This window comes from Lysobacter sp. F60174L2 (genome assembly GCF_052547135.1).
The window spans coordinates 667,835-783,177 of record NZ_JBQWRA010000002.1 but is presented as its reverse complement, the minus strand read 5'-3'; the positions used below and the strand labels follow the sequence as shown (position 1 = coordinate 783,177).

The following is a 115,343-nucleotide window of genomic DNA, read 5'->3' as shown; positions in this document are numbered from 1 at the left end:
AACCGGGCATCCGCCGCCGCAGGGCAGGGAAGGGTTTTTCCTACTTCGATGCCGAGGGCGAACGCATCGCCTCCGAGGCCGTGCGGCAACGTATCCGTGAACTGGCCGTGCCACCTGCGTGGACCAAGGTATGGATCTGTCGCACGCGCAATGGCCACCTGCAGGCCACGGGCCGTGACGCACGCGGCCGCAAGCAGTACCGCTACCACCCGGACTGGGCGAAATCGCGGGGCGACGGCAAGTTCGATCGCATCGTCCTGTTCGGCCAGGCCCTGCCGCGCCTGCGACGCAGGTTGCGGAGCGACCTCAAGCTGAAGGGCTTTCCGCGCGAAAAGGTAGTGGCGATTGTGGTCGCACTGCTGGCCGATTCCCTGGCCCGGGTAGGCAACGACAGCTACGCGCGCGACAACCGCTCCTACGGCCTGACAACCTTGCGCAACCGCCACATCAGGTTCCTCCAGGGCGGACGCGCACGGCTGCAGTTCCGCGGGAAGGGCGGAACGCCGCACGAAATCGTCCTTGACGATGCCCGGCTCAGCCGATTGGTGAAGCGCTGCCAGCAACTGCCGGGGCAACTCCTGTTCCAGTACCGAGATGACGACGACACCCTGCGTCCCGTCGACTCCGGCCACGTCAACCAGTACCTGCAGGAAACCATGGGCGAGGCGTTCACCGCCAAGGATTTTCGCACCTGGGGCGGGACGCTCGCGGCCTTCCGCGCGTTCGCGGCGGCGCCGCTGGACCCGGACCCGTCGGAGACCGCGATCACCTCGATCCGCAACGACGTGGTGAAGCAGGTTTCCGCAACGCTGCGCAACACCCCGGCGGTGTGCCGCAAGGCCTATATCGATCCGGTGGTGTTTGACGGATGGCTCGACGGGCGCCTTGCACGGGCTGCCGCCGCGGCGCGCGGGGAGCGGCAATGGGAGCAGTCACTGCTCAGGTTCCTGAAATCCGCACATCGGTCGTAGAGCGGTGCTCCAGCAGGGCTCCAGAGCAGGCCCCGACAGATTCGCCGGGACCTCGCAGTGGCGGCGACTATTGCTTGCCGCTTCCCAGGTCCGCACCGGTGGGCGGATCGATCGACGGGTCCGACTTCGTCCGCGTCGCCATCTGCTTGAGCACCTCCTTCTGCCCCGGCTGCAGCTTGACCGACGACAGGCCGTCGCCACCGTCCATCGCAAGGTGCGCCTCGCGGTCGGCGATGTACTCGAAGTTCTCGTCGCTGTTCCAGGAACCGCGCATTTCGCCTTCGCCCTGCGATGTGTCCACGTACGCGTTGGCGAATTCGGGCATGGGCGGCAGCTTGCCCGGTGGGAAGTTCGGCTGGATCGAGTACAGCGCCTTCTCGAACGACTGCTGGTGCGATACCTCGCGGGTCATCAGGAAGCCCAGTGCCTCCTTGACCCCGGGGTCGTCGGTGACGTTGATCAGGCGCTCGTAGACGATCTTGGCGCGCGCCTCGGCGGCGATGTTGGAACGCAGGTCGGCGGTCGGCTCGCCGATACTGTCGATGTAGCCGGAGGTCCACAACTGGCCGCCGGAATTGATCAGCGCCGGCCCGCCACCGAACAGCACCTGGGTGACATGCGAACTGTTGCCGGCGCCCTGCAGCTTGCGGAACAGCTCGGCCTCCTCGTCGACCGCCTCGGCCAGTTCGCCCTTGGCGCCCTTGTTGAGCATCGCAACGATGGTGCCGATCACCTCCAGGTGACTGAGTTCCTCGGTGGCGATGTCCAGCAGCATGTCCTTGCGCCCCGGGTCGTCCTCGGCCAGCGCCTGGGTGAAATAGCGCATCGCCGCGGCGAGTTCGCCCTGGGGGCCGCCGAACTGCTCGAGCATGAGGTTGGCGAGGGCGGGGTTGCCCTCGGATACGTGCACGGAATACTGAAGGCGCTTGTTGTGCGCAAACATGGGGATCCTCCGGAGATTCGGGTGGCCCCGGGACAAGTCCAAGGGTGATCGCTACAGCGATCCACGCCCACTCTCCGCGTTGCCGGTTAAACCCCGGCGAACGAATCATGTTGGCTGCGTGACGGCCGGGGCGACTCAGGGAACCTGTATCGCCGGCTTGGCCACCATCAGATAGAAGATCGCGAGGAACGAAAACAGCGCCGGGAAGCCCAATGCGGCCCAGCAGCCCAGATGGGCGGCATAGCCTGGTGGCAACTCCACCCCACGCGCTGCGGCTTCGATGGCGATGTCACGCAGGCGGATCTGCAGCCAGACCACCGGCAGCCAGCAAAGGGCGGCGATCAGGTACAGCACGATCGACCAGTACAGCCACGGGGTCAGCAGCGACAGCCCCATCAGGCGCGCGAGATAGATGCCGCTGAGCGGCTGGAAAACGATGGTGGTGGCGGTGAATATCCAGTCCGCGATCACCACGTAGCGGGCGACGTTGGCGACCACGTGCGCGTCGCGGCTCCAACTGCTGACCAGCAGGTAGAACGCGGTGCCGATGCCGGTCCCGAACAGCAGCGTCGACGACAGGATGTGCAAGGTCTTGACGATGATGATTTCCAAGCTCAGGTTCCCTCGCCGTCGTCGAGTTCGTGCAGGACGGCGATTGCCGCCAGCAATGGGAGGTTCTTCAGCACCGGCCCATACGGATGGGCCCAGTATTCCGGCAGGCACAGGGTGATCACCACGGTATAGAAGACGATCAGCGCCAGTTGCAGGCGGTATATCCAGCGCCTGCGCGACGTCACCCAGAGCCCCACGCCAAGCGCCACGTCGAGCGCCGCGGCGCCGTACAGCGCGAGCAGTGCCGGCACCCCGACGAGACCGGTGCGGGCGAGGAGGTCGAGGCTCGACTCGACCGGGAACACGAAGGCCGACACGACGCCGGTCACCACCCACATGATCGCCACCGCGTGGCGCAGCAACGGCACCAGCCAGCCCAGCTGTGCCGTGCGCCGCATCATGCCGCGTGGAAGTCCGTCGAAGAATGCCGGGGCTTGCAGTGGACGCCGCCCGAGCACCGCCGCGAACGCATCCGGGTCGACGGTGTTCCCCGCCTCGAGCATGCGCAGCGCTTCCGGCGTGACCAGGCTGTCCCGGCGCAATGCGAGCAGCCTGGCCATGGCACGCGTCCACCGCAGCGGCACGGGAACGAAGCCCCGGGCAAATCCAAGCGCCTGCTTGAAGCAATCAAGGTACTCGCGCAAGGTCAAGGCGCGCTCGCCCACAGCATGCAAGCGGCGCGGCGGACTTTCGCTGTCGAGCAGGCGCACGATGGCATCGACCAGGTCATCCAGGTGCACGGGCTGGATCCGCTGTTTCCCGCCGCCCGGGAGCGGTGTGACCGGCAACGCCGCCAGCAATGCGAACCAGCGCGTGCTCGGCCCCTGCGGTGCGAATACCAGCGACGGCTGGACCACGGTCGCGGTGATGTCCAGCTCCAGCAGCGCGGCGTCGGCGCGGCCCTTCGACGCCAGGTAGGCGGCCTCGTTGCCCGGCTCCGCGCCGAGTGCGGAGAGCTGGATGATGCGCTCCACACCCGCATCGGCCGCCGCCTCGAACAGTGCGCCCGGACCCTTCACGTGGAGTGCATCGAACGTCTGGCTACCTTGCTCGCGGAAGATGCCTACCGCATTGATGACGGCATCGATTCCGGCAAGCAGGGCCGGCCAATCCCGCGACTGGCCGGGATCCGAGAAATCCAGCTCGACGACCGGCGCGCCGGGCCATTGCCGTTGTGCAGCCTCGACACCCCGCACACCCAGGACGACCTCATGACCCGCCGCCCGCAACCTGTGCAGCAAGGCCTGCCCGATCATCCCGGTGGCGCCGGCGAGCAGCACTCTCATCGGTCGTCACCGCGCACCGACTGGCGCTTGCTGGCACGCAATGCGCTGGTGTCGGGTTCGATGGCCAGCCTGGCATCCACGCTGGCGGTCTCGTTCTGCAGCGGCTGGCAGTCGGGCTCGGTCGCTGGCGGCACCAATGCGACCAGCCACTGGATCTGGGGCGAGCGGGCGAAGCGGGAAGACGGTGCGTCGCTGCGGCACACGGCGGTCGGCTACGGTATCCACCACGCCAGTTCGGTGTTCTGGGCCGGCTTCCACGAGTACGCGACGCGGCGGGCGCGACGGACCTCCACGGTGGCCGGGGTCGCTGCGCTCACTGCGGCCACGGCCTATGTGGTCGATTACCACGTGGTGCCGCGACGGCTGACGCCGGGTTTCGACAGCCGGTTGTCGGGCGGCGCGATGGTCGCGGCCTACGCGGCGTTCGCCGTCGGCCTGGGGGTGACCAGCTGGATACGGATCAGGCGACATGGCGTGGCTCGCGGCGTGCCCGCCACGCGGCGCGCCATTCCAGCAAAGCGGGCAGCCCGCACAGCAACGCGGCAGGCACCAGCACCAGCAGCCACACCGGGATCGGCAGCGCCGGACAGCGCAGGTTCAACGGGAAATCGGCGCTGATCGCGGCGGGCCAGGTCAAGGCGACCATCAGTCCCAAGCCGATCCACGGCGCCATGTCGAGCACGCTGTGGATGTGCTGTTCCATCGGCAGGATCGACCGATAGCGGAACGCGTGCCGGGTGTCGGCGTAACCGACGAATGCGTGGACCAGTACCAGCAGTGCCATCGCGACGATGACCAGCACATCGATCTCGAACAGCATCGCCAACATGATCGCGCCGCCTACCAGACCCAGCTGCAGCAGGTGCAACGTCGACTCGCCGAGCCCCGATGTGTGCGGCAGGTCGGTGCGCCGGTGGAAGCCGAAATCGAGCATGCCGGCAAACAGCCACACCAGCAGCCCGGCGTAGGCCAGCGCCCAGCCGACCGGCCCGAGTCCTTCCAGCCCGTAGGCGGCCGGATCAGTCGTCATCGCGCGCCATCCGCGGAGGCAGCACCATCGGCTCCAGCGGCGAACTCGCAGGACCGTTCAACACCGCACCGGTCTGGCCGTCGAAGCGCGAGCCGTGGCACGGGCAATCCCAGGACTTTTCCTGCGGGCTCCATCGCACCGCGCAGCCGAGATGCGGGCAGCGTGCGGAGAAGGTCCGCACCTCGCCTTCGCCGGTCCGGTAGGCCGCGACCCGGTGGATTCCGCGACGCAGCACCGCACCCTCGCCGGGGGCCAGCGCTTCGACGTCATCGACATCACCGCCGCCGACCCAGTCGCGGTACTGCAGGGCGACGTTGGCGTTCTCGCGCAGCCAGCCGCCGGGCGAACGCACCATCTTGCGGTCCGGGTCATACAGGTCGGCCCAGGGGTTGCCTCGGCCCATGATCAGGTCGGTAAGAAGCAGGCCGCCCAGGGTGCCGTGGGTCACCCCATTGCCGGAGTCGCCGGTCACGACGAACACGTTGTCCTCGCCACCTGGATCGGCGCCGATGAAGGCGAGGCCGTCGGCGGGCTCGATAATCTGGCCGGACCAGCCGTGGGTGAACGATTCGACGCCGGGGAGGTTTTCGCGGGCCCAGGACTGCAGGCGTACGAATGCGGTCGTGTCGTCGTCCTGTCCGGTCTTGTGATCCTCGCCGCCGATCACTACCAGCGTCCCGGTGCCATCGCGGGACTCGACCAGCCGGGTGTAGTGGTAGGGGTCGCCATCGTCCCAGAGCAGGGCATCGGGCAGGGCACCGTCGCGGACCGGACCGGCGACCACGTAGGTGCGGTAGGGCGCGACCTTGGTGTGGATGGCCACGCGCTCGTGGAACGGTACGTTGGTCGCGACCACCACCGCCGAGGCGTTGATGACCGCGCCACCGGCCAGCGTCGCTCGCGGCGCCGTACCGCCCTCGACCTGCTCGACATCGGCCTTGAGGAACGTCACCCCGAGTGCATCGCACTGGCTGGCGAGCGTGGCCATGTAGCTGTCCATGTCGACGCGCGCCTGGCGCTCGAAGCGCAACGCCGGTCCGAGCTTCGGCAGGTCCGGGATGCCGGCCTCCAGATAGGTGACGTCAAGCCCGGCATCCGTGGCCGCGTCGAGTTCCTTTTGCAGCCGGCTGGTGTCGCCGTCGTGGGAGTACAGGTAACCGGGCACGCGGCGGAAACCGCACTGGCCATCGACGTCGGCCACCAGGTGTTCGATCCAGTCGATGGCGGCGGCATGGCTCGCGGCGGCGAGACGGGCGCCGTCGGCCCCGTGCCAGCGCGCCAGGTTGTAGTAGCGATCGTCCAGCGCCGATGCCAGGTGCGCGGTGGTGCGCAGCGACTCGCCTTCGCCCACGCCCTGGCGGTCGATGACCAGCACCTTGCGGCCGTCCTGCGCGAGGCAGAGCGCGGTGACCAGCCCGGCGACGCCGGCACCCACCACGACAACGTCCTGGTCTTCCGTTGGAGGCGACCCAAGGAAAGTGGATGTGTTGAAGGCGGTCCGGGGCGACCAGACGGGGAGGGTCCGTGCAGTGCTCATGGCGTTGCGACTCCGGTCAATTGGGGGAAGGTGACTTCGGGGCGTCCGGTGCATTCGCCGGTCACGTCCCGACGTAGCGGGACGTGCGCACGTCGATGTCCATGGACACCTTCATCAGTTCCAGTGCGCGATCGGTGCGCGCCTCGCTGATCGCGGCAACGCAGTCGCGGGGCACGTGTATGCGGTACTCGCGCATGTGCGCGTCCATGGCGGTGGCGAGTACGCAGCCATCCGTGGCCAGGCCGGTGATCACCAGGCGACGGGCCTTCAATTTCGTGAGAAGCGTTTCAAGCGGTGCCTCGAAGAATGCCGAGTGCTTGGGCTTGAGCACGAAGTGGTCGTCCGGCTCGGGTGCGAGCAGCCGGGCGATGTCGGCGCCGCGGCTGTCGTTGGCGCAGATCGCGACGATCTCGCTGAAGCCCATCCGCCATTTGGTGAAATTGTCGTTGGCGTAGACGACGGAACCACCATTGGCCTTCACCCGTTGCTTGAGGCGGGCAATACGCCGGGCCGCCGCCAACGCCGCTGGCTGCATCGCCGCTCCACCCGGGAAGTCGAGCGGATTGATCATGTCGACGATGACCAGCGCGGTCGCGCCATCCGGGGTCGTGCGCTTGTCTTGTCTGCGCATGATCGTCGACCGCTAGTCGGCCTTGGCCTTCTTCAGGACCGCGCCGCGATGCGCGGCGATGTGGTCGGTCTTGTCGCTCTTGATTTCGTATTGGGGCTCGTCCGCGCTGGCGCGATGGCGGTGCCCCTTGTAGTCGAAATCGCGCTTGTGGACCTTGATGATGGTGCCACTGACGTGGCCGGCCTCGGAGTTCCATCTGACGTGATCGCCCACTTCGAACGTGTCGGCCATGACTGGTCTCCTCGATGATGGTGAGCCCGGCAACGATGGATGCATCGTGGGGCGGGCCCGGCAAACACCACGTGAAAATCGCATGCCGATCATCCTCGGATAACGCCGGCCCGCGCCTAATCGAGCGTGACCGACCGACCCCGGAGTTTCCATGCGAGCCTTGACCTACCACGGCACGAAAGACCTGCGGATCGATACCGTCCCCGATCCTGTCATCGAGCAGCCCGACGACATCGTGTTGCGGGTCACCGCCACGGCTATCTGCGGGTCCGACCTGCATATCTACCGCGGCAAGATTCCGATGGTGGACGACGGCGACATCCTCGGACACGAGTTCATGGGCGTGGTGGAGGACGCGGGCGCGGGCGTCTCCGGCATCCGCAAGGGCGACCGGGTGGTCATTCCCTTCACCATCTCCTGCGGCGAATGCTTCTTCTGCCAGTTGCAGCAGTACGCGTGTTGCGAGACCACCAACGACGGCCGCGGCGCGATCCTCAACCGCAAGGACATCACGCCGCCGGCCGCGCTGTTCGGATACAGCGGCCTGTACGGCGGCGTGCCGGGCGGGCAGGCCGAACTGGTGCGCGTACCCAAGGCGAATGTCGGGCCGCTGGTGGTTCCGGGCAGCCTGTCGGACGAGCAGGTGCTGTTCCTGTCCGACATCCTGCCGACCGGCTACCAGGCGGCGCTCAATGCCGAAGTCGGGGAGGGGTCCACCGTCGCGATCTTCGGCGCCGGGCCGGTCGGCATGATGGCGGCAGCGTGTTGCCGGATGCTGGGCGCCGAGCGCGTCTTCATGGTCGATCAGTATCCCTATCGCCTGGACTTCGCGGTGCAGGCGTACGGCGTGGAGCCGATAAACTTCGACGACTGCGACGACCCGGCCGGACTCATCGTCGAGCGTACGGGATACCGCGGGGTCGATGCCTGCATCGAGGCCGTCGGGTTCGAGGCCAAGGGCAGCGTCACCGAGAACATACTGACCGCGACCAAGCTGGAAGGCAGCAGCGGCAAGGCCTTGCGCCAGTGCATCGCCGCCACCCGCCGGGGTGGCGTGATCAGCGTCGCCGGCGTGTATGCGGGCTTCATCCACGCCTTCATGTTCGGCGACGCGTTCGACAAGGGACTGACGTTCCGCATGGGTCAGACCCACGTGCAGCGCTACATGACCGAGCTGTTGCAGTTCATCGAGGAAGGCCGGCTGGCCCCCGAGGCGATCATCACCCACCGCATGAAGCTCGCCGACGCGCCGCGTGCCTACGAGATATTCGAGGAGAAGCAGGAGGACTGCCGGAAGGTCGTATTGACGCCCTGATCGGGCCTTTCGCGCTGTTTTCATGGCGCGGGCAGGACATTGGAACACCCCGCGTGGAGACCGAGGATCATGAGCAAGCGTGAACTGATCGAACCCAACGGCGACAAGCGTCTGGTTCGCCGCGACGACGAAGGCAAATTCAAGGAAAGCGACGACCTGGGGAAATCGCTCTCGCAGGACGTGCGCAAGAAGGCCAAGAACGAGGTCGAGTCCGGCCAGGGCGACCGCGGCGACCAGAAGCGCAAGTAAGCGCCGCCGTCCGTGAGCCTGACCGAGTACCGACGCAAGCGGCAGTTCGGCAAGACCCGCGAGCCCGAACCCGGCAAGAAGCTGCTGCCGGGCAAGCGGGCGATCTTCGTGGTGCAACTGCACCATGCCAGCCGCCGCCATTACGACTTCCGCCTGCAGGTCGGCGATGCGCTGAAGTCATGGGCGGTGCCGAAGGGGCCGAGCTTCGATCCGACGGTCAAGCGCATGGCGGTGGAGGTCGAGGATCATCCGGTCGACTACGCCGGATTCGAGGGCGACATCCCCAAGGGCAACTACGGCGGCGGCCACGTGGCGTTGTTCGATCGCGGCGTCTGGTCGACCGCAGGCGATGCCGAGGAACAACTGGTCAAGGGCCACCTGCGCTTCGAACTGTTCGGCGAAAAGCTCAAGGGCGGTTGGCACCTGGTGCGTTCGGGCAAGCCCGCGCCGCAGCCGCAATGGTTGCTGTTCAAGGACAAGGATGCCTATGCCGGCGACGTGGAGGCCGACGACATGCTCGTCGACGTCACGCCACCGCCGGAAAGCGATGCGAAGCGGGCAGGGCGGGGCAAGGCCAACAAGAAGAAGGTCTCGAAGGTCGCACCAAACCGCCGGCGACGTCGCATCGACTGGGCGAAACGCGCCCTGAAACTCGATGGTGCGCGCAAGGAAACACTCGCCGATGCCGCCTTCGTTCCACAGCTCGCCAAGCTCGGTGACAAACCGCCGGCGGGTGACCAGTGGTTGCATGAACTCAAGTGGGATGGCTATCGGCTGGTTGTCACCGTGGTGGATGGACACGTGCGCATCTGGTCGCGCAATGCGCTGGAGTGGACAGGAAAGGTGCCCGAGATCGCCGCGGCCATCGAGCAACTCGGACTCACCAGTGCCGCGCTCGACGGTGAGCTGATTGCGGGCACCGGTGCACGCGCGGACTTCAACCTGCTGCAGGCTACGCTTTCGGGTGAGAAGCAGGGCGTGTTGACCTACATGGTGTTCGACCTCCTGCATGTCGACGGCGTGGCCATCGACCAGACCCCGCTGGTGCAGCGCAAGGAGCTTCTGGCCGAGTTATTGGAGGCGCCAGTCGCGCATCTCGGCCTCAGTTCGCACATCCCCGCCGATGGCCAGGCGGCATTCGAGTTGGCCAACGAGCAACACTTCGAAGGCATCATCTCCAAGCGCGGCGACCGCGCCTACCATCCGGGTCGAGGCGACGACTGGCGCAAGACCAAACGGCTGGATTCAGACGAGTTCGCCGTCGTCGGCTACACCCCGGGGAAGGGCAGCCGCGTCGGTTTCGGTTCTTTGCTGCTGGCGCTTCCGGATGCGAAACATGGGTGGCGCTATGCGGGCCGGATCGGCTCCGGGTTTTCGGACCAGCAGATCCGCGACCTGACCAAGCGCATCGGCAAGGCCGGACGCAGCAAGCCGACGGTCGAGGTGTCCGATGCGGTCGCACGCGAAGTCCGGGGTGCGTTGTGGTTCGAGCCGATGTTCGTGGTCGAGGTGTTCATACGCGGCACCGGCGGCTCGGGCGTGTTGCGGCAGGCCTCGCTGAAGGCGTTGCGGCTGGACAAGGACGTTGGCGACCTCGCAGACAGCGATCGCGATGGGCAGAAACGCGGCGCCGGAAAGAGCAGGGCGGCCAAACCTGTTGCGGCTGTGAAGATCAGCAGCCCGACCAAGGTGGTCTTCCCGGATAGCGGTTACACCAAGAAAGACGTGGCGGACTACTACGAGCGGGTGATGGACGACTTCCTGCCGGGAATCGTCGACCGACCGCTGTCGGTGATCCGTTGCCCCGACGGCGCCGGCAAGGCGTGTTTCTTCCAGAAGCACCACACGCCCGGGCTGTCGCGCGTCGACCTGGTCAAGCTGAAGGAGGAAGCCGGGAACAACGCCGACTACCTGGTCGTCCGCGATGCTGACGGGGTGATGGAACTGGTGCAGCTCAACGCGCTGGAATTCCATCCATGGGGCTCGACCGCTGAAGAGCCCGACCGCGCGAACCGCGTGGTGTTCGATCTGGATCCCGGCCCGGATGTGCCGTGGAGCGAGGTCAAGCGCGCCGCGCGACACGTGCGCGACCTGCTGGCCCAGGCCAAGCTGACCTCGTTCCTGCGCACCACCGGCGGCAAGGGCCTGCACGTGGTGGTGCCGCTGAATCCCGGCTGCGAATGGGACCTCGTCAAGACGTTCGCGCACGGCTTCGCCGATGCCATGGCGCAGTCGGAACCGCGACGCTATCTGTCAGTGGCGACGCTCAAGCTGCGGCCCGGGAAGATATTTGTCGACTACCTGCGCAACGGCCGCGGCGCCACGAGCGTTGCGTCGTACTCGCTGCGCGCGCGCGAAGGTGCACCGGTGTCGATGCCGCTGTCGTGGTCGCAGCTGGGTGCACTCAAGCATGGCCACGCATACGATCTGAAGAACGCGCCGGCGATGCTCAAGCGGCGGCGCAAGGATCCGTGGGACGGGATCGATGGGGTCAAACAGGATCTGTCGCGATGGTCGGGCGGTTGATCGCCGGGTCCACTTCGCCTGGCAGGCCGTTTCCGTAGCGCATCGCCACGTCACAGCGTTCGTAACGGCTACCGTACCGGGCCATGATGTCCGCGTCGTGCTGGAAGCCAAGCTTCCCGTACAGGTGAATGGCCGACTCGCATTTGCGGCTGGTGAGCAGGTAGAGCGGATCGGCACCAAGCGACCTGGCCCGTTCAATGACGGCGGCAAGCAGGAACTCCCCGGCCTTCATGCCGCGGGCTGATTCGCGTACGCCCATCTTGGTGAGCTCGTAGCTGGTCGCGCCGGTCTTCTGGAGCGCGCATGTGCCGACGATCCCCAGTCCGGGCGCTTCGACGAAGAGGATGACGCCACCGGGCTCGATGATCCGGGTGCGTGGATTGTCCAGCACCTCGCGGTCGGTGGCTTCGAGATGGAACATGGCCTCGATCCATTCCGCATTGATATCCCGGAAATGGGGGGCAAGGGCGTCGCTGAATTCGTGGATTGCGAGGGAGTTGCTCATTGGCTACAGCTTGTCGGACATTGGCGCGCCGAGTATAGGGCGCCGACCAAGCCAACAGCGGCGCTGGCAACGACCGCTCTGGTAACCTCGCCGGCAACAGGGGAGGGGTATCCGTGCGAATCGTGATCGCGTTGCTTGCGCTGTTGAGCTTTACCGCATCCGCACAGCATGTCTACAAGTGTGTCGGTGCCGATGGTGTCCCATCGTTCCAGTCGGACCCGTGTCGGGCCGATCAGGTACCCAAGGGAAGCTACTCGGCTGTCATCCATGCCCCTACACCTGCCGAGCTGGAGCGGCGCAAGCGACAGGAAGCCGCAAATTCTGCGTACTTGAAGAGCCTTGCACGTCCCAAGCGACAGGCGCGTGGTTCGTCGGCCGTCCTGGCCAGCCCGAGCGGTCTCGGCAAGCGTTGCTCGGCGGCCCGAGCTGCTCGCGACCGCGCCTACAAAGTCACCAGCAACATGACGCTTAATGAGATGGATCGCTGGACGAACTACGTCAACAACGCTTGTGGCTATTGATCGGAGAACATCCGGCCGTGCCGCCACAGCCAGCGATCGAGCAAGTGCGGCGCGATCCAGTCCCGATGCGGTGACACCAGCCGCACGCCGGCGAGCCGCCAGCCAGTCCATGCGCCATGCAGGGGCGCTTCGTTGTACACGGTTCGGCGATAGTGCTGTGCGGCGCAATCGTTCGGGCATGGTTGGCCCTCAGGCCAGCAGGGAGGTCGGCCTGACCTCGCGTAGGTGCACCATCGCTGCCAGATTCCGCTGGCGCCAGTGGCGCTGCCCACGTAGAGCTGGCCGGAACTCGTATCCGTGATGAGGTAGACCCCAGCCACCACGGAAAGTGCGTTACGCCACTCGGGGTCGTCCTGCTGGACCACCAGGCCCAAATCTGCTTTTGGCAGGTTTACCGACTTATGGCCGGGGAAGCGTAGGAAGCTGAGCGGGCGCGCGAGGATCTCATGCACCGCGATCTCCTCGATGCAGCTGTCGGCGATGCGATAGGTGATCCGACCTGTGAGCTCGTAGCGTACGACGAGCCGGCCAATGTACTCGTTGAGCTCGGCGATCGGTTGCAGATCGAATACGCGCCAGCCATCGGTTACCTCTGGCTCTAAGTCATTGCGCCACGCGCCCGCGTACAGCCACCGATCGCCTCATTGCGGAATCAATCCAACGACAACGGAACGAGTGAAGCGCTTGCGAGCGATCTTATCGATCTCGTCGCCGTCCTGGTTGAGCGGCTGATTTCTTTGCCAATCGTTGAAATTGCCGCGCTTGAACTCGTCTGCTGGGTTCGTCCCATGAGAGTCGATCTTCGCGAAGTGGACGTTGATCTGATCGGCGCGCAGTGTCGGCAGCTGGGCAGCGAGGAACTGGATGAGGTTCAAGTTGGGGCTCTTAGTGATGCTGACCGTACATGGCGGCTGATATGTGGCCTCTCCAGCGACCGCGGCCACTGGAGAGGGGACCGACGGACTCAGTTTGCGGCGTCCTTGAGGGACTTCAACGGACGAACCTTGATCTTGGTGCTCGCCGGCTTCGCGGCGAAAACCTGCTCCTCCTTGGTGAAGGGATTGATTCCCTTGCGACGCGGCTTGGCCGGCACCTTCACGGACGTGATCTTCAGCAGTCCAGGGATGGTGAACTGACCGGCGCCCTTCTTGTGCAACGAGGCCTTCGCGGCCTCGTCCAGTGCGGACAGAACATCGCGAACCTCACGATTGCTGAGCTCAGTGCGCTCTGCGATGAACGCGATGAGCTGTGTCTTGTTCAACGGCTCGGTGATCGGCTTAATGCGTTTGGTGGGTGCCTTCGCCATGGGTGCTTCTTCTCCAGTGTCCGGGGCAGGATGTCGACGAGTCGATGCCCCAACCGGCTCGTAGGAAGGAAAGGGTAACGGGTCTGGTTGCAGCCGGTGCGCTTAGCCTTGGTACCCGCTGACGGCCGCCGGCATTCGGTAAGGGATGGGTTATTGGGGGTAGGGCAGCGCGGCTCTCGCCCATCCGACACCGAAACGGCCTGTCGATGGCGATGGCGATGGTAACCGTCCTGTTATTCGCAGCGGACCGCCACAATTCGGTTTGCCTTGTCGATCTCCACTGTCAGCCGATCGGGTCGGCGGTCGTGAAGCACCGCTTGGCCAGATGACACCGGACGTATCAGCCCAGCCCCACTCGCTCTCCATATCTGCCCCATCGTACGTTGGTCAGCAGTGCCACCAATCGCCCAGCCCGCGGGGGCGGCGTTGCAATGCCCTTCCGCTGTCTCGGTAGCGTCCGTCCCTGCGCACCCGAGGGCGCTAAAAACCAACGTTATCAACATGGCACTCGCAATAGTTGAGCCATTTCCGGACATGTGTCGGATCCGTATGAAGTTGAATATCAATGTAGGGCAGCGATAAGCAAATCGCCACCGTACTTCGTGCAAGCTGGTTCGGTAGTTGTACGGGTGCTAGATGTGCAGAGCTCCAGACGCCTTTCCCTGACTTGTTGCTAGAAAGCGGCTCGGCAAGCTGGCTTGCTGTGTGTCGGAATATCCGAGCAACTTTGTTATGGGAGCACTCGATTGATAGGGAGGTTCAGGCTCGCACCAGTCGGTTCAGCCCGCGTCTGGTTCTGATATATAAGGTCCCCTCTTAGGCTGACTGCTCTGATTTGAACCAGCGGCTCGATCTGGCGTGCCCCTGAGCGACGTCTTTCTAGCCTCCTGACTAGACGATATAGAAGCGCCCTCCGTAGGGGGGGCAGTGCCTGAACCCTGCGATATGAACCGCACTTCCAAGCGGCAGCCTCCTTCCTCACGAGGCTGCAGGTTCGAAGTTCCCCCAAGTAGGCGCGCTCTTTCCTCGATACTGATCATGCCTAGTCCCCGCCGTATACTGCCTTCGGGAGTGATGGCAGGTAGGCCGATGCCATCGTCGTCTACCCGTAGGACTATTTCACCGGCTTCGGTTTGCAGACGGACCCACGCATTCCGCGCACGCGCATGACGTGAGACGTTGTGGATCGCTTCCTGCGCAATGCGAAATAAATTGAGCTTCTGGTCATTGTCGAGCGCCAGATCTCCAACGACATTGCAGTGCAATCGAGCGCCATGTTCGACATGGTGGCTGTCGCAAAGATCCTGTAGTGCAGCGGCCAGACTGGTATAGCGAAGGAGGCTTGGATGAAGTTCGTGCGATATCCGGCGCACGTCGCTGGATACTTCCAATAGCCGCTCTTGCAAGTCCTCGACTTGCGCGCTCCACTCCCGCGGGACCTGCCGTTTCACCGCGCTCAGCTGTATCGAGATCGACGCCAGCGATTGATTGATGTCGTCGTGCAAGTCACGCGCGATACGCGCGCGCTCTTCTTCCTGAACACGCAGCATTCGGTGGGTCAAATCTGCCAATCGGTCGTAGGCACTTTCGAGCGACAACCTAGCCGTCTGTCGTTGTTCGGACAGAGGCGTAAGCAGCAAGAGCAAGACACTGGCGCTCAGCGCCCACAACTGAACTGCCAAGGTAGTGCGCGACTGTGTCTCCATCACGAGAGGACCAAGCCCAAGACTGCTTGCCAACATGCTTAGAAACGTGCAGCAGAACAGAGCGATGAAAGCACCGGCGATGCCAAACACCAGCAGCGTCCACATAAGCAGCATCGTAGCTGCCAATGCCAGCATGGGTCGCGTTACCGGATCGGGCCATGGTTGGACCCAAGCAAAACACAGGGCTAGCGCAAAGACCAGGCAGAGCGCTCCCTGCGGTTTACTCGGGTCGGGACGACGCTCCGGATGCCGACGCAGGCGCACCATGGCTATGAAGCCGGGCAGAAGCAACAGATACGCCACCGAGTGCGCGAGGAACAGACTGATCCAGCTTTCCACCAGGTCCTGCAGCCCGAATAGGTGAATCATGAGCCAGACCCAGCCGGCCCCCGACAAAGGCAACGCGATTGCAGCAACGAGTAGAAATAGCGCTACTTGGTGGTAGTCCTCCAATGGAGACACGGGACGCCTGAGGGAGCGCATTAGGCCACTGGCAAGGGCTACTAAAATCAGCAACCCCAACATGATGCTCGCCGATGCCGTTACAGCCATGCCGAACGCCACGAGTAATGTCGTCGCGCCCAGGATTGAGCCGGTTATGCATGCCAGCCAGTCGCTCTTGGGCCGCGACAGTAGGGCGCACATCAGCGTGGCGCCCGGCAGCCAAACCATGTGGTCGTGCGGCCACGGGAGCCAAGGTTGGATCGATATCAGCTGTGTAAGGCCACCGAGGAGTGCCATCACTAAAGACCACATGATGCGCTGTGTCATGGTGGTCGGCGTCGACGTGCGAGTTGGTTCGGCGTTCATGGTTCGGGGCCCGTCCGTGCCGGTGACACGCATCTCGATCTGTTACGAGAAGTCGTGCTTCCGGATGTAGCTCCCTGATTGACTGACCGTATTAGCCACTTCATCATGCGATGGCTATCCACTTTCCGACGTATGAATCCCAAGGCGGGATCGACCGATGGATCACGCGGAGTACGCTTGCATTGAGGTGGACGGGTTTGCTGCAGACGCGCTGCAGGGTGTGATCAGTGACACCCGGTTCGAGCAACGGCTGCTATCGCCGGGGCATTTCCGCGCGCGCGCGCAGCGGGTCCGGTTCCCGGGTTTTACCTTGGACTGCGGCACCTACACCCTGCCGGTATTCGCTAATGGCTCCTTCGGTGATCGGGTGCTCGGGCTTGCACTGGCATTGCGGGGAGATCGGCCCATTTGGCTCAACGGTGCCCATACCCGCGTCGGCCAATTGCTGATCTTCTCCGAAGGGCGGGAGCTGAGTGTTCGACCTCAGTCAGACATATGGCAATGGGCGGTGTTGCGGATCCCCCGCGAGTTGCTGCAGCAGGCAGCGTTGGCTCGATACGGGCGTGAGTTGGAGATTCCGGCCAAGGGATGGGAGTTGTGCAAGCGTCCTGCGGACGACAACGTGCCATTGCAGTACACGATCCGCGGCGCGCTTCAATCGGCTGCATCGTGGACCCCGTCGACACCTGCGTCGGAAACGCTAATGATGGGGCGATGGTTGTTGGATGCCTTTCTGGACGCTGTGTGGAAATGCATGGACCCTGGGATGGATGAATACTCGCGGTTACATCAGCATCGTGAAGCGCTTGTGCGGCGGGCTGAAGCGTTTCTCCTATCGACAATTGGTCGCGAGTTCAGCAGCGCTGCATTGTGCGAGACCCTCCATCTAAGTGAACGACAGGTGCAACGGATATTTAACGATGCTTTCGGAGTAGGGCCCCTGCGATGGCACTTGATCGCGCGGCTTAACCACGTTCGTAATGCACTGCAACACGAGCCCGGACTACGGGTCACTGATGCTGCGTTACGTGCCGGGTTCACCCATCTGAGCCGCTTCTCTCGCGAGTACCGGTCACTCTTCGGTGAATGCCCCCGCGAAACCGGGCTTCATTGACATCGGCGAATCAGCTTGTGTCCTCTCGTTGTGGTCTACCGTCACGCAAAGTGAACGTAGGGTGGCTCATGATCGCCACGGGCGAGCCGCAAAATGCGGGCCCGAATACGGGAGGACCTCGTAATGGATGCTGAGCCTCTGAAGGTGGGGCGCGACAACTTGAAGCTTCTGGTGGCGGATGATCACCGATTGGTTGGTCAAGGTGTTGAACGGTTGTTGCGAGAACAGTTCGCTTACGTGAAGTTGGTGACCTCCGGAACCGCCTTGCTGGGCGCTGCACGCGCGGAGCAGTTCAACCTCGTCGTGGCCGATGTGGGCATGCAGGACATGACCGGCATCGATGCGATGCGCGAATTGCGCGCAGAAGGCAACGCCACTCCTTTCATCTTCCTTACCATGTATGAAAGCTTCGCTGTAGTGGCCGAGGCGTTGCGCACCGGAGCCGACGGCTATGTGCTCAAGAGCGCGGCCGGGGATGAACTGGTGCATGCCGTGCGAGAGGTCATAGCAGGCCGTGCGTACCTCGCACCCAGCTTGGCGGCGATGGCTATTGCTGCCAGTGAACGCAAGGAAGAGTACGCGTTGACCGAGAAGCAGCAGCGCATTCTCAACTGGGTCTCGCGGGGGCTGCGTTCCAAGCAGATTGCCTACGAACTCGGTATCTCTGTACGTACGGTCGAATCGCACAAGTACGCGATGATGCAGCAGTTGGGTGTACACGGCACCTTGGAACTGGTTCGCAAGGCTCATCAACTGGGCCTGATAACCGCCTTTGGCGAGCACAAGCGGCCTGCTGCCTGATCTGACCAGTAGTTTTACTTGCATTGATCCGGTTTTTTTCCTGTGGCGCCGCAAGCGCGGCGGGCACACCATCGGCCTGAACAATCCCCCGATGGATCCAATGAACCGGACGCGCGTGCTCTTGGCCGAGGATAGCCCTGCGGTGGCGCATCAGTTGCGTACGCTTCTGGGAACCGAGTTCGACGTTATCGGCATGGTTGATGACGGCCTTTCCTTGCTTTCCGCCGTGCGCAGGATGAAGCCAGACGTACTGGTCACTGACATCAGCCTGCCCCAGGTGGACGGCTTGATGGCGGCTGAGCAATTGCTATCCGAGGCAGCGGTTCCGTGCGTGGTATTCATCACCGTGCACGATGATCCTGCGCTGGTCGATCGTGCGCTCCGAATAGGGCACTGCGGTTATGTGCTGAAGGCCGATGCCGGTGAGGACCTGTTGTGCGCAGTGCACGAAGTCCACCGCGGCCGAAGTTTCATTTCTGCATCCATTGCGACGCGTCGTGCGTTGCGCGATGCCGATACCGGTCGCCTTGACCAGTATTGAGATCGGTTTGACGCCCAATCGCCCAGCAACAGCATCACGGCAATCCGACAAACAGTAAAAATACTTACCCGCCATCAGTAGATATCGTGATTGTCTGCGTCGCTACATGCGGCAATGCTGTGCTCTACGAACAGGAGTGCACCGTGGAAGGCTTCCTCGACTACCTGCAGCGCTTCGGATCCGACTTGCTGGGACGGACGGATGGTCCAATGACATTCCGTCTTTTCCTGCAGCCTACGATGGCCTTCGTTGCCGCGCTGCACGATGGACTTAAGGACGCCAAACTCGACCGTTCGCCCTACTTGATGAACTTGGCGCATTTGCCGCGAACAGAGCGCCGGCAATCGCTGCGTGAAGGTGTCACTGCCGTCGCGCGCGTGCTCTTGCTGGGAGTGATCATGGACGCGATCTATCAGATTCGGGTGTTTGGGGGATTCAGGTATCCACTGGAGGCGTTCGTCGTCGCGGTGCTGCTGGCCTTCGTGCCGTATCTGGTTCTGCGGGGCCCGGTTGCTCGGGTGGCTCAATGGCATGAGCGAAAGAAGAAGCATACGGGGAATGGCGCATGAGTCAGAGGAAGCAGAAGCCGACCCTGCGCTTGGAGCGCCCGGAGCACTCGCAGGTCGCGGAGGTACCGCCGGTACCCAATGTCGACGAGAGCGCCAGCAATGCGTCCACGATCTATTCGGGCTATCGCACAGGGTTGTCCAACCACCGTACCGGCCTTTCCGAGCATCGCACTGATCTGTCCGAGTACCGGACCGATCTCTCGACCCACCGGACGGACCTGTCCGAATATCGTACCGATCTATCCACTGACCGTACCGAAATGTCGATGCGGCGCACTGGGATGTCGTTCCAACGCACGCGCATGAGTGCTGACAGGACGCTCATGTCGATCATGCGCACTGCGTTGTCGCTGATAGGCTTCGGCTTCACCATCTTCCAGGTATTCAGCAAGCTGCTTGACCAGCCGGGGTTGCGGATGAGCGCGGACGCGCCACGAAATTTCGGCATCGCCCTGGTCTTGCTCGGCATCGTGATGCTGACCTTGGGCATTGCTTACCACCTCAACTTCATGAAGAGCCTGCGTAGCGAGCGCAGCAAGATGGTGCACGACGGTCTGGTGCACGGCGAAAGTCCTTATCCGGTGTCATTGACGCTTATTACGGCGTGTCTGCTGTGGTTGGTGGGACTCTTTGCGATCGTCAGCATGACCTTTGACGTAGCGCCATTCGGCTGAGCACGCGCCAGGCACATATGGCTAGAACCGTAGGAGGATCGAATATGTGGGGAGTTGCGAGCAATATGGCGGACCTGCCTGGCGGAGTGTTCCGCATGGGTTCGGACCATCACTACGCAGAAGAAAAGCCGGCGCATAAAGTGCAAGTCGGGCCCTTTCGTATCGACCCCCACCCTGTAACGAACATCGAATTCGCGCGCTTTGTCAGCGCTACCGGCTACGTGACGCTGGCCGAGAAACCGGCCGATCCCGCGGACTATCCTGGAGCGGATCCGTCGATGCTCCTCCCATCGTCGGTGGTATTCGTGGCGCCGCCGGGACCGGTGGATATGCGCAATCATTACAACTGGTGGCAGTACGTTGCCGGCGCCGACTGGCGCCATCCGCGAGGTCCGGAAAGCTCGCTGGAGGGGTTGGAAGACCATCCCGTCGTGCACATCGCCTACGAAGATGCTGCCGCCTATGCGGCATGGGCCGGCAAGCAGCTGCCCTCCGAGGCGGAATGGGAGTTCGCGGCGCGTGCCGGTCGGGACGGTTCGGAGTTCGCCTGGGGCGACGAGCTTGTACCCGAGGGGCGGCACATGGCGAACCTCTGGCAGGGCGAATTTCCATGGCAGAACTTGGCAGACGATGGCTTTGCCTGGACTTCACCAGTAGGCGCGTTCCCACCCAACGACTATGGCTTGTTCGACATGGTTGGCAACGTGTGGGAGTGGACGGATGACTGGTATCAACAACACGATCAATTGCAGGGGAAACCATGCTGCACGATCGACAATCCGCGTGGCGGCAAACGCGAAACCAGTCACGACCTACTCACTCCACTGGTCATTCCTCGCCGGGTCACCAAAGGCGGTTCGCACTTGTGCGCGCCCAACTATTGTCGACGTTACAGACCAGCGGCGCGCATGGCGCAGCCAGTCGACACATCGACATCTCACTTGGGATTCCGTTGCATTGTCCGCCTCTAACGGCCGGACAGGCTATCCATCCATCCAACCATTGATCGGAGGAGGGTTCAGAGCATGCTGAGGCAATGGCTGATTGCGATTTCTGAGCCGGCCGTCACCTTGGTCGACGCCATCGCGATGCTGGTCATCCTTGCGGCAACGCTACGCGCGTTCGCCGGGGTGGTCGCACTCGTATTCCGCCGTGATGCGGACATGCATGTCCGGCGTCAACTCTGGCTCGACTATGGCCGCTGGCTGGTCGCAGGGCTCACGTTCCAGCTGGCCGCGGACATCATCGAGTCATCCATCGTGCCCACGTGGGAGGCCATAGCGCAGCTGGGAGCCGTGGCACTTATCCGCACCTTCCTCAACTACTTCCTTGAGCGGGATATTGCCGAGGTTCACGAGCGTCAACAGGAAGCGCCTACCGACGCAGCGCGCCCCCTGCCCAGGTGAGGGCTAGCCTGATGCGAGCACGCCCTGCGGCTAGGGCATCTGCGTCGTTGAAACTTCGAGCGGGCGCGATCCGCAACGTGAGGACAGATCATGAAGACATATCCGCATCACTTGCTGACAGGCGTTGCACTGGGCCTGATGCTGGCGGTGCCATCCGCCACTGCTGCGAAACAGGCGTCCGCGCCGATAGCGGAAGCCACACAGACCGATACCCTCGACCCGGCCGCACTGAACGCGCTGGAGGAGATGGGCAAGGCGTTACGAGCGTTGCAGCATTTCACTGTCATATCCGACGCCACAACCGAGATCGTGCTGGACACCGGCCAGAAGATCGAGCTGGACGGTCGTGTTACCTACAAGGTGCAGCCACCGCAGCGCATGTTCGTAGAGTTGGATAGCGACAGAATTCAGCGCCAACTGTTCTACGACGGCAGCGCGCTCACGATCTTTTCTCCCCGCCTGAACTACTACGCCAGCACCGAAAACGTCGGCAAGACGTTGGCCGAACTCCTGATCACGGCCGCGCGAGACTATGGAATCGAGCTGCCGTTGGCGGATCTCTTCTTCTGGGGAACTGAACATGTCCAGAAAAATCTGTTGAGCTCGGCGATCTACGTAGGTCCCGGCACGCTGGACGGCATGCGTGTCGATCAGTACGCATTCCGACAGCCAGGTGTGGATTGGCAAATATGGATCGCTCCGTCCACTTCGCTTCCGCAGAAAATAGTTATCTCGAGTCTTGGTGATCCTGCTGTGCCGCAGTACGCCTCGAAGCTCAGCTGGGATACGCGTAGTGCCATCGATGCGGAAACTTTTGTGTTCACACCACCTGAAGGCTCGGTGCGTATTCGCCTGGTCGAGGTGGAGGCAGTCGCGATTGAAGTGGACGAGGAGAACTGATCATGGCCCCCATCACTCGCAGCGTCCCAGCCACGTTCAAAGTTGTCGCCGTAGTCGTGTGTTTCGCGGCCGCTCTCCCGGTAGCAGCAGCCCGAAGCGGCGGCCCGGGTGGGCACCAGGCCGGCGCGCGGGCCTCGGCACGTACCAGCGTCAATCGTCCGGCAGCGCGTCCACAGGCGAATCACAACGTCAACCGAAACGTCAATCGAAATTCCAACCGAAACATCAACGTGGATCGCGACATCAATGTCGACGTTGACTACGACGACCACGATCACTGGAACGACTGGGATGATCATCCCTTCGCCACCGCTGCGGCGGTTACGGCGGGCGTCGCGGTGACCTCAGCAGTGATTGGGTCGATCGTCTACTCGGTACCGCCGAGTTGCGTGACAACGGTGCTCAACGGCATCGCCTACCAGCAATGCGGCAGCACCTGGTATCAGCCGCAGTACGCCGGCACCAAAGTGCAATACATCGTGGTCAACCCACCGTACTAGGTGCGGCACAGCCGTGCCATGTCCCGGATGCGGATCCAGGCCTCCAACCCACTTAAGGAGCTATACCCATGAAAGTGCAAACATTGGCACTGATGGCCGTGTTGTTGGCTGCCTGCTCCACCACGCCCACGGTCAGTATCGACCATGCCTCATCGGTCGACTTCGCCTCCTATCGAACTTATTACTGGGCAAAGACTCCCGACGGCGCAGCACCGCTTGTGCGACAGCGCATCGTTGATGGCATCGACGCGCGTCTCGCTGCGAAGGGCTGGACGCCAGGGCAGGGCAGTGGCGACGTGGCACTGGCAGTACACGTGGCTACCTCGCAACAACAGACGTTGGATACCTTCTACTCCGGTACCAACATGGGAGGTTGGGGTTGGCGCGGCGGCATGGGCATGGGCACCGCCAGCACCACAGTGCGGACCTACGACGTCGGTACGCTGATCGTGGATATGTTCGATACCCGCACACAGCAGGCCATCTGGCGTGGTACTGCCAGTGACACGCTGCCCGGCTCTCCGGGTGAGATCAATGCGGAAGTAGAAGCAGCGCTCGACAAAATGTTCGCCAACTTCCCCCCAGGGTCCGCAGCCAACTAGCACACACGGGCTCCTTCGACGCTGATGTACCCGGCGCCAGCACATCTCCACGAACCCTCAACCAATGCGTGAGGTCGACCATGAATAGACCAGGTCTATTTGGATGCGCATTGGCGCTCTGGCTGCTGTTAGCGCCCTCGATGGAATCTGCGAAGGCGACTGGTACCCCGGCGTCACCCGCGCAGGTTACGGCGGACGTGCCCAAGGTCGATGCTCGACCGTTTCCGCGTGACTTCCTGGTGAACGGGACCGCCTTTCAGATCCACCAACCGCAACTGGAAAGTTGGAAGGGAAGCCAGTTGCGAGGTCATGCCGTGATGTCAGTGCAAACCGCTGCGCGCGCCGGGTCAGACGAGAAGCGGCAGGACGGCCGAGACTACGGCACGCTGACATTCGTTGCGCGCACACAGGTGGACAAGGCAGCACGTGCTGTGGTGCTTACCGATATACAGGTGGAGGAGGCTGCATTTCCCACTGCGTCCGACAGGCAGGCGGCGTACCTGGATCTGGCGCGAAAGCAGCTGCATCGAAACAGTACGTTGACGATTTCACTGGACCAACTCGAATCCGCGTTGGCGATTGGCGCGACGGAACGCTCGGAGCAATCGCGGCCCGTGCGCAACGAACCCCCGGAGATAATCTTCAGTACGTCGCCTTCCGTGCTGGTACTGGTGGACGGGCAACCGGTACTTAAGCCCGTCGCGGCCTCCGGGGTACAGCGGGTGCTCAATACTCGTTCGCTGTTGTTGAAGCACGACGGGAAATTCCACCTTTCAATTGGGGGGCATTGGGCTGACGCCACTGCGCTCGAAGGTCCATGGGCACCGGAGGCCGAGCCGGAGGCGGCGGTCGCCGCCGCCGGGAGGCAGGCAGTGAATGCACGTCAGGTGGATAGCCTGGGCCAACCGCCCCAGGCGTTGAAGGAAGTCTTCGCGGAAGGAGACTGGCCAGAGGTGTTTGTCCGCACGAGTCCCGCCGAACTCATCTCCGTACAGGGCGATCCGCAGTTCGTCGGTATCCCGGGTACACAGCTCAGCTACATCACCAACACCGGCGCCGACGTGTTCGTGGACGGTGCCGCCGAACATCGTTGGTACGCATTGGTGTCTGGCCGATGGTTCAGCGCAGCCGGGAGTCATGGCCCATGGAGTTACGTGCGGGCCCGGAGCCTGCCAACGGATTTCTCGAAGATCCCGCCGGACAATCCAAAGAGCGGCGTGTTGGCGTCAATCCCCGGCACGCCCGAGTCCAAGGAAGCACTGATATCCAACAGTATTCCGCAGATGGCCACCGTAGATCGCGGTGAGGCGCAGTTGGCCGTGAGTTACGACGGACCACCGGATTTTGAGCCAATCACCGGTACCGCGCTGCAGTATGCGCGTAACACTCCGACGCCCGTAATCGAAGTGGATGCCACCCACTTCTACGCCGTCGACAAGGGTGTTTGGTTCAGCTCAGGCACTGCATCAGGTCCCTGGAGTGTCGCCACCAGCGTGCCGGCCGTGATCTACAGCATCCCCACCAGCTCGCCGCTGCACTATGTGACCTACGTTCGCGTCTATGGCCAAGAAGGAAACAAGGTGTACGTGGGCTACACACCTGGTTACTACGGTACGGTGGCGGCCGAGGGCGTGGTGGTCTATGGCACCGGCTATCCGTGCACGCCATGGATCGGCACCTATTGGTACGGCTGTCCGCCCACCTACGGCATGGGCGTGTATTTTGGCTGGAATCCGTGGGTCGGCTGGAGCTTCGGCTGGGGGTGGGGCTGGTACGACGGCTGGTACGGACCCTACAGCCCTTGGTGGGGGCCTTGGTATGGCCCCGCCTATGCGTGGGGTTGGTGGAGCGGCGGTGCAGCTGCCTGGAATGTCTACGGGCATTGGGGCAATGCCGCGGTACGTGGCACCGCGGTGGCATGGGCCAATCCCTGGACCGGCAATGTGGGACGCGCGGCGCGCGGCGGCTTTTACAACGAGACCACCGGTGGACGGGGTGCAGGTCGCGCCGGCGTCAATACCAACGCGTACACCGGGACCACTGTCGCAGGCGTGCAAGGCATTCGATACAACCCGAAGACGGGGCGCGTCGTTGCCGGCGGCGGTGCCGCGGCCGTGAATCCATACACCGGTCGGGCAGCGGGGATCGGTGAACGCACCGTGGTCAATCCTGAAACCGGTCGCGTGACACGGGCCGCGGGTGGGTTCCATTACAACGCCGACACCGCCAGCCTTCATCACGGCGGCGTAGTGGACGTCAATGACAACATTTATGCGGGACATGACGGCCACGTCTATCACTATGACGAGGGCCAGTGGAGCAGGGTGACGCGACCGGACCCCTCACAGACCTTGAGCGGGCAAACGCGTGACATGTTGGATCAGGATCGTCTCGCACGGGAGCGCGGCAGAGAACGCGTCAATGGGCACCAGCCGTTGACAGCCGAAACACCGCATCCACGGAACCAAGCGCGGCCCGTAGGTGGTTTCCGGCCTGCACTGGGCGGTGGTGGCGGGCGCTTCGGCGGCTTTCGGCGTCGGTGAGGCATGTCATGCGCACGCGTCGCTTCAGCGGACTCTATCGCTGGCTGTGCGCAGCAACGTTGATGGTGCTGGCAGGTAGGGTGTTCGCACAGGTGCCGCAGGATAACGAACCGGTAACCACGGATGATGCCGTGACTCTCAATGATGGAGACGACCGGGATGCCGGGGAAGGCGGCGAGGACGGCGCGTTCGATATGTCCAGCTGGCTGCTGGAGCATAAGGGCGGCTTCCTTCCGGTGCCGATCATTGTCACGGATCCAACCTTGGGTGAAGGCGGTGGGCTCGGGCTGGCGTTCTTCAGGCCGCCGGCCGGCGGCCTGAAGTCGCGCACCGACGCGGAAGGCAACGCGCAAATGATCATGCCCGACATCTATGCGGTTATGGCCATGCGGACCTCCAATGGATCCGAGGTCTACGGGGCGGGAGCACAACTGCACTTCAAGGAAGACAGCTGGCGTTACAGCGGCGGCATCGCCAAGACGTCGATCAACCTCGGCTTCCATACACCTGGTGACATCCTGTTGCCGTCCCGGGAAATTGGTTACAACACCGACGGCGTCGTCTCGCTGCAGAAGGTGTCACGGAGAATCGGCGGGAATGACATCCTCGTGGGTCTGGCGTGGATATACATGGACATGGACGTGTCCTTCGATGTTGACGACGATCGCCTGTTCTTCGATGACGGGCAGCTGGCCAGCACGAGCTCTGGTATCGGCCTGTCGATCGAATACGACACCCGCGACAACTCATTCACACCATCGCGCGGCTGGCTCGGAATGTTGGAAGCCAACGCGTATGACGACTTCATCGGCAGTGACAGCGACTTCCAGAGCTACCGCACCCATGTATACGGCTACATGCCGATCGGCGAGCGCGTCGTGCTCGGTGGTCGGGTCGACATACGCTGGGCCAATGGGGATATCCCGTTCTACCGCCTGCCGTATATCGACCTGCGCGGTATAGGCGCTGCCCGTTACCAGGACCGCCGTGCCGCCGTGCTGGAAACCGAGGTGCGCTACAACCTGACGCCGCGCTGGGCGCTGGTCGGCTTCGCCGGTGCAGGCCGGACCTGGGGTCGCCACAACAGTTTCGGCGACGGCAGCGACAAGGTGGCCAAGGGCACTGGCTTCCGCTACCTGCTTGCGCGAAAGCTCGGTCTTTACGTCGGTGTCGACTATGCCTGGGGACCGGAGGACGAAACCTTCTATTTACAGATTGGAAGCGCGTGGCGTTAGCCATGCAAAGGAGCAGTCCATGAAGCGACTTTTTCTGCAGCTTGCTTGCGTTCTGATGTTGTCGATGCTCCTGTCGCCGGCATGGGCCGTCGACCCATTGCCGTCATGGAAGGACGGCCCTTCACGACGCGCCATCGTGACGTTCGTGGAAGCAAGCACCCAAGCCGGGGCTCCTGGTTTCATTCCGGTGGAGGACCGCATCGCCACCTTCGACAACGACGGGACGCTGTGGTCGGAGCAGCCGGTCTATTTCCAGGTGTTCTTCGTTATCGACCGCGTCAAGGCGCTTGCTCCCGAGCACCCCGAATGGAAGGACACTGAACCCTATCGCTCGCTGATGGCCGACGACCTGTTCACGGCAATGGCTTCGGGGGAGGATGGGCTGATGGAAGTGCTGGCCGCCACGCATGCCGGCATGAGCGTCGAGGAGTTCTCCACGCAGGTGCGCGAGTGGATTGCAAGTGCGCGCCACCCGAGTACGAATCTTCCGTACACCGCGATGATCTACCAGCCCATGCGCGAGCTGCTCGACTACCTGCGCGCGAATGGCTACAAGACCTATATCGTCTCCGGCGGCGGCCAGGCGTTCATGCGGCCATGGACGGAGGAGGTCTATGGCATCCCGCCGGAGCAGGTCATCGGCAGCTACAGCGAGCTCGAATACACGGTCAGGCAAGGCAAGCCGGTGCTCATGAAACTGCCAAAAGTAGGCCTGGTGGACGACAACGTGGGCAAGCCGGTCGGGATCCAGCGTTTTATTGGCCGCCGACCAGTGTTCGCCTTCGGGAATTCCGATGGCGACCTGCAGATGCTGCAGTGGACCATGGCAGGGAAAGGGCCGCATTTCGCCGGTATCGTTCATCACACCGATAGCGAGCGGGAATGGGCCTACGATCGCACCTCCAAGATCGGAAAGCTGGACAAGGCGCTCGATGTCGCGGCCGAGAATGGTTGGACAGTAGTGGACATGGCGAAGGAATGGTCTCAAGTCCATCCAGAACCGTAACCGTGCGACGACCGCTCATCTGTACTTGCGATGGCGACGTGCTCGTTGCTACCAGGAGAATTGTAGCCGCGCCTCCAGGACGTTCGGATCGTCGTCGAGCCCTTGGCGCCTGCTGTCGACCTGTACGTAGTTCAGCATGAACTTGAAGTTCTTGCGCCAATACCAGTTCACCCCCACCGTCAGCGCATCCATCCGGCCGCCCTCGACGGCGCCGTCGTCCAGGTTGATGGTGTCGTAGCGCAGGCCCAACTGCCACATGCCGCGGTTGGGGTTTCCTGGCTTGGCAGTGCCGGGTGTACCTGCCTTGTAACTCCAGCCTTCGCCGGTCAGGTTGTAGACCGCGCTGAGATAGCCGCTGGTTGCATGGTAGTCGGCATCGTCATACCGGCTGACGTCGGCATGCATGTATTCACCCTGCAGCTTGAACGGTCCACGTGCCCAGAAGGCCTCCAGCCCGGTGGTCGCCAGGCGGTCCGTATCGCGCAGATTGCCGGTATCGACCAGCCGCACCTCGGTGAGGTCGGCCTGCGGGCGCGTACGCAGGCGCAGAGTGTCGGCGTCGGTATCCTGATTCGCGTAGGAAAGTCCCAGGTGCAGGAGGCTGTCGCCATTGTTGATGGGGGCGAACGTGCCGCGCATGCTGTACCCGCTGCCGTGGGCGCCGTCGCTGGTCAACTCGTGTCCGAAGCCGCTGACGGTGATGCTCCAATCGTCCGTAGAATAGCCATAGGCCGCGCCGAGCCGACGCGATACCGCAAAGGTGTTGGTAGTCATCGCCTTGGAAATGAAATCGCTGTTTCTGGTCGATGACAACTCTTCCAAACCGCTGGGCTGCTTGAACTGGCCGACAGTCATGCCGTGTCCGCTACCGCTGTCATAGCCGACGTTGACGTCGAGCCACTCGTCCTCATTGACGTCGTAGCCGACCACCCAGTCGAAAGCTCCCGAGCTTTCGCCCTTGAGCACGATCTCGGCGCGACGCAGTCCGTGGTCGTTGTCATTGCCACCGCCGAGGTCGGCCACATCGTCGTCATACCAACTGCTGTCGGCTTGGACCATGCCTTCCAAGCTGACTTCAAAGTCACCAACCGTACCGAGCAGGACGTCCGCTTCGACCAATGACGGAAGGGCGATGAGCAGCAGCGCGACAAGGCGGTGGTGCTGCGGATTTTTCATGACGTCAGTCACCCGCGTATCGTTCCCGGTCAGAACTCGAAGCCATAGCCAATCAGCGGGCCACTCAGATCCAGAGTCAAGTCCGCATTGTCGCTATCGAGTTTGGCTTGCATGTAGCGATAGCCGAACAGCCAACCACCGTTGCCGGTGCGGTACCGGGTCATCAGGGACGCGCTCCATGTGTTGTCAGTTTCGCCCGCCGAAGCGTCCGCGCGCGCAGTCAACTCCCATCGCTCCGATAGCCGCCACGCGTAGCGGCCACCCAGTAGAAGATCGACATAGGTATTACCGGTATCCAGCGTTCGCGGGACGAAGGTTGGATTTTCCGGCGTGAAGCGCGTGGTGAGATCCACGTCGATGTAGCGGATGCCACCGTACACATCCAAACCCGTGTAGCGGTCGCCTGCGCGCACGGAAACTGCGGCATCCAGCACTCGCGCATCCAAGTCAGTTTCCGTTGTCATCACGCGCCGCTGCGAACTGTCGGCCAGGCCCAGGTAAATGAAGTCCGCGAAGACACCATAACGATCGTTGCGACCTTCCACCCGCATCATGAACACACCATCTAGCTTGTCGACGACGTCCGAGAACGATACGTCGCTGCCAGCTTCCGTAGGAGGTCGGACAGTGCGCATGTCGGTGCCAATACTTGCAGCCCAAGCGTAGGGTTCGACCATCCAGGTCCAGTCACGATCCTGGGCAGCGGCAGGAATGGAAACGGTGGAAAGCGCGAGGATTACGAGCAGCAAGGTGTGCGTCGGTACGGCTCGTTTCTTTAGTGCGCGTTGAAATGTAGAAGCAATGTCTGCACCACTCATGGGTTGTGCCTCCTTGGGGTCGGAGTTGCGTTGCTGGCGCGCACCCGGGGAGGGGTGGGTACGCGCCAACAACGCGCGAACAGCCTTTGGCTGTCCATAGAGTGCAACTGGTGAGTGCGATCGTGAGGGCTGTACAACCTGACACGTCACATCAGTAACATTCATCTGACGCAGCAGCGATGAGTTAGTGAATCTTGCAACGACCGCCGATAGCCTGCCACCGCAAAAATACTGAGTGGAGGTGCGAATAAATGCTGTGCCGAACAGACGGATACCTTGCTATCCGTGTTTGAGGCATCGGTTCGAGCAGGTCTTGTCACAAATGGAGGCGGTAGATTGCCCCGTCGCCAAACTGCATCAACGGGTCACGACGGCCCGTCGCTACTGTGATGCATCGAATGCGACTTGGTCGTATATCCAAAGTCTTCTGAAGAAGGAGCGCACTGTGTGCGAATGGGCGATTGTGCCAATACTCCGGGTTCCATCGATCGCGTCGAACATTTCCTTCTCCCGTGCATCGATCGGAAGATGGAGGTCAGGGTAGGGATGGTTCTGGTTGATGAGGACCGCTGCCACGCCAGCTGGAAGCCGCTCCCCGATGCAGACCGTGTCCGCCACGCGGATTGGGACGTATTCCCTCCAGCGGTCGCCATCGAAATGAATTGGCTGGGCGTCTCCCGGGTAGTCGTCTCGGAACAGGCTGGCGCTATGTCTGATGACGTCTCAAGCTCGCATCGGCACCTTTGCTGGCACGGCGGTCGGCACATTGCCAATCGCGGGGAAGTCATTGGATGGTGCATCGGCCAGCAGTGACACTGCTACCGCAAAAGTACTGATGGGCATAGGCATAAATGCTTGTTTGTCAGTAGGTTCCCACCATGTTGAGGAACCAGCCCTTGTGGTCGTAATCGAAGTCGGTCAGGTCGTCACTGAACTCGGTGAAGTTGTAGCCCACGCCGATGCGGAAGTTGCGGCCGATGTCGCGGTCCAGTCCCAGCAGCCACCCGGTCCGGGTACCGCCCTGGTCGACATCCAGCCACCGGTACTCGGCAAGCGCGTGCCACTTGTAGATGACTTCGTAGCGCAATTGCAGCGCGGCGAAACTGGTGGCCGAATCGAACCACGCGCCGGTGCCGCGGCCATAGCGGACTTCACCTTCGCGACGTGCAAGCTTGGCTGCCACTTCCCAGTTCCGATCGTGGCGATACACACCCTCGACCGACAGCACTTGCGTCTTCTGGTCGTAATCGTTGCCACCTTCCTGACCCAGGCTCGAGAGGTCGTACAGGTAGGTGTAGCGGCCGAATAGTTCCCAGCGAGTACTCTCCAGCGGCCGCCACGCAAAGCCGGCGTTGCCCTCGATGAAGCGTGCATCGGCCAACGGATCGAGGTTGTCCCCGGTATCGGCATAGTTGAGTCGCGCGGCGATGCGGAAGCTCTCGGTCAGGTTGTGCAACAGCCGGTTGGTGCTGACCCATTGGTCGCGGTCCTCTGCGCCGCGGTCGCGGCGGTACTCCAGTTTGCTTTGCCAGTCCGTGTCGGCCGAGGTTCGTCCGCCGTTGAGGCTCACTGCGCTGCGGTCGACCCTGCCGCCATCGATATTGGTCAGTTCGCCATCCTGGAGCGTGAAGCCGAGGTTCCAGCCCAGACCCGGGTAGAAGTCCATGCCGAAGGTGTTGGCCAGGCCGGAGGATCCGTCCGGGTCCTTGAGGAACTGGCTTTCGTTGAACAGGTTGACCTGCTGCGACAGGCGCCAGCGTTGGCCCAGCGTCCAGCCGTTCTGCCGGTTTGGGTTGAACAGCGAGTCGTAGGGGGTGGTGTCGGTCGACCAGCTGTAACTGCCGTACAGCGAATGATCCGGTTGCAGGCGGTACTCGGCGGTGAGGGTCGCGGCATCGCCGCGGTCGCCCGTGCTGACCTCGCCACCCACCGACGAGCGGTCGCCGAACAGGTATTGGCCACCGAACGCGAACATGTCGTTGTCGGCGTAGCCCCCATGGTCGTCGTCGAGCGTCAACTGGGCCAGGCCGTAGAGTTCCAGGCTGGTGCCGAAGCGATGACGGTACTGCACCGCGCCGAGCAGGCCGGCGGCTTCAATGCCATCGCGTTCCTCCTCGACCCTGCGCACTTCGGTACTGAACGTGCCGTCGTCGTTGATCCGCCACTCCACCAGCGCCTGGGCCTGTACCAGTGCATCGGGGCCACGCTCGGCCTCGCTGTAGCGCGCGTAAAGCTTGAAGTTGGGCGTGAACCAGCCCAGTACCTCGGCACCGTACTCGGTGACGTCCTCGCCCGGGTCGTAGCGGCTGATCGAGAAGCCGGAGCCGACTTCGCGCCACCATGCGCCCGCGCTCCAGTCCTCCCGGGTCCAGCCCAGTTCCTTGAAGTTGGCACGCGCCTCCAGCGAGCGGGCTTGGCCCTCGCGCGGTCCCACAGGATTGGTGCGGGTAAAGCTCAGGCCGCCGTTGTCGGAAAAGAACACCGGCGCGCTGAGCGATTCGGTCTGCGCGTATTCCAGTTTCAGGTAGGTGCCCTTGCCCGCTTGCAGGGTGAGGTCACCGGCGGCGAGCGTGTAGTCCTCTCCTGCACGGTTTTCGTCGACGTAGGTCAGGCCCACGCCGATGTGGTCGCCGAACCAGTGTTTGCCTCGCACGCCGGAGGTGACGTCGTCGGCATCGAACTCGGTGGGTATCCACTCGTAGTCCACCAGCAGCCGTTGCTCGAACCCGTCCAGCGGCGTGTCGCGGGTCAGGGTGGGGACGTTCTCGCGCGTCACCTGCGCCAGCGGCCGGGTCAGCAACAGTCGTCCCTGCAGCGTGTCGATCTCGTAGTCGGTGCCACGCAGCAGGACTACCCGGTTCTCCACGCGGCCGGTGGTGGTGTCGCGGATCTCCAGCACCACCTCGTCCGAGCCGGGCAGGATGTCGGTGTGGCGAAGGTAGTACAGGCTGCCGCCGGTGCCGATGAACTCGCTGTGCCCCGGCGCTGTCTCGGCCTGTGACCCGAATGCGCGCAGCTCGGTGCCCGGGTCGCCCCAGCGGTTGGTCGCCTGCGAGCGCCAGTTCAGCGCGGCGCCATACAGCGAGCGTACGTACTGGGCGTACTCGGTGCCGGTGAGGCCGGTGGCGAAATTGCCCCACAGCGCCTGGTTCTTGTCCCAGTCCACCCGCAGGTAGAAGTGACCCATCGTGTCGACATCGCGCCAGACGGTGGAATCGTCGCCGTAGGTCGGGTAGTACAGGTCCGGGTCCAGGCGACGGAAGATGTCCTGCGGATAGGCTTCACCGAAGCCGTCGAACAGATGTTTCAGATCGCGTTCGGTGGTGTCGGCCTGGGCGGTGACCAGGTACTTGCCGTCGAGCTTGGCCTTGCCGTAGAAGGCCAGGCGGCCGTCGCTGATCACGTCGTCGTCGTAGCGGGCATCGACGGCGGCGCGATCGACCGATCCGCTGACGTCGTTCTGCGCGATGGTGACGTCGGCGATGCCGACGCCGAAGAAGTACTCGCCGGTCACGTCCACGCCGAGCGTGTGTTCGTAGTCGCCCTCGGGGCCGGTGAGGGCGATGTCGAATTCATGCAGGCCCACCGGGACGAGGTACTCGGCCACGAACTTGCGGTCCATGTCGACCGGATAGCTGTCGCCATCGATGGTCAACGCGGCCCGGTCGGGCAGGTTGCGGCCCTGGATGCGGATGCGCGAGCCATACAGCACGATGTTCTGCTGACGCAGCCCGTTGTCGGCGAAGACGGTGTCCAGCAGTCGCTGCGATTCGGCCTGATCGGTGCTGAGCGAGGTGCCCAACGAGCGCTCGGTGGCCTCGCGCAGGCGCTGGTTGCCGCTTTCGGCCTCCTCGGGTAGTACCAGCTGCATCTTCTGCGGCCAGGTTTCGTCATAGGCGCCGTCCTTGCCGTACGCGCGCAGCACGTAGACCAGCTCGTCGCCGGTGCGGTAGCGATGGCGGTCGGGCAGGGTTCCATCCCATTCGCCTTCGGCGACGGCGGCGACTTCCAGCGGCATCGTGGCGAGCGGCTCGATCAGGTCGACGTCGCTGGCCCGATAAATCGATATCTCGTAGCGTTCGACGAACGCGGTGTAGTTGCCGCGCGCATAGAACCGCACGGGTTTGGTCACGCGCTGGCCGTCGAAGGGCACCAGCGACGTGGCCGAGATCGACAGTTCGGGCCGGCCCAGGTCGGGGTCCTCGGTGGCCCAGATGACGCCGCCATCGGGCAACGCCACCGAGAAGCGACCCAGCGCGACCGCTTCGCCCGGCCGCTCGCGGGTGATGGTGACGCGCCGATCGGGCGCAAGAGCAGGGCTGGTGGTCGGTGTTCCGGGGGACGTGACGGGCTGGTCCTCGCTGCGCGTGCGCAGTTGCAACAAGACGCCTTCCTCGCTGGAGCATCCCTCATCGGTGCAATCGGGTGCGGGCGGCGCATCCGCTGGCAGTGTCTGTGCCGATACGCCTGCGGCTCCGGGAGGATCCTGCCGGACCGGATCGCCATCCTGCACGACGTCGCCGGCTTGCTGCGCGAGCACGTTCGGCGCGGTGCCGGCAAGCACGCCCAGCAGGGCCACGTCCAGAAGCTTCATGCGGAGGTTCACGGTCCGACCTCCCCTTGTGGCGCCTCGAGCGGGGCATCGGGATCGGGCCGCACTTCCACCCTCAGGCGCTGGCGCGCGTCCGGTGGAAGCCGCCGGACCAATGCTTCATGGACGGCACTGGCGCGGCGCAGGCCAAGCGCCGCGTTGTACTCGCGGCTGCCGCGACGGTCCGCGTGGCCGATGATGGACACCGTGTCGCCACCGCTGCTGGCCAGCACCCTGGCAACTTCGTCGAGCAAGGCATCGAAGCGCGGTTGTATCGTGGCCCTGTCGGTGTCGAACAGCAGCGTGCCCAGCACCGGCCCGCCTTCGGCCACGCCTGCGACCAGCGACGCGGGATCGTCGGCATCGGCGCGAACGCTCAGTGCCACCTGTCCGCGCAGCGGGTCTTCCAGGCGCTCGTCCAGCAGCGTGCCCACAGCGTTGGCCCGGGCGAAGGCCAGTGCTTCGGTTTCGCCGTCGGAAGTGATGACGACTTCGCCGCCGCCATGCTGCTCCACCTGCTCGACCATGCTGTCGATCACCGGCAGGTAGTGCGGCTGCACCTGCGCACTGCCTGGGGCGAACAGCACCGCGCCGATCTCCATCTCGACGACCCGGCTGCCACGGATCGGCTGCTCCGGCAGGCGCACGCCGAAGTCGAAGCGGGTCGGTACGCCGCCGGTGACACGGCGCACCTTCGGGTTCTCGGTGGTCAGCTCCGCGGCGGGGGGCAGCGTTGCCGTATCGACCTTGAGGATGAAGTTGCGACCGCGTGCCGACTGGCCGGCATCGATGCCGACCAGGTGGTAGCGCCCGTACTGGTCGGTTTCCATGAGAAGGCCTTCCACCGATGCGATGCGCACGCCCGGGATGCCGCGTTCGGCGATGCCTTCGTTGCGCACCACGTACGCGACTTCGTAACCGTCGGCGGCCTGCACCACCTCGCGCTCCACGGTTGGCGCCGCGGCGGTGAGGCCCTTGGCGGCGTCGTCGTCCTTCTCCACGGTGGTGCTGCCGTCGGCGGCCATGCGCACGGTGGCGCCTTGGCTGTTGGTGAGCACGAAGTCATCGGTGAAGGCGAGTTCGTGCAGGTGCTGGCGGATGACCACCTGGTGCGCGGAGGCCGGGTCGGCCACCGACTGTCGGCCCTCGATGCGGTCCAGGTCGATGCCGTGAAGCAGCGGGGCACTGGCATCCGGCTTGGGTTGCGGGCCGTCACCACGATCGATTGTAGTCGAACCGGCGATGTAGGCGCCCGGTGCGAAGCCACCCTGCGCACGCACGTCGGTAAGCGAGGCACCGTCCTGCCAGCCGTCGCCATCGCGATCGTTGAAGGCGGTGCCGGAGATCAGGCTTTCATCCAGCAGCGGATCGCTGCCCAGCACCACTTCGGCCGTCGCCACGTTGGAGGCCGGGCCGTCGTAGGCGGGATCGAACGCCACGGCCCGGTTGATCTGCACACCCGGCTGCACGCCCGCGCCGACCCGCATCAGGTAGGTCAGGATGGCGCTGTTGCCGGCGGCGATATCGAGGTCGGACACTCGAAGCGGCGACGAGCCGGAAGCGGTGACGAAATCGTCGTCGTCGTCGCCCTGCAGCGAACCGTCGACGTAGGTGAATCCCGGTGCGGGCGTGTCGATCAGGTAGCCGTCGACCAGGTCGATGTCACCGGTGTTTTCCACGGTGAGGGTGTAGCGCACCAGGTCGCCAATGTTGACCTGGCGTACGCCCGCGACCTTGCTCAGGCGCAATTGCGCCGGCTCGTTCTGCACCTCGATCTCGGCTGCCGCGGTAGCGGTTACTTCGATGGTGCCAGAGACGGTGCCCGCGTTGCCTTGGGCCAGGATGGTGTTGAGCAGTATCTCCTCCCCGGAATGGACCTCGGCCTCGGTGATCACGTGCTCGTAGCTGGCGCAGGTGGCGGTCTGGCCGGGTGTCAGGACGGTCGGCGCGCACGACAGTGTGACCGGCGTACCGTTCTGGAAGGTATCGGTGACCACGACGTCCGCAAGGGTGATGTTGCCGGTATTGGTCGCGGTCACCGAGTAGGTGATCACGTCGTCGATGTTGCCCTTGCCGGGGGTGGCGTTGTCCACGATGAGCACGGCGGTCTTGGTCGCGGCGATGGCCGGGCGCTGGATGACCGGGGTGACATTGTCGGCCGCGCAGTTGGACGAGGTCGATCCGGCCGGACAGGCTTCGGGCGGCAGTGGGGGGTAGTCCGGCGGCGGCTCCGCCGACGAGGTTGCGTCGTTGACCACCTGGCCCGCGTCAGTGTCGGCCTGGACCACCGTGTAGATACCTTCCAGCGTGCACACCTCGCCCGGCGCGAGCAGCGGGCAGGTGGTGCTCGCCGGGTCGATCATCGGGTCCCTGATGATGACGTTCGCCAGCGGCACGTTGCCGGTGTTGGTCGCCGTCACGGTGTAGGTCAGGATGTCGCCGGTGCTGACCTCGCCATTGCCATCGAGGTCCTCGTAGCTGGACATCTCCTTGGCGGTTTCCAGCGACGGACGGGCGACGGTGTGGTCGGTCGAACAGGTGCCGCAGACCGGATCCGGGTCGCCGTCCGGCGGATTGGTGGGCACCACGTTGTTGACCACGACGCCGCTGGCGTCGGCGTCGACGGTCGCGGTGTAGGTCACCTCGTAGGTCCCGGGCAGGGTGCCGGCGGGCAGGGTGCAGACCAGGCTGCCGCTGCAGGTGAAGTCTCCGGCGCTGGTGACGGAACCGAAGGTAAGGCCCGGGCCGGGAGTATCGGTGAGCGTCAGCGGCTGGGTCAGCGCCGACCCCGACACTTCGACCGACAGGGTGAAGGCCAGGGTGTCGCCCGGCACCACCACGGTGCCGGATGCCGGATCGGAGGACTTGTTCACTGTCGTCGTCGCCGGTACCACCGGGTGGTCGGTGTCGCACGTGGTGCAGACCGGGTCGGGGTCCACGCCGGGGTCTTTCGATGCGATCACGCTGTTGCCGACCGAGCCGGTCGCGTCGGCATCGACGGTCGCGGTGTAGACCAACGGATAGCTGCCCTGCGCGGTGCCGGCCGGCAGCGTGCAGACCAGCGGGTTGGCGGCGTTGCAGGTGAACGCGCCCGCGTCGGTCACCGCGACGAAGGTCATGCCGTCCCCGATCGTGTCGGTCAGGGTGATCTCCTCGTGCAGGGCCGCGTTGGCAACCGTGGCGGTCACGGTGAACGTGATTGTGTCGCCGGGCGCGACTTCCTCGCCGGAGGCCGGGACGGAGGTCTTGAGTACCGTGGTCGCGGCCGGAGTGACCTGCGTGGGCGTGGTCTCGGTATCGGTCGCGGTCGGGTCCGGCGCCGGGCCGGGCGCATCGCCGGTCCCGGTGGCGGTGTTGTCGACCGTGCCGTTGGTTTCATCCGCGACGGTGATGACGTAGGTGTTGCCGGTTGCCGCGCAACTGGCCGTTTCACCCGGATCGAGCGTCGCCAGCGAGCAGTCCAGGGCGGGGAGCAGGGGGTCGCTGACCGTCACCGGGGCAAGCGAGACGTTGCCGGTGTTCTGCATGCTGAAGGCGTAGGTGATCGTGTCGCCGGCATTGCCGGTGATGCCGTCGCCATTCGTGTCGGCGACTGTTGCGGTCTTGTCCAGGACCAGGGCCGGTGCCGCGGCGATCGTCACCTGGGCGCTGGCATCGGCGCTGGTGACCGTGGCTGCGGCTGGGTCGGTGCCGGTAGCCTGGGCGGTGTTGTCGACCACGCCGGCGTTGACGTCGGCCTGGGTGACCGCGTAGTCCGTCGACGTGCAGGTTGTCGTTTCCGTCGGGGCCAGCGTCGTCACCGGGCAGCTGATCGTCGGCGGCGTGCCGGTGCCGGAGAAGACGGTTTCGTTGATCGACAGGTTGTCGATCGTGACGTTGCCGCTGTTGGTGACATCAAAGCTGTACGTCACCAGGTCGCCCGCGGCCACGGCCGTGGTCGGGGTCACCGTCTTGACCAGGGTCAGCGCCGGCGCCGCGGCGATCGTCACCTGGGCGCTGGCATCGACACTCGTCACTACCGCCGCTGCCGGGTCCGTGCCGACCGCCTGTGCGGTGTTGTCGACCACGCCGGCGTTCACGTCGGCCTGGGTGACCGTGTAGTCCGTCGATGTGCAGAGCGTCATTTCCGTCGGCGCCAGCGTCGTCACCGGGCAGCTGACCGTCGGCGGCGTGCCGGTGCCGGAGAACTCCGTCTCGTTGATCGACAGGTTGTCGATCGTCACATTGCCGGTATTGGTGACCTCGAAGCTGTACGCCACCGTGTCGCCCGCTCCCGTCGCCGTGGTCGGCGTCACCGTCTTGGCCAGCGTCAGCTCCGGATCCGCCGGCGTCAGCTCGACCGATTCGCTGTCGGCCGCGGTCACTGCCGCGCCTGTCGGCGGGTCCGCTGTCGCAGTGGCCGTGTTGTCCAGCGTGCCGCCGGCATCCTCTTCGGCCTGGGTGACAAGGTGGGTGTAATCGTCGCAGGTCGCCGTATCGCCCGGTGCCAGCGTCGTCGGCGCGCAGCTCAGTGTGGTTGGCGTGCCACCTTCGAATACGTCCGTGACCGCCAGGTTCGACAAGGTGACGTTGCCGTTGTTCTGCACTTCCACCGTGTAGTTGATGGTCTCGCCGGCATCGGCCGTCGTGTTGCCGTTCAGATCATCCAGCACCGCCGTCTTGGTCACCGTCAGCAACGGAGACGATGCGGACAGTGGCACCGATGCGTTGTCGTCCACGGTTATCGCCGCGCCCGTGGGCGGCTCCGCCGTCGCCGTCGCGGTGTTGTCCAGCGTGCCGCCGGCGTCCACGTCGGCCTGCGTGACCAGGTGCGTATACGCGGTACAGGTTGCCGTGTCACCCGGCGCCAGCGTCGTCGGCGAACAGCCCAGCGTCGTCGGCGCGCCACCTTCGAGCACGTCCGTCACTGTGAGGTTGGACAGCGTGACGTTGCCGGTGTTCTCCACCGAGACCGTATAGGTGATGATCTCACCCGCATCCGCGGTCGTGTTGCCATCCCCATCGGCCAGGTCGACCGTCTTGGTTACCGTCAGCCCGGGAGTCGAAGCCGTCAGTGGCACCGATTCGCTGTCGTCCGCAGTCACTGCCGCGCCTGTCGGCGGGTCCGCCATCGCCGTGGCCGTGTTGTCCAGCGTGCCGCCGGCATCCACTTCGGCCTGCGTGACCACATGGGTGTACGAAGTACAGGTTGCCGTGTCACCCGGCGCCAGCGCCGCCGGCGCGCAGCCCAGCGTCGTTGGCGCGCCGCCTTCGAATATGTCCGTCACCGCCAGGTTCACCAGCGTGACGTTGCCGGTGTTCTGCACTTCCACCGTGTAGGTGACGACCTCCTCGGCATCGGCCGTCGTGCTGCCGTCGGTATCGTCCAGGGTGGCGGTCTTGGTCAGCGTCAGCTCCGGCGTCGCTGCTGTCAGCGGCACCGACTCGCTGTCGGCCGCGGTCACCGCGGCACCGGTTGGCGGGTCCGCCGTCGCCGTCGCCGTGTTGTCCAGCGCGCCGCCGGCATTCACCTCGTCCTGTGTGACAACGTGCGTGTACGCCACGCAGGTCGCGGTCTGCGTCGGCTCCAGTGTTGTCGGAGCGCAGCTCAGCGCCGTCGGCGCGCCACCCTCGAACACATCCGTCACTACCAGGTTCGACAGGGTCACGTTGCCGCTGTTCCCCACCGAGACCGTGTAGGTGACGACTTCACCGGCATCCGCCGTCGTGTTGCCGTTCGGGTCGTCCAGCGTCGCCGTCTTGGTGAGGACCATCGCGGGCTCGAGGTCCACCGTGACCGTGAAGCTGGAGTCGTTGCTCGTGACCGGTGTGAGCTCGGGGGTGGTGGCGGTGGCATTGGCGGCGTTGTCGATCGAACCCTGGTCGATGTCGGCCTGGCTCACGGCATAGGTCGCGGTGCAGGTCGTCGATGCACCCGGCGCGAGCGTGGTCGCCGGGCAGGTGATCGCGGACATCGTGCCGCTGCCGGTGAACGCGACTTCGTTGATCTGGAGTGCGGCGAGGGTCACGTTGCCCTCGTTGGTGACCAGGAAACTGTAGGTCACCGTCTGGCTGGCGGCCGATACCTCGGCGGGCGATCCGCTCTTGGCGAGCGTCAGCAGCGGTTCGGACACGATGGGAACGTCCACGGCATCGTCGTCGGATACCGTCGCGTCAGTCGGATCAAGGCCGGTAGCGGTGGCTTCATTGGTTACCACACCGGCATCGACGTCGGCCTGGGTCAACGTGTAGGTGGCCGTCCCGCAGGCGGCGACTTGCCCGGGTTCCAGTTGCAGCGGCGAGCACACCAGGTCGACGCCCGGCATGAGCGCATCGGTGACGTCGACCGCGCGCAGGGTCACGTTGCCGGTGTTCTCGGCCACGAAGGTGTAGGTGACCTGGTCTCCGGAATCGGTAACGTCCGGCAGCGTGCCCAGGTTGACCGTCGGTTCGCTCGCGGTCTTGGTCAGCTCGATCGCAGGTTCGCGGTCGAGGATCACTTCGGCCGTATCGGGCTGGGAACTGATCCGGGTGCTGCCGGGCGGCGTGCCCTGGGCGGTCGCGCTGTTGGGGACGATGCCCGCGTCCATCTCCGCTTGGGTGATGGTGTGCACGCCGGTGCATGTCGTGACCGAATCCGGCGGCGTGGTCGCCGGGATTTCGGCCTTGTCGCAGACGGCAGGGGTGTCGAGGTTGGGGTCGGTGATCGCGATGTCGGCCAGCGTCACGTTGCCGGTGTTCTCGACCACGAAGGTGTAGGGGATGGTGTCGCCGGCGTCGGTCACGGCCGCGTCCGCGCCCTGGTCGACTGTGGGTGTGCCGGCGCTCTTGTCGATGGTCAGCGATTGCGTCTGCGGCGCGATGGCAACGTCGTCGGATGCGTTCTGGCTACCGCCATTCCAGCTGGCGGTGGCCAGGTTCTCGATCACCCCGTCGCCGCCGCCACGGGTGTCGAAATCCTCCTGGGTGGCGATGTAGGTCCCGGTGCAGCTGAAACCCTCGCCCGGCGCCAACGCCGCGACCGGGGTTGCCGGCGTGCAGCTCAGCGTCGCGGCGATCAGCGGGTCGACGACAGCGACGTTCTCCAGCGTGACGTTGCCGGTGTTGGTGCCGGTAATCGTGTAGACGATCGGCTCGCCGGGATTGTTGACGATTTCGATATCCGCCGTCTTGGTGAAGGCCAGTCCCGCGTTCTGGTCGATCGGGACCTGCAGCGTGTCGGTGGCAGTCACTGGGGTCGTGCCGCCGATGTCGGTCAGGCCGCTCGCGGTGGCGGTGTTGTCGAGCGGGTCGCCGGCGTCGATGTCGTCCTGGGTGACCTCGCGGGTGGTGCCCGTGCAGACCTGGTCGGCGCCGGAATCCGCGCCACCGAAGGTCACCGAAGCGCCCGGCCCCAGGCTCGCGACCGTTGGACAAGTCAGGCCGAGCATCGGATCGGAAACGCTCAGGTCATTGATGGTCACGTTGCCGTCGTTGGTGACGGTAAAGGTGTAGTTGATCGTGCCCGGCTCGGTCACCGTCGCGGGATCGGCACTCTTCACCAGGCTCATGGCCGGCAGGCGGACCGGCAGGTTGACCTCGGCCTGGTCGCTGGCCTCCAGCGTGGTGCCGCCAGGCACCTCGGCGCTGACGGTGGCTTCGTTGTCGATCTGTCCGTCACCGGGCTGGAAGTCGCTGCTGCCGGTGTCGATGTCGTCCTGGGTAACGGTGTAGACGTTGCCCGTGCAGGTGAACGTCGCGGTGTCGCCCGGCGCGAGCGATGCGATCGGATCGCAGGCAAGCCCCGGCAACAGCGGATCACTGATGGCCAGGTTCTCCAGCGTCACGTTGCCGATATTCTCGACCTGGAACGAGTAGGTGATCGGAGCGTCCGGCCCCGGAACCGAGCCGACATCGGGCGTCTTGGTCACCACCATCTGCGGCCCGCGCGGCGGCAGTTCGACCGTCCAGCTGTCGGAGTCGGTGACCGTCACCGTGTCACCACCGTCGGTGTACTCGGCCTGGCCGGTGACGGTGTTGACCAGTTCGCCGCTATCGGCGACGGGATTGCCCTGGTTGTCTATGTCGGATTGCTGCACGGCATAGGTGTTGCCGGTGCAGGTGAAGGTGGCACTGCTGTCTGGTGCCAGGCTTGGAATGACGTTGCAGGACAGGCCGCCGAGCAGCGTGTCGTCGGTGATCTGCAGGTTCAGCAGCGTGCGCGGCCCGGGGTTGTTCACCGAGAACGTGTAGGTGACGACTTCGCCCACGTCGGTGACGGAGGTCTTGTCGGCCGTCTTCACCAGTTCCGCGGTGCCCGGGCCCGGATCGACGTCGACCGTGGCGCTGTCCTCGTCGTTGATGTCCGCGCCGTCGTACGTACCGTCGGCATCGGCGGTGTTGGTGATCGCGCCGCCGGCGTCGATGTCGCCCTGGGTGACCGTGTACTGCGCGGAACAGGTGACCGAGGCCCCCGGCGCGAGGTCGGCAGGAAGCGTGTCGGCACCGCAGTCGAGCGGCCCCAGCCCCGGCAGGGGATCGGTGATGGTCACGCCGGTGAGCGTGACGTTGCCGGGGTTGGTGACGACGAAGGTGTAGGTGATGACCTGGCCGGGTTCCGTCACCGACGTGGGTGACGCGGACTTGTCCAGGTTGATGGCCGGCACGGCCAGATCGATCGCCTGGCTGGCGCTCGCGTCCGCACTGGAGGTGCCGCCATTCGGTCCGGTGCCGTCGGCGGTGGCCTCGTTGTCGATGTCGATGTCGCCGCCGCCCTGGTTGTCGATGTCGGCCTGGGTGATGAGATATCCGGTGTCGGTGCAGGCCACGTCCGCGGGCGGGGCACTTGCCCCGAAGGTGACGGTGTCGCCCGGTGCGATCGGGCCGGGGGCGGCGCAGGCCAGTCCCGGCAGCAGCGGATCGGTGATGGTGAGGGTCTCGATCGTGCTGTTGCCGGTGTTGGTCACCGAGAAGGTGTAGTCGACGGTTTCGCCCGCGCTGCCGGCGCCGCTGCCGTCGCTGTCGCCCAGATTCGGGGTCTTGGTGAAGTCGATGGTGAAGACCTGCGCCGGCAGCGTGACGTCGGCTTCGTCGCTCCCACTGACGACGGTGCCTTCGTCATCCGTGGCGCTCGTCGTCACTTGGTTGTTGATGACGCCGTCGTCCACGCCATCGCCGCTGCCACTGCGGTCGATGTCGGCCTGGGTGACGGTATAGGTTCCCTGGCAGTCGATCGTCGCGCCGGGCGCCAGCGTCGCAACCGGAATGGCCGGGGTGCAGCTCAGGGTGGCCGCGATCAGCGGATCGGTGACGGTCACGTCGTTGAGCGGCACGTTGCCGGTGTTCTGGACGCTGATGTCGTAGGTGATCACGTCGCCCGCGGCCGTGACGGTAGCGACGTCCGGTGTCTTCGTGACAGCCAGTTCCGGATCGGGCACGAAAGTGTTGCTGTAGGTGCAGGTGATCGTGCTGTCGGCGTCGGCGACGTTGATTGCCAGGCCGTTGCTCGGGTCGGTGTCGAAGCCATCGCAGGTCAAGGTGCTGTCGAAGTCGCCAGGGGCGCCGTCGGTGAAGCTTTCCGGACCGAGCGTGCCGATTTCCTCGACGAACACCTCGACCGGGCCGACCTGGTCGTTGGTCGGGAAGGTGGAACTGAACGCCGGTGTGTTGTTGGTGAAGCCGGTGGTCGCCGGGATGTCGACGGTTGCGCCCGGGCTGGGGCCCGCCCATACCTTCTGCACCACTAGCTGCGCGCTCTTGCGGTCGTTGGTCCAGGTGCAGGTGATCGGACCGTCGTCGGGGCCGACGGTCAGGGTGCCGCCAACTCCTCCCGGCCCCGGTACGAAGCCGCTGGTGTTGGTGCATCCGATGGTGATGTCGTAGTTGTTGGACGTGCCATCGAGGAAGGACTCGAGCATGTCGATGACTTCACCGGCGTACACGTCCTGCGCGGGGCCGGTTTCGGTCTGGCTGGCGCCGCCGGTGGCGGTGGACGCCAGCGGGAGCAGGCCGCCTGCCGGGCGGTCGGCCACGACCTCGATCGAGTCCCCGGCGATGGCGTTAAGCCACACTTTCTCCAGCGTCAGCGTGGTGGCGGTGCGGCTGTTGGTGTAGGTACAGACAATGTTCGCGCCCTGGTCCGCCGCCTGGATGTCCAGCGTGTTGCTGGCCTTGCCGTCGTTGCCGGACAGCGCGCCGCCGGTGCAGGCCAGCGCGACGCCATAGTTGTCCAGCAGCGCGCCGGGCATGGTCTCGGCGGGCAGGGTTGCCTGCTCGCCGGCGTAGACGGTCACCGCGGGCCCACTGTTGTTGGGCGTCGGGGCGGTGGCGGTGAACGCGTCGGTGTTGTTGAGCAGCCCGGTGGTGGCCCCGATCTGCGCCTGGTCGCCGGTGCCGCTGTTCGCACCCCAGGCCTTGGCCAGTTGGAGGGTCGCCTGCAGGCGCGTGTTGGTGAAAGTGCAGGTGATATCGGTGTCGTCGGGCCCCACCACCAGGGTATCGCCGGACAGGCCGGTGGTACCGATGCAGGCCAGTTCGCTGGCGTAGTTGGCGTCGTTCCCGGCGGTCGCGAACGTTTCGGAAAGGACCAGGGTCTCGCCCGCGTAGACCTGGAACAACGCGTTGTCGGTCTCAGTGGCCGTATCGGCTATAGAGCTCAGGACGATGGGCGAGGTTGCGCTTCCGGTCGCGGTGACGTCCACCGTCTCGCCGATCGCCGCACTCATCCAGGTCTTCTGCAAAACTAGGTTGACCGGCTTGCGCGCATTGGTCCAGGTGCAGGTGATGTCGCTGTCGGCCGGATCGATGGTCAGCGTGTTGCCACTCAAGGGCTGCGCATTGCCGGTGCACGCCAGGGTCGAGTTGTAGTTGTCCGGATTGGTTACGGTTTCGTCGATGGTGCCGGAGTCGCCGGCATACACCGTGGCCGGTCCGCCGATGGTCACGTTGTCGCCGGTAGCGTCGGCGGTCGATGGCAATGTCGAGTCGTTGGTGAATCCGTTGCTGCTGACGGTGGCGGTGTCGCCTTGCAGCGCGTCGTTCCACTGTTTGGACAGGCTCAGGGCCACCGCTTGCCGTGCGTTGGTGAACGTGCACGCTGCGTCGGTGTCGGCAGGCATGGTGAAACTGCCTGCCGTACCCGTTCCACTGGCGAGGACCGCACCATCGGAAACCTGGATGCATTCGTACTGGGTGGCGTAGTTCAGCGGGTCGCCCACGCTGAAAGCCTCGCTGATGTTGACGGTCGCACCATCAACCGCATTGGCGGTGGCATCGGTGGTGGTGGCACCTGCCGTGGAACCGCCGTCGACGCTGTCCAGGACCTCGCCCGGGTCGCCGGCAATGGACAGGGTCACGGTGTCGCCGTCGAGGGCATTCGCCCATGCCTTGGTCAGGCTGACACCGCGCGCGACAACGTGCGTCGTGCTGCAGGACGGGCATGCACCGCCGCCGGTGACGGCGTTGCCGACGCTGGCGCCCGCGGTCGTGTTGACCGTCGCTGCATAGTTGATGACGTAGTCGCCCAGCGGCGTGCCGGCGGGAATGGTGCAGGTCAGCACTTGGCCGGCCTGGCTGCACTCGGGTGGCAGCGGCGTGATGATGCTCAGCCCGGCATCGAGCGTATCGGTCAGCACGATCGGATCGGTGGTGCTGGCACCCGAAACGGTCGTGGTCAATGTGTAGGCGATCGTGTCGCCGACAGCCACTACGGTGCCGCTGGCCGGCGAGGCGGTCTTTGCGACGCTGTTGCTGGAGTCGATGACCGGCGTGATCGAGGTCGATGTGTCGTTGCCGGGAACCGGGTCGGTGACGGTACCGCCGGCGGTGACGGTGGCGGTATTGTCGACGCTGCCGGTGGCGCTCGCGTCGAGATCGCCGGTGATGGTGTAGGTCCGGCTAGTGCCGGCCGGGACGCTGCCGAAGTCGCACGCGACCAGCTGTCCGGTCACTGTGCAACTGGCACCATCGGCGCCACCGACGCTCAGGCCAGTGACCTCCGAAGGCACGGTGTCGCTCGTCGTGGCCGGTGCGTCGGAGGGACCCAGGTTGTCGACAGTGACAGTCCAGCCGAAGGGTTGGCCGGGCAGGGCGGGGTCGGGGCTGCCCGTTTTCGTGATGGACAGGTCGGCCGTCGGCTCGGCGGCGTTGGTATCGCTGGCGGTGTTGTTGCCCGTGTCCGGGTCGGGACTTGACGCGGAAACCGAGGCTTCGTTCGTCAACGGGCCAAGCGCATCCGAAGGAATGTCCGCGACCACGCTGTAGATCAGGCTGTCGCCGCCGGGCAGGCTGGGTGCGGTTTCGGCAATACTGCCGCTGCCACTGGCGTTCGGGCAGGTGGCGGTGCCCGTGGCGGTGCAGGTCCAACTGGTGAATGTCGCGGCCGGGCCAGTGGGCTCGGGGTCGGAGATCAGGACGTCGCTGGCGGCCAGCACGCCGTTGTTGGTGACAACGACGGAGTAGGTCGTGGTCGTGCCCGGAACATAGGTGGCACTGCCATCGTCCTTGGTTACCGATACATCCTGCGCCTGCACGTCGGCACAGGCCAAGGCGGTCAACAGGATGACCAGGACTACCTTTCCCATGCAGTGGCGTAGCTCTGGCATTGCGCCAATCCCCTTGCATCCTGGCCGCCGATGTCAGAACGTGGTCTGTCCCTGACGGCAGTCAAGACCCTGTGTACAACGTGACGAACGATATGCGTGGTGGTTCCACTGCCCGTTCACTCACGCTGCAGGTGCGATCGCAAACCGTCGGCGGTGTTGCGCACCACGATGAGATCGAAACGCGGCGTACTGCCACGTTTTTTCACCAGGACATCTTCGCCGTCATCCACTTCGACGTGGTAAACGTCCTTTCCGAATGTCTTCCTGAGTACATCCCGTATGATCCTCGCGGCGCTGTTCTCCGAGGTGCCTTCCGGGATGACCACCACGACGTTCGTGGCGACGCCGCCCTCGGGCACGATCGACAGTTCGATCTCGCCGTCGACCTTCGCGCGCCCATCCATCTCGATGCGCCATTTGTTGGAGGGCTTGGCCAGCGCACTGAGCGAAACCACCAACATCAGAAGGATGGCTGCCGCCATCGTCGCCACGGCGGGACGCCGGGGACCGGTTACTCCTTCCATCGTCGATCTCCCTTAACGGATGCGGATGGGAAAGTGCGCGCCCGTCCGGCGCGATTCGAGGTGCCGGTAGCCGACCCAGCCCGTTTCCTGGGCTGGCGCAGGCAGCGAAAATGTAAACAGCCCCAGCATCGCCAGCGGGATGACCTGTCGCGACAAGCGAATGATCTGCTCCACGGTCCCTCCTTCCCAGTGACCAGCAGCGAATGCGCTGTGCGGGCCGACGCCCGCAATGTGCAGCCGGCCCCGGCCACGCTGCGAATCGCGGCGTGGCCGGGGCCGTTTTCCTGACTCAGTTGTTGGCCGTACCGGCAGACTCCAGCTTGTTCATCGCGTTCTCCATGACCTTGTGCAGGCTCAGCGAGTCGGCGCCCTGGCGCGGCGGGTACTTCTGGAAGCTGAGCACGTGCTCGGCCAGGAACGGCTTGGACGCGTTCGGCGCCCACATCTTGTGCGCGAAGAACTTGCGGCCGATGTAGCCGTACTCGTGCGACTCCGGATCCATCTTCTCCATCGGATCCATCAACAAGTTGAACAGGTACGGTACGTTCGGGTACGACTTCTCGTTCCACCAGATGCCGTCGGTCTTGACCCCGATATGCATCTTCCACCCATCCACGCGTACCGCCATCAGGTCAGTCTCGTCGTAATAGAAGAACGCACGGCGCGCCGACTTGTCCGCCTTGCCGGTCCAGTGGTCGAGGTTGTTGTAGCCGTCCAGGTGGACCTTGTACTTGACCCCGTTCATGGTGTGACCCTTGAGCAGGTCCTCCTTGACGGTGGGAGCTCCGGCGGCGGCCGCCAGGGTGACGAACAGGTCCTCATGGCTCTGGATGCCGTTGGACGTGCTGTGCGGTGCGATCTGGCCCGGCCACTTGACCAGGCACGGCACGCGCAGGCCGCCTTCCCAGGTAGTGCCCTTCTCGCCGCGGAACGGGGCATAGCCGCCATCGGGCCACAGCATCAGCTCGTTGCCGTTGTCGGTGGTGTAGACGACGATGGTGTTGTCGTCCACGCCCAATTCCTTGAGCTTGGCAAGCAGCACGCCGATCTGCTCGTCGTGCTCGAGCATCTTGGCGCGCACCAGGTCCTGCTCGGCGCGTCCTTCGTCCACCGCCTTCTGGATGTACTTCTTCGGCGAGTGCGACCAGATGTGGATCGCGGTGGTGTTGAACCAGCAGAAGAAGGGCTTGTCGTCCTTGCCGACGCGATCCAGGTAGTCCAGGGTCTTGCCCAGCACCTCGCTGTCGAAGGTTTCCATCCGCTTGCGGGTGAGCATGCCGGTGTTCTCGATCTTCTGCTTGCCGACGCGACCGAAGGTCGGGTCCACGGTCGCGTCGTCCTTGTTGGTGGCCCAGGCATGCAGCACGCCGCGCGGGCCGAACTTCTTCGTGTACTCGGGGTTCTTCTGGCCCGGGTAGTCGAGCTGCTCCGGCTCCTCTTCGGCATTGAGGTGATAGAGGTTGCCGAACCACTCGTCGAATCCGTGCACCGTCGGCAGGAACTCGTTGCGGTCGCCCAAGTGGTTCTTGCCGAACTGTGCGGTCGCATACCCCTGCGCCTTGAGTACCTCGGCCAGGGTCGGGTCTTCCTTCTGCAGGCCCAGCTTTGACCCCGGGATGCCGATGGTGGTCATGCCAGTGCGCACCGGAACCTGGCCGGTGATGAATGCAGCGCGGCCGGCGGTGCAGCTGGCCTGGCCGTAGTGGTCGGTGAACAGCATGCCCCCCTCGGCGATGCTGTCGATGTTCGGCGTGCGCCCCATCATGCCGTGGGCATAGGCACCCACGTTCCAATAGCCGATGTCGTCACCGAAGATCACGAGGATATTGGGACGCTTCTGGCCGCTCTTGTTTGCAGGTGCTTTCTTGGCTGTTGCCATGATGAGTCTCCGTCAGGTTTGGAGGCGAAACGGTTCGCCCTGGGGCTGCGCCACATCTTCACGCGCAGCTTTTTCCACGTTCGATGGGCGTGCGCGACATGCAGGTAAACGCACGAGAAAGAGTTCCAAAGACACCGGGGCATGGCCGGTCGGACTCAAGGATCAGTCCCCGCGCACATGTTTCGCAATTGCTATTTCTACTGGTACGCCATCAGTAAATTTGCTGTTTTTTGCGGGGGGCGGCCGCTGCTAGGCTGTCCTGCAAACGCTGATCGCAACGCCGAATTCCAAAGACAATGGCCGTCAGCGCCGCATTCCCGTTGCAAGGAATTGCCCATGAAACCGCATCGCACTCGCGCCATTGCCTTGATCGCAGTCGAGCTCTCGCTGGGGATCTGCGGAAGCGTATTGGCGCAGACGCCGAAAGCATCGGCGGAACCATCGAAATCGGATGCGGACGAACTGGCCAAGGCACTGTCAAATCCAGTGGCCGCGCTGATCAGTGTGCCGTTCCAGTACAACTACGACGAGACGTTCGGCCAGGACGGTTATCGCCACAGCCTGAACATCCAGCCCGTGGTGCCAATCTCGATTTCAGAAGACTGGAATCTGATCTCGCGAACGATCCTGCCGGTGACCTACCAGAAGAATGTGATCCCGGGAACGGACCAGGCAGGTATTGGCGATATCACGCAGAGCGTGTTTTTCTCCCCGAAGGAAGCTACCAAAGGCGGCTTGACCTGGGGCATCGGCCCTGTGGCGCTGCTGCCCACCGGCACTGACGACTTGGGAGCGGACACGTGGGGAATCGGCCCGACCTTTGTCGTTCTGAAGCAGGACGGTCCGTGGACTTTCGGAGTGCTCGCGAACCACATTGTGGATGTAGGAGGAGGGCGCGAACGCGTGGACATCAACAGCACCTTCCTGCAACCGTTTGTTTCGCACGGACTTGGTGGTGGCATCACCCTCTCGACCAACATCGAGTCGACGTACGACTGGGAGCGTGAGCAGTGGACGGTGCCGATGAATCTGACGGTAAGCAAGGTCACCAAAGTGGGGGCGCAGATGATCAGCTTCGGCGGCGGCGTGCGCGCTTATGTCGACGCCCCGCCAGGAGGCCCTGATTGGGGGGTGCGCCTGATCGTCACCCTGCTGTATCCCCGCTAGGAACATCTGGAGGCATCGAGGTGATGTTGTGGACCTGATCTCCGACGACTACCCGTATATGCCGCTATGGCTGCTTGGCCTCGTGTTCTTTGCTGCGCTTGTGTTCGCGCGCGAAGTTGGCTGCGCTCTGCGCAGGCGCCTGCCCAAGGTAGGGAGCGAGCAGGAGGACGCTTTTGCAATGACGTCGGTACTTGGGCTGTTGGCGCTTCTGATCGGCTTCACTTTTTCGCTCGCGCTGCATCGCTATGACACGCGCCGGGAACTGGTTGTACTCGAGGCCAACTCGCTGGGAACGACATGGTTGCGGTCGCAGCTACTGGATTCACCAGACCGCGAAACGCTGCAGGAAATTTTGTATCGATATGTCGATTCGCGCGTAGCCTACGGGTATGCGACCAACGCCCGAGAGGAAAATGAGGCGTATGCGGAAACCGAAGCGTTGCAGGCAGAGTTGTGGGAGGTTCTGACGGGGGCGGTCTCCTCGTTCAGGGATACTCCAAGGGCCGCATTGCTGATCACCACCACAAACGAATCTATCGATGTGGCGGCAACGCGGCAGGCAACGCGACAGGCGCATATCCCAGCGAGAATCCTGAGGCTCTTGGCACTGTTCACTATCACTTCAGCCGTCATGGTCGGCTACGAACGTGGCGCGCAACGGCGCGCCACGACCATGCTGTTCGCATTGCTCACCCTGGCCGTGACACTGGTGCTGGATCTCGATCGGCCGAGCACCGGCAGGTTAAACGTGCCGCAACAGCCGTTGATTGAACTGCAGGAGTCAATGAGAGCGGCGGCGCTTCCGACGTCGACTCCCCACAGCCAGAATTTGCTCGGTACTGATGTAGATGAGGCAATGCCATGACTGATATGCCCGCTCCACCAAACCTCCCCGATGAACTGACATCCACCCTCGATCAGCAGGCGGGTGAGATGAATGCTTCGACCCAGTTGGCTACCTATCGCACGCGGCTCGCCATCTATCGAACGAGGATCTCCAACGTCAGGTCCCATTTGGCCAACGAACGCACGCACCTTAGCTATCTGCGAACGACGGTATCGTTGATCGGTTTTGGCATTACCTTGAATCGCTTCAGCATGTACCTGATCCAGTCCGGCGAAACGCCTGCGGGCAGGGCGCTCCTCCGCGATACCGGCAATGCGGGTTGGGCGATGGTGGTCTTGGGGTTGGCTCTGTTGATGTGGTCCATCTATCGCTACTGGCGCGTGGGACGCGACATAGAGCAAGGCACCTACAGGGCCCGGAACAAGGGAACGCTGGTCGCCAGTCTGGGGCTCTTGGTGTTGGGCGGTCTGACGGCCGTATGGCTGTTCGTGCGCTGAGCGACATTGCGGCGTGGCCATTGGGCATCTCGCTCTGTACCTCCGTCCACCAAGTCCGCTACCAGTCCCGGCTCGAACAGCGGAGAATAAGAACGCCCACTTGTTGCCGGAAGCGGATCACGCGCGCGAGCGATTTGGGATGTTTATCGGGGGTAGGGAAGGACAACTGTCCTTCAGGTGTCCGATCACCGTATGAGGAGCGCATTCGTGTTCGCTCTGCGGAGCGTGTATGGCGGGTGTGTCCGTCGGCCCGGTGGACATTGCCACCATTGCCTGCGTGTCGCCGATAGCGGTCCACCATGCCGCCACGGTCAGATCCATCAGCAGCAAAGATCCCCAGACTCTCTATCGAGCGGCCCTCGGCCTGGACGAAGAAGGTTCGCCAAGGGATTGCGGATGAGCCTCCGCCAGGTCCGGGTTCTCGCCCTGGAGGTCTTCGGCGAGTTTAGGGAGCCCCCAGGTGGTGCGAAGGTGGAGCAAAGCGCGCGGAATGCGTCGGGGCAAGGCGGACGCCTGGCCTAGCAGGCGGTGTCGACGGGGTTCGAAGTCGAGCATGGCGGCAACAATCGGGACGTCAAGAACCATGAGGGCATAGCATGGAAGCCCGCGCCAAGCGTCTGCTACTCAGAGCGTTCGGCTGAAGATGTGCGGCCTCGCGACACACTCGAGTGCGAAAACCAAGCGTGCAACAGATGTGTCCGAAAGATCTGCAATGAGTTTACGGAGCACCAAACAATTCTGCGTAGGTTCACGACGAGCCAAAATTGTCTCCGTCCAAATGCAATCTTTCTCCCGTCGACGCACTGAAATCTCTGCGATGAACAGAGGGTCGAAGCACACTCAAACCCATATGGGGCTACATCGCATGAAGAAGCGACTTCGCATAATGCATATTATGTAAATATGACAAGGCGACAGCTCGGGGCGGTTCCCTGAAGATGGCCGGCCCTGAAGCTCCTCCTACCCGCGATGCAGATATTTACAGACGCACTGACCTTGCAGCCCCACGCAGCCGTGCACCTGCTGTTGCACCTCGTCGTGCCGGGCGTGGTCGCGGCGGTCTGGTACCCGCAGCGCTGGGCGCGCGCGTGGCTGATCCTGCTGGCCGGCTGGTTGATCGACGTCGATCACCTGTTGGCCGATCCGATCTATGCGCCGGGACGCTGCAGCATCGGCTTCCATCCGCTGCACAGCATCCCGGCCATCGCGGTCTACGGCGCGTTGGTGGTCCCGCGGCGCACACGCCTGTTCGGGATCGGGCTGATGCTCCACATCGCCCTCGACGGGATTGACTGCATGTTCATGTAGTCGACCGCGCCGCGCCCGGATCCGCTGACGGTATCGGCGCTTTCGCCAGCCTCAGTGCATTGGCCACCACCGACACCGAACTCAGGCTCATCGCCAGCGCCGCGATCATCGGGCTCAGCAGCAATCCGAACGCCGGGTACAGCACGCCGGCGGCGACCGGCACGCCGAGTGCGTTGTAGAGGAACGCGAACGACAGGTTCTGCTTCATGTTGGCGACGGTCGCGCCGGAAATCGTCCGGGCGCGCAGGATGCCGCGCAGGTCGCCCTTGACCAGGGTGACCTGGGCGCTGGACATCGCCACGTCGGTGCCGGTGCCCATGGCGATGCCGACATCGGCCGCGGCCAGTGCCGGTGCATCGTTGATGCCGTCGCCGGCCATGGCCACGCGGCGGCCTTCGGCCTTGAGGCGTTGCACCAGCTCGGCCTTGTCCTGCGGGCGCACTTCGCCATGCACTTCGTCCAGGCCGAGCGTGCCGGCCACGGCGCGGGCGGTGGTCAGGCCATCGCCGGTCGCCATGATGATGCGCAGGCCGGCGGCTTGCAGTTCCTTGATGCTCGAGGCGGCGGATTCCTTGATCGGGTCGGCGACGGCGATCACGCCGGCCACGCGCCCGTCGACCGCCAGGAACATCGCGCTGGCGCCCTGCCCCCGCAGCCGTTCGGCGACGTCGGCGTGCGGTGCGATGTCGGCGCCGACCTGCCGCATGAGCGCGGTGTTGCCCAGCGCGAGCGCGTGGCCGGCGACACTGCCGCGCACGCCCAGCCCGGTGACCGAGTCGAAGTCTTCGGCCGGGTCGAGGGCGAGCTTGCGCTCACGCGCTTCGGCGACGATCGCGTCGGCCAGCGGGTGTTCGCTGCCCTGGTCGAGGCTCGCCGCCAGTTGCAGTACCTGTTCCTCGTCGAATCCCTCGAACGCGACAACCTCGCGGAACGCCGGGCGCCCTTCGGTCAGGGTGCCGGTCTTGTCGACGATGAGCGTGTCGATGGTGCGCAAGCGCTCGATCGCCTCGGCATCGCGGAACAGCACGCCGGCCTGTGCCGCGCGACCGGTGGCGACCATGATCGACATCGGCGTGGCCAGCCCCAACGCGCACGGGCAGGCGATGATCAGCACCGACACGGCGTTGAGTACGGCGAATGTCCATGCCGGATCGGGTCCGAACAGGCCCCACACGAAGAACGTCGCCACCGCCGCGGCGAGCACCGCCAGCACGAACCAGAACGCGACCCTGTCGGCCATCCGCTGCATCGGTGCGCGCGAGCGCTGGGCCTGAGCCACCAACTGCACGATCTGCGACAGCACGGTGTCCGCGCCGACCTTGCCGGCCCGGATCACCAGCGCGCCGGTCCCGTTCTGGGTGGCACCGATGACGCTGGCACCGACGGTCTTCTCGACCGGGACGGGCTCACCGGTCAGCATCGATTCGTCGACGCTGGATCGGCCCTCGACGACCTCGCCATCGACCGGCACCTTCTCGCCCGGCCGCACGCGCAGGCGGTCACCGACGTGGACGTGGGTCAGCGGGATGTCCTCCTCGCTGCCGTCGTCGTTGATGCGTCGCGCTTCCTTCGGCGCGAGGCCCAGCAGCCCCTTGATCGCGGCGCCCGTCCTGCTTCGTGCGCGCAGCTCCAGCAACTGTCCGAGCAGGGTCAGCGACACGATCACCGCCGCCGCCTCGAAGTACACCCCCACCCGCCCCATTTCGCGGAACGATTCGGGGAACACGTCCGGTGCAACGGTCGCGACCACGCTGTAGCCGAACGCGGCGGTCACGCCAATGCCGATCAGGGTGAACATGTTGGGGTTGCCGGTGCGGATCGACGCCACGCAGCGTTGCAGGAACGACCAGCCGGCCCAGAGCACCACGGGCGTGCTCAGCACGAGTTCGATCCAGCTGCGCACCGTCGGCGACAGGCCCGGCAGGTAGTGGCCGAACATCGCCAGCACGAATACACCAAGGGTCAGCGGCAGCGTCCACCAGAACCGCCGCGAGAAGTCGCGCAACTCCGGGTTTTCCTCGTCATCGAGGCTCGGCATGTCCGGCTCCAGCGCCATGCCGCAGATCGGGCAGGTGCCGGGGCCGACCTGGCTCACCTCGGGATGCATCGGGCAGATGTAGGTGGCGCCGGCCATCGCGGGGTCGGGTTCGGACGGCGACAGGTACTTGTCCGGATCGGCGATGAAGCGCTCGCGGCAGCGCGCCGCGCAGAAGTGGTAGTCCTCGCCTTCGTGCCGTGCGTGGTGCTTGCTGGTCGCGGGGTCGACCTGCATGCCGCAGACCGGATCGCTGACGGTGGCGGCGGCCGACGTGGCACCGCCCGCGCAGCAGGAATGGGCGGCCTTGTCCGGACTGCCGGATTGCTGTCCGTGTACGTGCTTGTGGTCATGGGAGTTCATGCGCCCTCCTCCGACAGTGCGGCGAGGATCGGGCAACGCTCCAGCGGCCCGTGGCCCGGACAGGACGCGACCAGCGCCTGCAGGCCGTCGCGGATGCGGGTCAGCTCCTGGAGCTTGTGCTCGACATCGGCGAGCTTCCCGGTCGCCGCGGTCTTGAGCCCGGCCATGTCGTCGGCGCGGCGGCCGGACAATGCCAGCAGGTCGCGGATCTCGATCAGGGTGAAACCCAGCGCCTTGGCGCGACGGACGAAGCGCAAGCGGGCCACGTCGTCCTCGCCATAACGGCGATAGCCGGAAGCCTGACGCTCGGGTTCCGGCAGGATTCCGTTGCGTTCGTAATAGCGCACGGTGTCGATGGCGACGCCTGCGCGCTGCGCGAGTTGGCCGATCCGCATGTCGTTGCTCCTGAAGTCCGACGACAGTGTGCAGCCTGGACCTTGGTCCAGAGTCAAGCCGGGGTGAGCATCACGCCTGCCGGGCCGCCGCCTCAGAACCAGAGGCGCAAACCCGCCACCACCCGGCTGTCGTCAACGTCCTCACCGGCGGCACGGCGCAGGTCCGCGGTCTTGCCGAATGCGCGTTCGTGCACCACGCCGATGTAGGGAGCGAACTGGCGGGTGACTTCGTAACGCAGGCGCAGTCCGACCTCGACCATGCCCAGGCCGGAGCCGATGCCGCGGCGCACGTCGTCCTTTCCGTGCAGCTCGGCCTCGGCCATCGACTGCAGGACCAGGCGATTGGTGAACAGTGTTTCGTATTCGATCTCCAGGCTGGCCGCGGTCTGCCCGGATTCGCCGACATAGGCGGTCGCGCCGATTTCGAACATGTACGTCGACAACCCCTGCACGCCGATCGCGGCGAAGGTCTGCGACGGGCCTTCGCCGAAGTCGTGGCGCACGCCTGCGACCAGGTCCCACCACGGGGCGATCGCGCGGCCGTACAACACCTCGATGTCGGCCGACCCGGTGGTGCCGTCGGCATGCTCGCCTTCGCTGCGTAGCCAGAGACGGTCGATATCGGTCCCGACCCAGGCTGTCGCTTCCCACCCTGCCCCGGTCCCGGTGTCCGCGTCCCAGGCTTCCAACCGGTCGAGCAACCAGAACGAGTGGACTGCGTTGTCGTGGACGTGGTGGCCCGCGACGTCGGGAAATGCGGCCTCGCGATCAGCCCGGGTGATCGGTGGAATCGGATTGATCGGTGGTTCGTCTGCGGACAGACCGGTATCCATGACGTGGCCATGGTGTTCCGGCATGTCGTGGCCCATTACCTCAGCGTTGGGAGGTGTTGCGTGGTGCCCCATGGCCGCATGGTCCACTTCCTCCGTGGGCGGCGGTGCATGCCCCATCGCCGCATGATCGACCTCCTGCGCGAACGCCGGCATCGCGGTCAGTGCGAGTGCGATCGACTGGCAAAGAACCCGGCCATGCAAAGCGGTGGAACCCGTGGTTGCGAGCTTCATTCCTCCACCCGCACTTCCCGGAACATGCCGGCTTCCATGTGGTACAGCAGGTGGCAGTGGTAGGCCCAGCGGCCCAGCGCATCGGCGCGTACGCGATAGCTGCGACGAGTCCCCGGTGGCATGTCGATGGTGTGCTTGCGCACCTGGAAATTGCCGTCGGCATCCTCCAGGTCGCTCCACATGCCGTGCAGATGGATCGGGTGGGTCATCATGGTGTCGTTGACCAGCACGATGCGCATTCGCTCGCCGTAGTTGAGTCGCAACGGCTCGGCATCGCCGAACTTGATGCCATCGAACGACCAGGCGAATTTTTCCATGTGGCCGGTCAGGTGCAGTTCGACCGTGCGTCCCGGTTCGCGTCCGTCGGGATCGGAAAACGTGCTTCGGAGGTCTGCATAGGTCATCACCTTGCGCCCGTTGTCGCGCAGGCCGATGCCGGGGTCATCGAGCTTTGGCGCGGGCGTCATGGTCTGCATGTCCATCAGCGGATTGCCGGCCTCGGAAGCCGGATGCTGCTGCATGCCAGCCGTCGCGCCGTGGCCCATCGACGCGTGATCCATCGAGCCGTGGTCCATCCCCGCCATCGCTCCGCCCGACATCGCCGACATGTCGTGCCCTGCCCCGCCCGCCATCATCCCGTGGCCCATGTCCTCCATGGTCAGGATCGTGCGCGGATCGACCGGTGGAACCGGCGCACGCAACCCGTCGCGCACCGCCAGCGTGCCACTGACGTATCCGGTGCGGCCCAGGTCCTGCGCAAAGATGGTGAACGCGTCCTGCCCCGACGGCTCGACGATCACGTCGAAGGTCTCGGCCGTCGCGATGCGGAACTCGTCCACGGTCACCGGATGCACGTACTGCCCGTCGGCGGCGACCACGGTCATCTTCAAACCGGGGATGCGCACGTCGAAATGGGTCATCGACGAGCCGTTGATGAAGCGCAGGCGTACCTTCTCGCCCGGGCGGAACAGGCCGGTCCAGTTGCCCTGCCCGGTCCGGCCGTTCATGAGGTAGGTGTAGGTGTTGGCATTGACGTCCGACAGGTCGGTCGGGGTCATTCGCATCCGGCCCCACGCCTTGCGGTCCTGCAGCGCCGCCGACAGTCCGCGCGCGTGCACGTCGTCGAAGAAGTCGCCGACGGTGCGCTTGTAGTAGTTGTCGTAGCCGGCCATCTTCTTCAGCCGCGCGAACAGCAGGGTCGGGTCGAGGTCGGTCCAGTCCGTCAGCAGCACGACGTGGTCGCGGTCGTAGCGGAACGGTTCGGGTTCGAGTGGATCGATGATGATCGCGCCGTACAGGCCGGCCTGTTCCTGGAACGCGGAATGGCTGTGGTACCAGTACGTGCCGCCCTGCCGGAGGTGGAACCGGTAGCGATAGGCCTCGCCGCGGTCGATGCCGTCGAAACTCAGGCCCGGGACGCCATCCATGTTTGCCGGCAGCAGGATGCCGTGCCAATGAATCGAGGCCTGGTGGCCGTGGATCGAGCCTTCCGGCAGCCGGTTGGCGACGTCGAGCGTCACCGTGTCGCCCTCGCGCCAGCGCAGGATCGGCGCCGGCAGCGAACCGTTGACGGTGATCGCCGGCCGGGTCAGGCCGGTGAAGTTCACCGGCGTCTCGCCAATGTCCAGGTTGAAATGGGTGCCCGTCAGAACCCGTGGCTGGCCACCCGGCCCCGATGCCCACGACCGCTGCGGCCAGAGTCCCAGTCCGGCGATCGCTCCACCGGCGGCCAGCCCTTGCACGAACCGGCGGCGTGGCGGGCTGGCGGGTCCGGCGCAACCGCGGCCGGAATCGTCGAATGGCATGCAATGCTCCAGATGTCCGGCGGCGCGCGGGGCCGCCTGGTTCATGCCGCGTCGGCGCGGCGCGTACTACCATTGTCGATGAAATCCGTCGTCGATGACCAACGGGGGCACGCATGTCGATCCAGTCGAAAGCCAAGCGGGACGCAAGCCGGAAGCGCAAGTCCCGGGAACGCACCGTGACGGTCACCACCCGCGCCCCGATCGAGGGCCATGCGGAATTGCGCGATCACCGGGGCACCCTGCTCGGCGGGATCGCGCGGCAGGACGGCGAGTGGGTGCTCGGCCTGGATGGCCAGATGGTGGGCGGCTCCGACAGCGCGGCCACCATCCTGGTCATGCTGAAACGTGCCGCGGCGATGCACGAACGCGCCGGCACCGCCGCCGTGCTGAAATGCTCGGACACCTTGCGCGACGCGGCCAACGAGGAGGCGCGCATGCAGGGCCTGAGCCTGGAGCAGTTCGAGGCCCGGCTGGATGGCGAGATGGCGGGGCCGCGCGTGCAGCCCGACCCCGGCCAGCCCGCGTCACCCCACTGATCTCAGGCAGCGACTTCCTGTTCTTCTTCCCGGTGCTCATGCGCTGAGGCGACCTTGGCCACCCACGCCTGCTGGGCCGACTGCGCACCGGCGAGCGCGGCCTCGTCGCAGGGGCGGTTGGGACACAGGTTCTGCATGAAGTCGGAATCGAAGCGGAGCCGTTCGACCAGGAAATCGACGAACGCACGGACCTTCGGCGAAGTCACCTGGCCACGCGGGAACAGCGCGCTGAGATCGAGTTCCGGACCGGTCCAGCCCGCCAGCACCCGCCGTATGTAGCCCTTCTCGGCGAACGCCTTGACCATGATGTCGCTGGCCAGCATCAGGCCCTCGCCGCACAGCAGCGCGCCACGCACGCCGGCGGGATCGTTGGCGACCATGATCGGGTCGATGCGGTATTCGACGAGGTTGCTGCCATCGGTCAACGGCCAGAAGAAGTGGTCGTTGCGACGCATCTTCTGCATGCCGAGCGTCCGGTGGTGCTGCAGCTCGTCGGGGTGCAGCGGCTCGCCAAAGCGCTCGATGTAGGCGGGACTTGCGTAGACCTGGGTACGCATCACCGCCAGCCGCCGCGCGACCAGGTTGGAGTCCGGCAGGTTGCCGACCCGCAGGGCGACATCGATCTCCTTGTCGATCAGGTCCAGCGGCTCGTTGCTCAGCAGCATCTCCACCCGGACCTCGGGGTGGCGGGCGTGGAACTCGCCCAGCAGCGGCGCGATGCGTTCGATGCCCAGCGAGTACGGCGCGGTGACGCGCAGCCAGCCGCGCGGGCCGCCCTGCAACTGGCCGACCGCGTTCTCGGCCTCGTCGAGGTCCTTGGCGATGCGCTTGCAGTGGTCGTAGTAGATGTTGCCGGCCTCGGTCAGGCCAAGCTTGCGGGTCGTGCGATGCAGCAGCTGTGCGCCGAGGCGGGATTCCAGCTCCTGCACCTTGCGGCTGACGGTGGTCTTGGGCAGTCGCAGCGAACGGGCGGCGGCGATGAAGCTGCCGTGCTCGATCACCTTCACGAAGATCAGGGTGTCGTTGAGATCACGGGCCATGTGGGGGCTCCTTTTGACGCGCGCCGGCATTGACCCGCGGTCGGGACAATTATTCCCCGATCTGATGGCTAATCAAGTGCCGTCGCGACCCCTAGTCTGTGCCGCATCCGAACCGGAAGTGCCGCAGGCCGTCCCATGAACCACCCGTCCAACAACCAGATCGCTCCCGCCGAATCCGCACGCGCAATCATCGTGCCCGGCGTTGATCGGCCCTGGGAAGGGCCAACGGCGGGCCTTGCGACAAACCCGGTGCCCGCGATAGACGCCGCGAATTACTTGCCCGTGCAAGCAGGCGACCGGCCGTCGTACTCCCCTGCGGGAGTGCGGATGACGTATTCCATGTCAATTTCGGGAGAGAAAATCCCGAAGGCGGGACAATGAGCGCAGCGCTGGTAATCCTGGGTGCCACCGGCGGGGTCGGCCGCGGCGTCGTGCGCGCCGCGCTCGATCGGGGCCATCCGGTGGTCGCGGTGGCGCGCCACGAGGGTGCGCTTGCAACACTGGCACGCGAACATGGCGACGCCGACATCATCACCGTGCCCGGCTCGGTGGCCAGCGACGCCGAAGGTGCCGCCCTTGCCGAGCGGCTGCGCGACCTGCGCCGCCCGTTCGCCGGCATCGTCGCCTCGGTATGCGGTGGCGGCAGCAAGGGCCGGGTGCTCGACCAGCCCGCCGAGTTCCTGCGCCGCAGGCTGGACGAGGACCTGCTGCCGCACCTGGCGGCCGCCCGCCACCTGCTGCCGCTGCTGGCCGAAGCCGGGCGCGGCAACTACCTGCTGATCGGCGGCCCCGGCAGCGAGCACCCCTGGGCTGGTTACGGGCATCGCTCCATCGGCGCCGCCGCGCTGCGGATGCTGGCCCGCGTGCTGCACGACGAAGCACGGGCACTGGATGTGCGGGTCAACCTGTTGACCGTCGACATGCCGGCCTGCACCGGCAGCAACCGCAAACACGCCAGCAGCCGCTGGCCCAGTGCGCTGGCGATCGGCCAGCAGGCCGTCGCGTTGATCGAACGCCCCCCACCCGACATCCCGGTGGTGCGTTACACGCCACCGGCGCCGACCGGTCACGCACCGGCTCCCCACGACGTCTCCACTTCTTTTGGCCCGGACAGCGCCCCTCCCCCACCGGACAGCTGCCCCTCCCTCGTCGCCGTCCGCGCGCTGCTGGGCCGTTTTTCTTCCACGGGTTCCAAAAAGGATATTTCGTCATGACCTCCCCCACCAAGAAATCACAGGCCGGCCGCATCACCCGCAGCGCCCTGCCCGAACTCACCTTCGCCATCGCCGCCGTACTGCTGACCGTGGGCCTGTCCGGCTGCGGCAGCCAGGCCGCACCGGGCGGTGCGATGCCCGCGCCCGCGGTCAGCGTCGCCCAGGTGGTCGAGAAACCCGTGCAGCATTGGGACGAGTTCACCGGCCGGGTCGAGGCGGTGAAGTCGGTCGCGCTGCGCCCGCGGGTCAGCGGCTACGTCGAGCGGGTCGCCTTCGAGGAAGGCGAGGAAGTCGCCAAGGGCGACCTGCTGTTCGTGATCGACCCGCGCCCGTACAGGGCCGCGCTGGCCGAGGCCGAAGCCAACCTCGAGCGCGCTCGCAGCGAGGCCGGGCTCGCCAAGGCGCAAAGCACGCGGGCGCAGACACTGGTCGAGGCCAAGGCGATCTCGCGCGAGGAAGCCGAGGCCCGTCGCGCTGCCGCAAGCCAGGGCAACGCCGCCGTCCGCGCCGCCGAGGCCGCCGTCGCCAGTGCGCGGCTGGACCTGCAGTTCACCGAAGTGCGCTCGCCGATCGACGGCCGCGCCGGCCGCGCGATGATCACCGCCGGCAACCTCGCCCAGGCGGATGCCACGGTGCTGACCAGCGTGGTCTCGCTGGACCCGGTGCACGTGTACTTCGAGGGTGACGAACAGACCTGGCTGCATTACCGCGAGCTGGCCCGCAACGGCGACCGCGCCGATTCGAGCAACCCGGTGCGGGTCGGCCTGGCCAACGAGTCCGGCTATCCGCACGAGGGCACGGTCGACTTCGTCAACAACCAGGTCGACCCCGCGACCGGCACGATCCGCCTGCGCGCGGTGCTGCCCAACCCGGACCGCGTGTTCGCCCCGGGCCTGTTCGCCCGCGTCCAACTGGCCGGCGGCAACGAGTCCGAGGTGCTGCTGATCGACGACAAGGCGGTCATGACCGACCAGGACCGCAAATACGTCTACGTGCTCGGCAAGGACAACACCGCCGTGCGCAAGGACGTGAAGCTGGGCGACACCGCCGAAGGCCTGCGCGTGGTGACCTCCGGGCTGGCCGCCACCGACAAGGTGATCGTGCACGGCGTGCAGAAGGTGTTCTTCCCGGGCATGCCGGTCGACCCGCAGACCGTGGCGATGGGCGCGGACCCCGCCACGCCGGGCGACCGGGTGGCCACCACGGCCGGGTCGAAGTGATGCACCGGTCAACCTGATCCACCCCAACCGCCGTCTCCGCGAACGCGGAGACCCAGCGACCGTGGCGCTCGACGAGCCATCCGGGTTCCCGCATCCCGCGGGAGCCACGGGCGGCTGACGCCACAGAAACCCGAAACAGGACTTTCCCCCATGGATTTCTCAAAGTTCTTCATCGACCGGCCGATCTTCGCGGCAGTGCTGTCGATCGTGATCTTCGCCGCCGGCCTGATCTCGATCCCGCTGCTGCCGATCGGCGAATACCCGGAGGTGGTGCCTCCGTCCGTCATGGTCCGCACGGTGTATCCGGGCGCCAATCCCAAGGTCATCGCCGAAACCGTCGCCACGCCGCTGGAGGAATCCATCCGCGGCGTCGAAGGCCTGATGTACATGAAGTCGGTCGCCAGCTCCGACGGCTCGCTGCAGACCACCGTGACCTTCAGTCCCGAAGTCGACGCCGACGAGGCGACCGTGCGCGTGCAGAACCGGGTCAGCCAGGCGCTGGCGCGACTGCCCGAGGACGTCCGCCGGCAGGGCGTGACCACGCAGAAGCAGTCACCGGTGTTCCTGATGGTCGTCCACCTGACCTCGCCGGACGGCAAGTACGACACCCTGTACCTGCGCAACTACCTGCGCCTGCACGTCAAGGACCGGCTGGCGAGCATCCCCGGCGTGGGCGACGCGCAGGCGTTCGGCGGCGGCGATTACGCGATGCGGCTGTGGCTGGATCCGGACAAGGTCGCCTCCCGTGGGCTCACCGCGGGCGACGTGGTGCGCGCGGTCCGCGAGCAGAACATCCAGGTGTCCGCGGGCCAGCTCGGCGCCGAGCCGATGCCCAATGGCAGCGACTTCCTGACCCTGATCAACGCCAAGGGCCGCCTCTCCACCGCCGAGGAGTTCGGCGACGTGGTGATCAAGACCGGCGCCGACGGCACGGTCGTGCGCCTGTCGGACGTGGCCCGGATCGAACTTGCCGCGGGCGACTACAGCATGCGCTCGCGCCTGGACGGCGAGAACGCCGCCGCCATCGGCATCTTCCAGGCGCCGGGCGCCAATGCGCTGGAAATCCGCGACGAAGTCATCCGCCGCATGGACGAGGCGGCCGAGAGCTTCCCGCCGGGTATCGAGTACAAGTCGGTCTACGACACCACCGTGTTCGTACGCGACTCGATCAAGGCGGTGGTGACCACGCTGCTGGAAGCCACCCTGCTGGTGGTGCTGGTGGTGATCCTGTTCCTGCAGACCTGGCGCGCCTCGATCATCCCGTTGATCGCGGTGCCGGTGTCGGTGGTCGGCACCTTCGCCGCGCTGTACCTGCTGGGCTTCTCGATCAATACGCTGACCCTGTTCGGGCTGGTGCTGGCGATCGGCATCGTGGTCGACGATGCGATCGTCGTGGTCGAGAACGTCGAGCGCCACATCGAGGCCGGCGCGACCCCGTTGCATGCCGCCCACCTGGCGATGAGGGAAGTGTCCGGACCGATCATCGCGATCGCGCTGGTGCTGTGCGCGGTGTTCGTGCCGATGGCGTTCCTGTCCGGCGTGACCGGTGAGTTCTACAAGCAGTTCGCGGTGACCATCGCGATCTCGACGGTGATCTCGGCGATCAATTCGCTGACCCTGTCGCCGGCGTTGGCCGCCCGCCTGCTCAAGCCGCACGGCGCGCCGAAGGACCGCCCGACGCGCCTGATCGACCGCCTGTTCGGCTGGGTGTTCCGTCCGTTCAACCGCTTCTTCAACCGGAGTTCAGAGCGTTACGAGCGCGGCGTTTCCAGGGCGCTGGGCCGTCGTGGCGCGGTGTTCGCGATCTATGCCGGGCTGCTGCTGGTTACGGGCCTGATGTTCCAGATCGTGCCGAAGGGCTTCATCCCGGCACAGGACAAGGGCTACATCATCGCCGGCATCAAGATGCCGGAAGGCGCCTCGATCGAGCGCACGGACGCGGCCCTGAAGAAGATCGGTGCCCTCGCGATGGACATCGAGGGCGTGAAGAACGACATCGCGTTCCCGGGCTTCAATCCGCTGCAGTTCATCAACACGCCCAACTACGGTGTCAGCTTCATCAACCTCGAACCGTTCGGCGAGCGTACCCGCAGCGCCAAGGAAATCACCGACGAGCTCAACGCGAAGATCGCCGGCATCCAGGAGGGCTTCGCCTTCGCCCTGATGCCGCCCCCAATCCAGGGGCTGGGCAACGGTTCGGGCTACTCGCTGTTCATCGAGGACCGCGGCAACCTCGGCTACGGCGCGCTGCAGAGCGCGGTGCAGGCGATGCAGGGCGCGGGCTCGCAGGTGCCGGGGCTGGGCTACCTCAACAGCAGCTACCAGGCCAACGTGCCGCAACTCGACGTCGAGGTGGACCGGGTCAAGGCCAAGGCGCAGGGCGTGCCGCTGACCGAGCTGTTCGACACCCTGCAGACCTACCTCGGCTCGGCCTATGTCAACGACTTCAACATGTTCGGCCGCACCTGGCAGGTGATCGCGCAGGCGGACGGTTCGTACCGCGACAGCGTCGAGGACATCGGCAACCTGCGTACCCGCAACGTCCAGGGCGAGATGGTTCCGATCGGCAGCATGGTCGAGGTGAGCCGCACGTTCGGCCCCGACCCGGTGATCCGCTACAACGGCCACACCGCGGCCGACCTCATGGGTGAAGCCGACCCGCGCGTGATGTCGTCGGCGCAGGCGATGGAGAAGCTGGAGGAGCTGGCGCAGCAGGTGCTCCCGCAGGGCATGGTCATCGAATGGACCGACCTGAGCTACCAGCAGTCCACCCAGGGCAACGCGGCGCTGGTGGTGTTCCCGCTCGCGGTGCTGCTGGCGTTCCTGGTGCTGGCCGCGCTCTACGAGAGCTGGACCTTGCCGCTGGCAGTGATCCTGATCGTTCCGATCGTGATGTTGTCGGCGTTGCTGGGCGTATGGCTGACCGGCGACAACAACGTGTTCGTGCAGGTCGGACTGGTGGTGCTTATGGGGCTCGCGTGCAAGAACGCAATCCTGATCGTCGAGTTCGCCCGTGAGCTGGAAATGCAGGGTCGCGGCATCGTCGAGGCCGCACTGGAAGCGTGCCGCCTGCGCCTGCGCCCGATCGTCATGACCTCGATCGCCTTCATCGCCGGCACGATCCCGCTGGTCCTCTCGTCCGGCGCCGGTGCGGAGGTCCGCTCCATCACCGGCATCACCGTCTTCGCCGGCATGCTCGGCGTCACCCTGTTCGGCCTGTTCCTGACCCCGGTGTTCTACGTCGCCCTGCGCAAGCTGGTGTCGCGACGCGCCGGCAACCAGGCGCGCAACGAACTGCAGGAGATCACCCATGCGTAAGTTCAACCCCGCAGCGCGAAACGTCTCGCGCACCTTCGCGATCGCCCTGTTGCCGATCGCCCTCGCCGCCTGCATGGTCGGACCCGACCATGTGCGGCCCACCCTGTCGGTGCCGGAGCAGTTCGTCCGCGACGATTCCAGCCCGGTCGCAGTCGCGCCCCAGCCCGAACCCGATGCGGATTTCTGGAACGCCTTCGACGACCCGATGCTGACGCGGCTGGTCGACGAGGCGCTGGTGGCGAACTACGACCTGCGCATCGCCCTGACCCGTTTCGACCGTGCCAACGCCCTGCTGCGTGGCTCGCGCTTCGACTACCTGCCAACCGTCACCGCCAGCGCCGAGGGCAGCGACAGCCGCGCCAGCGCCGACCAGGCACCCGGCCTGTCACGCGAGCAACGCGACGGCGAGACCTACTCGGCCGGGATCGACATGGCGTGGGAACTCGACCTGTTCGGTCGCGTCCGCCGCGGGGTCGAATCGCAACGTGCCGAAGCCGCCGCAACCGCCGCCGACCTCGCCGCGTTGCAGGTCGCGATCGTCGCCGAGGTCGCGCGCAGCTACATCGACCTGCGCGGCCTGCAGGAGCGCCTGGACGTCGCACGCGAGAACGCCGACAACCAGCGCGAGACCCTGCGTATCGTCCAGGCCCGGCTCGACGCCGGCAGCGCGACCGGCTTCGACCGCGCGCGTGCCAGTGCGCAGCTGGAAGCGACGCTCGCCCGGGTACCCGCGCTGGAAGCCGAAGCCGCCGTGATGATGCACCGCCTGGCCGTGTTGACCGGCAAGACGCCGGATGCCCTCGTCGTCGAACTGAAACAACCTGCCGACCTCCCCGCCCTGCCCGCACCGATCGATCCCGGTACGCCGGGCGACCTGCTGCGCCGCCGACCCGACATCGCCGCAGCGGAACAGCGTCTGCACGCGGCTACCGCGCGCATCGGCGTCGCAACCGCCGACCTGTTCCCGCGCTTCACCCTCGGCGGACTGATCGGCAGCCAGGCGATCGACACCTCGAACCTGTTCGAGCGCGACAGCGAAACCAGCCTGGTCGCACTCGGCATCGACTGGTCCTTCCTCGACATCGGCCGCGTCCGCGCCCGCATGGCCGCCGCCGATGCCGATGCCGCCGGCGAACTCGCCAACTACCAGAAAACCGTGGTGCTGGCACTGGAGGAAACCGAGAACGCCCTGGTCCGCTACGCCCGCACGCGCACCGAGGACCGGCACCTGCAGCAGGCCGCCGAAGACAGCGCCCGCGCCGCGGAACTGGCCCATGTGCGCTACGACGCCGGCGCCACCAGTTTGCTGGAAGTGCTCGATGCCGAACGCACCAAGCTGCAGGCGCAAGACGCACTGGCCGATGTCCGCACGCGGGCGGCAACCAGCGCGGTGGCGGTCTACAAGGCGATGGCCGGCGGCTGGCCGGGCCGGATTCCGCTGCGGGAGGACGTGGCGAGCGCCGACTGACGAATACCGGTCGATGCCAAAAAAGAAGGCCCGCCAATGGCGGGCCTTCTCAATGAAAAAGTGGCGTCCCCAAGGGGATTCGAACCCCTGTCGCCGCCGTGAAAGGGCAGTGTCCTAGGCCTCTAGACGATGGGGACGCAGTGGAACTCCGAACTTGGGCCGACCGCTTTCACTCGGTCGAGTATCGAAGAACACTTTGAAAATGGTGGAGCCAGGCGGGATCGAACCGCCGACCTCCTGCATGCCATGCAGGCGCTCTCCCAGCTGAGCTATGGCCCCACGGGCTGGAAAGTCGACAAGCTTAGGGACGACTCCGGAAATCGTCAAGCGATCTTTGCGACTTCGATGAACTTTTTTTCATCCGGGGCCAGGGTGTCGCTGCCGTGCCCCCGCTCGGACAGGTATTGCAGCCATTTGCCGAGGAAGGTGTTCATCCGCAGCCGGTGCCCGACCAGTTCGGCCGGCGGCGGATACATGCCGATGACGTCCTGCCAGCGGCGGCCGATGTAGCAATGGGTGGCTTCGAGCTGGCGGGCGTCGTGGTACTGCCGCAGGTACGCCGACGGGTCCGGCTGGCCGGTCACCGGGTCGGGCATGGCGTAGGTCAGGCGCAGCTCGGTGGTGTAGGCGTGCTGCGCGATCACCTCGACCTGCAGGTCGAGCCCGTCCCCGACACTCGACACGTAACTGCCCTGCCCCAACCGGGCCGGGGCGAACATGTGTTCGAGCCGCTCGTGGTTCTCGGTATACAGCGCCATCAGCCATCCGAAACGGCTCAGCGTGGGGATGCGGGCGGTGCGGGTGGCGAGCGGGGTCATGGCTCGATGCTACACGCCGTGGCTGTACCGCGGCAGCATTGACGGGGCCGGTGGGCGGTCGTACTTTCGAGGTTCCCCGCCTCAGAACATCTCGCGGTGGATCCCCAGCGTCGACATCACCTTGCTCGAGATCTCCTCGATCGAGGTATTGGTCGTGGTCTGGGTCGGGATGCGCTCGGCGCGGAACAGGGCCTCGGCCTTGGCGACCTCGCGCCGGCAGGTCTCCAGCTCGGCGTAACGCGAGTTCGGGCGGCGCTCCTGGCGGATCTGCTGCAGGCGGACCGGGTCGATGCTCAGCCCGAACAGCTTGTTGCGGTACTGGCGCAACCGTTCCGGCAGGCGGTCGTGCTCGAGGTCCTCCTCGGTCAGCGGGTAGTTCGCAGCGCGCACGCCGTAGTGCAACGCCAGGTACACGCAGGTCGGGGTCTTGCCGGCCCGCGACACCGCCACCAGGATCACGTCGGCGTCCTCGTAGTCCACCGCGACGCCATCGTCGTGGGTCAGCGCGTAGTTCATCGCATTGATGCGGCGGTGGTAGGCATCGAAATCGACAATCGCGTGCGCGCGGCCGACATGGCGCTGGCGGCTTTCGCCCAGCTCTCTTTCAAGCGGCTCGATGAACGGCGCGAACACGTCGAGCATCAATGCCCCGCTCTCGGCCAGGGCCTCGCTGACTTCGCTGTCCATGCAGGAATTGATCACCACCGGCTTCAGCCCGTGGCGTTCCCCGGCGGCGCGAATCCGTTCGGCGGCGCTACGGGCACGGTCGATGCTGTCGACGAAGGAGATCCGCTCGCTGGTGAAGTGGTTGTCGGTGAACTGGGTCAGGAGGCTGTGGCCGATGGTCTCGGCGGTGATGCCGGTGCCATCGGAAACGTAGAAGACCGGTCGTACTGCCGCCATCACTGACCCCGCTGGTTTGAGATGCGCCCTGGACGTGCGCAAACAGGAAAAAGCCCGTCGAATCAAGCTTGTATGCATCCGACGCAGGAGCGATCATAGCCGCTTGGCGCGCCTGGACGCGCCCAAACCACGGAGATCGGCTGTCTTGAACGAGAACATCCTCTGGCTGCACGCGCTGCGCCTCGACGACCTGGCCCGCGTGGGCGGCAAGAATTCTTCGCTCGGCGAGATGATCGGCAACCTCGCCAACCTCGGGGTTTCGGTGCCCGGCGGCTACGCCACCACGGCCGAGGCGTTCAGGGACTTCATCGCCCACAACGACCTGCACCAGCGGATCTTCGACCGCCTGGCCGACCTCGATGTCGAGGACGTCGGCGCGCTGACCAAGGCCGGCACGCAGATCCGCCAGTGGGTGATCGACGCGCCACTGCAGCCTGCGCTCGACAAGGACATCCGCGAGGCCTACCGCCAGTTGTGCGCCGAGAATGGCGGCGGCGACGTGGCGGTCGCGGTGCGCTCGTCGGCGACCGCTGAGGACCTGCCCGACGCCAGCTTCGCCGGCCAGCAGGAAACCTTCCTCAACGTGACCGGCGAGGACGATGTCGTCGTCAAGGTCAAGGAAGTCTTCGCCAGCCTCTACAACGATCGCGCCATTGCGTATCGGGTCCACCACGGCTTCAAGCACGAGGACGTGTTCCTGTCGGCCGGCGTGCAGCTGATGGTCCGCTCCGACGTCGGCGCCTCCGGCGTGCTGTTTACCCTCGACACCGAGTCGGGCTTCCGCGGGGTGGTGTTCATCACCTCGAGCTTCGGCCTCGGTGAAATGGTCGTGCAGGGCGCGGTCAACCCGGACGAGTTCTACGTCAACAAGGCGACCCTGCTCGAGGGCAAGCACGCGATCCTGCGCCGCTCGATCGGCGCCAAGCAGCTGCGCATGGTCTATTCCGACCAGCCCGGCGAGCGCGTGCGCACCGAGGACACCCCGGCCGAGTTGCGCAACACCTTCTCGATCTCCGACGCCGACGTGCACGAGCTGGCCAAGCAGGCGCTGGTGATCGAAAAACATTACGGCCGCCCGATGGACATCGAGTGGGCCAAGGACGGTGTCAGCGGGAAACTCTTTATCGTGCAGGCGCGCCCGGAGACGGTGAAGTCGCGCAGCAAGGCGACCCAGATCGAGCGCTACCAGCTCGGCGAACGTGGCCCGGTGATCTGCGAGGGCCGTTCGATCGGCCAGAAGATCGGCAGCGGCGTCGCCCGCGTGGTGCGCTCGCTCGACGACATGGCGCGGGTCCAGCCCGGCGACGTGCTGGTCGCCGACATGACCGACCCGGACTGGGAGCCGGTGATGAAGCGCTCGGCCGCGATCGTCACCAACCGCGGTGGCCGCACCTGCCACGCCGCGATCATCGCGCGCGAGCTTGGCGTGCCGGCCGTGGTCGGCACCGGCAACGCGCTGGACACCATCCAGGACGGCCAGGTCGTCACGATCAGCTGCGCCGAGGGCGACACCGGCTTCATCTACGAGGGCGCCCTGCCCTTCGAACGCCACGTCGCCGACCTCGAGAAGATGCCGCCGGCACCGCTCAAGGTGATGATGAACGTCGCCAATCCCGAACGCGCATTCGACTTCGCGATGCTGCCCAACGCCGGCGTCGGCCTGGCGCGGCTGGAAATGATCATCGCCAGCCACATCGGCATCCATCCGAAGGCGCTGCTCGAGTACGACCGCCAGGACGCCGCGATCAGGAAGAAGATCGACGAGCGCATCGCCGGCTACGGCGATCCGGTCGATTTCTACGTCGACCGCCTCGCCGAGGGCATCGCCACGATCACCGCGTCGGTTGCGCCGAACCCGGTGATCGTGCGGCTGAGCGACTTCAAGTCCAACGAGTACGCCAACCTGATCGGCGGCGCGGCCTACGAGCCGCACGAAGAGAACCCGATGATCGGCTTCCGCGGCGCCAGCCGTTACGTCGACCCGAGCTTCACCGAGGCGTTCGCGCTGGAGTGCCGCGCGGTGCTGAAGGTGCGCGAGCAGATGGGCCTGACCAACTGCTGGGTGATGATCCCGTTCGTGCGCACGCTCGACGAAGGCCGCAAGGTGGTCGAGGTGCTGCGCGCCAATGGCCTCGAACAGGGCAAGGACGGCCTGAAGATCATCATGATGTGCGAGGTGCCGTCCAATGCGTTGCTGGCCGAGGAGTTCCTGGAGATCTTCGACGGCTTCTCGATCGGCTCCAACGACCTGACCCAGCTCACGCTCGGGCTGGATCGCGATTCGAGCATCGTCGCCTCGCTGTTCGACGAGCGCGACCCGGCGGTCAAGAAGCTGCTGGCGATGGCGATCAGTACCGCGCGTGCCAAGGGCAAGTACGTCGGCATCTGCGGACAGGGTCCGAGCGACCATCCGGACCTCGCCGAGTGGCTGATGGAGCAAGGCATCGAATCGGTGTCGCTCAATCCCGACACCGTGGTCGACACCTGGCTGCGGCTGGCCAAGGCCAAGGCGGGCTGAGCGTCGTGACGGCGCGATAACGCCGGAAGCGACACCATCACCGATGACAACACGCGACGCCCCGCTCACGCGGGGTTTCGCATTTCTCGCCCCCCGAGACCACCCCTTGGAGCACTGGATGCAGGACCTTCGCCTGAGCTGGATCGACTACGCACGTGCGGGTGAATGGACCGAGGCGCTGATCGGCCTCGGCATCCGGGTGGGCCTGGCGCTGCTGCTGTTCCTGGTGGGACGCTACGTCATCGCCTGGCTGGTAAAGCTCATCGACCGCGGCCTGAGCCGTACCGATCTCGACGTCACCGCGCTGCAGTTCCTGCGCAAGGTGGCGACGGTCGTGTTCACCGTGGTGCTGGTGCTGGCGGCGCTGCAGGTGGTCGGCGTGCCGATGACGTCGATGATCGCCGTGCTTGGCGCGGCGGGCCTGGCAATCGGCCTGGCGCTGAAGGATTCGCTGTCCAACATCGCCTCCGGGGTGATGCTGGTGGCGCTGAAACCGTTCCGGGTGGGCGACGTGGTGAACATCAACGGCGAAGGCGGTACGGTCGAGTCGATCAGCATCTTCCAGACCCGCCTGCGTGGCGCCGACAACCAGACCATCGTGCTGCCCAACAGCCTGGTGACTTCGGACTCGATCATCAACTCCACGCCCGACGTGCGCCGCCGGGTCGAGCTGGTGATCGGCATCGGCTACGACGACGACATCGACGAGGCGCGCCGGGTCATCATGGAGATCATCGATGCGGACGAACGGGTGCTCGCCGAACCGGCCGCCGACGTGGTGGTCTACGAACTCGCCGCGGACGCGGTCAAGCTCGGCGTGCGCTGCCACACGGGCAACGACGACTGGTTCGCGGTGAAGGTGCACCTCAACGAAAGCATCAAGAAGGCCTTCGACGCGGCCGGGATCAGCATCCCCTACCCGCAGCGAGACGTGCACATGTACCACCATGCCGCCGACGGCGGGATCATCGATCCGCCCAGGCCCGTGTTGCCCGCGTCATCCGACTGAGTCGGCACGGACGCCGGTACGGGGCTGGCTCGCTCAGGACGCCTCGGGCGGCTGCAGGCCGCTCAGCCGTCCCATGAAGTAGCGGTAGTGGCGCAGCTCCGCGATCGAGTCATGCACGTCGCTCAACGCGGTGTGGCTGGCCTCCTTGCCGACGCCGGCGAGCACGTCGGGAGCCCAGCGCCGGGCCAGTTCCTTGAGCGTGCTGACGTCGAGGTTGCGATAGTGGAAGTACTTCTCCAGCGCCGGCATCTGCCGGTGCAGGAAACGCCTGTCCTGGCAGATCGAGTTGCCACAGATCGGCGAGGCGTTGGCCGGCACCCAGGCGGCCAGGAACGCCAGCGTGCGCTCCTCGGCCTCCTCCATCGACACGCCCTGCTCCAGCACGCGGTTCCACAGGCCCGACTTGCGGTGCTGGTTGCGGTTCCAGTCGTCCATCGCCTCCAGCCGTTGCAGCGGATGGTGGATGGCCAGCTCCGGCCCCTCGGCGAGGATCTCGAGGTTGGGATCGGTGACGACCGTGGCGATCTCGAGGATGGAATCGTTGTCGGTATCGAGCCCGGTCATCTCCAGGTCGATCCAGATCAGCCGATGATGGCCGTTGCTTGCATTGCCCGATATCACGCCCATCGCTCGCCGTCCGCTCCCTGTCGCGTCATGATAGCCGAGGTTTCCGCTTCCGACGCCGCGCATGCTGCCCGATGCACCCGCCGACTACGCCATCCTGACCGCAATGCTCGCGCCGGCCTTCTTCCTGACGGCGACGGGGTCGTTGCTGATCTCGGCCAGCAATCGCCTGGCGCGCGTCGTCGACCGGTTGCGCCAGCTCATGAAGGACATGGAGTCGGCGACCGACGAGGACGAGTTGCGATGGCTGGATCACCGCGTCTCGCGGCAGCGTCGCCGCAGTGGCCTGATCCTCCGCGCCAACCAGTTGCTCTACCTGTCGCTGAGCTTCTTCGTCGGCACCAGCCTGATGGTGGTCCTGGACGCCTTCGTGCCATCGCCGGCGGGCGTGCTGCCCACCACGTTCGCGGTGCTCGGGGTACTGGGACTGTTCGCGTCGAGCCTGCTGCTGTCGCGCGAATCGACGATCGCCGTCGCCATCCTCAACGAGGAAATGGACCGCGCCCACACCCGCGTGAGGGTGCGCGGAAAAGCCTAGAGCAGCGGCCTGCCGCGCTTGCGCCGGAAGTAGTTGCTCAGCATCGAGCCGGCCTCGTCGCCAAGCAGGCCGCCCTGCACTTCAACCCGGTGGTTGTGGCGCGGGTCGGCGAGCAGGTCGAACACGCTGCCCGCGGCGCCGGTCTTGGGGTCGAGCGCCCCGAACACGACCCGCGCGACACGTGCGTGGACCATCGCCATCGCGCACATCGCGCAGGGTTCGAGGGTCACGTACAGCGTGCTGCCGAGCAGCCGGTGGTTGCCGATGCGGCGACCGGCCGCACGCATCGCGACGATCTCGGCGTGGGCCGTCGGATCGTGCTCGCCGATGTTGCGGTTCCAGCCCTCGCCGAGGACCTCGCCATCGGCCGACACCAGCACCGCGCCGACCGGGATCTCGTCGTCCTCGTGTTCGGCGCGTTCGGCCAGCGCCAGCGCGTGGCGCATCCAGTGCTCGTCCGTCGGCAGCGCTGCGTCGGCCAAGCCGCCTACTCCCACTCGATGGTCGCCGGAGGCTTTCCGCTGATATCGTAAACTACGCGAGAAACACCGCGTAACTCATTGATAATCCTGTTCGAAACCTTGCCAAGGAAATCGTACGGCAGGTGCGCCCAGTGCGCCGTCATGAAGTCGATGGTCTCGACCGCCCGCAGCGCGATTACCCATTCGTAAGCGCGTGCGTCACCGACCACGCCGACCGACTTGACCGGCAGGAACACCGCGAACGCCTGGCTGGTCCTGTCGTAAAGATCGGCCTTGCGCAGCTCGTCGATGAAGATGTGGTCGGCTTTGGCCAGCAGCTCGGCGTACTCGCGCCTGACCTCGCCGAGGATACGCACGCCCAAGCCGGGGCCCGGGAACGGGTGCCGGTAGACCATCGGTGCCGGCAGGCCGAGCTCGACGCCCAGGCGCCGCACCTCGTCCTTGAACAGTTCGCGCAGCGGCTCGACCAGGCCGAGCTTCATGTGCTCGGGCAGGCCGCCGACGTTGTGGTGGCTCTTGATGACGTGGGCCTTGCCGGTCTTGCTGCCGGCGGACTCGATCACGTCGGGGTAGATGGTGCCCTGCGCCAGCCACTTGGCGTTGCGCAGCTTGCCCGACTCCTCGTCGAAGATCTCGACGAACAGGTTGCCGATGATCTTGCGCTTGGCCTCGGGGTCGCTGACGCCTTCGAGCGCCTTGAAATAGCGATCGGCGGCGTCGACGCGGACCACCTTGACGCCCATGTGCTCGGCGAACATCGCCATCACCTGGTCGCCCTCCTGCCAGCGCAGCAGGCCGGTGTCGACGAACACGCAGGTCAGCTGCTCGCCGATCGCCTTGTGCAGCAGCGCCGCGACCACCGAGGAGTCGACACCACCGGAGAGGCCGAGGATCACCTCGTCGCTGCCGACCTGCTCGCGCACGCGGGCGATCTGGTCGTCGATGATGTGGGCGGCGGTCCACAGGGTCTGGCAGCCACAGATCTCGGTGACGAAGCGGCGCAGCAGGGTCTGGCCCTGCAGGGTGTGGGTGACCTCCGGGTGGAACTGCACGCCGTACCAGCGCTTGTCCTCGTTGGCCATCGCCGCGACCGGAATGCGATCGGTCTTCGCGGTGACGCTGAAGCCCGGCGGCGCGGTGGCGACGTGGTCGCCGTGGCTCATCCAGACGTTCAGGCGCGGGGTTCCGCCGTGGTCGCTCAAACCGCCGAGCAATGCGTCATGGGCAACCAGTTCGACCTCGGCGTGGCCGAACTCGCGCGCGTCGGCGGCCTCGGTCGTGCCGCCCAATTGCGCGGCCAGGGTCTGCATGCCGTAGCAAATGCCTAGGATCGGCAGTCCGGAGTCGAAGACTTCCTGCGGGGCGCGGGGCGCTCCTTCCAGCGTGGTCGACTCGGGCCCGCCCGACAGGATGATGCCCTTGGCGCCGTACTTCGCGATCTCGGCCGGGTCGTGGTCCCAGGCCCAGATTTCGCAGTAGACGCCGATCTCGCGAATGCGGCGGGCGATCAGCTGCGTGTACTGCGCGCCGAAGTCGAGGATCAGGATCTTGTCGCTGTGGATGTCGGTCATGAATCAGCCGGCCCTGTAATTCGGCGGTTCCTTGGTGATCTGCACGTCGTGCACGTGGCTCTCGCGCGAACCGGCGCTGGTCACCTTTACGAACTGCGGCTTCTTGCGCATGTCCTCGATGGTGGCGCAGCCGACATAGCCCATGGTCGCGCGCAGGCCGCCCATCAGCTGGTGGACCACGCCGCCGAGCGGACCGCGGTACGGCACCCGGCCCTCGATGCCTTCCGGGACGAGCTTGTCGGCATCGGACGAATCCTGGAAGTAGCGGTCCTTGGAGCCCAGCTCCATCGCGCCGATGCTGCCCATGCCGCGGTAGCTCTTGTAGCTGCGGCCCTGGAACAGTTCGACCTCGCCCGGGGCCTCCTCGGTGCCCGCGAACAGGCCGCCGACCATCACCGTCGATGCGCCGGCGACCAGCGCCTTGCCGATGTCGCCCGAATAGCGGATGCCGCCGTCGGCGATCAGCGGGATGCGGTCCTGCAGGGCCTCGGCGACCATGTCGATCGCGGTGATCTGCGGCACGCCGACGCCGGCGACGATGCGGGTGGTGCAGATCGAGCCGGGACCGACGCCGACCTTGACCGCGTCCGCGCCGTGGTCCATCAACGCCAGCGCGGCATCGCCGGTGACGATGTTGCCGCCGATGACCTGCAGTTGCGGAAAGTTCTTCTTGACCCAGCGCACGCGCTCCAGCACGCCCTGCGAGTGGCCGTGCGCGGTGTCGACCACCACCACGTCGACCCCGGCCGCGGCCAGTGCCTCGATACGCGCCTCGGTGTCGCCGCCGACGCCCACCGCGGCGCCGACCAGCAGGCGCTCGCTGCTGTCGTAGGCGGCGTTGGGGTTGTCGGACTTCTTCTGGATGTCCTTGACCGTGATCAGCCCGCGCAGCTCGAAGCCGTCGTTGACCACCAGCACCTTCTCGATCCGGTGCTTGTGCAGCAGCCCGAGCACCTCCTCGTCGCTGGCCCCCTCCTTCACCGTCACCAGCCGGTCCTTCTTGGTCATGATGTGGCGGACGGGATCGTCGTGTTTGGTCTCGAACCGCATGTCGCGGCTGGTGACGATGCCGACCAGTTGGCCGCCGTCGACCACGGGCACGCCGGAGATGTTGCGCGTGCGGGTCAGCTTGAGCACGTCGGCGATGCTGGTTTCGGGGCCGACCGTGAAGGGCGACTTGATCACCCCGGCCTCGAAGGTCTTGACCTGCGCGACGTGCGCGGCCTGCTGGGCCAAGCCCATGTTCTTGTGGATGATGCTGATGCCGCCCAACTGGGCCATCGCGATGGCCAGTCGTCCCTCGCTGACGGTATCCATCGCCGCCGACAGCAGTGGCAGGCGGATGGACAGGTCGCGGGTGACGCGGGTGGTGAGCGAGACGTCCTTGGGAAGGACGGTGGAATGCGCGGGGACGAGCGATACGTCGTCGTAGGTCAGCGCTTCAGCCTGGATGCGCAACATGGGGCGGCCCGGGGAGGATGAAGCGCGTCATTGTACCGCGTTCGGTGGGCTTGCGAGGGGGCGGAATGGCGGAAAAGCCGTGGCCACCACCGCAAGGAGCCAACCCCGCCTTTTTGTAGGAGCGACGTAAGTCGCGAATTCCGCGGTCCCCGGAATCGCCGTGCGTTCGCGACTTACGTCGCTCCTACACGGAGCGCTTTCGCAGGTGCCGGGGCTACTCCTGATTGTCCGCCGCTTCAGCGGCCTCCAGGGTGTTCTCCATCAGCGTCGCAACCGTCATCGGCCCCACCCCACCCGGCACCGGGGTGATCCAGCTGGCCCGTTGCGCGGCCTCCTCGAAGCCGACATCGCCGACCAGCCGGCCGTCGTCGAGCCGGTTGATGCCGACGTCGATCACCACCGCGCCCGGCTTGACCCACTCGCCGGGGATCAGCCGCGGGCGGCCCACCGCGACCACCAGGATGTCCGCGCCGCGTACCGCCGCCTCCAGTACATCGGGCGGGGTGAACTTGTGGCAGGACGTGGTGGTGCAGCCTGCAATCAGCAGTTCCAGCGCCATCGGCCGGCCGACATGGTTGGAGACCCCGACGATCGTCGCACTGGCGCCGCGCACGGGCCGGTCGGTGTAGGCCAGCAAGGTGGTGATGCCGCGCGGGGTGCACGGGCGCAGGCCGAACTCGCGCAACGCCAGGTGGCCGACGTTCTCCGGGTGGAAGCCGTCGACGTCCTTGGCCGGCGAAATACGGTGGATCAGCCTGGAGGCATCGCGGCGGTCGGGGAGCGGCAACTGGACCAGGATGCCGTGGACGTCCGGGTCGGCGTTGAGACGATCGATCAGGGCCAGCAGCTCGTCGTCGGTGGTCTCCGCCGGCAGGTCGAAATCGATGGCGCGGATGCCGACTTTCTCTGCGGCGCGACGCTTGTTGCGCACGTACACCGCGGACGCCGGGTCCTGCCCCACCAGCACCACCGCCAGTCCCGGACGCGGTTTGCCCTGGGCCATCCGCGCGTCGACCCGGGCCTTGAGGCTGTCAAGGAGATCCTCCGCGATGCGCTTGCCGTCGAGGATGCGGGCAGCGTGCTGCGGAGTGTCGGACGTATGGGTCATGGAACGGTGGCCTTGGAGACGATCTGGCCGCCATTATCGCAAGCTCAGTGGCTGGCCGGACACCGGGGTATGCCGGCGCCGACGACGCACTGGACGCAACACTTGCCGTGCTCCACCGGTTGCCCGGGTATCGGGGTCACGGGCACTGCCTGCAGTGACGGCTTCAGCTTGAGCAGGACAACCCAGTCGTGCCGGTTGAAATTGCAGACCGCCTGGTTGCCCGGACTGCAGCCGATGTCACTGCCGCGTGGCAGGTTCCAGAACCGCCCGCTGCGGTTCAACCCAAGCATCCGCAGGGTGACGCTTTGCAGGACGTTGCCGCCTATGAGGTAGGCCGTGTGGGCATCGGCACTACGGGTCACGATTTCGCAATGCATCGCCAGTGCCGCGTCGGGATTGGCCGCGATCCACGCCTGCAGCCCCGCGTAACCGAACGACGTCGTGCCGCGGGCATAGCAGAGCAGGTCGCCTGCGGTTGGCAAGGCGATATCCGGATCGACAAACAGGAACGGGCTGCTGCCCGGGCTCAGATAGGCATCGCGGACATAGTCGATGTGCCGCGCCGATGGCCTGAAGCCCGGCACCCCCGCCCGCACCAGCACGAACGAGATGAACGCGGCCGACCAGGGGCGGTCGATCAGGAAGGCGCGGCAGTCGGGCGAGCCGAAGTCGGCATTGACGGCTCGGGCACAGGCGGCGGCACCGGGGAACGAATTCATTCCCCACAGCAGCCCGCTGCCGCGCCAGTACTCGGCGACGCGCTTCCAGGCGGGGGTGGCGCCGTCCTGGAGAAGGCCGGTTTCCGCTTCCGACAGGGCCATGCTCGCGAGTTGGCCATGCAGGTTGATGAAGGGGCGATACCAGAGCGCGTTCTCGCGGCAGGCGACCGCGGAGATGCGTTCGCCCAGCGTGGTTGCGCGGGATGGGTCGGTTCCCGCGCAAACGACAGCGGCCGTTGCCACGGACGGTATGACGGCCAACAGCAGCAGGAGGGCCGCAGCCTCGAACCGTCGCCGTAGCCAATGACCTCCCATCCCGCCTCCCGGCCTCCCGCGCATCTGTCGCATCGTCCGCGACTGGCGTGACCGGGGTGTGCATGCGCTTCCCGGGCGTGAATCAGCCCGCGCAGAACTGCTGGTAGTCGATGTATCCGGGGAACGCCCTGCCCGGCGCGCAGACGACGCAGGCAGGATCGGGTTGCAGGCGGGTTTCGCGGAACCGCATCGCCAGTGCGTCGAAGTGCAGCAGGCGGCCGGCCAGCGGCTCGCCGATGCCGAGGATGAGCTTGATCACCTCGGTCGCCTGCAACATGCCGACCACCCCGGGCAGCACGCCCAGCACGCCGGCATCGCTGCAGTTGGGTGCATCTTCCGCGGACGGTGGTTCGGGGAACAGGCAGCGGTAACAGGGCAACCGGCCACGATGGCGCCCCGCATCGAAGACGCTGGCCTGGCCGGTGAAACGCAGCACGGCGCCGTACACCAGCGGCTTGCCGAGCTTCACGCAGGCGTCGTTGAGCAGGTAGCGCGCGGCGAAATTGTCGGCACCGTCCAGTACCACGTCGGCGTCGGCGATCAGGCGCTCGACGTTGTCGCTGCCGATGCGCTCCGGGAAGGTTCGGACTTCGATTTTCGGGTTGAGCGCCGAAAGCGCGATCGCGGCCGACTCGACCTTGGGCACGCCGATCCGCGCTTCGGTATGCAGGATCTGCCGTTGCAGGTTGCTGCGCTCGACCACGTCGTCATCGGCGAGCACCAGGGTTCCGAAACCGGCGGCCGCCAGGTAATACGCGGCGGGCGAGCCCAGCCCCCCGGCGCCGACAACCGCCACCCTCGCCTGCTGCAGCTTGCGCTGGCCGGCCTCGCCGACCTCCGGGAGTCGCAGATGGCGGGAATAGCGGTCGTGGAAATCGAGGTCGACGTCGCCGGCGGGCTGCGCGAATGGCAGCTGCTCTTCGCGCCAGCGCGTGGTCCCGCCGTCGACCGAGGCGACCCGGCGGTAACCGGCGTCGATGAGCACCTGGGCCGCCTTCAGCGAGCGTCCACCCAGCTCGCAGATCAGCAGGACGTCCGCATCGCGGTCGGGCAAGGTGGTCGCGGGCCCGGCCTCGAGGTCGCTGCGCGCCACCCCCACCGCGCCTTCGGCCATGCCCATCGCGCGTTCGTGCGATTCGCGGACATCGACCAGGATGGCACCGGCGAGTTGGCGTTCGCGGGCGGCGGCGGGGGCGAGTATTTCGATGGCCATGCGGCCATTATCCGCCGTCGCGGGCGCTCGCGGTCTACTTACCGCGCTTGACGTGCCGGATCAGGCGGCGCTTCTTGGCGATCTGCTTCTCGCTGAGCACGTTCTTCTTGCCTTCGTAGGGGTTGGCCCCCTCCTTGAAGACGAAGCGGATCGGGGTGCCGACCAGCTTGAAACGCTTGCGGAAGAAGTTCTCCAGATAGCGCTTGTAGGTGTCGCTGAGCGTGCGCAGGCGGTTGCCGTGGACGACGAAAGTCGGCGGGTTGCTGGCCGCCGGATGGGCGTAGCGCAACTTGGCGACGTGACCGCGCACGACCGGCGGCGGATTGGTCTCGTAGGCGATTTCCATCGCCTTCGTGACTTCGCTGGTGCTGAACTCGTGCGTCGCCGAGGCGTGGGCGCGGTGGATCGCCTTGAACAGTTCACCCAGCCCGGAGCCGTGCTTCGCGCTGATCCGGATCGCCTCGGCCCAGTCCACGAACGCCAGCTTGCGCGACAGCAATGCCTCGGCCTGCTGGCGCTGGTAATCGCTTTGCCCGTCCCACTTGTTGACCGCGACCACCAGCGCCCGGCCGGCGTCGAGCGCGTAACCGAGCACGCTGGCGTCCTGGTCGGTCACGCCTTCGCCGGCATCGAGCATGATCACCGCGACCTGGCATTGCTCGATCGCGTGCAGGGTCTTGATGATCGAGAACTTCTCGACCGCCTCGTCGACCCGCGACTTGCGGCGCAGGCCGGCGGTGTCGATCAGCCGGTACAGGCGACCATCGCGTTCCATGTCGATCGCGACCGAATCGCGGGTGGTGCCGGGCACGTCGGACGCGATCATCCGCTCCTCGCCCAGCAACCGGTTGACCAGGGTCGACTTGCCCACGTTGGGACGGCCGATGAAAGCGATGCGGATGCGCGTGGGGTCGTCGTCGAGCTCGGTCGAGGCACCCTCCTCCGGCAAGCGTCCGATGACCTCGTCGATCAGCTCGTCGATGCCTTGGCGATGCGCCGAGGACACCGCAACGGCCTCGCTGAAACCGTAGCGGGCGAAGTCGTTGAGCGCGGCCTGGGTGTCGATGCCGTCGGTCTTGTTGATCACCAGCATCGTCGGCCGCGCGGTCTTGCGCAGCCAGGCGAGGATCTCGTCGTCCAGCGCCGACGCGCCTTCGCGACCGTCGACAATGAACAGCACGAGGTCGGCCTCGGCCGCGGCGGCGCGGGCCTGGCGGGCGGTCGCGCCGAGCAGGCCCTCGACAAGATGCTCGCTCTCGCCGGCGATGCCGCCGGTATCGACCACCGCGAACGCCCGCTGGCCTTCCGGCCGGCATACGCCGTAATGGCGGTCCCGGGTGACCCCGGGCTGGTCGTGGACCAGGGCGTCGCGGCTGCGCGTCAGCGCGTTGAACAACGTTGATTTACCTACGTTGGGACGACCAACGAGCGCGACTAGCGGGAGCATGGGGGTTCAGCCGGAATTTGGAGGGTTCGGGGTCATTGCCCGAGGCGGAACGCGCTCAGTCCGCCGTCGACGTCCTGCACGATCAGGATCCCGTCCGCCACCACCGGCGTGGCGCGCAGCGCGTCGCCACCGGCACGGGCGCGGGCGGCGAATTCGCCGGTGCCCAGGTCCAGCCAGTGCAGGTAACCATCGTAGTCACCCACGACCGCATAGCTCCCGTGGATGGCCGGTGCGGTGAGGTTGCGGCGGGCCAGCGCCGGTTGCTGCCACATCGCGCTGCCACCGGTCTTCTCCAGGCCGAACACGGTGTCGCCCGGCTCGGTGATCACCACCACGCTGGGGGCGACCGCCACCTGGCCCGGGCCGCCGTTGTCGCTCAGCCACATCGGCTGGCCGGTCGGGGCATTGATGGCCATGGTCTGGCCCTTGAAGCTGGTGGCATAGAGGGTGGTGCCCTCGAGGACCGGGGCGCCGTCGACGTCCGCCATGCGGTCGAGTTCGGTGCGGCCTTCCTGCTGCCCGATCGCCTGGTCCCACAGCGGGCGGCCATCCTGGGCGGACAGCGCGCTGACGGTGCCGTCGTCGTTGCCTATGAACAGGAAACCCGGGCCGACCACGGGAGAGTCGTTGCCACGCACCGACAGGGCCGGCACATCATGGTTCCAGAACCAGCGGCGTTCGCCATTGGCGGCATCGAACGCGGTCACCCGGCCGTCGTTGGAACGCACGAACACCATGCCCATGCCGATGGCGGGTGCCGCGATGATTTCGTTGCCCACCTTCGCGCGCCACTTCTCGGCACCGGTGGCGGCGTCGAGCACGATGACGTCGCCCTCGAGACTGCCCACCGCGACCAGCCCGTCGCCGGCACCCGGGCCGCCGCTGAGGCGCAGTTCGCTTTCGTGGGTCCAGACCGTCCGGCCGGTCTGCAGGTCGAACGCATGGACGCCGCCTTCGACCGCGGCCGCGTAGACCTTGCCGTCAGCGACCACCGGCCCCTGGCGCGCGCCCAGCAGACCTTCGCCCTTGCCCGCATCGGCGGACCAGACCTTGCTGACGGTCGTGGTCGGATTGATGTCGGTCAGCTTGGCCGGCTCCGTGTTCTTGTCGTCCTTGCCGCCGAACCAGCCCTTGATGGTGCTGCAGCCGGCGAGCGAAGCGAGGCAGAGCGCGATCGCGCCGGCGCGGACGAGCGTGGCGCCAGGGGTGCGGGGAGTCGATGCGGACTTCATCAAGACTGTGCCTCGGTACTGGTGGGGGTCCCGCCGACTTCCGCGAGTTTGAGTTCGAGCACGCGACGCTGCGGCGACGCCACGTCGAGCCGGGTCAGCGCCTGCTGGTAGGACTCACGGGCCTTGTCGGGCTGGCCCAGGGCGTACTGGGCATCGCCACGGACCTGCAGCGCGGTCGGGGTATCGGCGGTGTCGACCAGCGCCAGCGCGGCTTCGGCCTGGTCGGTGGCGATCAGCAGGCGGGCCAGGCGCTGGTTCACGATGTCGGCGATGGCGGCGTTGCCGGGCTTGATCGAGCGCAGCGTTTCGATGGCGGCCGCGTTGTCCTTGGCCGCTACCTGCGATGCGGCCAACTCCAGGCCGGCGAGGTTGGCGTAGACGCCTTCGCCCAGCCCATCGACCTTGGCGGCACCCTGCCCGTCGCCGGCCTCGATCGCATTGATCGCAGCCTGGTACTGGTCGGCCCTGGCGAGTTGCTGCTGTGACTGCTGCTGCTGCCACCATTTCCAGCCGCCGATCGCCGCCAGGCCGAGTACGATGCCGCCGATCAGGCCGGCGCCGTTTTCGCGAAGCCAGAGGAGGACGCGTTCGCTTTGTTCGTGTTCGTCAAGTGGATCGTCGATTGCCATGCGCTAGCTGCCATCCCGCCCCGGCCACGGGCCGGAGGCAATTGGTGAGGACTGGCCCGCGAGCGGGCCGGTGGAAATGCCGGCACGGCCGATGTACGGCCGTGGCAACAGCGGACCCGCGACGCGGGTCAGTCGGCGACCGGCGCGAGGGAGCCGTCAGAGGATAGCGTAAAGCGCGCCACGTTCGCGCGGCTGAACGGCTCCAGGTCGACCGGCCGGCCGTCCTGGCGGACTTCGACCGCGGACGAGTTGCCGAGCACGAGCCGGCCCACCTCGCCTTCGCCGTAGCTGCGTCGTTCGCCTTCGGGCAGCAGGCCCTGTTCGAGCTTGCTTCCGTCGGGCGCGAAGATCTGCACCCAGCTTTCGTCGTTGAACTCGATCGACAACGCGGGCGCATCCACCGGCGTTCCGTTCATGCTGCCCATGGATGCGATCAGCGGCTTGCGCTGGACCGGCTTGCGCACCGTGGACGGCGGCGCCTTGCCGGTCTCGACCGGCACCGACTGTTGAAGGTCGAACGACTGCACGCTCAGGTCGTTCGAGAGGTGCTGCTGGGTCGCGAGCCAGACCGGTACCGCGATCATCGCCGTGATCCCGATGTAGACCGCACGACGGGTCACCTGCTCGAACATCCGGCGGTAGCGCGGTGTATGGCTGTGACTGACCAGGTCCGACGGCGTGACCGGCCCGACCTCGGTGCGGATCGCATCCAGGTCCAGGTCGACGTCCAGCAGCCGGGCGTAACTTCGCAGCTGGCCACGTACGAATACCGGCGCGCCAATCCGGGCCCAGTCGTCGGATTCGAGTGCGCGAATCACGCGCACCGGCATTTTCAGCCGTGCCGAGACTTCTTCCTGGGAGAGCCCCGCGCGTTGCCTCGCCTGCATGAGGCGAATGCCAAAGCTATCGACGCCTTCGGGCGCGATCGTGTTCGGGTGCATCATCGTTTCCCGTTTTCCCCTGCTCCGGAGCCCGATATATCGGGAAACTCCGCCCTCAGCCTTTGAACGTATCCGTCTGCGGCATCCTTGTCGCCGAGTTTTTCCTCGATTTGTGACGCAAGCAACAGCGAGCGGGCATCCGCGGGTGCAGCCGCCAGCCGGCGTTGCGAAAATGCCCGCGCGTGGAACGCGCGACCGGCACGGAATTCGTGCTCGGCCATGGCCGCCAGCGCGACCGGGTTTTGCGGGTCGATCGCAAGCGCCGCGTCCAGGTACTTTACCGCCAACCCGCCCTGCCCGGCCTTGACGGCACAGGCCCCGGCGTTGGCCATCGCCGCCGCCGGCGTGCGGTAGCCGCGATCCGCCAGTGCGCGGTCGAACCACTGCAGGGACTCCTGCTCGCGGCCGTTGGCGCACAGCCAGGTCCCGTAGTTGTTGAGCGTGCCGCCGTCGTGCGGGGCCAGCTCGATCGCTCGCCGGTAGTGGTCACCGGCCACCTCGACCTCGCCGTCCGCATCGGCGACCAGTGCGCGCAACGTATGCGCGGCGGCGAAGTCCGGATTGCTCTTCAGCGCGTCCACGGCGGCTTTCCGCGCGCCATCGAGGTCGCCCTTCGTATAGGCAAGTTGGCCCTGCTGGACCGCGGTCCGGGCCTTGACCGTGCTCTTGCTGCGGTCGTCGGTCACCACATCGAGTTCCGGCGCGGTACGGCGGAAATCGCTCCGCGTGTAATCGGGCTTGATGAAACTCAGCCGGTTGCAGCCGGCCATCGCCACCATCACGACCAGCCCCAGCAGCAGCCCCCCGACGGGTCCCCGGACAACGATTCCGCGCTCAGGCGGCAGCATCCCGGCCCCCTTGCGCGTCGAGTGTCTTGCGGAACTCCGCCTGCCGGCGCGTGCGGTCCGCGACCTGGCCCTTGAGCTGGCCGCAGGCGGCATCGATGTCGTCGCCGCGGGTCCTGCGCACGGTGGTGAGCACCCGCGCTTCCTGCAACAACTTCTGGAACGCGCGGATGTCGGCCTCGGCCGACCGTTCGTAACGCGTGCCCGGGAACGGATTGAACGGGATCAGGTTGACCTTGGCCGCGTCCTTCATCTGCACCGCGTTGTCGAACTGGCGCATCAGGCGGGCCAGCTCGCGGGCGTGCTGCGGCTGGTCGTTGACCCCCTTCATCAGGGTGTATTCGAAGGTGATCGACGAACGCGGTTTGCGCTTGACGTAGCGCTGGCAGGCCGCCATCAGCTCGGCGATCGGGTACTTCTTGTTGAGCGGGATCAGCTCGGTGCGCAGCGCGTCGTTGGGCGCGTGCAGCGACACCGCCAGCGAGACGTCGCTGGCCTGGCCGAGCTGGTCGATCTGCGGCACCAGGCCGGAGGTCGACAGGGTCACGCGCTTGTTGGCCAGGCCGTAGCCGAGGTCGTCGCGCATGATGCTCATCGCCCGCACGACGTTGTCGAAGTTCATCAGCGGCTCGCCCATGCCCATCATCACCACGTTGGTCAGCTTGCGCTGCTGGTGCGGCAGGTTGCCGAGCTGGCGGGCGGCGATCCAGACCTGGCCGATCACCTCGGCGGTGGTCAGGTTGCGGTTGAAGCCCTGGGTGGCGGTGGAGCAGAAAGTGCAGTTGAGCGCGCAGCCGACCTGGCTGGACACGCACAGGGTGCCGCGACCCTTGTCTGGGATGTAGACCGCCTCGATGGCGTTCTTCGGGTCCATGCCGATCAGCCACTTGATGGTGCCGTCGGCGGAGGGCTTCTCGAGCAGGACCATCGGCGCACGGACTTCGGCGTACTCGTGCAGCTTGGCGCGCAGCGCCTTGCCGAGGTCGGTCATGTCATCGAAGTCGGTGACGTAGCGGTGGTGGATCCACTTCATCACCTGGTGCGCGCGATAGCGCTTTTCGCCGAGGACGTTCTCGAAGAAGTCCTCCAGCGAGACGCGGTCGAGGTCGAAGATATTCGTCTTCGACCCCGCCGCGGCATTGCCGGCCGTGTCCCGCACGGACGCCGCCCACGGCTTCGCGGCGCCGGCTTCGCTTGAAGCGTCGGCAAGGGCGATGTCGATGGTGTCGCGGGTGCGGGTCATGGCTTCTGGTTCAATCGATCAGCGCGCGTAGACGTCGGTCGCCGGGAAGAAGTACGCGATCTCGATCGCGGCGTTCTCCAGGCTGTCCGAGCCGTGCACCGCGTTGGCGTCGATGCTGTCGGCGAAGTCGGCGCGGATCGTGCCGGCGGCGGCTTCCTTGGGGTTGGTGGCGCCCATCAGGTCGCGGTTCTTGAGCACCGCGCCCTCGCCTTCGAGCGCCTGGATCATCACCGGGCCGGAGATCATGAACTCGACCAGCGCGTTGAAGAACGGACGCTCGCGGTGGACAGCGTAGAAACCCTCGGCCTCGGCCTTGGACAGGTGCTTCATCTTCGAGGCGACGACCTTGAGGCCGGCCTTCTCGAAACGGGTGTAGATCTCGCCGATGACGTTCTTGGCGACGGCGTCGGGCTTGATGATGGACAGGGTGCGCTCCAGCGCCATGGGGATATCTCCGGATAGGCGGGCCGCGACCCTTTATTGCCTGGGTTCGCGCCCGAGGATAACAGAAAAACCCGCGTCGGGACGCGGGTTTAGCCGATATGGCTGCGGTAATACTACCGGATCGTCATGCGGTTTTGCAGTGCCCCGGCGCATTGTTTTGCGGTTCATGCCGGCGCCCGCGTTGACGGCCGCCCTCGCCCGGTCGTAGCATCAAACAAGCGTTTGATTAACCCGCCGCTGCGGGGCACCCAACCTTCCGGACGACCATGGCCGCCACCACCCACTTCTCCACCAAGGACCGCATCCTCGGAGCCGCCGAGGATCTGTTCGCCCAGTTCGGCTTCAGCGGAACCTCGCTGCGCCAGGTCACCAGCCGCGCCGACGTCAACATCGCCGCGGTCAACTACCACTTCGGCAGCAAGGAGAATCTCGTCAACGAGGTCTTCCGGCGCCGCATGGACGACATGAGCGCGCACCGGCTGTCGGCGCTGAAAGCCGCGCTGGAACAGCACCCAGGCGAGCTGGAGCCGATCTTGGCCGCGTTTGTCGAACCCGCGCTCGCGATCGCCCAGGACCGCCACGGCGGCGCCGCCTTCGTCCGCGTTGTCGCCCGCGCCTATGCGGAAAAGAACGACAGCCTGCGCAAGTTCCTGTCCGACCACTACGGCCACGTCCTGCGCGAGTTCGCCAAGGCGATTGCGGCCTGCGTGCCTGCGCTGAGCAAGGAAGAGCTGTACTGGCGGCTGGACTTCCTCGCCGGCGCGCTGACCTACGCCATGGCCGACTTCGGCCTGATCAAGCGGCCCACCGGCACGGCCGAGAAGGCCCACCGGGAGCGCGCGGCGCGAGAGTTGATCCGGTTTGCGGCGGCGGGCTTCAAGAGCTGAGCTGTTCACCCCGGGCGATAAAAACAAATTTATCAAGGAGTTACTGAAAATGTCCGAGAAACTACTTGTACGTCGTGCCGCCGTCCTCGGCGCCGGCGTGATGGGCGCGCAGATCGCCGCCCACCTGACCAATGCCGGCGTCGATACCGTGCTGTTCGACCTGCCGGCGAAGGACGGCGACCCGAACGGCGTGGTCAACAAGGCGATCGCCGGATTGGCCAAACTCAGCCCGGCTCCGCTCGCCGACAAGGCCCTGGCCAGGCGCATCGTCGCCGCCAACTACGAGACCGGCCTCGACCTGCTGGACGGCTGCGACCTGGTGATCGAGGCGATCGCCGAAAAGATGGAGTGGAAGCAGGACCTCTACCGGAAGGTCGCCCCGCACATCGCCGACCACGCGGTGCTGGCCAGCAACACCTCCGGGCTGGGCATCAACAAGCTCGCCGACGTGCTGCCGGAAGCGCTGCGCCCACGCTTCTGCGGCGTGCACTTCTTCAACCCGCCGCGCTACATGCACCTGGCCGAGCTGATCCCGGCCAAGGCCACCGACCCGGCGGTGCTGGCGAACCTGGAAACCTTCCTGACCACCACCCTCGGCAAGGGCGTGGTGATCGCGCGCGACACCCCGAACTTCATCGGCAACCGCATCGGCGTGTTCTCGATGCTGGCGGCGATGCACCACACCGAACAGTCCAAGCTCGGCTTCGACACCGTCGACGCACTGACCGGCCCGGCGATCGGCCGGCCGAAGTCGGCGACCTACCGCACCGCCGACGTGGTCGGGCTCGACACCATGGTCCATGTCATCAAGACCATGGCCGACACCCTGCCCGACGACCCGTGGCACAAGTATTTCAAGGCGCCGAAGTGGCTGGCCGGGCTGGTCGAGAAAGGCGCGCTGGGCGCCAAGACCGGCGCCGGCGTCTACACCAAGAAAGGCAAGGACATCCTCGTCCTCGACCTGAAGACGCAGGATTACCGGCCGTCGAACCCGGAGCTCGACCCCGGGGTTGCCGCGCTGCTGAAGGAGCGCGACCCGGCGAAGAAGTTCGCCGCGCTGCGCGCGTCCGACCACCCGCAGGCGAAGTTCCTGTGGTCCTGCTTTCGTGACACCTTCCACTACAGCGCCTACCACCTCAAGGACATCGCCGAGACCGCGCGCGACGTCGACTTCGCGATGCGCTGGGGCTACGGCTGGTCGATCGGTCCGTTCGAGAGCTGGCAGGCGGCGGGCTGGAAGCAGGTCGCCGACTGGATCGCCGAGGACATCGTCGCCGGCGAAGCGATGAGCAACGCCGAGTTGCCCGACTGGGTGTTCGACGGCCGCGAGGGCGTGCACGCCAACGCCGGCAGCTACAGCCCGGCGCGCGATGCGATGGTGCCGCGCTCGTCCAACCCGGTGTACGCGCGCCAGCGCTTCCCGGACGCGCTGCTGGGCGAGAAGGCGTCGCAGGGTCGCACGGTGTTCGAGAACGACGGCATCCGCATGTGGGCCGACGATTCCGGCCAAAGCGGGGGCGACGACATCGCGGTCGTGAGCTTCAAGACCAAGATGCATACGGTCAACGACCACGTGCTCGACGGCCTGCAGGAAGCGGTGCGGATCGCCGAGCGCGACTTCCGCGGGCTGGTGATCTGGCAGCCGAAGGAGCCGTTCTCGGCCGGTGCCGACCTGGCCGGCGCGCTGGGCCTGCTGCAGGCCGGCGACGTCAAGGGCTTCGAGGCGATGGTCGAGAACTTCCAGCGCACCAGCATGGCGATCAAGTACTCGCTGGTGCCGGTGGTCGCGGCGGTGCGCGGGTTGGCATTGGGCGGCGGTTGCGAATTCCAGATGCACTCGGCGCGCACCGTGCTGGGGCTGGAGAGCTACATCGGCCTGGTCGAGGCCGGCGTCGGCCTGCTTCCGGCCGGTGGTGGCCTGAAGGAGCTGGCGGTGCGCGCCTCGGAGGCGGCCGGCGCCAACGGCGACGTGTTCGCCGAGCTCAAGACCGTGTTCGAGACCGTGGCGATGGCCAAGGTCTCCACCTCGGCGGTTGAAGCGAAGAACCTGCAGCTGGCGCGCAAGAACGACGTGGTCGTGTTCAACGGCTTCGAGCTGCTGCACGTCGCCAAGGCCCAGGCCCGTGCGCTGGCCGAGTCGGGCTATCGCCCGCCGTTGCCCGCGCGCGGCATCCGCGTTGCCGGCGATGTCGGCATCGCCACCTTCAAGATGCTGCTGGTCAACATGCTGGAGGGTTATTTCATCTCGCAGCACGACTACGAGATCGCCACCCGCATCGCCACCGTGCTGTGTGGTGGCGAGGTCGACCGGCACTCGGTGGTCGACGAGGAATGGCTGCTGCGGCTGGAACGCGAGCACTTCGTGGCGCTGGCGCAGATGCCCAAGACCCAGGAGCGCATCGCGCACATGCTCAAGACCGGCAAGCCGCTGCGGAATTAGTGGTGAAGAAGATCGGGCATCCTGCCGCGACTTCTTCGCCCTTGGCGAAAAGCGTGGTTTTCACCAATGGCCGCGACGCCGCTTCGCGACGCCGCGCCGACACATCCATGTGTCGGAAAACCCCATCGAATCTGGAGTGACTCCATGACCAAGCAAGTTCAAGACGCCTACATCGTCGCCGCCACCCGCACCCCGGTCGGCAAGGCGCGCGGCGTGTTCGCCAACACCCGTCCGGACGACATGCTCGCCCACGTGCTCAAGGCCGTGATCGCGCAGGCGCCGGGCATGGACGTCAACCGCATCGGCGATGCCATCATCGGTTGCGCCATGCCCGAGGCCGAGCAAGGCATGAACGTGGCGCGCATCGGCGTGCTGCTCGCCGGCCTGCCGCACACCCTGCCCGCCCAGACGATCAACCGGTTCTGCTCGTCCGGCCTGCAGTCGGTCGCGCTGGCGGCCGACCAGATCCGCCTCGGCCAGGCCGACCTGATGCTGGCCGGCGGTACCGAATCGATGTCGATGGTGCCGATGATGGGCAACAAGGTCGCGCTGTCGCCCGGCGTGTTCAAGGACGACCACGTCGCGATCGCCTACGGCATGGGCATCACCGCCGAGAAGGTCGCCGAGGAGTGGAAGATCTCGCGCGAGGACCAGGACCAGTTCGCGCTGGAGTCGCACCTGAAGGCCTTGAAGGCGATCGAGGCCGGCGCGTTCAAGAACGAGATCAGCCCGCTCGAGGTCATGTCGCACGTGCCCGACCTCGCCGGCAACACGGTCCAGTTGCGCAAGCGGCTGGTCGATACCGACGAAGGCCCGCGTCCGGGCTCGACCATCGAGGGACTGGCCAAGCTCAGGCCGGTGTTCCGCAACGGCCAGTTCGGCGGCAGCGTGACCGCCGGCAACAGCTCGCAGATGAGTGACGGCGCCGGTGCGGTGCTGCTGGCGTCCGAGCAGGCGATCAAGGATTACGGCCTGACTCCGCTGGCGCGGCTGGTCAGCTTCTCGGTCGCCGGCGTGCGTCCGGAAGTGATGGGCATCGGTCCGATCGCGGCGATCCCGCTGGCGCTCAAGCAGGCCGGCATCAGCCAGGACCAGCTCGACTGGATCGAACTCAACGAGGCCTTCGCCGCGCAGTCGCTGGCGGTGATCCGCGATTGCGGGCTGGACCCGTCGAAGATCAACCCGCTCGGCGGCGCGATCGCGCTGGGCCACCCGCTCGGCGCGACCGGCGCGGTGCGTACCGCGACGATCGTGCACGGCCTGCGCCGGCAACGGCAGAAGTACGGCATGGTGACGATGTGCATCGGCACCGGCATGGGCGCGGCGGGGGTGTTCGAGGCGCTTTAGGCGCGAGAGTGGAGATCGTGCCCGTCCCTCGATGGGCACGATCGAGCCCCCTCAAGGGCGATAAGAATCCGCCCCATGTAGGAGCGACGTAAGTCGCGAACGCACGGCGATCCCGGATATCGGTGAAATCGCGACTTACGTCGCTCCTACATGGGTTGGCCCGCGCCCTGCTCGCGCGCGGCTTTCCACGCGTCCTTCGCCTCGGCCCACCAGTAGCTCAACTGCGCGCCGACGAAGCCGGCAGGCTTCAACGCCGACACCAGCCCGTAATCGCCGAACTCGCGCCAGCGGGTGTCGCCCTCCGCGATCGCCGAGGCCACCACCTCTCCGGCGAACGTGGTCGGTGCGACGCCATGTCCACCAAACGCCTGCGCCAGCCACAGCCCGTCCTCGATCCGGCCGATCTGCGGCATCTGGTGGCGCGCGTAACTCATCAACCCCGACCATGCATGGTCGATGCGCACGCCATCGAGTTGCGGGAAGACCTTCAGCATGTCGCGGTACAACAACCGCTTGACCGCACCGGGCGAGCGGTCGAGCACCGAGATCCGTCCACCCCACAGCAGCCGGCTGTCCGGGAGCGGACGGTAGTAGTCGAAAGCGAAGCGGGTGTCGTAGACCGCCGCCCGCGTAGTCATTACCTCGTCCATGCGCGCGCCCAGCGGCTCGGTGACCATGACGTAGGTCGCGATCGGCATGACGCCGGCGTCGACCTCGTGGCGCAGGCCAGCCAGATAACCCCCGCAGGCCAGGACAACCTGGTCGGCATTGACCATGCCCCCTGCCGTACGAACCCGCCATCTGGAGCCCGCGCGATCGAGCCCGATGGCCGGGCTGTCCTCGTGCACCGCGACACCGGCCGCCATTACAGCCGTACCCAGGCCCTCGACGTACTTCAGGGGGTGGAAGTGGAACCCCTGGCGTTCGAGCAGCGCATCGCCGTAACGACCGGTGTGGATGAGTTGCCGCAACTCCGCGCGGGGCAACCATTCCCAGTCGACCCCGAAGTGGTCGGCAAGCAGCCGCTGACGCGCGCGGAGCACCGCGGGATCACGGAACCAGTTGGCCCAGATCACGCCCGCTTCGACCGGGTCGCAATCGATCGCGTACTTGCGGATACGGCCGCGGATCAGCTCCACCGCGTCCAGCGTGCCCCGGTGCAACGCCCTCGCCCGCCCGGGGCCCAGCTCGCGCAGCAATGCATCCTCGCCACGCGAGAACCCACCGAACACGAATCCTCCATTGCGACCCGACGCGCCATGGCCGATCCGCCCGGCTTCCAGCAGGACCACGTCGCGAACCCCGCGTTCCGCGAGTCCAAGGGCGGTGTTGAGGCCGGCAAAGCCCCCACCGATGATGCAGACACGCGCCTCGGCAGAACCGTCCAGCGGCGCGAACGATCGCCTTTCCGGCAGCGTCGCGCGGTAGTAGGACGGCTCCATCGAGCTACTCCAGTTCGGTGACGCCCAGTTCCCTCAGCGCATCCTGCATCAGGCGCTGCGCGGCGTCGCTGAGCTTCTCGTGGTCGAGCGCATAGCGGATGGTCGCCTCGATCAGGCCGAGATGGGTGCCGCAATCGAAGCGCGTGCCCTGGAAGCGGAACGCGTTCACGGCCTCCTCCTTGAGCAACGCAGCGATCGCGTCGGTCAGCTGGATCTCGCCGCCGGCGCCCGGCGCCGTGGTTTCCAGCCAGTGGAAGATGCGCGGATTGAGTACGTAGCGTCCGACGACCGCAAGGTTGCTCGGCGCGTCCGCCGGCCGGGGCTTCTCGACGATGGCGCTGATCCTGCCCTGGCGCCGGTCGAAGGACTCCGTCGCGACGATTCCGTAGCTGCCGGTCGCCTCGCGCGGGACATCCTGCACCGCGATCATGCTCGCGCCGGTCGCCTCGGCGGCGTCGGCCATCTGCTTCAGCGCGCCGTCGCCGCGGTTCCAGATCAGGTCGTCGGGCAGGATCACCGCGAACGGTTCGTCACCGATGACCGGTTTCGCGCACAACACCGCGTGGCCAAGCCCGAGCGCTTCGGCCTGGGTCACGAACACCGCGCGAACTCCTTTGGGCAGGACGTTGCGGACCAGTTCGAGCTGTTCCTGCTTGCCGGCCCGTTCGAGCTTCTGTTCCAGCTCGTAAGCCTTGTCGAAATAGTCGGCCACCGCGTGCTTGTAGCGGTTGGTGACGAAGACCAGGGTGTCGCAGCCGGCTTCGATCGCTTCGTCCACCGCGTACTGGATGAGCGGCCGGTCGATGATCGGCAGCATTTCCTTCGGGACGGTCTTGGTGGCGGGGAGAAAGCGCGTGCCAAGGCCGGCCACGGGAAACACGGCCTTGCGGATACGAGGTGGAGACATCAAGGGGTCCGGGATGAGGATCGTGACGGGAACGCGACCACCGTGGTGGCGTCGGGCAACTGCGGCGCGTGGGTGCCGACGGGCTTGAAGTCCGGGACCAGCGCACGCAGGACCGTACCCATGGTGGCGCGATCGTAGCGGTCCGAGGCTTCGCGCAGCTGTTGCACGCCGACCTCGATCTCACGCGCGGCGATCGCCCGCGGCTCCGCCTGCAGGATCTTCGGATGGGCTGTGGCGCGGTAGCGCTCGTCCGCGTGGAACAGCGTCTCGTGCAGCTTCTCGCCGGGTCGCAGCCCGGTGTAGGTGATCGCGACGTCGCGACCGGGCTGCTTGCCGGCGAGCCGGATCATCTGTTCGGCCAGCAGCCGGATCGGTACGGGCTGGCCCATGTCGAGGGTGTAGATGGCCTCGTGCGTCCCGATCGCCGATGCCTGCAGGATCAGCTGGCAGGCTTCCGGGATCGTCATGAAGTAGCGGGTGACCTCGGGGTCGGTCACCGTGACCGGTCCGCCGCTGCGGATCTGCTCGCGGAACAGCGGCACCACGCTGCCAGCCGAATCGAGCACGTTGCCGAAGCGGACGGTCACGAAGCGGGTCCCGCGCTGGTCGGCAAGCGACTGGCAGGCCATTTCCGCCAACCGCTTGGTTGCGCCCAGCACGTTGCCGGGGTCGACCGCCTTGTCGGTGGAAATCAGCACGAAGGTGCCTACGCCGGCCTCGCGGCAGGCCCGGGCCAGGGCCTCGGTCGCCAGCACGTTGTTGCGCACTGCTTCGCGCAACTGCGTTTCGAGCAGCGGAACGTGCTTGTAGGCCGCCGCGTGGAATACCGCCTCGGGTTCCGCGGCGTCGAGCGCATAGGAAATGACTGCCGGGTCGCCGCAATCGCCGAGCACCGGCAGGTATTCCAGGTCGGGGAAGTCACGGCGCAGGTTGGCTTCGGCGGTGATCAGCGCAAGTTCGTCGCGTTCGACCAGGGTGATCCGCCGGGCGCCGTGGCGCGCGCACTGGCGGCACAGTTCCGAACCGATCGACCCGCCGGCACCGGTCACCAGCACCGACCGCGCGCCCAGCCAGCCACGGATGGCCTTCCAGTCCGGCAGGACCTGCTGGCGACCGAGCAGGTCCTCGATCGCGACCTCCTTCAGTTCGCCTGGCAACGACCGTCCTTCGAGCACGTCGCGCAGGCGCGGCACCATCCGGAACGGCAGCCCGGAGCGCTCGCAGGCAACCACGACGCGCTGCATGGCATCGGCATCGGCCGACGGCATCGCGATCACCAGCAACCGCGCCGCCGTTTCGCGCGCGATCTCGATCACGTCATCGACCTTGCCAAGCACCGGCACGCCCTGCACCTTGCTTCCTCGCAGGCGTGGCGCGTCGTCGAGGAAGCCCACCGGTTGGTAGCTGCCGAAGCGGCGCAGGTCGCGAACCAGCGCCTCACCCGAATGTCCCGCGCCCAGGATAAGGATACGCACCGACGCCTGGTCGCCCTGCTCCACGCTGCTGTCCTTCCAAGCGCGATACAGCAGGCGCGGCGCCCCGAGCAGGCCCATCAACACCATCGGGTAAAGCACCAACACGGTGCGCGACACCATGTCGAGACGGTTGTAGAGGAACAGGCCGAGCACGATCGCGAACAGGCCGAGCGCGCAGGCCTTGAAGATATTCCACAGGTCGGGAACGCTGGCGAACCGCCACAACCCGCGATACAGGCCGACCTGCCAGAACACCAGCCCCTGCGCTGCGAGGACCAGGGCGATCTCGGTGGACCACCACGCCATGCTCGGCGGATTCTGCATCACGCCGAAGCGGAGCCGATGCAATCCCTGCCAGACCACCCAGACCATCGCCAGGTCATGCAGCACGACCGCCATGCGCGGCAATCCACTCGACCAACGGTCCCGCCATGTCCTCATTCGCCATCCTTTTTCATTTTTTTTCGCCTGACTCTGCGGCCCCTGCCCCGGGCCGCTGCAAAGCCCACCACGCCAGGGCCGCGAACAGATACCACGCCAGGCAGAACGCCAGCATGAAAACCGTGGAAGACCCGCGAAGCACGGTCATCGCCACAAGGCCCAGCACTGTCCATGCGACATAAGCGAGCGTGACGACGGCGTGACCGCTGCGTCGTGCCCAAGCCTGGTAGGCGTGCTGGACGTGGGGCTGCCACCATCGCTCGCCGCGCAACATGCGACGCGCAAGTGTAAACCCTGCGTCGACCAGGAACGCGGACAGCGGCAGAAGCAACCACGCCGCATCCGCGCCCCGCATACCGGCGACGACCACGGCGAGCGCGGCGACGGCAAACCCGATGGCACCGCTGCCGGCGTCACCCATGAAGATGCGGGCACGCGGAAAATTGAACGGCAGGAATCCCGCGCACGCAGCCGCCAGGGCCAGGCCAAGCAGCAGCCAGCTTCCCGCCGCCAGCGATGCGCCCGCGACGCCGAGCAACAGCGCCTGGCTGGCCGCGATCCCGTTGATCCCGTCCATGAAGTTCCAGATGTTGGTCAAGGCGATGGTCGCCGCGAACGCCAGCAACGACAGCCACGCCAGGCCGAACACGTACTGGACGGCAAGCGCGAAGAGCGTCGCGGCCACGGCATGCACCAGCAGGCGAATCCATGGCGACAACGGTCGATGGTCATCCACCATCCCTACGCCGGCCACCAGCGTCATACCGATGCCAAATGCACCCAGCAACACGCGCTGCGACGGGTCGCGAACGGCAAGTGCCACCGCGGCAACCAGCAGCGCCAGCACGATCGCGATGCCACCGCCGCGGGGCGTGGCGACCGCGTGGCTGCGGCGCTCACCGGGGTGGTCGAGCAGGTCGCGTTGCAATGCGTAGCGGCGCGCCAGCCAGGTCCCGGCCGCCGCGATGCCGGAATGCAGGATCAACCACGCCAGCATTCCGCTCAGACCACCGCGTAATTCAACAGCGGCTTGATGGTGCCCCACTCCTTGCAGCTGGGGCACTGCCAATGGTGGCTGCGCGCGCCGAAACCGCAGCGGTTGCAGCGGTAGCTCGGGTTGCGCACCAGCAACTGGTCGGTGATGTGCTTGAGGTCGTGCAGGGTCGCCGACGGGTCGGCGCCCTCGGCCAGGGTCAGGTCGATCAGCGCGGCCTCGCCGCGTACCGACGGGCGGTCCTTGAGTTGCTGGGCGAGGTACGCCCGCGCCGAAGCGATGCCGTCCGTCGATTCGACCATGCGCGTCAATGCCAGCACCGGCGCGATGCCGCGGTAGTGCTCGCACATTTCGGCGAGGAACGCCCGCGCACCGGTGGTGTCGCCGACGCGCTCGTAACTCGACAGCAGCGCCGGCAATACCTCCGGCAGGTAGTCCGGATCGTTCCTTGCGACGCGTTCGAACGCGCGGATGGCGCCGGCATCATGGCCTGCCTCGATCTCGAGCCGACCTTCAAGCATGCCGGCACGGACCGAGTTGGCATCGGCCTCGTAGGCGCGCGCGACCGCGGCGCGGGCCGCTTCGGGATCACCGGCCGCCCGGTGGCGATCGGCCAGTTCGCATTCGAACTGCGCGATCAGCTTGCCCATCGGTTCGCTGGTCGCGGCCTCGTAGCGCCGCGCGTTCTCGATCGCCTTGGTCCAGTCGCGCTCGGACTGGTAGATGTTGATCAGGTGGCGCAACGCCAGCGGCGCGCGCATGTCGAGGTCGACCAGGTCGCTGAAGACCGTCTCGGCGCGGTCCAGCAAGCCCGAGCGCATGTAATCCTCGCCCAGCGCCAGCAAGGCCTGGACCTTCTGCGGGTCGCTCAGGCCCGGGCGCTGCACCAGCGCCTGGTGCAGCCGGATCGCGCGGTCGACCTCGCCGCGTCGGCGGAACAGGTGGCCGAGCGCGACCTGGGTCTCGAAAGTGTCCTTATCCAGTTCCGCGATGTGCAGGAACAGCTCGATCGCCTTGTCGGGCTGTTCGTTCAGAAGATAGTTGAGGCCCCGGAAATACGTCGTCGACAACCGGCTGACCTGGGTGTCGCTGTGGCGTTCGCCGCCGCGGCGGCCGATCACCCATCCGCTGACGGCCGCGATCGGCAGCAGCAGGAAAAACCAGAACCACTCGTTGATGAAGGCCACGGCTCAGGTCCCGGAAGTTGGATTTGCAACCGGCTCGACGCGTTGCTGGCGTTCCGCCCGCGCGAGGCGGCGGCGCAGCGGCAACACGAGGCTGGCGCTGATGGCCAGTCCGCCGATCAGCACGCCCAGCAGCAGCGCGACGATCAAGGCGACGCCTAGGTTGGTCGGGATGTACGCCACGCCCAGGTCGATCGAGACCGGTTGGCGATTGAGGGCACCCACGACGGCACCGACCGCAAGACAGGCAATGGCGACGAGAAAACGGATCAAACGCATGGCGGTCTCCGGACGGCTCCGTGTTCGGCGAATAGCTTAGCCGACCTGCGACGCAGGGCAGCAGTGGATCGAGGCTCAGTCGGTCTCGTCCAGCGGCATCGCGTCGCTGACGCGTTCGCGCAGTTCCTTGCCGGGCTTGAAGTGCGGCACGTGCTTGCCGGGCAATGCGACCGACTCGCCGGTCTTGGGATTGCGTCCCAGCCGCGGTGGCCGGTAATGCAGGGAGAAACTGCCGAAGCCACGGATCTCGATCCGCTCGCCGTTGGCCAGCGAGCCACCCATCATTTCCAGCAGCGCCTTCACCGAGAGGTCCACGTCCTCGCCCTTCAGGTGGGCCTGACGCTGGGCAAGTATCTCGATGAGTTCTGACTTGGTCATGGGTGGGGCGACGACTCGGATGGGGGCCGGGCGGAAAACCCCGGCAGAAAAAAGGACGGCCTGGCCGAAGCCAGGCCGTCCCTTGTCACAGCATTGCAGCTGGCATCAAAACAGCGTCCGCTTTACTCGGACTTGTTGTTGAGCTGCTCGCGCAGCAACGCACCCAGCTTGGTGGTGCCGCTGGCGGCCTCGGCCGAAGCGGCCGAGCGGTTGTAGTCGGCCACGGCCTCCTGCATCTCCGCCTCGTCCTTGCCCTTGATCGACAGCTGCATCGTGCGGCCCTTCCGGTCCATGCCGATGAAGCGCGCTTCGATCTCGTCGCCGACCTTGAGCACCTTGCTGGCGTCGTCGACACGCTCCTTGGAGATGTCGCGGGCAGCCACGTAGCCCTCGATGCCGTCGGCCAGTTCGATCGTCGCGCCCTTGGCGTCGACTTCCTTGACCTTGCCGCTGACGATCGAGCCACGCGCGTTCGACGCCATGTACTGGCCGAACGGATCCTGCTCCATCTGCTTCACGCCGAGGCTGATGCGCTCGCGCTCCGGATCGACCGCAAGCACCACGGCTTCCAGGGTGTCGCCCTTCTTGAACTCGCGCACGATGTCTTCGCCGGTGGTGTTCCAGCTGATGTCCGACAGGTGGACCAGGCCGTCGATGCCGCCCTCCAGGCCGATGAAGATGCCGAAGTCGGTGATCGACTTGATCTGGCCTTCGACCTTGTCGCCCTTCTTGTGCAGGACCGCGAAGGTCTCCCACGGGTTGGACGAGACCTGCTTCATGCCCAGCGAGATGCGGCGACGCTCCTCGTCGACGTCGAGGACCATGACCTGGACCTCGTCACCGACCTGCACGATCTTGGACGGGTTGACGTTCTTGTTGGTCCAGTCCATCTCGGACACGTGGACCAGGCCCTCGACGCCCGGCTCGATCTCGACGAACGCGCCGTAATCGGTGACGTTGGAGACCTTGCCGAACACGCGGGTGTCGGCCGGGTAGCGGCGCGCGATGTTGTCCCACGGATCCTCGCCCAGCTGCTTGAGGCCGAGGCTGACGCGGTTGCGCTCGCGGTCGTACTTGAGCACGCGGACGTCCATCTCCTGGCCGACTTCGACCACCTCGGACGGATGGCGCACGCGCTTCCAGGCCATGTCAGTGATGTGCAGCAGGCCGTCGATGCCGCCCAGGTCCACGAACGCGCCGTAGTCGGTGAGGTTCTTGACCACGCCCTTGAGCACGGCGCCCTCGACCAGCTTCTCGAGCAGCTGCTCGCGCTCTTCCGAGTGCTCGCTCTCGACCACCGCGCGGCGGGAGACGACGATGTTGTTGCGCTTGCGGTCCAGCTTGATCAGCTTGAACTCGAGCTCCTTGCCTTCCAGGTAGGTCGAGTCGCGCACCGGGCGCACGTCGACCAGCGAACCGGGCAGGAAGCCGCGGACGTCCTTGATGTCGACGGTGAAACCACCCTTGACCTTGCCGCTGATGCGGCCGGTGATGGTCTCGTTCTTCTCGAGCGCTTCCTCGAGCTCGTCCCACACCATGGCGCGCTTGGCCTTCTCGCGCGACAGCACGGTCTCGCCGAAGCCGTTCTCGATGGAGTCCAACGCGACCTTGACCTGGTCGCCCTCGGCCACGTCGATCTCGCCGGCGTCGTTACGGAACTGTTCGATCGGCACGATGCCTTCGGACTTCAGGCCGGCGTTGATCACCACCACGTCGCCACGGACCTCGACGACGGTACCGGTGACGATGGCACCCGGCTTCAGCTTGGCCAGGTATTCCTGGCTCTGTTCGAACAGCTCTGCAAATGATTCGGTCATTGGAAAATATCCGGTTGAACACACGGGCCGCACCGGCTGCATGGCAGCGCGTGGTCGACCCACCCGTTATGTGATGCGATGGAACTGCACCATGTGTCGGTTGGTTTCCTGCCGCGGGATTGCGTCAGGGCTCTTGTCTGCTGCGCGTGGTTCAGGCCCCGTGCGACGGCAACAACGCCATCACGCGGTCGACCACCTCTTCGATGCCAAGACCGGTGGTGTCGATGTGGACGGCGTCTTCGGCCGGCCGCAACGGAGCCACCGCGCGATTGGCATCGCGGGCGTCACGGGCCAGGATCTCCCGCAGCAGACCAGCCAATGTAACGGAAACCCCCTTGTCATTCAACTGCTTATAGCGTCTTTCGGCCCGCTCCTCGGCGCTGGCGTCGAGGAACACCTTGTGGCCCGCGTCCGGGAAGATCACGGTGCCCATGTCGCGGCCGTCGGTGACCAGCCCGGGCGGCTGCCGGAACGCGCGCTGGCGGGCTTTCAGCGCCGCCCGCACCTCGGGGATCGCGGCGATCGCCGAAGCCGCCGCCCCGGCGGTTTCCGTGCGCAGTTCGTCGGTCGCGTCGCTGCCGTTGATCAGCACCCGCAGCTCGTTGCCGTCGTCGCGGAACGCGATCTCGGTATCGAAGGTGCACCGGACAAGCGCGGCGGGATCGGACAGGTCGATGTCGGCCCAGCCGGCAGCCACCCCGATCGCGCGGTACAACGCCCCGGAGTCCAGGTAATGCCAGCCCAGGCGCTGGGCGACCAGGCGGCTGATGGTGCCCTTTCCGGAGCCGGAGGGGCCGTCGATGGTGAGTACGGGGATCGGTTGGTCGTCGGTCATTGTCATGGCCTTATTATGGGCGCTGGCGGTGTGCGGCCCGCGGTCTGGCGGAGGTTGTTGCCCCAAGCCCGGAATAATCCACGCAAGCGCTTGATCCGGCTGGCAAACTGCCGCTAGAATAGCGGGCTTGCTACTTTTTCTGTTGCCGAGGCTAGATCATGAAGGTCGTGAACTCCCTGAAGTCGGCGAAGACCCGTCACCGCGACTGCAAAGTCGTTCGCCGTCGTGGCAAGGTCTTCGTGATTTGCAAGTCGAACCCGCGGTTCAAGGCGCGCCAGCGCTGAGATCCAACGTGCACGAGGCGCACCCGCGCCAAGTCACCGGGCGCGATTGCGCTTCGCCGTGAAAGCCGCCTCCGGGCGGCTTTCCTGCGTATGGAGCCCGGGAGGACCGATGAAGTCCGGGAAACATCCCGGTTCGTGACGGACGTGCGCTGCCCGCAGACGCGGCCCGCGCTTACAATCCGGGCCTTGCCAAGGGGAAAGGGGAACTACATGAAAGCCACCATCACGCTGCTCGCCGCACTTCCGCTGCTCGCCACGCTGGCCCTCGCCGGCCCCGTCTCGGCCGAAACCCTGCTGATCGAACGGGTGCAGGAAGAGAATTCCGCCGCCCTGCCCGCACGCGGCCAGAGCATGGCGCAGGTCGAGGCCCGCCACGGCGCGCCGGCCCAGCGCATGGACCCGCGCGGCGGCCAGAAGAGCCAGTGGCCGACGATCAACCGCTGGGTCTATCCGGCGTTCACCGTCTACTTCGAAAATACCCGGGTGATCGACGTCGTCGCCAACAAGGCCGACGCCACGGAAATCGGCCCGAAGCCTCCCATCCTCTGACACAAGCACCCATGACCGAATCCCTGCGCTTTCCCGCGGAGTGGGAACCCCAGTCCGCGATCCTGATCGCGTGGCCGCACGCCGACACCGACTGGGCCGACCGGCTCGGCGAGGTCGAGGAAACCTACATCGCGCTGGTCGCGGCGATCACCCGCTTCCAGCCGGTACTGGTGTGCGTCGCCGATGACGACGTGCAGGCGTATGCGCGGGCCCGGCTGTCGTCGGCGCGGATCGACATGGACCGGGTGCGCTTCATCGAGGTGGAGTACGACGACACCTGGTTGCGCGATTCCGGTCCGATCACCCTGCGTGGCAACGACGGCTTCCGGCTGCTGGATTTCCGCTTCACCGGCTGGGGCGGCAAGTTCGAGGCCGGGCGCGACGATCGCCTGGTGGAAGCCCTGGATGACCTCAAGACGTTCGATAACAACGATCGCCAGGCGATTGATTTTGCGCTGGAAGGCGGCGCGATAGAAACCGACGGCGCCGGCACCCTGCTGACCACCTGGAAGTGCCTGCACGAACGCCACCCCACCGTCAGCCGGGAAGCACTCGACGACCGGCTGGCCGGCTGGCTGCAACAGGACCGCGTGCTCTGGCTCGACCACGGTTACCTCGAAGGCGACGACACCGACGCCCACGTCGACACCCTCGCCCGCTTCGCCGCGCCCGACGCCATCGTCTACCAGGCCTGCGACGACCCGGCCGACTCGCACTACGCGGAGTTGCAGGCCATGGCCGCCGAGCTCGCCTCGCTGCGCACGCGCGACGGCAGGCCCTATCGCCTGTTCCCGCTGCCATGGCCGCAACCGGTGATCGACCAGGACCGGCGCCTCGCTGCGAGCTATGCCAATTTCCTGATCATCAACGGCGCGGTGCTGATGCCGGCGTATGGCGACCCTGCCGACCACGAGGCCGTCGCGGTGCTTGCAAAAGCCTTTCCGGACCGCGAGATCGTCCCCGTGCCCTGCCGCCCGCTGATCTGGCAGAACGGCAGCCTGCACTGCATCACCATGCAACTTCCCGAAGGCGTCGTCGCCGCTTGACCCCGCAGCCACGGCGCCCGTGCGATCGTGGCGTTCCAGCCGCGTAACCCCTGCGGCCAACATCCGGATTCGGCCATGAAGAACAAAACCCTGCCCGTCGCCCTGATCCAGGAGCGCGCCATCATCGACCAGGGCGCCGGCAATGCCGACGCCAACCTGTCGGTGATCGAGCAGCGCGTGGCCGAGGCCGCGAAGCAAGGCGCCAGGCTGGTGCTGCTGCAGGAACTGCACAACGGCGCCTACTTCTGCCAGCACGAGTGTGTCGACGAATTCGACCTCGCCGAGCCGATCCCCGGCCCCAGCACCGAGCGCCTCGCGCGCCTGGCCAAGCAGCACGGCGTGGTGCTGGTCAGCTCGCTGTTCGAGCGCCGCGCGGCCGGGCTGTACCACAACACCGCAGTGGTCTTCGACGCCGACGGCAGCACCGCGGGCAAGTACCGCAAGATGCACATCCCGGACGATCCGGGCTTCCAGGAGAAGTTCTACTTCACCCCGGGCGACATGGGCTTCGAGCCGATCGACACCTCGGTCGGCCGCCTCGGCGTGCTGGTCTGCTGGGATCAGTGGTACCCGGAGGGCGCGCGGCTGATGGCGCTGGCCGGCGCCGAACTGCTGCTGTACCCGACCGCGATCGGCTGGGACCCGGATGACGACCAGGCCGAGAAGAATCGCCAGCGCGACGCATGGGTCCTCAGCCACCGCGGCCATGCGGTCGCCAACGGCCTGCCGGTGCTGTCGTGCAACCGGGTCGGCCACGAACCGTCCCCGCTGGACGCGTCCGGCATCGACTTCTGGGGCAACAGCCATGTGCTGGGACCGCAGGGCGAGTTCCTCGCCGAAGCGGGCGGAGAGCCGGAGATCCTGATGGCCGAGGTCGACCTGCAGCGCAGCGAGCACGTGCGGCGGATCTGGCCGTTCCTGCGCGACCGCCGGATCGATGCCTATGGCGACCTGCTGAAGCGCTACCGCGACTAGCGATTCCGGCCCCCGGAAGCCGGCGCCGACGAACGGCGGACACAAATCGAACGGCCGTGCTATTTTCCCCGCATGTCAGTCGCAGCCGCCACGTCCAAGGGTGCCGCCACCCGCGAGACCATCCTCGACCACGCCTATGCCATCGCCTGCTCGGCGGGCCTGGAGGGGTTGTCGATCGGCGCACTCGCGCACGCCGTGGGCATGTCCAAGAGTGGTGTATTCGCGCACTTCGGTTCGCGCGAGGACCTGCAACTGGCCGTGCTGGAGGACGCCGCGCAGCGTTTCGTGGCGCACGTGTTCCATCCGGCCCTGCGCCAGCCCCGTGGCCTGGCCCGCCTGCGGACGATCATTGAACAGTGGTTCGACTGGGTGCGGCACGAGGACGATGGCGGCTGCCTGTTCCTGGCCGCCGTCAGCGAGTACGACGACCGCCCGGGACCGCAACGCGACCAGTTGCTGCAGCAGGACCGCCAGTGGCGGCAGGCGCTCGCCCACGCTGTGTCGCTGGCGATCGACGCCGGTGAACTGCGCGCGGACACCGACGTCGAGCAACTGGTGTTCGAGATCTACGCCCTGCCGCTGCTGGTGCACCACGACGCCGGCCTGTACGGCTTCGACGTGGCGCAGGCCCGTGGACTGCGTGCGTATGAGCGCCTGATCCACACCAGCGCCCCCCACTGAAACAACAGCGAGAACCGTCATGCCCAGACCTTCGTCAAAAATTAGCACGATCGTTCGATCTTTTATCCAGTTCAAGCTGTTGCGCTGGAGCTTCCGCATGGGTGGCTGGCTGGCGCCGGAGGCCACCGTCAACCGGGCCGCGAAGCTGTTCTGTACGCCCTACCCCGGATCGCGCCGAAGTGCGCTGGAAATGCCTGCCGGTGAGGCCCGGGTCGATGCCGTCGACAGCGGCGGCATCTCGATCGCCCGCTACAGCTGGGGCGACCCCTCGCAGCAACCCTACGTGCTGTTCGCCCACGGCTGGTCGAGCCACGGTGCGCGCATCCTGCCGTGGGTCGCACCGCTGCGCGCGGCGGGCTATGCGGTCGTCGCGTTCGACCAGGCCGCGCACGGGCGCAGCGACGGAAGCGAAAGCAACCTGCTGGAGTTCACCCGGCACCTGCTCGAGGTCGGGCGTCGCAACGGCCCGGCGGCGGCGGTGATCGGCCATTCGCTCGGCGGCGCCGCGGTCGGGCTGGCGCTGGCGCGCGGGTTGCGGGCCGACTGTGCGGTGCTGGTGGCGCCCGCCGCGGATCCGGTCGACGCGGGGCGTCGCTTCGCGCAGATGATCGGATTGTCCGGGCATCTGCGCCGCCGGATGTTCGCGTCGTTCGAGGAGCGCCTGTCGATACGCTTCGCCGACTTCCAGGCCGAACACAACGCCCCGGCCATCAACCGGCCGGCATTGATCGTGCACGACCTCGAGGACCGCGAAGTACCGTGGTCGGAAGGCGAACGCTGGGCGCGCTACTGGCACCGCGCCCGCCTGCTGAGCACTCGCGGGCTGGGCCACCACCGGATACTGGGCGATCCCGAAGTCATCGCCGCCTCGCTGGCCTTCCTGCGCGGCCAGGCGGTGGGTGAACGCCTGGTCTCATCACCCGACCGGGCCCTTGGCGTTGCCTGAATCCCGCCGTCCACGCGGTTTGCCGGTCCCCCGGGCAGGCTCTAAGCTGAGCCGTTTGCGCACGTCGATGCGCCCGGAAGCCACCATCAATGCCGTTTGCAATCGTTCGACCCCGACCTGATCCGACCCTCCCCGCCATGCCGGTGCACCACCATGGCTGAGGACCTGGCGACGGATCCGGCGCTGCACGGCCAACCCCACGCAATCGTCGAACGCGACGGCGTGCGCTACACGTTGCTGGGCACCGCCCACGTGTCCAGTGCCAGCGTCGACGCGGTCCGCGACGCGATCGCCAGCGGCAACTACGACGCGGTGGCGGTCGAGCTCGATGCACCACGGCTGCAGGCGCTCACCGAACCCGACGCGCTGGCCAACCTCAACCTCATCCAGGTCATCCGCAGCGGCCGCACCGCGATGTTCGCGGCCAACCTGGCGTTGTCGGCCTACCAGCGCCGGCTTGCCGAGCAGCTCGACATCGAGCCCGGCGCGGAACTCAAGCTGGCCGCGCTTCAAGGGCGCGAGCGCGGATTGCCGGTGCACCTGATTGATCGCGAGGTCGGGCTGACCTTCAAGCGCGCCTCGGCCCGGCTGGGGTTCTGGGGCCGGGCCAAGCTCGGTGGCGGCCTGCTCGCCTCGCTGCTGGCGTCCGAGGACGTCGGCGCCGAGGACATCGAGAAGCTCAAGCAGGGCGACATGCTGGAGGCCAGCTTCAGCGAGTTCGCCAGCGAGAGCCCGGCGGTCTACGAGACCGTGATCGCCGAGCGCGACCGCTACATGGCCGCACGCCTGCGTGAGATCCGCGAGGACACGAGCAACGACGGCGCCCGCGAGGTACTGGCCGTGGTCGGCGCCGGCCACCTGCGGGGGCTGGCCCGCCACCTGCGCGAAGAGACGCGACCGGCCATCGAGGTGCGCGAGGAACTCGAGGCACTGCCGAAGAAGAGCGACATCCCGTGGTTCACCATCGTGCTGGCGGCGTTCGTCGTGGGCGGCTTCGCCTGGGGTTTCTGGCAGGGCGGCATCGACGTCGGTTCCGACCTGCTGCTGCAATGGGTGCTGGCCACCGGCGTGCTGGGCGCGATCGGTTGCGCGATCGCGGGCGGCCATCCGCTCAGCATCGTGGTCGCCTTCCTCGCCTCGCCGATCACGCCGCTGCACCCCGCCCTCGCCTCCGGCACGCTCAGTGCGCTGACCGAGGCGTGGTTGCGCAAACCGACCTATGCCGACTTCATGGCCCTGCGCGACGACGTGCAGAGCGTGCGCGGCTGGTGGCGAAACCGGGTCGCGCGGGTGCTGCTGAACTTCTTCCTGACCAGCCTGGGCACCGCGATCGGGGTGTGGACGGGCGGCCTACGGATGCTGAATACGTTGTTCTGAGCAGCAGCTCGTCCCCTGTAGGAGCGACGTAAGTCGCGATTTCACGGCGATCCCGGATGTCAGTGAAATCGCGACTTACGTCGCTCCTACAAGGGGCTGCGGCTTTCGCTCAGGCTTCCTGCGGTTGCCCCTGGACCGCTCCGCCGCGCGCCTTGCGCACGATTCGTGCGGAGCCGTTGCGCAGGTCGTCGAGGATCGCGTAGATCGTCGGCAGGAACAGCAGGCTGACCACCGTCGAGAACGCCAGCCCGCCGGCTACCGCCCGCGCCATCGGGAAGTAGGTCAGCCCGCCCAGCACCTGGGTGTCGCTGAGCGCGATCGGCACCATCGCCAGGATTGCCGTGCCCATCGTCATCATGATCGGCCGCAACCGCTCGCGGCTGCCTTCGACCAGCGCGTCGGTGCGGCACACCCCGCGCCGTCGCAGGTTGTTGATGTGCTCGATCATCACGATGCCGTTGTTCACCACCACGCCCATCAGCACCAGGATGCCGATGAAGGACATCACCGAGAACGCGGTGCCGGTCAGCCAGAACAGCCAGAACACGCCGAACACCGAGAACAGCACGCAGCTCATGATCGCCGACGGGAACAGCAGCGACTCGAACACCGCGGCCATCACCACGTAGATCATCACCAGCGCGATGACCAGGTTGAACAGCATCTGCTGCTCGGCCTCGGACTCGTTCTCGAACGCGCTGCCATCGAACGTGTAGCCGTAGCCGGGCGGGAACGCGACGCTCTCCATCGTCTGCTCCATGACCTTGCGCGCGTCCGGCACGGTGGTCTCGCCGGCAAGGCCGGCCAGGATGGTCACGCGGGTCTGGCGGTTTGTCCGGCGGATCTGGGTCGCGGCCGGCTGCACGCTGACATCGACCATCGCCATCAAAGGCACGGTACGTCCGTCGGCGGTCCGCACGGTGAAGCTGGCGATGTCCTCGACGCCGTAGTTCTCCGCGCCCTGGAACCGCACCCAAACCGGGACCTCGGTCTGCTCGCGCTTGAAGTCGCGCAGCTGCGCGCCGCGTAGCGCCAGCGACACGAACTGCGCGACATCCCCGGTACTGAAGCCGAACGACGCGGCGCGCTCGCGATCCACCCGGATCTTCAGCTCGCTGTTCTGGTCGCCGGTGTCGACGCGCACGTCGGTGAGCTCGGGGTTGCGCGCCAGGATCGGAACGATGTCGGCCGCCAGTGCGTTCAAGGTCTCGGTGGAATCGCCCACCAGCTCGACCTGCACCTTGCCGCCTGCGCCTTCGCCGCGGCCGCTGCGCCCGACCACCAGCTTCGCCCGGGCCGATTTGGGCAGCTCCTTGCCGATGGTCTCGCCGATCTTCGTGGGGTCGTCGACGGTTTCGTCGAACGATATCTCGGTCTCGGCCCAGCCCTGTTCGCGGTATTGCGAATAGACCTGGACGATGTGGAACCGCTCGCGGTTGCGGTCGAGGTACTGCTCGACCTTCGCGACCTCGACGGCCATCTGCTCGCGGGTATAGCTGTCGTCCCACTCGTAGAAGATCTCGACCTCGTCGCCGCCGCCGTCGCCGAACATCTCGATCTTGGTCTGGGTCATCGGCACCAGGCTGATCGCGATGATCAGCAGGATGCCCAGCACGCTCCAGCCGCGGTGGTCGAGGGTCCAGCGCAGGAAGCGTGCATAGCGCTGCTGCAGGCGGTGGATCACCCCGGCCTCGTTGCGCACGGCCGGCGGGGTCTTCATCCGTGCCGACAGCATCGGGATCAGGCTGACCGCGACCAGCCACGAGGCCAGCAGCGACACCGAGATCGCAATGGCGATCTGCGACATGAAGATGCTGATGTCGTTGGTCTCGCCGAACAGGTTCGGCACGAACACGATGCAGTGACACAGCGTGCCGGCCGACAGCGCGATGGCGACATTGCGGGTGCCGACGATCGATGCCTGCATCGGCTGGTCCGGCATCTTCTCGCGTTCCTGGTAGATGCTTTCCACCACCACCACCGCGTTGTCGACCAGCATGCCGACCGCCAGCAGCAGCCCCATCAACGACAGCACGTTGAGGGTCACGCCGGCGAAGTACATGAAGCCCAGCGTCATCACGAAGCAGATCGGGATCGCCAGCGTCACCATCAGCGTCGACGGCCAGTGGCGCAGGAAGAAGAACAGCACCGCGATCGACAGCACCAGGCCGACGGCACCGGCCTCGGCCAGTTCAAGCAGGGACGTGGTGACCTCTTCGCCCTGGTTGTCGTCGACCTTGACCTCGACGCCCTCCAGCGCGGGTTGCGCGCGGATGCGCTCGAGCTCCTGCAACACCCGGCTGGACACGTCGACCAGGTTGGCCTCGCGCTCCTTGTAGATGTCCAGCGACACGGACGGGCGTCCATCGAGTTGGCGGCCCGTGCTCATGCGCTCCTTGGTCAGTTCGATATCGGCGATGTCGCCGAGCCGCACGCCGGCATCGTTGATCACCAGCTCGCGCAACTGGTCGAGGTCCTGCAGCTCGCCGACGGGCTGCACCCGCAGGCGGTTGCCGTTGGTCTCGATCTCGCCCGCGGCCATCGAGAAGTTGACCGACTGCAGGCGCGAGGTCAGTTCGTTGAGGTTGAGGCCGTGCGCGGTCAGGCGGTCGGGATCGATCGCGATCTCGACCTCGTTGGGCGGCGCGCCGCCGATCTCGACCTTGGCCACGCCGTCGACGCGTTCGAGCGGTCGCTGGAACTCGCGTTCGAGCAGGTCGTAGGCCTGGCTCAGATCGTTGGTTCCGGCCAGGTGGATCTCCAGGATGGGCTCGTCGGAACTGGACCAGTTGCCGACGAAGTAGCGCTGGAAGTCGTCGGGGAACTCGTCGCGGATCGCGTCGAGGCGCTCGCGCGCTTCCGATGCCGCGATCTGGACGTTGGTGTCCCAGTCCGAGTACTCGACGAACACCGTCGCGCCGTCGGCACGCGCGGTGCCCTGCAGCCGCTTCAGGCCGCTCATGGTGGCCAGCGCTTCCTCGGCCGGGCGCAGCACCATCCGCTCGACTTCCTCGGGCGTCGAACCCGGGTACGGCAGGTTGATGAAGACGCCCGGGAACGAGATGGCCGGCAAGGCTTCGAGCGGCAACCGCACCGCCGCGATCAGGCCGATCACGAACATCGACACGAACAGCATGATCGTGGTGACCGGCCGCTTGAGGCTGAGTTCGGCGATGCTCATCAGGCGTACCCGGCCTCGTCACCGGCAATGCGGTCCAGTTTCGCCGTGGCCAGCCGGCCGCGCTCGCGGTAGTACTCGTCGGCGCGGCGGTCCAGCAGGTCGTACACCACCGGGATCACCACCAGCGTCAGCAGGGTCGACACCAGCAGGCCGCCGATCACGGTGATCGCCATCGGCGAGCGCACCTCGGCGCCCGCACCGAACGCCAATGCCAGCGGCAGGAAGCCGAACAGCGTGCACATCGTGGTCATGACGATCGGCCGCAGGCGCGAACGCGCGCCTTCGACCAGCGCCTCGCGCTTGGCCACGCCGGCCTCGCGCAACTGGTTGACCTTGTCGATCAGGATGATCGCGTTCTTGGTCACCAGCCCGACCAGCAGGATCAGGCCGATGAACACCACGATCGACACCGGCGAGCCGGTCAGCAGCAACGCCAGCACCGCGCCGACCAGTGCCAGCGGGATGGTGAACAGGATCACGAACGGGTGCAGCAGCGACTCGAACTGCGACGCCATCACCAGGTAGACCAGGAAGATCGCCAGCCCGAACGCGAACAGCAGCGAGGTCACCGCGGTCGCCAGTTCCTCGCCCTGGCCGCCGATGTGCATGTCGACATCGGCGCCGAGCGGACTGTCGGCGACCATCTGCTGGACCTCCTGCACCGCGCTGCCCAGGTCGATGTCGCGCAGGTTGGCGGAGACGATCGCGACGCGCTCCTGGTCGGCGCGGTGGATCTCGCTCGGGCCGGTGGTCGATACCACCTCGGCCACCGACGACAGCCGCACCGGACGACTGCTGCCCGGGTTGACGATCAGGTTGCGGATGTCGTCGACCGAGCCACGGTCGGACTCGCGGGCGCGCACCAGCACGTCGATCTTGCGGTCGCGGAAGCTGTAACGGGTGGCGACCTCGCCCTTGACCTTCTTGACCACCGCGTCGGCGACCTGGCGCGTGGTCAGGCCGAAGGCCGCCGCACGCTCCTGGTCGAAGTGGATCTGGATCTCCGGGAAGCCCTGCTCCACGGTCGAGCTGACATCGGCGTAGTGCGCGTTGCCGCGCAGCAGCGCGGCCATCTTCTGGCCGGCGACCTCGATCGATTCGAGGTCGCTGCCGCGTAGCTCGATCTCCAGCGGCGTCGAGAAACTGAACAGCTCCGGCCGGCTGAAATCGACCTGCGCGCGCGGGTGCGCGTCCATGGTTTCGCGCAGGCGTTCGGTGGTCTGCGCCTCGACCTGCTCGCTGCCGCCATCGGCCATCACCACGGTCAGCTTGCCGATGTTCTCGCCGCTTTCGGTCGGGCTGGCATCCAGCCGGGTGCCGCTGCCACTGACGCCGTACAGCGACTCGATGCCGGGGGCGTCGGCGTGCTTCTGCTGCAACTCGCGCACCAGCGCATCGGTCTCGGCCAGCGGCGTGCCCGGTGGCAGCTTGACCGTCATCTCGAAGCGGTCCTGCGCCAGCTGCGGGATCAGGTCCGCGCCCAGCATCGGCACCAGCAACAAGGTCAGCACGAACGCCGTCGCGGCCGCGCCCAGCACCAGGAACGGACGACCCAACGCGCCGGGGAGCAACTTCAGGTAGCCGCGCTCGGCACGGTGATACGGAGCCATCGCGATGTCGCTGGCCTTGCGCATCACCGGCCCGACCACCGCGGCCAACCCGCGCCACAACTTCACAACGACCCACGCGATGCCGAAGAAGCCACCGCGGGCACCGGCGCTGACGCCGCGCTCGGCCAGCGCAAACGGCTTCTGCAACTTCGAGGTCGGCCGCCATTGCGGATGCGCCGGCTCTTCCGGGAACGCCATCGGCGGCCGCCCCTTGAGCGCGCTCAGCATCGGGATCAGGGTCATCGCGACCACCAGCGAGATGCCGATCGCGATCGCCACGGTCAACGCCTGGTCGCGGAACAGCTCGCCGGCGATGCCCTCGACGAACACCAGCGGCAGGAACACCGCGATCGTGGTCAGGGTCGAGGCGACCACCGCCATGCTGACCTCGCGGGTGCCGGTGATCGCCGCCTGCAGGATGCCGAGTCCGCGTTCGCGCGCCTTGGCGATCGATTCGAGCACCACGATCGAGTCGTCGACCACCAGTCCAGTGGCCAGCGCCAGGCCACCCAGCGACATCACGTTGAGACTCAGGCCGAGCTGGCCCATGAAAAAGAACGTGGTGATGATCGACACCGGCAACGACAGCCCGACCACGAACGTGCTCCAGCCATCGCGCAGGAACAGGAAGATGATCAGGATCGCCAACAGGCCGCCGATCACCGCGTCCTTCTTGACGTCGGCGATGGCGTGCGCGATGAAGATCGACTGATCCTCGATGACGGTCAGCTCGAACTCCGGCGGCACCTGCTCGCGGATCTGCTCCAGCCTCGCGTGCAGTGCCTCGGCGGTGGCGACGGTGTTGGCATCGCCTTCCTTGTAGATCGCCAGCTCGACGGCTTCCTGTCCGCCCAGGCGGATGATCGCCTCGCGCTCCTTGTAGCCCTGGGTGACGGTCGCGACGTCCTTGAGCCGGACCGGCATGCCGCCCGCCACCGCCGACGAATTGCCCGACGACGCGCTCTGGACCGACGCCGCCGCGGCCATCGCGTCGGCCGAGCCGGTCGCCGCCGCGACACGCGCCATCTGCGCCGCGGCATCCTGCGCGGCACTGTCGCCACCGCTGCTGGTGGTGACCAGCATCTCGCGCATCTCCTCGACGCTGGCGAACTGGTTGACCGTGCGTACGAGGTAACGCTGCGAGCCCTGCTCCAGCCGGCCGCCGGACACGTTGACGTTCTCCTGCGCCAGCCGCTGGATGACGGTGTCGATCGGCAGGTTGAGCTGGGCCAGCTTCTGCTGGTCGATCAGCACCTGGATCTCGTCTTCCAGGCCGCCGCCGACCTTGACCGCGGCCACGCCCTCGACCGGTTCGAGCTTTTTCTTGAGGTCCTCGTCGGCGTAGCGGCGCAGCAACGTCAGCTGGCGCTGGGCCTCGCCGTCGGCCTTGGCCGACAAGGCGATCCGAAGGATCGGCGCGGTCGACGGGTTGAAGCGCAGCAGCACCGGCGGCTCGGCTTCGAGCGGCAGTTGCACGCCTTCCATCTTGTCGCGCACCTCCAGGCTGGCCTGGTCCATGTCGGTGCCCCACGCAAACTCCAGCACCACGTCGCTCTGGCCGGTGCGCGACACCGACTTCAGCTTGCGCAGCCCCTTGACCACGCCGACGGCCTCCTCGACCGGCTCGCTGACCAGGGTTTCGATCTCCGACGGCGCCGCGCCGGTGTACTCGGTGCGTACGGTCAGGGTCGGATAGCTCAGGTCGGGCAGCAGGTTGACCTTGAGGTTGCTCAGCGCGATCAGGCCGAACAGCAGGAAGGTGATGGTGACCATCGCCACCGTGACCCGGCGGCGGGTGGAAAACTCGACCAGGTTGAAGCTGCGCGGCGCATGCGCGTCGGGCGCGTGCGGCGTTGGATCCTTGGCGTCGCTCACGGCAGTCCGGCCCTTACTGGTTGGTGGCGGCGGGTTGCGAGGCCTTGGTCGCCTCGCCGTTGGCCAGCTTGGTGTCGGCGACCTCGGCGGCCGGCTCGCCGACCACGGTCACTTCGCTGCCGTCGCGCAACGCGCTCTTGCCGGCCACCACCACGCGGTCGCCGAGCTTGAGCCCTTCGCGGATCTCGGCCCACTCGCCGTCGATGTAACCGAGCTTCACCGGCACCCGCGCGACCTTGCCGTCGCGCAAGGCGAACACCGCGGCGTCGTCCGTACCCTCCAGCAACGCGCTGCGCGGCACCACGGTGGCGTTCGCGCGCTGGTCGTAGTCGATGCCGATGCGCCCGAACATGCCGGGCTGCAACACGTCCTGGCTGTCGAACGTGGCGATGACCCGGAAGGTACCGCTGCCCGCATCGACCACCGGCGAGATGCGGT

94 protein-coding genes and 2 tRNA genes (2 of these 96 running past the window's edge) are annotated in these 115,343 nt (G+C 66.0%); 40 read left to right on the top strand and 56 right to left on the bottom strand.

Features of this window, described 5'->3' with window-relative positions; translation table 11 throughout:
* Positions 1-971, top strand: partial view of a DNA topoisomerase IB gene (locus tag ACT9AS_RS08750; RefSeq protein ID WP_445099724.1) — the 3' portion only. It extends 85 nt beyond the left edge of the window; the window shows 971 of its 1,056 coding nt (coding positions 86-1,056); the start codon falls outside the window, past its left edge; its stop codon occupies positions 969-971.
* A 67-nt stretch (positions 972-1,038) separates the two neighbouring features.
* Here the strand turns inward: ACT9AS_RS08750 and ACT9AS_RS08745 are convergent, their stop codons facing one another.
* The 8 genes from ACT9AS_RS08745 to ACT9AS_RS08710 all read right to left on the bottom strand — a co-directional run bounded on the left by ACT9AS_RS08745 (position 1,039) and on the right by ACT9AS_RS08710 (position 7,241).
* A complete protein-coding gene (locus ACT9AS_RS08745; RefSeq protein WP_445099723.1) occupies positions 1,039-1,914 on the bottom strand; it encodes a manganese catalase family protein in 876 nt (291 codons plus the stop codon).
* 135 nt (positions 1,915-2,049) lie between these two features.
* Positions 2,050-2,526, bottom strand: a complete 477-nt coding sequence (locus ACT9AS_RS08740; RefSeq protein ID WP_445099722.1) for a DUF2269 family protein — start codon at positions 2,524-2,526, stop codon at positions 2,050-2,052.
* A gap of 2 nt (positions 2,527-2,528) precedes the next feature.
* Positions 2,529-3,812: a DoxX-like family protein gene (locus ACT9AS_RS08735; protein WP_445099721.1), complete on the bottom strand. Its 1,284-nt coding sequence runs from the start codon at positions 3,810-3,812 to the stop codon at positions 2,529-2,531.
* Entirely contained in the window at positions 3,809-4,015 is a 207-nt protein-coding gene (locus ACT9AS_RS08730; RefSeq protein WP_445099720.1) for a hypothetical protein, read from the bottom strand. The genes ACT9AS_RS08735 and ACT9AS_RS08730 overlap by 4 nt, the downstream gene beginning before the upstream one ends.
* A 257-nt stretch (positions 4,016-4,272) precedes the next feature.
* The gene (locus ACT9AS_RS08725) at positions 4,273-4,842 is read right to left on the bottom strand and encodes a hypothetical protein (RefSeq protein WP_445099719.1); all 570 of its coding nucleotides are present in this window, start codon (positions 4,840-4,842) and stop codon (positions 4,273-4,275) included.
* On the bottom strand, positions 4,832-6,280 hold the full coding sequence (locus ACT9AS_RS08720) for an FAD-dependent oxidoreductase (RefSeq protein WP_445099718.1): 1,449 nt from the start codon (positions 6,278-6,280) through the stop codon (positions 4,832-4,834). The genes ACT9AS_RS08725 and ACT9AS_RS08720 overlap by 11 nt, the downstream gene beginning before the upstream one ends.
* 160 nt (positions 6,281-6,440) lie before the next feature.
* Positions 6,441-7,010 (bottom strand): isochorismatase family protein, encoded by a 570-nt coding sequence (locus ACT9AS_RS08715; protein ID WP_445099717.1) that lies wholly within the window; start codon positions 7,008-7,010, stop codon positions 6,441-6,443.
* A 12-nt stretch (positions 7,011-7,022) separates the two neighbouring features.
* The gene (locus ACT9AS_RS08710; RefSeq protein ID WP_445099716.1) at positions 7,023-7,241 is read right to left on the bottom strand and encodes an HVA1 family protein; all 219 of its coding nucleotides are present in this window, start codon (positions 7,239-7,241) and stop codon (positions 7,023-7,025) included.
* Between the two features lie 151 nt (positions 7,242-7,392).
* On the opposite strand from ACT9AS_RS08710, the gene ACT9AS_RS08705 reads away from it, so the two are divergent.
* The 3 genes from ACT9AS_RS08705 to ligD all read left to right on the top strand — a co-directional run bounded on the left by ACT9AS_RS08705 (position 7,393) and on the right by ligD (position 11,331).
* Positions 7,393-8,556 (top strand): alcohol dehydrogenase catalytic domain-containing protein, encoded by a 1,164-nt coding sequence (locus tag ACT9AS_RS08705; RefSeq protein ID WP_445099715.1) that lies wholly within the window; start codon positions 7,393-7,395, stop codon positions 8,554-8,556.
* A gap of 69 nt (positions 8,557-8,625) precedes the next feature.
* On the top strand, positions 8,626-8,805 hold the full coding sequence (locus tag ACT9AS_RS08700) for a hypothetical protein (protein ID WP_445099714.1): 180 nt from the start codon (positions 8,626-8,628) through the stop codon (positions 8,803-8,805).
* Between the two features lie 12 nt (positions 8,806-8,817).
* Positions 8,818-11,331: a DNA ligase D gene (ligD, locus tag ACT9AS_RS08695; protein ID WP_445099713.1), complete on the top strand. Its 2,514-nt coding sequence runs from the start codon at positions 8,818-8,820 to the stop codon at positions 11,329-11,331.
* Here the strand turns inward: ligD and ACT9AS_RS08690 are convergent.
* Positions 11,297-11,836 carry a GNAT family N-acetyltransferase gene (locus ACT9AS_RS08690; RefSeq protein ID WP_445099712.1) on the bottom strand — a complete coding sequence of 180 codons (540 nt, stop codon included), beginning with the start codon at positions 11,834-11,836 and terminating at the stop codon, positions 11,297-11,299. The genes ligD and ACT9AS_RS08690 overlap by 35 nt on opposite strands.
* A 113-nt stretch (positions 11,837-11,949) precedes the next feature.
* On the opposite strand from ACT9AS_RS08690, the gene ACT9AS_RS08685 reads away from it, so the two are divergent.
* The gene (locus ACT9AS_RS08685) at positions 11,950-12,357 is read left to right on the top strand and encodes a DUF4124 domain-containing protein (RefSeq protein WP_445099711.1); all 408 of its coding nucleotides are present in this window, start codon (positions 11,950-11,952) and stop codon (positions 12,355-12,357) included.
* On the opposite strand, the gene ACT9AS_RS08680 is transcribed toward ACT9AS_RS08685, so the two are convergent.
* From ACT9AS_RS08680 to ACT9AS_RS08660, 5 genes are all read right to left on the bottom strand, one after another.
* The gene (locus ACT9AS_RS08680) at positions 12,351-12,809 is read right to left on the bottom strand and encodes a hypothetical protein (RefSeq protein WP_445099710.1); all 459 of its coding nucleotides are present in this window, start codon (positions 12,807-12,809) and stop codon (positions 12,351-12,353) included. The genes ACT9AS_RS08685 and ACT9AS_RS08680 overlap by 7 nt on opposite strands.
* A 189-nt stretch (positions 12,810-12,998) precedes the next feature.
* Positions 12,999-13,232 (bottom strand): hypothetical protein, encoded by a 234-nt coding sequence (locus ACT9AS_RS08675; RefSeq protein WP_445099709.1) that lies wholly within the window; start codon positions 13,230-13,232, stop codon positions 12,999-13,001.
* A gap of 89 nt (positions 13,233-13,321) precedes the next feature.
* Positions 13,322-13,663, bottom strand: a complete 342-nt coding sequence (locus ACT9AS_RS08670) for an HU family DNA-binding protein (RefSeq protein WP_445099708.1) — start codon at positions 13,661-13,663, stop codon at positions 13,322-13,324.
* 233 nt (positions 13,664-13,896) lie between these two features.
* Positions 13,897-14,166 carry an I78 family peptidase inhibitor gene (locus ACT9AS_RS08665; RefSeq protein WP_445099802.1) on the bottom strand — a complete coding sequence of 90 codons (270 nt, stop codon included), beginning with the start codon at positions 14,164-14,166 and terminating at the stop codon, positions 13,897-13,899.
* 276 nt (positions 14,167-14,442) lie between these two features.
* Positions 14,443-16,140, bottom strand: coding sequence for a histidine kinase (locus tag ACT9AS_RS08660; RefSeq protein WP_445099707.1), 1,698 nt, complete (start codon positions 16,138-16,140; stop codon positions 14,443-14,445).
* Positions 16,141-16,336: 196 nt separating this feature from the next.
* Between ACT9AS_RS08660 and ACT9AS_RS08655 the strand changes: the two genes are divergently transcribed.
* The 13 genes from ACT9AS_RS08655 (at position 16,337) to ACT9AS_RS08595 (ending at position 28,070) form a co-directional block, all read left to right on the top strand.
* Positions 16,337-17,293, top strand: a complete 957-nt coding sequence (locus ACT9AS_RS08655; RefSeq protein ID WP_445099706.1) for a helix-turn-helix domain-containing protein — start codon at positions 16,337-16,339, stop codon at positions 17,291-17,293.
* Between the two features lie 123 nt (positions 17,294-17,416).
* Positions 17,417-18,094, top strand: coding sequence for a response regulator (locus tag ACT9AS_RS08650; RefSeq protein WP_445099705.1), 678 nt, complete (start codon positions 17,417-17,419; stop codon positions 18,092-18,094).
* The gene (locus ACT9AS_RS08645) at positions 18,066-18,635 is read left to right on the top strand and encodes a response regulator (RefSeq protein ID WP_445099704.1); all 570 of its coding nucleotides are present in this window, start codon (positions 18,066-18,068) and stop codon (positions 18,633-18,635) included. Before ACT9AS_RS08650 ends, ACT9AS_RS08645 begins: the two co-directional genes overlap by 29 nt.
* Before the next feature lie 143 nt (positions 18,636-18,778).
* The gene (locus ACT9AS_RS08640) at positions 18,779-19,204 is read left to right on the top strand and encodes a hypothetical protein (protein ID WP_445099703.1); all 426 of its coding nucleotides are present in this window, start codon (positions 18,779-18,781) and stop codon (positions 19,202-19,204) included.
* Positions 19,201-19,878 carry a DUF202 domain-containing protein gene (locus tag ACT9AS_RS08635; protein ID WP_445099702.1) on the top strand — a complete coding sequence of 226 codons (678 nt, stop codon included), beginning with the start codon at positions 19,201-19,203 and terminating at the stop codon, positions 19,876-19,878. The genes ACT9AS_RS08640 and ACT9AS_RS08635 overlap by 4 nt, the downstream gene beginning before the upstream one ends.
* A 17-nt stretch (positions 19,879-19,895) precedes the next feature.
* Complete coding sequence (locus ACT9AS_RS08630; RefSeq protein ID WP_445099701.1) at positions 19,896-20,849, top strand: SUMF1/EgtB/PvdO family nonheme iron enzyme; 954 nt, start codon at positions 19,896-19,898, stop codon at positions 20,847-20,849.
* 54 nt (positions 20,850-20,903) lie between these two features.
* The gene (locus tag ACT9AS_RS08625; protein WP_445099700.1) at positions 20,904-21,284 is read left to right on the top strand and encodes a DUF1622 domain-containing protein; all 381 of its coding nucleotides are present in this window, start codon (positions 20,904-20,906) and stop codon (positions 21,282-21,284) included.
* A gap of 90 nt (positions 21,285-21,374) precedes the next feature.
* Positions 21,375-22,184, top strand: coding sequence for a DUF2092 domain-containing protein (locus tag ACT9AS_RS08620; RefSeq protein ID WP_445099699.1), 810 nt, complete (start codon positions 21,375-21,377; stop codon positions 22,182-22,184).
* Positions 22,185-22,186: 2 nt separating this feature from the next.
* Positions 22,187-22,684 (top strand): hypothetical protein, encoded by a 498-nt coding sequence (locus ACT9AS_RS08615; protein WP_445099698.1) that lies wholly within the window; start codon positions 22,187-22,189, stop codon positions 22,682-22,684.
* A 68-nt stretch (positions 22,685-22,752) separates the two neighbouring features.
* On the top strand, positions 22,753-23,286 hold the full coding sequence (locus ACT9AS_RS08610) for a DUF4136 domain-containing protein (protein ID WP_445099697.1): 534 nt from the start codon (positions 22,753-22,755) through the stop codon (positions 23,284-23,286).
* Positions 23,287-23,483: 197 nt separating this feature from the next.
* A complete protein-coding gene (locus ACT9AS_RS08605; RefSeq protein WP_445099696.1) occupies positions 23,484-25,829 on the top strand; it encodes a hypothetical protein in 2,346 nt (781 codons plus the stop codon).
* An 8-nt stretch (positions 25,830-25,837) separates the two neighbouring features.
* Positions 25,838-27,064, top strand: coding sequence for a BamA/TamA family outer membrane protein (locus ACT9AS_RS08600; protein WP_445099695.1), 1,227 nt, complete (start codon positions 25,838-25,840; stop codon positions 27,062-27,064).
* A 19-nt stretch (positions 27,065-27,083) separates the two neighbouring features.
* Positions 27,084-28,070 (top strand): haloacid dehalogenase-like hydrolase, encoded by a 987-nt coding sequence (locus tag ACT9AS_RS08595; RefSeq protein WP_445099694.1) that lies wholly within the window; start codon positions 27,084-27,086, stop codon positions 28,068-28,070.
* A 48-nt stretch (positions 28,071-28,118) separates the two neighbouring features.
* On the opposite strand, the gene ACT9AS_RS08590 is transcribed toward ACT9AS_RS08595, so the two are convergent.
* The 7 genes from ACT9AS_RS08590 to ACT9AS_RS08560 form a co-directional block, all read right to left on the bottom strand.
* Positions 28,119-29,246, bottom strand: a complete 1,128-nt coding sequence (locus ACT9AS_RS08590) for a porin (protein ID WP_445099693.1) — start codon at positions 29,244-29,246, stop codon at positions 28,119-28,121.
* A 29-nt stretch (positions 29,247-29,275) separates the two neighbouring features.
* Entirely contained in the window at positions 29,276-30,064 is a 789-nt protein-coding gene (locus ACT9AS_RS08585) for a hypothetical protein (protein ID WP_445099692.1), read from the bottom strand.
* A gap of 862 nt (positions 30,065-30,926) precedes the next feature.
* The gene (locus ACT9AS_RS08580) at positions 30,927-34,658 is read right to left on the bottom strand and encodes a hypothetical protein (RefSeq protein ID WP_445099691.1); all 3,732 of its coding nucleotides are present in this window, start codon (positions 34,656-34,658) and stop codon (positions 30,927-30,929) included.
* An 8-nt stretch (positions 34,659-34,666) separates the two neighbouring features.
* On the bottom strand, positions 34,667-47,194 hold the full coding sequence (locus tag ACT9AS_RS08575; protein WP_445099690.1) for a DUF7507 domain-containing protein: 12,528 nt from the start codon (positions 47,192-47,194) through the stop codon (positions 34,667-34,669).
* Positions 47,195-47,331: 137 nt separating this feature from the next.
* A complete protein-coding gene (locus ACT9AS_RS08570) occupies positions 47,332-47,739 on the bottom strand; it encodes a hypothetical protein (protein ID WP_445099689.1) in 408 nt (135 codons plus the stop codon).
* 12 nt (positions 47,740-47,751) lie between these two features.
* A complete protein-coding gene (locus tag ACT9AS_RS08565; protein WP_445099688.1) occupies positions 47,752-47,913 on the bottom strand; it encodes a hypothetical protein in 162 nt (53 codons plus the stop codon).
* A 115-nt stretch (positions 47,914-48,028) separates the two neighbouring features.
* Positions 48,029-49,618 (bottom strand): sulfatase-like hydrolase/transferase, encoded by a 1,590-nt coding sequence (locus tag ACT9AS_RS08560; protein ID WP_445099687.1) that lies wholly within the window; start codon positions 49,616-49,618, stop codon positions 48,029-48,031.
* Positions 49,619-49,954: 336 nt separating this feature from the next.
* Here ACT9AS_RS08560 and ACT9AS_RS08555 point away from each other — a divergent pair, with 336 nt between their 5' ends.
* The 4 genes from ACT9AS_RS08555 (at position 49,955) to ACT9AS_RS08540 (ending at position 53,437) form a co-directional block, all read left to right on the top strand.
* Complete coding sequence (locus ACT9AS_RS08555) at positions 49,955-50,785, top strand: transporter (RefSeq protein WP_445099686.1); 831 nt, start codon at positions 49,955-49,957, stop codon at positions 50,783-50,785.
* 28 nt (positions 50,786-50,813) lie between these two features.
* Positions 50,814-51,650: a bestrophin-like domain gene (locus ACT9AS_RS08550; RefSeq protein WP_445099685.1), complete on the top strand. Its 837-nt coding sequence runs from the start codon at positions 50,814-50,816 to the stop codon at positions 51,648-51,650.
* The gene (locus ACT9AS_RS08545) at positions 51,647-52,129 is read left to right on the top strand and encodes a DUF202 domain-containing protein (protein ID WP_445099684.1); all 483 of its coding nucleotides are present in this window, start codon (positions 51,647-51,649) and stop codon (positions 52,127-52,129) included. Before ACT9AS_RS08550 ends, ACT9AS_RS08545 begins: the two co-directional genes overlap by 4 nt.
* A gap of 996 nt (positions 52,130-53,125) precedes the next feature.
* On the top strand, positions 53,126-53,437 hold the full coding sequence (locus ACT9AS_RS08540; protein ID WP_445099801.1) for a DUF6122 family protein: 312 nt from the start codon (positions 53,126-53,128) through the stop codon (positions 53,435-53,437).
* Here ACT9AS_RS08540 and ACT9AS_RS08535 read toward each other — a convergent pair.
* From ACT9AS_RS08535 to ACT9AS_RS08520, 4 genes are all read right to left on the bottom strand, one after another.
* A complete protein-coding gene (locus tag ACT9AS_RS08535; RefSeq protein WP_445099683.1) occupies positions 53,430-55,835 on the bottom strand; it encodes a heavy metal translocating P-type ATPase in 2,406 nt (801 codons plus the stop codon). The two genes, ACT9AS_RS08540 and ACT9AS_RS08535, sit on opposite strands and share 8 nt — an antisense overlap.
* The gene (locus tag ACT9AS_RS08530; protein WP_445099682.1) at positions 55,832-56,230 is read right to left on the bottom strand and encodes a MerR family transcriptional regulator; all 399 of its coding nucleotides are present in this window, start codon (positions 56,228-56,230) and stop codon (positions 55,832-55,834) included. Before ACT9AS_RS08530 ends, ACT9AS_RS08535 begins: the two co-directional genes overlap by 4 nt.
* A 92-nt stretch (positions 56,231-56,322) precedes the next feature.
* Positions 56,323-57,294: a copper resistance protein B gene (locus tag ACT9AS_RS08525; RefSeq protein WP_445099681.1), complete on the bottom strand. Its 972-nt coding sequence runs from the start codon at positions 57,292-57,294 to the stop codon at positions 56,323-56,325.
* Positions 57,291-59,099 carry a copper resistance system multicopper oxidase gene (locus ACT9AS_RS08520; protein ID WP_445099680.1) on the bottom strand — a complete coding sequence of 603 codons (1,809 nt, stop codon included), beginning with the start codon at positions 59,097-59,099 and terminating at the stop codon, positions 57,291-57,293. Before ACT9AS_RS08520 ends, ACT9AS_RS08525 begins: the two co-directional genes overlap by 4 nt.
* Positions 59,100-59,212: 113 nt before the next feature.
* Here ACT9AS_RS08520 and ACT9AS_RS08515 point away from each other — a divergent pair, with 113 nt between their 5' ends.
* A complete protein-coding gene (locus ACT9AS_RS08515; RefSeq protein WP_445099679.1) occupies positions 59,213-59,635 on the top strand; it encodes a hypothetical protein in 423 nt (140 codons plus the stop codon).
* 2 nt (positions 59,636-59,637) lie between these two features.
* Here ACT9AS_RS08515 and ACT9AS_RS08510 read toward each other — a convergent pair whose 3' ends face one another.
* Entirely contained in the window at positions 59,638-60,675 is a 1,038-nt protein-coding gene (locus ACT9AS_RS08510) for a LysR substrate-binding domain-containing protein (RefSeq protein ID WP_445099678.1), read from the bottom strand.
* Between the two features lie 377 nt (positions 60,676-61,052).
* Here ACT9AS_RS08510 and ACT9AS_RS08505 point away from each other — a divergent pair, with 377 nt between their 5' ends.
* From ACT9AS_RS08505 to ACT9AS_RS08490, 4 genes are all read left to right on the top strand, one after another.
* Positions 61,053-61,889, top strand: a complete 837-nt coding sequence (locus ACT9AS_RS08505) for an SDR family NAD(P)-dependent oxidoreductase (RefSeq protein ID WP_445099677.1) — start codon at positions 61,053-61,055, stop codon at positions 61,887-61,889.
* Between the two features lie 32 nt (positions 61,890-61,921).
* Positions 61,922-63,109: an efflux RND transporter periplasmic adaptor subunit gene (locus ACT9AS_RS08500; protein ID WP_445099800.1), complete on the top strand. Its 1,188-nt coding sequence runs from the start codon at positions 61,922-61,924 to the stop codon at positions 63,107-63,109.
* 150 nt (positions 63,110-63,259) lie between these two features.
* Positions 63,260-66,427 (top strand): multidrug efflux RND transporter permease subunit, encoded by a 3,168-nt coding sequence (locus ACT9AS_RS08495; RefSeq protein WP_445099676.1) that lies wholly within the window; start codon positions 63,260-63,262, stop codon positions 66,425-66,427.
* Positions 66,420-67,895 (top strand): efflux transporter outer membrane subunit, encoded by a 1,476-nt coding sequence (locus tag ACT9AS_RS08490; RefSeq protein ID WP_445099675.1) that lies wholly within the window; start codon positions 66,420-66,422, stop codon positions 67,893-67,895. Before ACT9AS_RS08495 ends, ACT9AS_RS08490 begins: the two co-directional genes overlap by 8 nt.
* Before the next feature lie 61 nt (positions 67,896-67,956).
* On the opposite strand, the gene ACT9AS_RS08485 is transcribed toward ACT9AS_RS08490, so the two are convergent.
* The 4 genes from ACT9AS_RS08485 to ppsR all read right to left on the bottom strand — a co-directional run bounded on the left by ACT9AS_RS08485 (position 67,957) and on the right by ppsR (position 69,616).
* Positions 67,957-68,032 (bottom strand) — tRNA-Glu (locus ACT9AS_RS08485).
* Positions 68,033-68,098: 66 nt separating this feature from the next.
* Positions 68,099-68,174: transfer RNA gene (locus ACT9AS_RS08480), tRNA-Ala, on the bottom strand.
* A 44-nt stretch (positions 68,175-68,218) separates the two neighbouring features.
* Entirely contained in the window at positions 68,219-68,713 is a 495-nt protein-coding gene (locus ACT9AS_RS08475) for a DUF1249 domain-containing protein (protein ID WP_445099674.1), read from the bottom strand.
* Positions 68,714-68,794: 81 nt separating this feature from the next.
* Complete coding sequence (gene ppsR / locus ACT9AS_RS08470) at positions 68,795-69,616, bottom strand: posphoenolpyruvate synthetase regulatory kinase/phosphorylase PpsR (RefSeq protein ID WP_445099673.1); 822 nt, start codon at positions 69,614-69,616, stop codon at positions 68,795-68,797.
* 145 nt (positions 69,617-69,761) lie between these two features.
* On the opposite strand from ppsR, the gene ppsA reads away from it, so the two are divergent.
* Both ppsA and ACT9AS_RS08460 read left to right on the top strand, forming a co-directional pair.
* Entirely contained in the window at positions 69,762-72,134 is a 2,373-nt protein-coding gene (gene ppsA, locus ACT9AS_RS08465) for a phosphoenolpyruvate synthase (RefSeq protein ID WP_445099672.1), read from the top strand.
* Positions 72,135-72,252: 118 nt separating this feature from the next.
* On the top strand, positions 72,253-73,143 hold the full coding sequence (locus tag ACT9AS_RS08460) for a mechanosensitive ion channel domain-containing protein (protein WP_445099671.1): 891 nt from the start codon (positions 72,253-72,255) through the stop codon (positions 73,141-73,143).
* 33 nt (positions 73,144-73,176) lie between these two features.
* On the opposite strand, the gene orn is transcribed toward ACT9AS_RS08460, so the two are convergent.
* Positions 73,177-73,770 (bottom strand): oligoribonuclease, encoded by a 594-nt coding sequence (orn, locus tag ACT9AS_RS08455; RefSeq protein WP_445099670.1) that lies wholly within the window; start codon positions 73,768-73,770, stop codon positions 73,177-73,179.
* Positions 73,771-73,831: 61 nt separating this feature from the next.
* Here orn and ACT9AS_RS08450 point away from each other — a divergent pair, with 61 nt between their 5' ends.
* Positions 73,832-74,305: a DUF2721 domain-containing protein gene (locus ACT9AS_RS08450; protein WP_445099669.1), complete on the top strand. Its 474-nt coding sequence runs from the start codon at positions 73,832-73,834 to the stop codon at positions 74,303-74,305.
* Here ACT9AS_RS08450 and tadA read toward each other — a convergent pair.
* From tadA to ndk, 13 genes are all read right to left on the bottom strand, one after another.
* Entirely contained in the window at positions 74,302-74,787 is a 486-nt protein-coding gene (gene tadA / locus ACT9AS_RS08445) for a tRNA adenosine(34) deaminase TadA (RefSeq protein WP_445099668.1), read from the bottom strand. The genes ACT9AS_RS08450 and tadA overlap by 4 nt on opposite strands.
* Before the next feature lie 5 nt (positions 74,788-74,792).
* Entirely contained in the window at positions 74,793-76,358 is a 1,566-nt protein-coding gene (guaA, locus tag ACT9AS_RS08440; RefSeq protein WP_445099667.1) for a glutamine-hydrolyzing GMP synthase, read from the bottom strand.
* A gap of 3 nt (positions 76,359-76,361) precedes the next feature.
* Complete coding sequence (gene guaB, locus ACT9AS_RS08435; RefSeq protein ID WP_445099666.1) at positions 76,362-77,819, bottom strand: IMP dehydrogenase; 1,458 nt, start codon at positions 77,817-77,819, stop codon at positions 76,362-76,364.
* 214 nt (positions 77,820-78,033) lie between these two features.
* On the bottom strand, positions 78,034-78,927 hold the full coding sequence (gene folD, locus ACT9AS_RS08430) for a bifunctional methylenetetrahydrofolate dehydrogenase/methenyltetrahydrofolate cyclohydrolase FolD (RefSeq protein WP_445099665.1): 894 nt from the start codon (positions 78,925-78,927) through the stop codon (positions 78,034-78,036).
* Between the two features lie 44 nt (positions 78,928-78,971).
* Entirely contained in the window at positions 78,972-79,889 is a 918-nt protein-coding gene (locus ACT9AS_RS08425) for a DUF2272 domain-containing protein (RefSeq protein ID WP_445099664.1), read from the bottom strand.
* 154 nt (positions 79,890-80,043) lie between these two features.
* The gene (moeB, locus tag ACT9AS_RS08420; RefSeq protein WP_445099663.1) at positions 80,044-81,174 is read right to left on the bottom strand and encodes a molybdopterin-synthase adenylyltransferase MoeB; all 1,131 of its coding nucleotides are present in this window, start codon (positions 81,172-81,174) and stop codon (positions 80,044-80,046) included.
* 34 nt (positions 81,175-81,208) lie between these two features.
* Complete coding sequence (der, locus tag ACT9AS_RS08415) at positions 81,209-82,621, bottom strand: ribosome biogenesis GTPase Der (protein ID WP_445099662.1); 1,413 nt, start codon at positions 82,619-82,621, stop codon at positions 81,209-81,211.
* A gap of 32 nt (positions 82,622-82,653) precedes the next feature.
* Entirely contained in the window at positions 82,654-83,853 is a 1,200-nt protein-coding gene (gene bamB, locus ACT9AS_RS08410; protein ID WP_445099661.1) for an outer membrane protein assembly factor BamB, read from the bottom strand.
* Entirely contained in the window at positions 83,853-84,482 is a 630-nt protein-coding gene (locus tag ACT9AS_RS08405) for a tetratricopeptide repeat protein (protein ID WP_445099660.1), read from the bottom strand. The genes bamB and ACT9AS_RS08405 overlap by 1 nt, the downstream gene beginning before the upstream one ends.
* Positions 84,483-84,610: 128 nt before the next feature.
* A complete protein-coding gene (locus ACT9AS_RS08400; RefSeq protein WP_445099659.1) occupies positions 84,611-85,426 on the bottom strand; it encodes a RodZ domain-containing protein in 816 nt (271 codons plus the stop codon).
* Positions 85,423-86,271 carry a type IV pilus biogenesis/stability protein PilW gene (gene pilW / locus ACT9AS_RS08395; protein ID WP_445099658.1) on the bottom strand — a complete coding sequence of 283 codons (849 nt, stop codon included), beginning with the start codon at positions 86,269-86,271 and terminating at the stop codon, positions 85,423-85,425. The genes ACT9AS_RS08400 and pilW overlap by 4 nt, the downstream gene beginning before the upstream one ends.
* A complete protein-coding gene (gene rlmN / locus ACT9AS_RS08390) occupies positions 86,258-87,511 on the bottom strand; it encodes a 23S rRNA (adenine(2503)-C(2))-methyltransferase RlmN (RefSeq protein ID WP_445099657.1) in 1,254 nt (417 codons plus the stop codon). Before rlmN ends, pilW begins: the two co-directional genes overlap by 14 nt.
* An 18-nt stretch (positions 87,512-87,529) precedes the next feature.
* Positions 87,530-87,955 carry a nucleoside-diphosphate kinase gene (gene ndk / locus ACT9AS_RS08385; protein ID WP_445099656.1) on the bottom strand — a complete coding sequence of 142 codons (426 nt, stop codon included), beginning with the start codon at positions 87,953-87,955 and terminating at the stop codon, positions 87,530-87,532.
* Positions 87,956-88,221: 266 nt separating this feature from the next.
* Here ndk and ACT9AS_RS08380 point away from each other — a divergent pair, with 266 nt between their 5' ends.
* From ACT9AS_RS08380 to ACT9AS_RS08370, 3 genes are all read left to right on the top strand, one after another.
* Positions 88,222-88,842 carry a TetR family transcriptional regulator gene (locus ACT9AS_RS08380; RefSeq protein ID WP_445099655.1) on the top strand — a complete coding sequence of 207 codons (621 nt, stop codon included), beginning with the start codon at positions 88,222-88,224 and terminating at the stop codon, positions 88,840-88,842.
* 49 nt (positions 88,843-88,891) lie between these two features.
* The gene (locus ACT9AS_RS08375) at positions 88,892-91,282 is read left to right on the top strand and encodes a 3-hydroxyacyl-CoA dehydrogenase NAD-binding domain-containing protein (RefSeq protein WP_445099654.1); all 2,391 of its coding nucleotides are present in this window, start codon (positions 88,892-88,894) and stop codon (positions 91,280-91,282) included.
* A gap of 144 nt (positions 91,283-91,426) precedes the next feature.
* Positions 91,427-92,629, top strand: a complete 1,203-nt coding sequence (locus tag ACT9AS_RS08370) for an acetyl-CoA C-acyltransferase (RefSeq protein ID WP_445099653.1) — start codon at positions 91,427-91,429, stop codon at positions 92,627-92,629.
* A 146-nt stretch (positions 92,630-92,775) separates the two neighbouring features.
* Here ACT9AS_RS08370 and ACT9AS_RS08365 read toward each other — a convergent pair whose 3' ends face one another.
* The 9 genes from ACT9AS_RS08365 to cmk all read right to left on the bottom strand — a co-directional run bounded on the left by ACT9AS_RS08365 (position 92,776) and on the right by cmk (position 102,381).
* Complete coding sequence (locus ACT9AS_RS08365) at positions 92,776-94,071, bottom strand: FAD-dependent oxidoreductase (protein WP_445099652.1); 1,296 nt, start codon at positions 94,069-94,071, stop codon at positions 92,776-92,778.
* Positions 94,072-94,075: 4 nt separating this feature from the next.
* Positions 94,076-94,978, bottom strand: coding sequence for a UTP--glucose-1-phosphate uridylyltransferase GalU (galU, locus tag ACT9AS_RS08360; protein WP_445099651.1), 903 nt, complete (start codon positions 94,976-94,978; stop codon positions 94,076-94,078).
* Entirely contained in the window at positions 94,978-96,894 is a 1,917-nt protein-coding gene (locus tag ACT9AS_RS08355; RefSeq protein ID WP_445099650.1) for a polysaccharide biosynthesis protein, read from the bottom strand. The genes galU and ACT9AS_RS08355 overlap by 1 nt, the downstream gene beginning before the upstream one ends.
* 13 nt (positions 96,895-96,907) lie before the next feature.
* Positions 96,908-97,888, bottom strand: a complete 981-nt coding sequence (locus ACT9AS_RS08350; protein WP_445099799.1) for a lipopolysaccharide biosynthesis protein — start codon at positions 97,886-97,888, stop codon at positions 96,908-96,910.
* A gap of 8 nt (positions 97,889-97,896) precedes the next feature.
* Positions 97,897-99,075: a lipopolysaccharide assembly protein LapB gene (gene lapB, locus ACT9AS_RS08345; protein WP_445099649.1), complete on the bottom strand. Its 1,179-nt coding sequence runs from the start codon at positions 99,073-99,075 to the stop codon at positions 97,897-97,899.
* Between the two features lie 3 nt (positions 99,076-99,078).
* Positions 99,079-99,351: a lipopolysaccharide assembly protein LapA domain-containing protein gene (locus tag ACT9AS_RS08340; RefSeq protein WP_445099648.1), complete on the bottom strand. Its 273-nt coding sequence runs from the start codon at positions 99,349-99,351 to the stop codon at positions 99,079-99,081.
* 75 nt (positions 99,352-99,426) lie between these two features.
* Entirely contained in the window at positions 99,427-99,729 is a 303-nt protein-coding gene (locus ACT9AS_RS08335; protein WP_445099647.1) for an integration host factor subunit beta, read from the bottom strand.
* A gap of 122 nt (positions 99,730-99,851) precedes the next feature.
* Positions 99,852-101,546: a 30S ribosomal protein S1 gene (rpsA, locus tag ACT9AS_RS08330; protein WP_445099646.1), complete on the bottom strand. Its 1,695-nt coding sequence runs from the start codon at positions 101,544-101,546 to the stop codon at positions 99,852-99,854.
* Between the two features lie 151 nt (positions 101,547-101,697).
* Positions 101,698-102,381 (bottom strand): (d)CMP kinase, encoded by a 684-nt coding sequence (gene cmk, locus ACT9AS_RS08325; RefSeq protein WP_445099798.1) that lies wholly within the window; start codon positions 102,379-102,381, stop codon positions 101,698-101,700.
* A 158-nt stretch (positions 102,382-102,539) separates the two neighbouring features.
* Here cmk and ykgO point away from each other — a divergent pair, with 158 nt between their 5' ends.
* The 7 genes from ykgO (at position 102,540) to ACT9AS_RS08290 (ending at position 108,239) form a co-directional block, all read left to right on the top strand.
* The gene (gene ykgO, locus ACT9AS_RS08320) at positions 102,540-102,665 is read left to right on the top strand and encodes a type B 50S ribosomal protein L36 (RefSeq protein WP_445099645.1); all 126 of its coding nucleotides are present in this window, start codon (positions 102,540-102,542) and stop codon (positions 102,663-102,665) included.
* A gap of 210 nt (positions 102,666-102,875) precedes the next feature.
* Entirely contained in the window at positions 102,876-103,214 is a 339-nt protein-coding gene (locus tag ACT9AS_RS08315) for a hypothetical protein (protein WP_445099644.1), read from the top strand.
* 11 nt (positions 103,215-103,225) lie between these two features.
* Positions 103,226-104,260 (top strand): agmatine deiminase family protein, encoded by a 1,035-nt coding sequence (locus ACT9AS_RS08310; protein ID WP_445099643.1) that lies wholly within the window; start codon positions 103,226-103,228, stop codon positions 104,258-104,260.
* A gap of 75 nt (positions 104,261-104,335) precedes the next feature.
* Positions 104,336-105,235 (top strand): nitrilase-related carbon-nitrogen hydrolase, encoded by a 900-nt coding sequence (locus ACT9AS_RS08305; RefSeq protein WP_445099642.1) that lies wholly within the window; start codon positions 104,336-104,338, stop codon positions 105,233-105,235.
* A 72-nt stretch (positions 105,236-105,307) separates the two neighbouring features.
* Positions 105,308-105,916 carry a TetR family transcriptional regulator C-terminal domain-containing protein gene (locus ACT9AS_RS08300; protein ID WP_445099641.1) on the top strand — a complete coding sequence of 203 codons (609 nt, stop codon included), beginning with the start codon at positions 105,308-105,310 and terminating at the stop codon, positions 105,914-105,916.
* A 19-nt stretch (positions 105,917-105,935) separates the two neighbouring features.
* Entirely contained in the window at positions 105,936-106,862 is a 927-nt protein-coding gene (locus ACT9AS_RS08295; protein ID WP_445099640.1) for an alpha/beta fold hydrolase, read from the top strand.
* 153 nt (positions 106,863-107,015) lie between these two features.
* Complete coding sequence (locus ACT9AS_RS08290) at positions 107,016-108,239, top strand: TraB family protein (protein ID WP_445099639.1); 1,224 nt, start codon at positions 107,016-107,018, stop codon at positions 108,237-108,239.
* Between the two features lie 109 nt (positions 108,240-108,348).
* On the opposite strand, the gene ACT9AS_RS08285 is transcribed toward ACT9AS_RS08290, so the two are convergent.
* The 3 genes from ACT9AS_RS08285 to ACT9AS_RS08275 form a co-directional block, all read right to left on the bottom strand.
* Positions 108,349-111,420, bottom strand: a complete 3,072-nt coding sequence (locus ACT9AS_RS08285) for an efflux RND transporter permease subunit (RefSeq protein WP_445099638.1) — start codon at positions 111,418-111,420, stop codon at positions 108,349-108,351.
* The gene (locus ACT9AS_RS08280; protein ID WP_445099797.1) at positions 111,420-114,842 is read right to left on the bottom strand and encodes an efflux RND transporter permease subunit; all 3,423 of its coding nucleotides are present in this window, start codon (positions 114,840-114,842) and stop codon (positions 111,420-111,422) included. The genes ACT9AS_RS08285 and ACT9AS_RS08280 overlap by 1 nt, the downstream gene beginning before the upstream one ends.
* Positions 114,843-114,918: 76 nt before the next feature.
* On the bottom strand, positions 114,919-115,343 hold the 3' end of the coding sequence (locus ACT9AS_RS08275; protein ID WP_445099637.1) for an efflux RND transporter periplasmic adaptor subunit. The gene runs 733 nt beyond the window's last position; only the last 425 of its 1,158 coding nucleotides appear in the window; the start codon falls outside the window, past its right edge; its stop codon occupies positions 114,919-114,921.

What these genes read in the sequence shown, in the direction of transcription:
- ACT9AS_RS08380 (WP_445099655.1), top strand. Translation starts at nt 88,222, where the DNA reads ATGGCCGCCACCACCCACTTCTCCACCAAGGACCGCATCCTCGGAGCC.
- ykgO (WP_445099645.1), top strand. Translation starts at nt 102,540, where the DNA reads ATGAAGGTCGTGAACTCCCTGAAGTCGGCGAAGACCCGTCACCGCGAC.
- ACT9AS_RS08590 (WP_445099693.1), bottom strand. Translation starts at nt 29,246, where the DNA reads ATGAAAAATCCGCAGCACCACCGCCTTGTCGCGCTGCTGCTCATCGCC.
- ACT9AS_RS08620 (WP_445099699.1), top strand. Translation starts at nt 21,375, where the DNA reads ATGAAGACATATCCGCATCACTTGCTGACAGGCGTTGCACTGGGCCTG.
- ACT9AS_RS08570 (WP_445099689.1), bottom strand. Translation starts at nt 47,739, where the DNA reads ATGGAAGGAGTAACCGGTCCCCGGCGTCCCGCCGTGGCGACGATGGCG.
- ACT9AS_RS08370 (WP_445099653.1), top strand. Translation starts at nt 91,427, where the DNA reads ATGACCAAGCAAGTTCAAGACGCCTACATCGTCGCCGCCACCCGCACC.
- ACT9AS_RS08705 (WP_445099715.1), top strand. Translation starts at nt 7,393, where the DNA reads ATGCGAGCCTTGACCTACCACGGCACGAAAGACCTGCGGATCGATACC.
- ACT9AS_RS08400 (WP_445099659.1), bottom strand. Translation starts at nt 85,426, where the DNA reads ATGATGCACCCGAACACGATCGCGCCCGAAGGCGTCGATAGCTTTGGC.
- rlmN (WP_445099657.1), bottom strand. Translation starts at nt 87,511, where the DNA reads ATGACCCGCACCCGCGACACCATCGACATCGCCCTTGCCGACGCTTCA.
- ACT9AS_RS08560 (WP_445099687.1), bottom strand. Translation starts at nt 49,618, where the DNA reads ATGGCAACAGCCAAGAAAGCACCTGCAAACAAGAGCGGCCAGAAGCGT.
- ACT9AS_RS08495 (WP_445099676.1), top strand. Translation starts at nt 63,260, where the DNA reads ATGGATTTCTCAAAGTTCTTCATCGACCGGCCGATCTTCGCGGCAGTG.
- ACT9AS_RS08610 (WP_445099697.1), top strand. Translation starts at nt 22,753, where the DNA reads ATGAAAGTGCAAACATTGGCACTGATGGCCGTGTTGTTGGCTGCCTGC.
- ACT9AS_RS08670 (WP_445099708.1), bottom strand. Translation starts at nt 13,663, where the DNA reads ATGGCGAAGGCACCCACCAAACGCATTAAGCCGATCACCGAGCCGTTG.
- ACT9AS_RS08310 (WP_445099643.1), top strand. Translation starts at nt 103,226, where the DNA reads ATGACCGAATCCCTGCGCTTTCCCGCGGAGTGGGAACCCCAGTCCGCG.
- ACT9AS_RS08725 (WP_445099719.1), bottom strand. Translation starts at nt 4,842, where the DNA reads ATGACGACTGATCCGGCCGCCTACGGGCTGGAAGGACTCGGGCCGGTC.
- ACT9AS_RS08515 (WP_445099679.1), top strand. Translation starts at nt 59,213, where the DNA reads ATGTCGATCCAGTCGAAAGCCAAGCGGGACGCAAGCCGGAAGCGCAAG.
- folD (WP_445099665.1), bottom strand. Translation starts at nt 78,927, where the DNA reads ATGACCCATACGTCCGACACTCCGCAGCACGCTGCCCGCATCCTCGAC.
- ACT9AS_RS08545 (WP_445099684.1), top strand. Translation starts at nt 51,647, where the DNA reads ATGACTGATATGCCCGCTCCACCAAACCTCCCCGATGAACTGACATCC.
- ACT9AS_RS08375 (WP_445099654.1), top strand. Translation starts at nt 88,892, where the DNA reads ATGTCCGAGAAACTACTTGTACGTCGTGCCGCCGTCCTCGGCGCCGGC.
- ACT9AS_RS08505 (WP_445099677.1), top strand. Translation starts at nt 61,053, where the DNA reads ATGAGCGCAGCGCTGGTAATCCTGGGTGCCACCGGCGGGGTCGGCCGC.
- ACT9AS_RS08285 (WP_445099638.1), bottom strand. Translation starts at nt 111,420, where the DNA reads ATGAGCATCGCCGAACTCAGCCTCAAGCGGCCGGTCACCACGATCATG.
- ACT9AS_RS08315 (WP_445099644.1), top strand. Translation starts at nt 102,876, where the DNA reads ATGAAAGCCACCATCACGCTGCTCGCCGCACTTCCGCTGCTCGCCACG.
- ACT9AS_RS08615 (WP_445099698.1), top strand. Translation starts at nt 22,187, where the DNA reads ATGGCCCCCATCACTCGCAGCGTCCCAGCCACGTTCAAAGTTGTCGCC.
- ACT9AS_RS08635 (WP_445099702.1), top strand. Translation starts at nt 19,201, where the DNA reads ATGAGTCAGAGGAAGCAGAAGCCGACCCTGCGCTTGGAGCGCCCGGAG.
- rpsA (WP_445099646.1), bottom strand. Translation starts at nt 101,546, where the DNA reads ATGACCGAATCATTTGCAGAGCTGTTCGAACAGAGCCAGGAATACCTG.
- ACT9AS_RS08490 (WP_445099675.1), top strand. Translation starts at nt 66,420, where the DNA reads ATGCGTAAGTTCAACCCCGCAGCGCGAAACGTCTCGCGCACCTTCGCG.
- ACT9AS_RS08710 (WP_445099716.1), bottom strand. Translation starts at nt 7,241, where the DNA reads ATGGCCGACACGTTCGAAGTGGGCGATCACGTCAGATGGAACTCCGAG.
- guaB (WP_445099666.1), bottom strand. Translation starts at nt 77,819, where the DNA reads ATGTTGCGCATCCAGGCTGAAGCGCTGACCTACGACGACGTATCGCTC.
- ACT9AS_RS08595 (WP_445099694.1), top strand. Translation starts at nt 27,084, where the DNA reads ATGAAGCGACTTTTTCTGCAGCTTGCTTGCGTTCTGATGTTGTCGATG.
- ACT9AS_RS08715 (WP_445099717.1), bottom strand. Translation starts at nt 7,010, where the DNA reads ATGCGCAGACAAGACAAGCGCACGACCCCGGATGGCGCGACCGCGCTG.
- ACT9AS_RS08530 (WP_445099682.1), bottom strand. Translation starts at nt 56,230, where the DNA reads ATGCGGATCGGCCAACTCGCGCAGCGCGCAGGCGTCGCCATCGACACC.
- cmk (WP_445099798.1), bottom strand. Translation starts at nt 102,381, where the DNA reads ATGACCGACGACCAACCGATCCCCGTACTCACCATCGACGGCCCCTCC.
- orn (WP_445099670.1), bottom strand. Translation starts at nt 73,770, where the DNA reads ATGGGCGTGATATCGGGCAATGCAAGCAACGGCCATCATCGGCTGATC.
- ACT9AS_RS08340 (WP_445099648.1), bottom strand. Translation starts at nt 99,351, where the DNA reads ATGCGTTTGATCCGTTTTCTCGTCGCCATTGCCTGTCTTGCGGTCGGT.
- ACT9AS_RS08585 (WP_445099692.1), bottom strand. Translation starts at nt 30,064, where the DNA reads ATGAGTGGTGCAGACATTGCTTCTACATTTCAACGCGCACTAAAGAAA.
- ACT9AS_RS08525 (WP_445099681.1), bottom strand. Translation starts at nt 57,294, where the DNA reads ATGAAGCTCGCAACCACGGGTTCCACCGCTTTGCATGGCCGGGTTCTT.
- moeB (WP_445099663.1), bottom strand. Translation starts at nt 81,174, where the DNA reads ATGGCCATCGAAATACTCGCCCCCGCCGCCGCCCGCGAACGCCAACTC.
- ACT9AS_RS08520 (WP_445099680.1), bottom strand. Translation starts at nt 59,099, where the DNA reads ATGCCATTCGACGATTCCGGCCGCGGTTGCGCCGGACCCGCCAGCCCG.
- ACT9AS_RS08475 (WP_445099674.1), bottom strand. Translation starts at nt 68,713, where the DNA reads ATGACCCCGCTCGCCACCCGCACCGCCCGCATCCCCACGCTGAGCCGT.
- ndk (WP_445099656.1), bottom strand. Translation starts at nt 87,955, where the DNA reads ATGGCGCTGGAGCGCACCCTGTCCATCATCAAGCCCGACGCCGTCGCC.
- bamB (WP_445099661.1), bottom strand. Translation starts at nt 83,853, where the DNA reads ATGAAGTCCGCATCGACTCCCCGCACCCCTGGCGCCACGCTCGTCCGC.
- ACT9AS_RS08555 (WP_445099686.1), top strand. Translation starts at nt 49,955, where the DNA reads ATGAAACCGCATCGCACTCGCGCCATTGCCTTGATCGCAGTCGAGCTC.
- ACT9AS_RS08300 (WP_445099641.1), top strand. Translation starts at nt 105,308, where the DNA reads ATGTCAGTCGCAGCCGCCACGTCCAAGGGTGCCGCCACCCGCGAGACC.
- galU (WP_445099651.1), bottom strand. Translation starts at nt 94,978, where the DNA reads ATGTCTCCACCTCGTATCCGCAAGGCCGTGTTTCCCGTGGCCGGCCTT.
- ACT9AS_RS08600 (WP_445099695.1), top strand. Translation starts at nt 25,838, where the DNA reads ATGCGCACGCGTCGCTTCAGCGGACTCTATCGCTGGCTGTGCGCAGCA.
- pilW (WP_445099658.1), bottom strand. Translation starts at nt 86,271, where the DNA reads ATGCTGCCGCCTGAGCGCGGAATCGTTGTCCGGGGACCCGTCGGGGGG.
- ACT9AS_RS08575 (WP_445099690.1), bottom strand. Translation starts at nt 47,194, where the DNA reads ATGGGAAAGGTAGTCCTGGTCATCCTGTTGACCGCCTTGGCCTGTGCC.
- guaA (WP_445099667.1), bottom strand. Translation starts at nt 76,358, where the DNA reads ATGACCGACATCCACAGCGACAAGATCCTGATCCTCGACTTCGGCGCG.
- ACT9AS_RS08510 (WP_445099678.1), bottom strand. Translation starts at nt 60,675, where the DNA reads ATGGCCCGTGATCTCAACGACACCCTGATCTTCGTGAAGGTGATCGAG.
- ACT9AS_RS08660 (WP_445099707.1), bottom strand. Translation starts at nt 16,140, where the DNA reads ATGACACAGCGCATCATGTGGTCTTTAGTGATGGCACTCCTCGGTGGC.
- ACT9AS_RS08355 (WP_445099650.1), bottom strand. Translation starts at nt 96,894, where the DNA reads ATGAGGACATGGCGGGACCGTTGGTCGAGTGGATTGCCGCGCATGGCG.
- ppsR (WP_445099673.1), bottom strand. Translation starts at nt 69,616, where the DNA reads ATGGCGGCAGTACGACCGGTCTTCTACGTTTCCGATGGCACCGGCATC.
- ACT9AS_RS08450 (WP_445099669.1), top strand. Translation starts at nt 73,832, where the DNA reads ATGCTGCCCGATGCACCCGCCGACTACGCCATCCTGACCGCAATGCTC.
- ACT9AS_RS08690 (WP_445099712.1), bottom strand. Translation starts at nt 11,836, where the DNA reads ATGAGCAACTCCCTCGCAATCCACGAATTCAGCGACGCCCTTGCCCCC.
- ACT9AS_RS08625 (WP_445099700.1), top strand. Translation starts at nt 20,904, where the DNA reads ATGCTGAGGCAATGGCTGATTGCGATTTCTGAGCCGGCCGTCACCTTG.
- ACT9AS_RS08655 (WP_445099706.1), top strand. Translation starts at nt 16,337, where the DNA reads ATGGATCACGCGGAGTACGCTTGCATTGAGGTGGACGGGTTTGCTGCA.
- ACT9AS_RS08295 (WP_445099640.1), top strand. Translation starts at nt 105,936, where the DNA reads ATGCCCAGACCTTCGTCAAAAATTAGCACGATCGTTCGATCTTTTATC.
- ACT9AS_RS08650 (WP_445099705.1), top strand. Translation starts at nt 17,417, where the DNA reads ATGGATGCTGAGCCTCTGAAGGTGGGGCGCGACAACTTGAAGCTTCTG.
- ACT9AS_RS08460 (WP_445099671.1), top strand. Translation starts at nt 72,253, where the DNA reads ATGCAGGACCTTCGCCTGAGCTGGATCGACTACGCACGTGCGGGTGAA.
- ACT9AS_RS08405 (WP_445099660.1), bottom strand. Translation starts at nt 84,482, where the DNA reads ATGGCAATCGACGATCCACTTGACGAACACGAACAAAGCGAACGCGTC.
- ACT9AS_RS08735 (WP_445099721.1), bottom strand. Translation starts at nt 3,812, where the DNA reads ATGAGAGTGCTGCTCGCCGGCGCCACCGGGATGATCGGGCAGGCCTTG.
- der (WP_445099662.1), bottom strand. Translation starts at nt 82,621, where the DNA reads ATGCTCCCGCTAGTCGCGCTCGTTGGTCGTCCCAACGTAGGTAAATCA.
- ACT9AS_RS08665 (WP_445099802.1), bottom strand. Translation starts at nt 14,166, where the DNA reads ATGTTGATAACGTTGGTTTTTAGCGCCCTCGGGTGCGCAGGGACGGAC.
- ACT9AS_RS08290 (WP_445099639.1), top strand. Translation starts at nt 107,016, where the DNA reads ATGGCTGAGGACCTGGCGACGGATCCGGCGCTGCACGGCCAACCCCAC.
- ACT9AS_RS08630 (WP_445099701.1), top strand. Translation starts at nt 19,896, where the DNA reads ATGGCTAGAACCGTAGGAGGATCGAATATGTGGGGAGTTGCGAGCAAT.
- ACT9AS_RS08535 (WP_445099683.1), bottom strand. Translation starts at nt 55,835, where the DNA reads ATGAACTCCCATGACCACAAGCACGTACACGGACAGCAATCCGGCAGT.
- ACT9AS_RS08335 (WP_445099647.1), bottom strand. Translation starts at nt 99,729, where the DNA reads ATGACCAAGTCAGAACTCATCGAGATACTTGCCCAGCGTCAGGCCCAC.
- ACT9AS_RS08745 (WP_445099723.1), bottom strand. Translation starts at nt 1,914, where the DNA reads ATGTTTGCGCACAACAAGCGCCTTCAGTATTCCGTGCACGTATCCGAG.
- ACT9AS_RS08365 (WP_445099652.1), bottom strand. Translation starts at nt 94,071, where the DNA reads ATGGAGCCGTCCTACTACCGCGCGACGCTGCCGGAAAGGCGATCGTTC.
- ACT9AS_RS08580 (WP_445099691.1), bottom strand. Translation starts at nt 34,658, where the DNA reads ATGAAGCTTCTGGACGTGGCCCTGCTGGGCGTGCTTGCCGGCACCGCG.
- ACT9AS_RS08700 (WP_445099714.1), top strand. Translation starts at nt 8,626, where the DNA reads ATGAGCAAGCGTGAACTGATCGAACCCAACGGCGACAAGCGTCTGGTT.
- ACT9AS_RS08305 (WP_445099642.1), top strand. Translation starts at nt 104,336, where the DNA reads ATGAAGAACAAAACCCTGCCCGTCGCCCTGATCCAGGAGCGCGCCATC.